This is a genomic window from Kitasatospora sp. NPDC005751 (assembly GCF_040630835.1).
Lineage (GTDB): Bacteria > Actinomycetota > Actinomycetes > Streptomycetales > Streptomycetaceae > Kitasatospora.
The window spans coordinates 1-115343 of record NZ_JBEXYC010000018.1 but is presented as its reverse complement, the minus strand read 5'-3'; the positions used below and the strand labels follow the sequence as shown (position 1 = coordinate 115343).

The window sequence follows — 115343 nt, the reverse complement described above, 5'->3', positions numbered from 1 at the left end:
GCTCCAGCCGCCCGCTGACGGACCGCAGCCGGTCGGCGGCGCCGTCCATGGCGAACTGGGCGCCGCCCAGCCCCTCCACGAAGTACCCCCGGCGAGCCCGGCCGCGCTCCTCCATCGCGGCGAGCACCCGGTACACCCCGGCGAAGCCGCCCGGGATCCGCTCGGCCACCACCGCGCCCCGGGTCAGCAGGCCGTGCCGGTCCAGCAGGCTCTGGGCCTGGATGGTGGCCCGCACCGTCGGGTCGGCGTCGAAGGCGGGCAGCAGCGACCAGCGCCCGGCCACCGTCGGCGGTCCGCCGCGCAGCGTGCCGCCGGCCCGGCCGAAGGCCCGGCCCGCGCCGCCGTAGCGCCCGCGCGGGGTGGCCCGGGGCGCCCGGTGGGCGGTCGCGCCGGCCGTCCGGCCGGAGCCGAGCAGGGCGCGCAGCGGGGCGAGGGTGTCGTTGCTGACGTACCCGGCCCAGACCAGGTCCCAGAGGGCCTCGACGACCTCGGTCTCGGGGGTGTCGGGGAACTGGGCGACCAACTGGCGGAAGAAGAGCCCGTAGCCGCCGGCCAGGGCCTCCAGCAGCGCGGTGTGCACGGGTGTGACGGCGGGCGGGACGGGCTCCGGACGCAGCAGGTGGGCGTGCTCGGCGAGGTGCAGGCCGATCCAGCCGTCCTTGCCGGGCAGGGCGCCGGCGCCGGACCAGCCGATCTCACCGGCGGCCATCAACTCGTCCAGCAGGCCTGGGGAGTAGTCCGCGAGCCGGGCCGGGAGGATCAGCCGCTCCAGGGCGGAGGCGGGCAGGGCGGTGCCCTGGAGCTGCTCGACCACCCGGAGCAGGCCGTCCGGGCCGCGCAGCCGGTGGCCGGCCAGGTGCTGCCACTGCGGGAGGAAGGCGGCCAGGGCGCGCGGCGGGACGGCCTCGACCTCCTGGCGCAGGGCGGCCAGCGAACGGCGGCGCAGCCGGCGCAGCACCTCGGCGTCGCACCACTCGACGGTGGCGGAGTGGCCGTCGGTGGAGGCGGGGCGAGCGGCGTCCGGCACGAGGGGGTGGGCGTCGGGCGGGCGGAACTCGCCCTGGACCAGCCGCCCGGCGGCGGCGAGGCGCTGCAGGGTGCCGGCGACCACCGCGCTGCCGAGGCCGAAGCGGGCGGCGGCCTCGGCGGCGGTGAACGGGCCGTGGGTGCGGGCGTACCGGGCGAGGAGGTCGCCCAGCGGGTCCTTGACCGGCTCGGTGAAGGCCTCCGGGACGCCGACCGGCAGGGGGGTGCCCAGGGCGTCGCGCAGCCGCCCGGCGTCCTCGACGGCGGCCCAGCGCTGCTCGCCGGCGATCCGGACCGCGATCACCCGGCGGGTGGCTTCGAGCTCCAGGGCCCAGAGCGGTTCGGCGCCGCGGGCGGTCAGCTCGGCCTCGGTGAGCGGACCGAGCAGCCGCAGGGCGTCGGCGACGCCCTCGGCGTCCTTGACCCGGCGCTCGGGGGTGAGCCGCTGGAGCTCCGCCTCCAGCTCGGCCAGGACCTGCGGGTCGAGCAGCTCGCGCAGCTCGGCCTGGCCGAGCAGCTCGGAGAGCAGCCGAGAGTCCAGCGCGAGGGCGGCGGCCCGGCGCTCGGCGAGCGGGGAGTCCCCCTCGTAGAGGAACTGGGCGACGTAGCCGAAGAGCAGCGAGCGGGCGAACGGGGAGGGCTCGGGCGTGGTGACCTCGACCAGGCGCACGGCGCGCGATTCGAGGTCCCGCATCAGCTCGACCAGGCCGGGGACGTCGAAGACGTCCTGGAGGCACTCCCGGACGGCTTCCAGGACGATCGGGAACGAGCCGTACTCCGAGGCGACCTCCAGGAGCTGCGCGGATCGCTGGCGCTGCTGCCAGAGCGGGGTGCGCTTGCCCGGGCTGCGCCGGGGGAGCAGCAGGGCGCGGCCGGCGCACTCGCGGAAGCGGGAGGCGAACAGGGCGGAGCCGCCGACCTGGTCGGTGACGAGCTGTTCGATCTCGCCGGAGTCGAACAGGGCGGCGTCGGCGCCGACCGGGGCGTCGTCCGGCGCCGGCTGCTCCACCGGGAAGTCGAGCAGGTCGGCGTCGGGGAGGCGGAGCACGATGCCGTCGTCGGCGTGCATGACCTGGGGGTCCAGACCGTGCTTCTCCCGCAGCCGGGCGCCGATCGCGAGCGCCCAGGGCGCGTGCACCTGGGCGCCGAACGGGGAGTGGATGACGATCCGCCAGTCGCCGAGCTCGTCGCGGAAGCGCTCGACCACGATGGTGCGGTCGTCCGGGAGGTGGCCGCAGGCGGCGCGCTGCTCGGTGAGGTAGCCGAGGAGGTTCCCGGCGGCCCAGTCGTCCAGGCCGGCCTGCCGGAGCCGGGCGGTGGCGGCGGCGGGCTCCAGCGCGCCCAGCTCGCGGGTGAACGCGCCGAGCGCGCGGCCGAGTTCGAGCGGGCGGCCGAGGGTGTCGCCCTTCCAGAACGGGAGCCGGCCGGGGACCCCGGGCGCGGGGGTGACCAGCACCTTGTCGTGGGTGATCTCCTCGATCCGCCAGGAGGTGGTGCCGAGGGTGAAGACGTCCCCGACGCGCGACTCGTAGACCATCTCCTCGTCCAGCTCGCCCACCCGGCGGCCGCCGGTGCCCTTGCGGCCGGCCTTGGAGTCGGCCGCCTCGGAGCCGGCGATGAAGACGCCGAACAGGCCGCGGTCGGGGATCGTACCGCCGGAGGTGACGGCGAGCCGCTGGGCACCGGGGCGGCCGGTGACGGTACCGGCCACCCGGTCCCAGACCAGGCGGGGGCGGAGCTCGGCGAAGGCGTCCGAGGGGTAGCGGCCGGCCAGCATGTCCAGCACGGCGTCGAAGGCGGACTGCGGCAGGGTGGCGAACGGTGCGGCCCGGCGGACCAGTGCGAGCAGGTCGTCCACCGGCCAGGTGTCCAGCGCCGTCATGGCGACGAGCTGCTGGGCGAGCACGTCCAGCGGGTTGCGCGGGATGCGCAGCGCCTCGATCCGGCCGGCCCGCATCCGCTCGGTGACCACGGCGGACTGCACCAGGTCCCCCCGGTACTTGGGGAAGAAGACGCCGGTGGAGACGGCGCCGACCTGGTGGCCGGCCCGGCCGACCCGCTGGAGGCCGGAGGCGACCGAGGGCGGTGACTCGACCTGGACGACCAGCTCGACGGCGCCCATGTCGATGCCGAGCTCCAGGCTGGAGGTGGCGACCACGGCGGGCAGCCGGCCGGCCTTCAGCTCCTCCTCGACCAGGGCGCGCTGCTCCTTGGAGACCGAGCCGTGGTGGGCGCGGGCGATCACCGGCGGGGCGCCCCTGGCGACGCCGGACTCGGCCATCACCTGGGCGGGCGCGTGCGCCTCGGGGAGCGGCTCGCCGGCGGCTCGCTCGTAGGCGATCTCGTTGAGCCGGTTGCAGAGCCGCTCGGCGAGCCGGCGGGAGTTGGCGAAGACGATGGTCGAGCGGTGGGCCTGGACGAGGTCGACGATCCGCTCCTCGACGTGCGGCCAGATCGAGGCTCCGCCGCTCTGCCGGTCGGTGTCGCCGCCGGTGGCGGGGGCGGGCGGCAGGTCGTCGAGGTCGGGGACGGGGACGACCACCGAGAGGTCGAACTCCTTGGCACCGGCGGGCTGGACGACGGCGGCACCGCGCCGCGGGCTGAGGTAGCGGGCCACCTCCTCGACCGGCCGGACGGTGGCGGAGAGGCCGATCCGGCGGGCCGGGTGCTCCAGCAGCTCGTCCAGCCGCTCCAGGGAGAGCGCCAGATGGGCGCCGCGCTTGGTGCCGGCCACGGCGTGCACCTCGTCCAGGATCACCGTGTCGATGCCGCGCAGGGCCTCCCGGGCGGCGGAGGTGAGCAGCAGGAAGAGCGACTCGGGGGTGGTGATCAGGATGTCCGGCGGGTGGGTGGTGAAGCGGCGCCGGTCGGCGGCGGGGGTGTCGCCGGAGCGGATGCCGACCTGGACGTCCGGCTCGGGCAGGCCGAGCCGGACGGCGGCCTGGCGCAGTCCCGCCAGTGGAGAGCGCAGGTTCCGCTCGACGTCGACGGCGAGGGCCTTGAGCGGCGAGATGTAGAGGACCCGGCAGCGGCGCTTCGGCTCGGCGGGGGGCGGGGTGCTGCTCAGGCGGTCCAGCGCGGAGAGGAAGGCGGCGAGCGTCTTGCCGGAGCCGGTGGGGGCCACCACCAGGACGTCCGTCCCGCCGGCGATGGCCTGCCAGGCCTCGGCCTGGGCGGTGGTGGGCGCGTGGAAGGCGCCCGAGAACCACGCCCGGGTGGCCGGGGCGAATCCGGCCAGCGGGTCGGCGGGCGGCTGGGGGTGGGTCTTCGGCGCCATGCCCCCATGGTGCCGGGTGGCACTGACAAGGGGCGGGTGGAGGCGGCAGCGCCGGTCGGCCGGGGCGGCCGGGTCCGTCGGGGTGTCGCGAGGGCGGGGCGTCGGGGTGCCGGGCCGTGGCGAAGTCGGGGCAGGAGGGGTCGGGAGGGTCACCGGAAAGGCAGAAAGGATAATCCGCTCATATGGTGATAATTCAGACACCTGATCCTCTCGTGGCATCGGACCTCCGGTGATCGCCGGACCCCCGCGGCCACCGGGACCGACGAGCGGAGACCGTGCGATGGCGCAGGCGCACCCGGCCGGCAGCGGTCCCGTGCAGGTCCCCCCGCGCCGGACCCGGGGCCCGGTCCGCGCACTGCTCGCGATGCTGCTCACCGCGCTGGTGGTCGGCGGCGCCGTCCCGTACGTGGCCGGGCCCGGGCGGGAGTACTTCAGCTACCTGGTGCTGGCCGAGCGGCAGGACGCGTCCGGCGCCGCCCGGGCCGGTGCCGAGGCGCGTGCCGCCGGCGGGCAGGTCGTCCAGGAGTACCCCCAGATCGGGGCGGTCCTCGCGTACGCCGCCGGCGGCTTCGCCGACAAGGTCCGGGACCGGCCCGGAGTGGCCGCGGTGGGCGCCACCCGGACCTCACCGGTGCCGAGTCCGCCCCGCCCGCTGGACGGCGCCGGCGACTTCGGGGCCGGGGCCGGCGGCGACCGGGCGGGGTCGGACAGCGCGGACGACGCCACCCCCACCGTGGCCGACCCGGGCGAGCGCGACGCCTGGAACCTCGCGATGCTCGGCAGCGGCGGCGGCCCGTCCGCCGACACCACCGCCACCCTGCTGCGCGGTCCCGGCACCGGACCGGGCGCCCCCTCCGCCGACGCGCTGCGCCGGGTGCTGGTCGCCGTGCTCGACTCGGGCGTCGACGACACCCATCCGGACCTGCGCGCGGCCGTGGACCCGAAGAGCTCCGCCTCCTGCGCGGACGGCCGCCCGGACGCCCGGACCGGCGCCTGGCGGCCCGACCCCGGGATCGGGGAGAGCGGCCACGGCACGCACGTCGCCGGGATCGTCGGCGCGGCCCGGGACGGCCACGGCGTCAGCGGCGTCGCGCCAGGCGCTCGGATCGCCGCCGTCCGGCTGCTCGGGCCGCTGGGGCAGTACTACGCGGAGAACATCGTCTGCGGCATGCTCTGGGCCGCCGACCACGGTGCCAAGGCGATCAACAACAGCTACTTCGCCGACCCCTGGAAGTACAACTGCCCGGAGGACGGCGACCAGGCCGCGCTGACCGCCGCCGTCGCCCGGGCCGTCGACTACGCCCGGCGCAAGGGGGCGGTGGTGGTGGCCTCGGCCGGCAACGACGGGCAGGACCTCGGGGCCGCCCGCACCGACGACCGCAGCCCCAACGACCGCAGCTCCGGCCCGGCCCGGACCCGCTACGTCGGGACGGAGTGCGTCCGGCTCCCCGGCGAACTCCCCGGGGTGGTCACGGTGACCGCCGTCAACCGGGACGGCCACCCGTCCGCCTACTCCAACTTCGGGCGCGGCAAGGTCTCGCTGGCCGCCCCCGGCGGCGACCCGGACGGCGGCCCGCAGGGGGCGGTGGTCTCCGACTGGCCCGGCGGCCAGTACGCCGCGCTGGCCGGCACCTCGATGGCCGCGGCCCATGTGACCGGCGCGGTCGCGGTGGCCGCCGCGCTGCACCCGGACTGGGACTCGGACCGGCTCGCGACCCTGCTGGCCACCACCGCGGCCGCCGCCTGCCCGCCCGGCCCGTACGCCTGCGGCGACCGCCAGTACTACGGCGCGGGGACGCTCGCGCTGCCGCACTGAGCGGGCGGGGCCCGCCCCGGGTGGCCGGGGCCCGCGCCGGGCTGGGGACCGCCGGAAACCGGGTGACGGGCGCCGCGCCGTGGGCGAGGATCGGGGGATGACCGTCCACCTCACCACCGAGCGGCTGGTGCTGCGCCGCTTCACCCCCGCCGACGTCGACCACCTGCTGGAGCTGGACGGCGACCCCGAGGTGATGCGCCACCTCACCGGCGGCCGGGCCACCCCGCGCGAGGTGGTCGAGCGGGAACTGCTGCCGCTCTACTTCGACCACTACCGGCGGTACGGCGACCTCGGCTGGTGGGCCGCCGAGGAGCGGGCCGGCGGGGCCTTCCTGGGCTGGTTCGAGTTCCGCCCGACGGACCGGCAAGACCGCGGCGAGGTCGAGCTCGGCTACCGGCTGCGCCGGCCGGCCTGGGGCCGCGGCTACGCCACCGAGGGGGCCCGGGCGCTGATCCGCCGGGGCTTCAGCGAGCTCGGCGTGCGCCGGGTGGTGGCGTACACGATGACGGTCAACCGCGGCTCGCGGCGGGTGATGGAGAAGGCCGGGCTCCACTTCGTCCGGACCTTCCACGAGGAGTACCCGGAGGCGATCCCGGGCTCGGAGCACGGGGAGGTCGAGTACGCGCTGGAGGCGGCCGACTGGACGCCCTGAAGCCTCCGGTCCGGTCCGGGATACTGGTGGGCATGAGGCTGACCGAATTCTGGCGACGGATGTACGCACACTTCGGGGAGGTGTACGCGGAGTCCTTCGCCACCGACCACGTGATGAGCGAGCTGGGCGGGCGGACGGTGCAGCAGGCCCTGGACGCGGGCTGGGAGGCCAAGGACGTCTGGCGGATGGTCTGCGAGAACCAGGGCGTCTCCGCAGTGCTCCGCTGAACCGGTGCCCGGTGCCCGGTGGGGTGTCGGGCATGGGACAGACTGTCCGAGTGACAAGCAGCGCAGAACCGCAGAATTCGGACAGGTCGGCGCAGGTCGCCGACGAGGCCGCGGGCCGGCGGCCCGAACACCGCGACGGCGCCGACCGGGAGCCCGCCCGCGACTGCGCGCCGGCCCCGGCCGACGGGCTCCTGGGGACCGGCATGCCGCGCTGGCTGCCCCGCGCCATGGTGCTGGCGCTGGTCATGGTCGGGCTGTTCCAGCTCGCCGACTGGGCCTTCCACCAGCTGATCGACCTCTTCGTGATGCTGCTGGTCGCCTTCTTCCTCTCGCTGGCGCTGGAGCCGGCCGTCGACCGGATGGCGGCCCGGGGGGTGCGCCGGGGCGTCGGCACCTTCCTGGTCTTCGTGGCGGTGGCGGTCGCGGTGGGCGGGTTCCTGGCCGCGCTCGGCACCCTGCTGGTCGACCAGGTGGCGAAGATCGCCGGTGACCTGCCGCACCTGCTCGACAACCTGATCCACTGGATCAACCAGACCTTCCACCAGGACCTCTCGCTGGACGAGCTGCAGAAGAAGCTGCTCAAGGACTCCGGGGCGATCGAGACCTACGCGCAGCAGGCCGCCGACAACGTGTGGGGCGTCTCCTCGACCCTGATCGGCGGGCTGTTCCAGGCCTTCACGGTCGGGCTCTTCACCTTCTACTTCACCGCGGACGGCCCCCGGGTGCGCCGCACGGTCTGCTCGCTGCTGCCGCCCGCCAAGCAGGGCGAGGTGCTGCGGGCCTGGGAGATCGCGCTGGCGAAGACCGGCGGCTACCTCTACTCGCGGGCACTGCTCGCGGTCGCCTCGGCACTCGCGCACTGGGTGATGTTCGCGCTGCTGGACCTGCCGTACTCGGCGGCGCTGGCGGTCTGGGTGGGCGTCATGTCGCAGTTCGTGCCCACCATCGGGACGTATCTGGCCGGCGCGCTGCCGGTGCTGGTCGCGCTCACCGTGGAGCCGGTGGACGCGCTCTGGGTGCTGGCGTTCGTGGTCGTCTACCAGCAGATCGAGAACTACCTGCTGCACCCCCGGATCACCGCCAGGACGGTGGACGTGCACCCGGCGGTGGCCTTCGGCTCGGTGATCGCGGGCGCGGCGCTGCTCGGCGCGGTGGGCGCGCTGATCGCCATCCCGGCGGCCGCCACCCTGCAGGGCTTCGTCGGCACCTACGTGCGCCGGTACGAGGTGGCCACCGATCCGCGGATCGACCGGGGGGCCCAGCGGCGGGCCCGGCGGGAGCTGCGCCGGAAGGCGGCGCGGCGGCTGCGGCGGATGGTCGGCGCGGGGGTGGGGCCGGACGGCGCCGCGGGCGGGGAGGACGGGGGCGGCCGTGACGCCGGGCGGGACTCCGGGCGGGACGGGGGCCCGGGCCGGGGCGGCGAGGAGTAGCGCCGGGGCCGGCGGCCGACCGTTCGGCCGGGACCGGTCGGGCCCGGCCCACCTGCGCCACTTGAATCGAACAGGTGTTCTTTGTACTCTCCGGCGAAGAGTTTTCCACAGGGTCGAGCCCGGTCGGGGCCGATTGTCAGTGGGACGCGCTAGCGTCGAGAACGATGAAGCGCACAGCACAGAACCCGAGGGTGGAAGCCATGGCAGGTACGGACCGCGAGAAGGCTCTTGAGACCGCACTCGCCCAGATCGAGCGGCAGTTCGGCAAGGGCTCGGTGATGCGCCTCGGCGAGAAGGCCAACGAGCCGATCGACGTGATCCCCACCGGGTCCACCGCCCTGGACGTCGCCCTCGGGGTCGGCGGCATCCCGCGCGGCCGGGTGGTCGAGATCTACGGCCCCGAGTCGTCCGGAAAGACCACGCTGACCCTGCACCTGGCGGCCAACGCCCAGCGGGCCGGCGGCACGGTCGCGTTCGTCGACGCGGAGCACGCGCTCGACCCGGACTACGCGAAGAAGCTCGGCGTGGACACCGACGCCCTGCTGGTCAGCCAGCCGGACACGGGTGAGCAGGCCCTGGAGATCACCGACATGCTGATCCGCTCCGGCGCGATCGACCTGGTGATCATCGACTCCGTCGCGGCGCTCGTCCCGCGCGCGGAGATCGAGGGTGAGATGGGTGACTCGCACGTCGGTCTGCAGGCCCGTCTGATGAGCCAGGCGCTGCGCAAGATCGCCGGTGCGCTGAACCAGTCGAACACCACCGCCGTGTTCATCAACCAGCTCCGCGAGAAGATCGGCGTCATGTTCGGCTCGCCGGAGACGACGACCGGTGGCCGCGCGCTGAAGTTCTACGCCTCCGTCCGGCTCGACATCCGCCGGATCGAGACCCTGAAGGACGGCACCGAGGCGGTCGGTAACCGCACCCGGGTGAAGGTCGTCAAGAACAAGGTGGCCGCGCCGTTCAAGCAGGCCGAGTTCGACATCCTGTACGGCGTGGGCATCAGCCGCGAGGGCGGCCTGATCGACATGGGCGTCGAGCACGGGTTCATCCGCAAGTCGGGCGCCTGGTACACCTACGAGGGCGACCAGCTCGGCCAGGGCAAGGAGAACGCCCGCAACTTCCTGCGGGACAACCCGCAGCTCGCCGACGAGATCGAGCGGAAGATCAAGACCAAGCTCGGCATCGGCCCGAAGACGGCGGAGCCGGCCGAGGGCGAGGCGCCGGCCGCCGGTGCCGACGCCGCTGCCGAGGGCGGGGCCAAGCCGATCACCGCGACCGCCGCCAAGACGGCTGCGGCCAAGAAGACGACGGCGGCGGCCAAGGCCTGAGTCATTGATGCAGCACAGCAGGGCGGTGGACGGCGGCCCGGCGGGCCCGGAGGACGACGACTACGGCCCGCCGGACTGGTTCGCCGCAGTGGCCGAGCCGGAACCGGAGCCGGAGCCGGAGTTCGAACCGGATCCGGAGCCGGGGCCGGGACCCCGGCCCGAGCGGGGCGTGCCGCCCGGCCGGGCCGGGCGGCGGGGTGCTCCCGACGGCGCGAGCGGTCCGGACGGCCTGGACGACGCGCTCGGGCTGGTGTCCGCGTCCGAGCTGCCGACGGGTCGGCGCCGGCGCCGTTCGGCGCTGGTGGAGGAGACGGCTCCCGGCCATCCGGCCGGGGGAGGGGCGGCCGGCCACGGGGGTGCGGCCGCCCCTGCCTCCCGTACCGGCCCGGCCGATCTCGCCGACCCGGTCGATGCGGCCGAGGAGGGCGGGCGCGCCGGGCGGGGCGCAGGTGCCCGTCGCACGCGGGGACGCGCGCGGGAGCGCGCCGAGGGCGAAGGGCGCAAGGGCGCCCGGGGTGCCCGGGCGGCGAAGCCCGAGGAGTCGCTCGACCCCGAGGCCCGGGCGCGGGACATCTGCCTGCGCCTGCTCACCGGCGCCGCCAAGTCCCGCAAGCAGCTGGCCGACGCCCTGCGCCGCCGGGAGATCCCGGACGAGGTCGCCGACGGGGTGCTCACCCGGCTGGAGGAGGTCGGGCTGATCGACGACGCGGCTTTCGCCCAGGCCTGGGTGGAGTCCCGGCACGCCGTTCGCGGTCTCTCCAGGCGGGCGCTGGCCCAGGAGTTGCGGACCAAGGGGGTCGCCGGCGACCTGGTCGAGCAGGCCGTCGCGCAGCTGGACTACGACGACGAGACCGAGGCGGCCCGGGCCCTGGTCGAACGCAAGCTGCGGGTGACCAGGGGCCTGGAGCGGCAGGCCCGGACGCGGCGTCTGGTCGGCGTGCTGGCCCGGCGCGGCTACTCCGAGGGGCTGGCCTTCCGGGTGGTCCGGGAGGTCCTGGACGCGGAGGCGGCCGACGGCGGTCTGGATGGAGAGGACGTGGACGGAGGACCCGGTTCCGGGTGGGAATGACGGCCCCGCTGTGGAGGAGTTCGCCAACTACCTGGCCAGTCTTGACCGTTTCGTAACCTGCGCTTAGCCTCGCACTCAGTGCGGGTAACGCGTCGATCACTCCCCGGCCGTGCCGCGGGCAGGCATGCCCGGGCCCGGTCTCGGTTGGTCCCGGGCGGCGTGGCGCGCAGGACGGGGAGTGGGCAGGATGAGGATCGCGCTGAGCGCCGGACCGGTCGTCCCCCTGCTGTCGGCCGCGGTGCTGGTCGCCGTCGTGGCGGCGGCCTGGCTGACGGTCGGGCGCCTGCGGGTCGCGCAGCGGCGGGCCACGGCCGAGACCGAGCGGGCCCGGCGCCGGGCCGAGGAGCAGTCCGCGCGGTTGCGGGCCGAACTCGACCGGCGCGAGGAGCGGTTGACCGAGGAGCTGAGCCGCCTCCGGGCCCGCGAGGGTGAACTCGACGACCGCTCGACCGCGTTGGAGCGGTCCCGGATCCAGGCCGACGAACTGCTGCGGCGCCGGGCGGCGGAGCTGGAGCGCGCCGCCGGACTCTCGGCCGCCGAGGCCCGGGCCCAACTCGTCCGGGAGGCCGAGGCCGAGGCGCGGCGGGAGGCGGCCGTCGCCGTCCGCGAGATCGAGCGGGCGGCCAAGGAGGAGGGCGAGCAGCGGGCCCGGGAGATCGTCGCGGGGGCGATCCAGCGGCTGGCGAGCGAGCAGACGGCCGAGACGGCGGTGTCGCTCTTCCGGCTGCCCAACGAGGAGATGAAGGGGCGGATCATCGGCCGGGAGGGTCGCAACATCCGCGCCTTCGAGGCGGTCACCGGCGTCAATCTGATCATCGATGACACCCCGGTCTCGGTGCAGCTGTCCTGCTTCGACCCGGTCCGCCGGGAGACCGCCCGGCTCACCCTGGAGCAGCTGGTCGAGGACGGCCGGATCCACCCGATGCGGATCGAGGACGTCCACGAGCGCAGCCGCGAGGAGGTCGAGCGGCGCTGCGTCCCGGCCGGTGAGGACGCGCTGCTGTCGGCCGGGGTCGGCGGGCTGCACCCGGAGCTGGTGCGCACCCTGGGGACGCTGCGCTACCGGGCCTCGTACGGGCAGAACGTGCTGGGGCACCTGGTGGAGTCGGCGCACCTGGCCGGGATGATGGCCGCCGAGCTCGGGGTGGACCCGGCGCCGGTGCGCCGTTCGGCGCTGCTGCACGACATCGGCAAGGCGCTGACGCACGAGGTCGAGGGCAGTCACGCGGCGATCGGGGCGGACTTCGCCCGCCGGTACGGCGAGTCGGCGGACGTGGTGCACGCGATCGCGGCGCACCACGGCGAGGTGGAGCCGAGGACGGTCGAGGCGGTGCTGACCCAGGCCGCCGACGCCTGCTCGGGCGGCCGTCCGGGGGCGCGCAAGGAGTCGCTGGAGGTCTACGTGCGCCGGCTGGAGCGGCTGGAGGAGATCGCCCGGGCGCACGAAGGGGTGGCCAAGGTCTACGCGATGCAGGCCGGCCGCGAGGTGCGGGTGATGGTGCGGCCGGAGGTGGTGGACGACCTCGGGGCGCAGGTGATCGCCCGCGAGGTCGCCAAGCAGGTGGCGGAGGAGCTGACCTATCCGGGCCAGATCCGGGTCACGGTGGTGCGGGAGAGCAGGGTCACCGAGGTGGCCCGCTAGGCGAGTCCGCCGGGCGCGGCGTCGCGCCGGGGACCTGTCGGGGCGCGGCGGCCCCGGCGCCCGCCCCGGGACCGGAGCCGGTACCGCGGGCGGATTCGGTGCCGGTGTCGCGGCCGGGACGATCGGGTTCCTGGTCCGGCTCGGCACCGCCGGCCAGGGTCGGCGGCCCGCCCCGGGCGCGCTCGGCCAGCGCGAGGAGGTCGTCCGCCGCGGCGCCCTGGGTGACCCCGACCAGATGGCCGTCCGGCCGGATCAGCAGCACGGTGTGCGGTCCGGCTCCCGGGTACTCCTCGGCGACCAGCACCTCGGCCGGCACCGGCAGGGCCGCGGCGACCTCGGCCAGCCGGGGCATCAGCCCGGCGCCGAGCCAGTGTTCGGCGGACCAGACGGCGGTGCCGGGGGCGACCAGCAGCAGCAGGAAGGGGGCACCGAGCCGGGCGTGCAGCTGGTCCGGCGTCCCGTCGGTGGTGAGCACCGGCAGGTCCGGGACGAGCACGCCGGGCGAGGTGGCGGGCAGCAGTTCGCTGAGCGAGGTCGCGTCGCGCCGGCCGCGCTGCACCGGGACCCGCCCGGGCACGCCGCTGGGCGCCGCCGGGTAGGCGGGAGCGCCGCCGAAGCGGCCGGTGCCGAGCTGGCCGTCGGCGAGCAGCGGCGCGTGCTTGCGGAACGAGCCGGAGAGCAGCGAGCGCCGGGTGGCCTGCCAGCCGCGCAGCGGGCGCAGCAGCGGCATGGCCTGGTCGACGGCGCGCAGCCGGGCGCCGACCGCGCCGCGCCGCTCGGCCTCGTACCCGTCGAGCAGCGAGCCGCCGGGCTGGGGGCCGCCGGTGTGCAGATGCCAGGCGAGGGCGAGGCGCCAGGCGAGGTTGTCGGCGTCGCGCAGGCCGTCGGCGAGGTTCTGCATGCCGAGGGCGCCGTGCAGGTGGGCGGCGTCGCCGGCGAGGAAGCAGCGGCCGCTGCGGAACCGGGCGGCGAGGCGCTGCTGGGCGGTGTGGTCGGCGGCGGCGAGCAGCTCGTACCGGGGCAGCTCGCCGCACCAGCCGGTCAGGGTCGCGGTGACCCGGGTGAGCAGGGTGTCGCCGGTGACGACGCCGGGCCAGGTGGCGTGCGGGTCGACGGGTTCGCTGGGGACCGGCCGGCCGGGGGGCAGTCGCCAGTCGAGGCGCCAGACGCCGTCCGGCAGCGGTCGGGCGGAGGCCTCGCGGTCGCCGCGCCACGGGGGCTCGCGGTGCAGCCGGGCCTCGGTGAAGGGCAGGTCGACCCGGACGGTGGCGACGGCGTTGCGGTCGACGGCCGGCCGGCCGGGGAAGCGGATCCGCAGCAGCTTCCGGACGGCTGAGCGGGCTCCGTCGCAGCCGACCAGGTGGCTGCCGCGCCACCAGGTCTCGGTGCCGTCCTGCGGGTTGCGGGTGCGGACGCTGACGCCGTCGCGGTCCTGGGCGAGTTCGGTGACGCGGCTCAACGGCACCAGCCGCACCAGCGGGGTGCCGGTCAGGGCGTCGCGCAGGCCGCGCTGGAGGCGGTGCTGGGGCAGGTGGAGGACGGGGGTGTCGGCCAGGTCGATCCGCAGCACCTCCTGGCGGCGGCGCCAGATGGTGAAGGCGTCCCACCGGGCGGCGTCCGAGGCGGCCCGCGGGTAGCCGATCCTGGTCAGGAAGGCGGCGGTGTCGGCCCCGAGCACGACGCTGCGAGGGCCCTCGGGGCAGAGCCCGGAGCCCTCGTCCAGGACGACGGTCGGCACCTCGTGCCGGGCGAGGGCGAGGGCCAGGGCCAGACCGACCGGTCCGGCCCCGACCACGATCACCGGGTCCATGCCGGGCCCTCCGCGCAGCGGCCGGCCGGGCGGGCGGAGCCGCGCACCCCCGGGGCCGGGCAGGCCGACGAGGGGGCGTCATATGCCGCGAGGATGGTCCCGGATGGTGTCACGAAGAGCAATGCAACAGTTCGCCTGCGTGTCCGTCAAGCAGCAGCTGATGTGCGCCGGTTCGCGCCGCGGCGGCCGCGTGCCTCGATCCACCGGGCGAGCGCGGTGAGCAGCAGGCACATCGCGATGTAGATGGGCCCGATCACCAGGACCACGGGGATGTAGGGGAAGCCCGCGGCGTTGAGCGGCTGACTGGCGATCGCCTTACCGACGAACAGCAGCTCGTGGTAGGTGATGATGAAGCCGAGCGAGGTGTCCTTGAGGGTGACGACCAGCTGGCCGATCATCGTGGGCAGCATCGAGCGGACCGCCTGCGGCACCAGGATGGTCGTCATCACCTGGGTCTTGCGCAGGCCGAGCGCGAACGCGGCCTCGCCCTGACCGCGCGGCACGGCGTTGACGCCGCTGCGGATGATCTCCGCCTGCACGGAGCCGTTGTAGAGCGTGAGCCCGATCACCAGGGCCCACATCGGCTCCTTGGCGAAGAAGGCGTAGTAGAGCGCGACGATCAGGATGAGCAGCGGCATCGCCCGGAAGAACTGGACGAAGGAGACCGCCGCCCAGCGGACCGGCCTGTGGTCGGAGAGCTGTCCGGCCGCCAGCAGCGCGCCCAGGGCCAGCGAGCCGACCGCGGCCAGCCCGAAGGCCTCCAGGGTGGCCAGCAGACCGTCGACGATCCGCTGCTGGACGGTGTTGTACTGGAAGACGTCCCAGAGCTGGGCGTCGAACTGGCCGTTGGAGGCCAGGCTGGCGATCGCGTACCAGAGCAGGCCGGCGATCGCGAGCAGCGACAGCACCCCGAACAGCCGGTACCGCGTGCGGGCCCGCGGGCCCGGGGCGTCGTAGAGGACGCTGGCCGTGGAGGAGCGGGTGAAGAGGGCGTTCATCGGGCCACCGCCAGTCGGTCTTCCAGGAAGCGGAACAGCAGGGCGACGACGGCGCTGATCACCAGGTAGGCGCAGGCCACCCAGAAGAAGATCGCGAAGATCGAGTAGCCGTCCTCGGAGAACGACTGCTGCGCGCTGTACAGCTCGCTGACGCTGAAGGCGCCGGCGATCGCCGAGTTCCTCGGCAGGGCGATGAAGACGCTGCTCAGCGGTGCCAGCACCGTCCTGGCGGCCTGCGGCAGGACGATGCTGGTCAGGGTCTGACCGAAGGTCATGCCGAGGCTGCGGGCGGCCTCGGCCTGGCCGAGCGGCACGGTGTTGATGCCCGAGCGGAGCACCTCGCAGACGAACGAGGCCGTGTAGCTGCCCAGCGCCAGCACCGCGAAGGTGAGGTGGCTGAAGTGCACGCCGAGCGGCGGGAGCCCGAACGTGACGGCGAAGAACAGCACCGTCAGCGGGGTGTTGCGGAAGAGCGTCACCCAGGCCGTGCCGAAGCCGCGCAGCGCGGGTATGGGGGAGACCCGGAAGGCCGCCAGCAGGGTGCCCAGCAGCAGGGCGAGCAGTGCGCTGAGCGCGCTCAGCTCGATCGTCTGCAGGAAGCCGTCGCGGAACAGCGCGAAGTTGCCGTCCTCGAACAGGAAACCCATCCGGCGGCCCTCCTCTCAGGAGTGGTCAGGAACGGTGGTCGGCGGGCGGTCAGTACCGCTCAAGGGCCGGCGGGGTGGGCGCGGCCGAGCCGGAGAGGCCGAGGGTGGCGTCGTACGCCTTCTTCCAGTCGCCGTTGTCCTGGTGCGCCTTCAGGGCGTCGCTGATGGCGCCCCGCAGGGCGGCGTCGTCCTTGTTCAGGCCCACGCCGTAGTTCTCCTTGGTGAACGGCTTGCCGACCACCTTGAGCTTGGGCGCGTACTTGGAGGCGTAGCCCTTGAGGATGGCGTCGTCCGTGGTGACGGCGTCGACCTCGCCCGACAGCAGCTTCTCGACGCAGGCCGAGTAGGTGTCGAACTGGGTGATCTTCGGCGAGTACTGCTGGATGTTCTTGATCGAGGTGGAGCCGGTGGCGGTGCAGATGTTCTTGCCGTTGACCGATTCCGGGCCGGTGATCGAGGTGTTGTCCGCCTTGACCAGGAAGTCCTGGCCGGCGATGAAGTACGGGCCGGCGAAGGACACCGTCTTCTTGCGCTCGTCGTTGATGCTGTAGGTGCCGACGTAGAAGTCGATCTGGCCCTTGGAGATCGCGGGCTCGCGCTGCGAGGAGACCAGGGTCTGCCACTTGATCTGCTGCGGGGTGAAGCCGAGGTCCGCGGCGACCATCTTGGCGATCTCGATGTCGAAGCCGCTGCGGTCGCCGCTGGCGAGGTCCTCGAAGCCGAGGAACGGCTGGTCGGACTTGGCGCCGATGATCAGCTGGCCGCGCTTCTTGGCCTCGGCGAAGATCGCGGAGTCCACCTTCGCGTCGGTCTTGACGGTGTAGGTGGGCAGCTTGGGGGCGGTGCTGCCGCTGGCGGCGGCGTCACCGGGGGTGCCGTCCTTGCCACAGGCGGCGGTGGCGGTGAGCGCGATGGCACAGAGCGCGACGGCGAAGGTGCGACGAGTCCTCATGAGGGTGGTTCTCCTCGGGGCTGGGCCACGGTTCAACCGGGCTCTGGCGACAGGAAGGTGGCCGGGCGGACGGGACCGGCGCCGGCGTCCTTGCCGTCGCCGACCGGTGGTCCGTCCGGAAGCTCAGTGGTGCAGGATCTTCGAGAGGAAGTCCTTCGCGCGGTCGCTGCGCGGCGCGGTGAAGAAGGCCTCGGGGGTGTTCTGCTCGACGATTCGGCCGTCGGCCATGAAGAGCACGCGGTTGGCGGCGGAGCGGGCGAAGCCCATCTCGTGGGTGACGACGACCATCGTCATGCCGTCGGCGGCCAGCTGGCGCATGACCTCCAGCACCTCGTTGATCATCTCCGGGTCGAGCGCCGAGGTGGGCTCGTCGAAGAGCATCACCTTCGGGTTCATCGCCAGTGCCCGGGCGATCGCGACGCGCTGCTGCTGGCCGCCGGAGAGCTGCGCCGGGAACTTCGACGCCTGCGCGCCGACCCCGACCCGCTCCAGCAGCTCCTGGGCGGTCCGCACCGCCTTCTCACGGGCGATCCCGCGCACCTTGACCTGGCCGAGCACCACGTTCTCCAGCACGGTCTTGTGCGCGAAGAGGTTGAAGCTCTGGAACACCATGCCGACCTCGGCACGCAGCTTGGCCAGCTCCCGGCCCTCGGCGGGCAGCGGCCGGCCGTCGATGGTGATCGTGCCGGAGTCGACGGTCTCCAGCCGGTTGATCGTCCGGCAGAGCGTGGACTTGCCGGAGCCGGAGGGGCCGATCAGCACCACCACCTCGCCCTGGGCGATCTCCAGATCGATGTCCTGGAGGACGTGAAGGGCACCGAAGTGCTTGTTCACCCCGTTCAGCACCACCAGCGGAGCGGTCGCGGCGGCGCTGGAGTCCTTGATCAGGCTCTCGGTCATCGCGCCTGCTCCTCGTGTCGGCCCCCGGAGTCGAACTCCCTTGGGCGGCAGTGATGGTAGGAACCGGGGGCCTCGGCCGGCGGAGCCTCGGCCCCCGGTGGGGTGACCATAGGAGCGATGACGATGCCACGTCAGCCGATCTGAGCGGAACTTGAGGATCACGATCCGGCCACACGCCCGGCAAGTGCCGTTCACACCGGGAAACAGGGGGGCACCGTGACAGCGGGCACCCGCACCGCCGCGCGCCGTCCCCGGCGGTCCCGGGGCGTGGCCGAGCCTGGCGTCCGGCGCTCCGCTGGCCCATACTGCGCAGGACCGGGACCTGCCCGGTGGGGCCCGTGAACATCACGTGACACCCCGGGGAACGTCGGGGGGAGGAGGAACGATGCGACTGCTGCTCGTCGAGGACGACGAACGTGTGGCCGCCGCGCTGGTCGCGGTCCTGGGCCGGCACGGCTTCCAGGTCAGGCACGCCCGCAGCGGGCACGAGGCGCTCGACGCGCTGGTGCCGGACGGCAACGACCCGTACCGGGTGGTCCTGCTCGACCTCGGCCTGCCCGACCGGGACGGCTTCGAGGTCTGCAGCCGGATCCGGGCCGGCAGCGGCGTGCCCGTGATCATGGTGACCGCCCGCGCCGACATCCGCTCCCGGATCCACGGCCTCAACCTCGGTGCCGACGACTACGTCACCAAGCCCTACGACATGGGTGAGTTGCTCGCCCGGATCCACGCCGTGGCCCGGCGCGGCGCGGCACCCGCCGCCGCCGCGGTGCCCGCCCCCGACGTCGTACCGCAGCAGGGCGGGCCGCTGGAGTCCCGCGGCATCCTGATCGACCGCGAGCGCCGCCGGGTCAGCGTGGACGGCCGGGACGTCCCGCTCACCCGCAAGGAGTTCGACCTGCTGGCGCTGCTCGCGCAGAGCCCCGGCGTGGTCTACCGCCGCGAGCAGATCTTCAGCGAGGTCTGGCGCAGCGGCTGGGAGGGCAACGGCCGCACCCTGGAGGTGCACATCGGCTCGCTGCGCACCAAGCTCGCGCTGCCCGGGCTGGTCGAGGCCGTCCGCGGCGTCGGCTACCGGCTGATCCCCGAGAGCCCGGCCGCCGCCGGGTCCGCCGGGTCCGCCGCGACGGCCGCGGCGCAAGCCCCCCAGGCCCGCGCGGAGCACTGACCGCACGTGCGTACCCGCCTGCTCGGGATCCTGCTCGCCCTGATGCTCTGCGTGCTGGCCGCTCTCGGGCTGCCGCTCGCCGCGGCGGTCGCGGCCGCCGAGCAGAGCCGGGTGGTGGTCGACCGGCTCGACGACGCCGCCCGGTTCGCCCAGGACCTGCCCACCTCGGGCGTCTCCGGGCTGGAGTCCGCCCTCAAGGGGGAGTCCCAGCCCGCTCCCGGCGACCTCAGCCGCCGGCACGCGCTGGACGCCGAGGTGGCGCGCTACCACGACCTCTACGGCGTGCGGCTCGGCATCTTCCAGCGCGACGGCCTGCCGATCGCCACCGCCCCCGAGGACTGGCGGGTACCCGCCGGCGGCTGGGGCGAGCAGGCCTTCCAGGAGGCCCTGGACGGGCGGCGCAGCCACAACCCGCCGCAGGTCTGGCCGTGGACCCCTGACCGGACCCTGACCATCGCCACCCCGGTGGTCCGGGACGGCGACGTGGTCGCCGTGGTGCTCAGCGAGTCCCCGACCGGGCCGATGCGCACCCGGGTGCTGCACCGCTGGCTGGTGATCGGGGCCGGCGAGGCCGCCGCGATGATCGTCGCGGTGCTGCTGGCCGTCCGGCTCACCGAGTGGGTGCTGCGGCCCGTCCGGACTCTCGACCGGGCCACCCACGACATCGCCACCGGCCGGATGAACGCCCGGGTGGCGCCCGGCGGCGGGCCGCCCGAACTGCAGCGCCTGGCCCGCTCGTTCAACGACATGGCCGACCACGTGGTGCTCGCCCTGGACCAGCAGAAGGCCTTCGTCGCGGACGCCTCGCACCAGCTGCGCAACCCGCTGGCGGCGCTGCTACTACGGGTCGAGGTACTGGGCCTGGAGCTGCCCGAGGGGCACGACGAGGAGCTCGGCAGGGTCCGGGAGGAGGGCGTTCGGCTGGCCCGGGTGCTGGACGACCTGCTGGGCCTGGCCACCGCCGAGCACGCCCGCCCCGAGCCGGAGCCGACCGACCTGGTCGCGCTCACCCTGGCCCGGGCGGACGCCTGGCGGCCGGTGGCCCAGCAGCGCGGGATCGAGCTCGGCTGGGAGGGCCCGGCGCTCGCCCTCGGCATGGCCGACCCGATCGGCTTCGGCAGCGCGCTGGACGCCGTGGTCGACAACGCGCTCAAGTTCGGCCCGGCCGGCAGCCGGGTCCGGGTGCTGGTGGCGGTGCGGCGCGACGAGGTCGCGGTGACCGTCTCGGACGCCGGGCCGGGGCTCGCTGAGGAGGAGCTGGCCCGGGCCGGCGACCGGTTCTGGCGCAGCGCGCGTCACCAGAACGTGGACGGCTCGGGGCTCGGGCTCTCGATCGCCCGCACCCTGCTGCTGGCCGCCGGCGGCTCGCTCACCTTCGCCCCGGTCCGGCCGACCGGCCTCGCGGTGACGCTGGCGGTGCCGCGGGCGGGCAAGAAGCTCTGACGGCCGGGGCCGGGGCCGGGGCGGTTCGGGGCCCCGGGGGTCCGGGCCTCGCGGTGTCAGGACCTCACGGCTTCACCGAGCGGTAGTAGCGCATCGCGCCCTCGTGCAGCGGGAGCGGGTCGGTGTAGACGGCGGTGCGCAGGTCGACCAGCTGGGCGGCGTGGACCTGGGCGCCGATCTGGTCGCGGCTGTCTATCACCGCCCGGGTCATCCCCTGCACCAGGTCGGTGTCCACGTCCTCGCGGGTGATCAGCAGGTTGGGCACGGCCACCGTGGCGACGGCGTCCTTGGGCTCGGCGTTGGGGTAGGTGCCCTTCGGCATGGTGGCCGCCCGGTAGGCGTCGGTGCCGCCGCCCTCGACCTTGTGCACGGCCTCGGCGAGGTCGCCGAGCGGTACGAGCCTGATCCCGATGTGGTCGGACAGGTCGGTCAGCGCGCTGGTCGGCAGCCCGCCGGACCAGAAGAAGGCGTCCAGCTTGCCGGCCCGCAGCTGGTCGGCGGCGTCGCCGACGCCCAGCATGACCGGCGTGATGTCGTGGTCCGGGTCGAGGCCGGCCGAGGAGAGCAGCCGTCTGGTCACCAGGTTCACCCCGGACAGGGCCTGCCCGACGCCGACCCGCTTGCCCTTGAGGTCGGCCGTCCGGCGCACCGTCGAGTCGGCGGGGACGATCAGCTGGAGGTAGTCGTCGTAGAGCCGGGCGATGGCCCGCAGCCGGTCCTTGCCGGGGCCGGAGTACTCGGCGACGGCGTCGGCGGTCGCGATCGCGAAGTCGTCCTGGCCGCTGGTGACCCGGGCCAGGTTGTCGATCGAGCCCTGCGAGTTGTCCAGCCGCAGCCGCACCCCCGGCATCGCCCTGGCGACGTGGGTCTGCAGCAGTTGCCCGTACCGGTCGTAGACGCCGCGCTGGACCCCGGTGGCGAAGCCGGTCTCGCCGCGCGGGTAGTCGGGCGTGCGGCCCGCCGAGAGCCACCAGCCGCCGAACCCGGCCGCCACCAGCACCAGGACCAGCAGCGTCCGCCACAGCGGGCTGCGGGCGGCGGCGCGGAGGGCGCCGCCGGGGCGGGGATCGGGGGAGGGGGCCATGCAGGGATAGTGCCAGGCGCGGGCGGCGAACGGGAGGGGCGCAGGCCGGGGCGGGTGGCGGCCGGCGCCCGGAGAGCGGGCGGGCGGCGCCCGGGCGGGCGGGGAAAAGCCCTTCGCGGGTGCCCGTACCCTGGTTGGGTGAGCGGTGAGAGCGGATTGAAGAGCTACAAGGTCGTCACGTACGGCTGCCAGATGAACGTCCACGACTCCGAGCGGCTGTCCGGGCTGCTGGAGGACGCCGGGTACGTGAAGGCAGGGCAGGACGGCGACCCGGACCTGGTCGTGTTCAACACCTGCGCGGTGCGCGAGAACGCCGACAACAAGCTGTACGGCAACCTCGGGCAGCTGGCGCCGGTGAAGAGCCGCCACCGGGGCATGCAGATCGCCGTCGGCGGCTGCCTGGCGCAGAAGGACCGCGACACCATCGTCCGCAAGGCCCCCTGGGTCGACGTGGTGTTCGGCACCCACAACATCGGGCACCTGCCCGCGCTGCTGGAGCGGGCCGCGGTCGAGCGCAAGGCCCAGGTCGAGATCCTGGAGTCGCTGGAGACCTTCCCGTCCACGCTGCCCACCCGCCGCGAGTCCGCGTACGCCGCGTGGGTGGCCATCTCGGTCGGCTGCAACAACACCTGTACGTTCTGCATCGTCCCCGCGCTGCGCGGCAAGGAGGAGGACCGCCGCCCGGGCGACGTCCTCGCCGAGATCGAGGCGCTGGTCGGCGAGGGCGTCATCGAGGTCACCCTGCTGGGCCAGAACGTCAACGCCTACGGCTCCGACCTGGGCGACCGCGAGGCGTTCTCCAAGCTGCTGCGCGCCGCCGGGCAGATCGAGGGCCTGGAGCGGATCCGCTTCACCTCGCCGCACCCGCGGGACTTCACCGACGACGTGATCGCCGCGATGGCCGAGACCCCGAACGTGATGCACCAGCTGCACATGCCGCTGCAGTCCGGCTCGGACACCGTGCTCAAGGCGATGCGCCGCTCGTACCGGCAGGAGCGCTTCCTCGGCATCATCCGGAAGGTGCGCGAGGCGATGCCGGACGCGGCCATCTCCACCGACATCATCGTGGGCTTCCCCGGCGAGACCGAGGAGGACTTCGAGCAGACCATGCACACCGTGCGCGAGGCCCGCTTCACCAACGCCTTCACCTTCCAGTACTCCAAGCGCCCCGGCACCCCGGCCGCCGAGATGGAGAACCAGGTGCCGAAGGCCGTCGTGCAGGCCCGCTACGACCGGCTGATCGCGCTCCAGGAGGAGATCTCCTGGGAGGAGAACAAGAAGCAGGTCGGACGCACCCTGGAGATCCTGGTCGCCGAGGGCGAGGGCAAGAAGGACGACCGGACCGACCGGCTCTCCGGCCGCGCGCCCGACAACCGGCTGGTGCACTTCACCCGGCCCGCCGAGCCGGTGCGCCCGGGCGACACGGTGACCGTCGAGATCACCTACGCCGCCCCGCACCACCTGCTGGCCGAGGGCCCGACCCTCGGGGTGCGCCGCACCCGGGCCGGCGACGCCTGGGAGAAGCGCCAGGCGGCCCCGGCGGCCAAGCCGGCCGGCGTGATGCTCGGCCTGCCCACCATCGGCGCCCCGGCGCCGGTGGCGGCCCCCGCGGCGGGCGGCTGCTGCGGCGACTGACCGGCGCTCCTTCGGCGGCCCGGCGGGATCTCGGATCCCGCCGGGCCGCCGTCGTCCCCGGCCGAACGGCCGTCCTTCTTCGTTAGAGTGATCCACATGCTGGTTGCCGCCGCCGTCTGCCCCTGTCCGCCGCTGCTCGTCCCGGAGGTCGCCGCCGGCGCCGCCGCCGAGCTGGAGCCGCTGCGCGCGGCCTGCGACGAGGCGCTCGCCGCGCTGCTCGCGGCGGGACCGGAGCTGGTCGTGGTGGTCGGGACCGGTCCCGAGCCCGAGGTCTGGACCGAGGGCGGCGCGGGCTCCTTCCACCGGTACGGCGTGCCGCTGGTGGCCAGGCTGCCGTCCGGCCGGGTCGAGGGGCCGGAGCTGAGCCCCGCGCTGACCGTCGGCGCCTGGCTGCTGGAGCGGGCCGGGGCCACCCTGCCGACGCACGCCTGCGCGGTGCCCGCCGACGCGCCCGCCGACCGGATGCTCGGGCTGGGCCAGGGGCTGGCCGGGCTGGCCGACCGGGTCGGGCTGCTGGTGATGGGCGACGGCAGCGCCTGCCGCTCGCTGAAGGCGCCGGGCTACCTGGACGAGCGGGCCGAGGGCTTCGACGCGGTGATCGCGGACGCGCTGGGCTCGGCGGACACGGCGGCGCTGGCCGCCGTCGACCCGGGCCTGGCCGGCGAGCTGCTGGCCGAGGGCCGGGCCCCCTGGCAGGTGCTGGCCGGCGCCGCCGGGGGCGCCGGCCTCACCGCGCGGCTGGGCTACCGGGACGCGCCGTACGGGGTCGGGTACTTCGTCGCGTCCTGGAGCTGAGACCGGGCCCGGCGAGCGACCCGGGAGCGGGCCGGGGTCAGGCGGACGGGCCGCCGGCACCGGGAGCGCCGGGAGCCCCTGGAGCGCCCGGGTCGCCGGGCTTGTGGGCGAAGTCGTCGACCGCCCCCTTGGCCTTGCTGGCGCCGTGCTCGATCTTGTCGCTGTACTTGCCCTTGGTCGCCTTGTCGATCGCGCAGCCGGCCTTGTCCACCACCTGCTCGATCTGCTCGCTGTGCTTGCCGGCCAGTTCGCTCGCCTTCCCCTTGAGCTCGCCGGCCTTGCCCTTGAGGTTGTCCATCAGACCCATGGTGGTCTCACCCTTCCTCTCTGTTTCCTGCTCAACGTCCGTCGCGGCCGAACCGTTCGCAGCCCGGTGAAAACGGCCGGAACCGCTCATATCGTCGCCCGGTGGGGCCGGACGGACGGGGAGGTCACCGGCGCGGCGACGGTTTTGCGAGACTGGTCCGGTGAGCAGCTCCCGTACCGTCCAGCCCCATGCCGCCCCGCCGCGCGTCGTCTCGGTGGTGGGCGCGACCGCCGCCGGCAAGTCCGACCTGGCCGTCGCCCTCGCCCGGGCCCTGGGCGGCGAAGTGATCAACACCGACTCGATGCAGCTCTACCGGGGCATGGACATCGGTACGGCCAAGCTCACCCTGGCGGAGCGCGAGGGCGTCCCGCACCACCTGATGGACATCTGGGACGTCACCGAGGCCGCCAGCGTCGCCGAGTACCAGCGGCTGGCCCGGGCCGAGATCGACCGGTTGCTCGCGGCCGGCCGGACCGCCGTCCTGGTCGGCGGCTCGGGCCTGTACGTCCGGGCGGCGATCGACGAGATGGAGTTCCCCGGCACCGACCCGGAGGTCCGGGCCCGGCTGGAGGCCGAGCTGGCGCAGGCCGGCCCGTACGCGCTGCACCGGCGCCTGGCGGAGCTGGACCCGGCCGCCGCCGAGGCGATCCTGACCGGCAACGGCCGACGGATCGTCCGGGCGCTGGAGGTCATCGAGATCACCGGGCAGCCCTTCACCGCCAACCTGCCGAGCAACACCGCCGTCTACGACGCCGTCCAGATCGGCGTCGCGGTGCCCCGGCCCGAACTGGACGAGCGGATCGCCCTGCGGGTCGACCGGATGTGGCGGGCCGGACTCCTGGACGAGGTGCGGGAGCTGGAGGGGCTCGGCCTGCGTGAGGGCCGGACGGCCTCCCGGGCGCTCGGCTACCAGCAGGTGCTGGACCACTTCGCCGGCGAGTGCACCGAGGACGAGGCCCGTGCCGAGACCGTCCGGGCCACCAAGCGGTTCGCCCGCCGCCAGGAGTCCTGGTTCCGGCGCGACGACCGGATCCACTGGCTCTCCCGGCCGGCCGGCGCCGACCCCGCCGAGCTGCTCTCCCGCTCACTGGAGCTGATCGAGCGTCAGTAATCGGACGGCCCGTGGACGGGATCCGGCCAATCCGGCGGTGCACCTGCGCGCGCAGGTGGGCGTGCAGGACGAACCCGCGGTTACGGCCGGATCACGTCATGGCCACGGATCACCCGATGGCCCCGGTCAGGCCCGGAACGCCCTCCTGGACATGCCATCATCGATGCCATAAGGGTCGGCCCCGGGCGGGTCGACCGTTGCCCGGCCGCGAGTCCGCACTCGTGTCGAACTGTCAGGGGAGGCCGCGTGTCGACGGGTACCGGCCCCGAAAGCGGTCAGAGCGGGAGCGCCACGGCTCAGGCCGACGGCCCCGACACCTCCTCCCTGCCGGACCTGCCGGTGCTGGCGGGTCTCGACGGACCGACCTCCTACGCGCTCGCGCTGCCCGCCCTGGACACCAGCGCCCCGGCCGGCGCGGTGCACGAGCGGGAGATCCGGCCGCGCCGCCGGCTGCGCTGGTGGCAGACCCTGCCGATCGCGCTGCTGGGCACCGCCGGCTCGCTGATGTTCGCCTTCCCGCTCGCCTTCGGCTCGGCCGGGGCCGGCTCCGCGATGGTCGGCATGCTCGGTCTGCTGCTCACCGCGGCCTCGGTCGGCTGGGGCGCGATGGCCGCCCGGCACGCCGGGTACAAGTGGCCGGGGCTGCCGCGTCGCGGCTCGGGCCGGCGCGCCGGGTGGAAGGCGATCGTGATCTACACCCTGGTCGCCCTGGTCGCCTGCGCGCTCGCGCTGTGGCGGGTCGTCCACCTGCGCTGACCGCCACCACCCCCCGCCTCGGCGGGCGCGGTCCGCCTGCTGGTCCGCGGCGCTGCGGAGCGGGCCCGCTCAGTATGATCGGGAGGGTGAGCGAATCCTCCGTGACCCCCGCCGGCCTGCCCTTCCTGAAGGGGCACGGCACTCAGAACGACTTCGTCATCGTGCCCGATCCGGACGGCCTGCTGACGATCGGCCCCGAGGCGGTCGCCGCGCTCTGCGACCGCCGGGCCGGCATCGGCGGGGACGGGCTGCTGCGGGTGGTGCGCTCGGCCGCCGACCCGGTCGCGGCCGACCAGGCGGAGCAGGCCGAGTGGTTCATGGACTACCGCAACTCCGACGGTTCGATCGGCGAGATGTGCGGCAACGGGGTCCGGGTCTTCGCCCGCTACCTGGTCGAGGCCGGGCTGGCCGAGCCTGGCGAGCTGGCGGTGGCCACCCGGGCCGGCGTGCGGCGGGTGCGGGTGGGCGCGGACGCCGGGGACGGCACGCCCGGTCAGGTGACCGTGGACATGGGCCGCGCGGTGCTGCCCGGACCGGACGGCATCGAGGTGGCGGTCGGCGAGCGGCGCTGGCCGGCCCGCAGCGTGAACATGGGCAACCCGCACGCGGTGGCCTTCGTGGACAGCCTCGACCAGGCCGGCGACCTGCTGAGCGCGCCGCTCACCAGCCCCGCGAACGCCTACCCGGAGGGCGTCAACGTCGAGTTCGTGGTGGACCGCGGTCCACGCCACGTCGCGATGCGGGTGCACGAGCGCGGCTCGGGCGAGACCCGCTCCTGCGGCACCGGGGCCTGCGCCGTCGCCGTGGCCGCCGCCCGGCGGGACGGTGTCGACCCGGCGGTCACCGGTGAGGCCGTCACCTACACCGTGGACGTGCTCGGGGGCCGGCTGATGATCACCGAGTACCCGGACGGCCGGGTGGAGAAGACCGGTCCGGCGGTCATCGTGGCCCGCGGCGAGCTCGACCCGGGGTGGCTCGCCACCGCCCACCGGTAGGTCCGGTTCGAACAGGCCCTGGCAGTGCGGCCGGTTTGCCCATTTCGTGCGGTGATGAATCCCCCCGTTCGGGTGATCCCGATGACCGACGGGGAGCAGGGCGTCGCGGAACGTGCTCTGCTCGGTAGCATGGACCACCGGGTCGGCCAATGCTCCCGGTGACCGCTGCCGGAGGTGCCGATGACCATCGAAGCCGGGCAGCCCCTGGCGGGGCAGCCGACGTCCGCACGGCAGGCCGGGCCCAAGCGGCCCCTGGGAGGCCTCGGCCGGGCCGCCCTCGGCCGAGCCGGGCGTGCCGCCCTGCTGGCCACCGGCCGCACGCCGGTGCCGGACGCGCTCGAACCGCTGGTGCAGGCCCACCGCCGCCACCATCCGCAGGCCGACCTCGGCCTGCTCGGCCGGGCCTACCGGCTCGCCGAGGCCAGCCACCGCGGCCAGAAGCGCAAGAGTGGCGAGCCGTACATCACCCACCCACTGGCCGTCACCATGATCCTGGCCCAACTCGGCGCCGGGACCACCACGTTGGTCGCCTCGCTGCTCCACGACACCGTGGAGGACACCGAGTTGACGCTGGACCAGGTGGGGGCCGGCTTCGGGCCCGAAGTCGCTTACCTGGTCGACGGGGTGACGAAGCTGGAGAAGGTCGACTTCGGTGCGGCGGCCGAGGCGGAGACCTTCCGCAAGATGCTGGTCGCCACCGGGGACGACGTCCGGGTGATGGTCATCAAGCTCGCCGACCGGCTGCACAACATGCGCACCATCCGGCACATGAAGCCGGCCAGCCGGGTCCGGATCGCCAAGGTCACCCGGGACGTGCTGATCCCGCTGGCCGAGCGGCTGGGCATCCAGGTGCTCAAGGCGGAGCTGGAGGACATCGTCTTCGCCACCCTGCACCCGGAGGAGTACGCCCGGACCAGGGCGCTGCTGGCCGGCCGCGAGGACCACCCGGACGCCCTGCTCGCCCCGTTCGCCCTGGCGCTGGGCCGCCAGCTCGCCGAGGCCGGGGTGGCCGCCGAGGTCACCGTCCGGCCGCGGCACTGCGTCTCGCTGCACCGGGTCCTGCTCAAGCGGGACGCCGCCGCCGGGCCGGACGGGCGCCCGCAGGGGCCCCAGCCCGCCGACTTCGGCCGGGTGCTGGTGGTGGTCGAGGAGAACGCGGACTGCTACGCCGTGCTCGGCGAACTGCACACCTGCTGGACACCGCTGCCGGGCGAGTTCAAGGACTTCGTGGCCGCTCCCAAGTTCAACCTCTACCAGTCGCTGCACACCGCGGTGGCGCTGGAGGGCGGCGAGGTGGTCGAGGTGCTGGTCCGCACCCGGCGGATGCACGAGATCGCCGAGACCGGGGTGGTGGCCCTCGGGGACCCCCGCCAGCCCGGCACCGAGCCGGGCGCGGACGAGCTGGACCGCACCGACCCGGCCAGACCCGGCTGGCTCAGCCGGCTGCTGGAGTGGCAGCAGGAGACGCCCGATCCGGACGCGTTCTGGTCCGCGCTGACCGCCGACCTCGCCGGGGACCGCGAGATCACCGTCGTCACCGAGGCCGGCGAAACGCTTCAGCTGCGGGCCGGTGCCAGCTGCGTCGACGCGGCCTACCTGCTCGGCGAGGAGACCGGCCACCGATGTATCGGCGCCCGGGTCAACGGCCGGCTCACCGCGCTCTCCACCGTCCTCCAGGACGGCGACCGGGTGGCCATCCTCACCGAGCAGGGCGATCCGGCCGCCCGCCCGTCCGGCCCGGCGCCCGAGTGGCTGGCGCACGCCCGTACGCCGGCCGCCCGGCTGGCCATCGAGCGGTGGCTGGCCGACCACCCGCCGCGCGTCCCGGTGGTCCGCACCGGGCCGTCGGCCGGCCAGCCGGCACCGCCCGCGCACCGCACCGCCGAGCGCGGCGAGGCCCCGGTCACGGTGGTCGGCCGGCCCGGGGCGCCGGTCCGGCTGGCCCGCTGCTGCACCCCGGTGCCACCGGACGAGGTCAGCGGCTTCGCGATCCGCGGCGGCGCGGTCGCCGTGCACCGCACCGGCTGTCCGGCCGGCGAGCGGATGCGGGCGGACGGGCGGGGCACCCCGGAGGTCCGCTGGCGGCCCGGCGCCGCGCCGCCGTCCGGCTACCGGGCCACCCTGCGGGCCGAGGCGCTGAACCGGCCCCGGCTGCTGGCGGACCTCACCGCGGCGATCTCGGGGGAGGGCGTCGGGATCGTCTCGGCGGAGGTGGAGCCGCCGCAGGAGCTGCGGGTGCGGCACACCTACACCGTGGAGCTGCCCGAGCCGGGCGCGCTGCCCGCCGTGCTGCGGGCGATGCTCCGGGTCTCCGGGGTGTACGACGTGGGCCGGCCGTACGCCCCGGCGGGGGGCGGCGCCCGCACCCCGGCCGCGGCGGCCGGGGCGGCGACCCGCCCGGCGCCGGGCCCGGCGCCCGAGCCGGTCTCCGGCGCGGTGTCCGGGCCGGTGTCCGGGCCGGTGTCCGCGCAGGGAAATGGGGATGACCCGTCGGCGCCCGGCGTGCGACCATCATGGGGAATTCACGGCCGGTCCGCGGCGTTCACTGGACACTGAACACAAGAGTCCCAGTGGGCTCCGTGGCCCTGAGGGGTAGCTCACGACTCGCCCGAGCGGTAGACGGGGCGGCAGCTGGGCAGACTCCGGGTGAGACCGTTGTGCACGGTCGCGCCCACAGGCCGTCCCACTCCTGCAGCCAAAGGACAGAATGACCTCCACGTCAGACACCCGCGACCACGCCGACGCCCCGCGCCGCTTCGACGGTCTGCGGGCGGAAGCCCTCATGGACGAGGACCTCGCGGCCATCGACGAGGACCTCGACCACCACTACGACGGCGACCAGTACGACCGCAGCGAGCGAGCCGCCCTGCGCCGTGTCGCCGGCCTCTCCACCGAACTCCAGGACGTCACCGAGGTCGAGTACCGCCAGCTCCGTCTGGAGCGCGTGGTGCTCGTCGGCGTCTGGACCGACGGCACCGTCGAGGAGGCGGAGAACTCGCTGGCCGAGCTCGCGGCCCTCGCTGAGACCGCCGGTTCCGAGGTGCTGGACGGCGTCATCCAGCGCCGCGACAAGCCCGACGCGGCCACCTACATCGGCTCCGGCAAGGCGAAGGAGCTGCGCGACATCGTCGCGGCGACCGGCGCCGACACCGTGGTCTGCGACGGTGAGCTCACCCCGGGCCAGCTGATCCACCTGGAAGACGTCGTCAAGGTCAAGGTCGTCGACCGGACGGCCCTGATCCTGGACATCTTCGCCCAGCACGCCAAGTCCCGCGAGGGCAAGGCGCAGGTCTCGCTCGCGCAGATGCAGTACATGCTGCCGCGCCTGCGGGGCTGGGGTCAGTCGCTCTCCCGGCAGATGGGTGGTGGTGGCTCCGGCTCGTCCGGCGGCGGCATGGCCACCCGTGGTCCCGGTGAGACCAAGATCGAGACCGACCGTCGGCGGATCCGCGAGAAGATGGCGAAGCTCCGCCGTGAGATCGCCGACATGAAGAAGGGCCGCGACACCAAGCGCCAGGAGCGCAAGCGCCACCAGGTGCCGTCCGTGGCCATCGCCGGTTACACCAACGCCGGCAAGTCCTCGCTGCTCAACCGGCTCACCGGCGCGGGCGTGCTGGTGGAGAACTCGCTGTTCGCCACCCTCGACCCGACGGTGCGCCGGGCGCAGACCCCGAGCGGCCGGCTCTACACCCTGGCCGACACCGTGGGCTTCGTCCGGCACCTGCCGCACCACCTGGTCGAGGCGTTCCGCTCGACCATGGAGGAGGTCGCCGACGCGGACCTCATCCTGCACGTGGTGGACGGCTCGCACCCCGAGCCGGAGACGCAGCTGGCCGCCGTCCGCGAGGTGATCGTCTCGGTCGAGGCACAGAACGTGCCGGAGATCGTGGTGATCAACAAGGCGGACGCCGCCGACCCGCTCGTGCTGCAGCGCCTGCTGCGCCGCGAGCCGCACGCGATCGTGGTGTCGGCCCGCAGCGGCCTGGGCATCGAGGAGCTGCTGAAGCTCATCGACGACGAGCTGCCGCGCCCGGCGATCGAGGTGCAGGTGCTGGTCCCGTACACCCAGGGCGGCCTGGTCTCCCGGGTGCACGCCGAGGGCGAGCTGCTCTCCACCGAGCACACCGCCGAGGGCACCCTGCTGCATGCGAAGGTGCCGGCCGAGCTGGCCGCCGAGCTGGAGCGCTACGCGGTCGCGCTGAGCTCGCAGAGCTGAGCACCGGCAGCCGACGGGCCCCGGCCTCCCCCCCGCGGGAGGCCGGGGCCCGTCGTCGTCCCCGGGGGCCGGGCGCGTCCTACTTGGCGTTCTTGGAGAAGTAGTCGAAGGCCTGCTTCGCCTGGTCCTGGAGCGAGGGGCCGGCCATGTACTCGGACGGGTTGCGGTTGCCGATCGAGTTGACGCTGATCAGGTTCGGCTTGCCGTCCTTGGTGATGAACCAGCCGCCGCCGCTGGACCCGCCGGTCATGGTGCAGCCGATCACGTACATCGGCGGGCGGGCCTGGTCGAAGGAGAGCCTGACCGGCCGGACGGTGGAGTCGCAGTGGTTGAGCTCCATGCCGTCGAACGGCCGCTCGGCCGGGTAGCCGTAGGAGAAGGCCGAGGTGATCTGCTCGCGCGGGGCGTTGAACCAGATCGGGACGGAGCCGCCGACCGTCTCCTCCAGCGACTTGCCGGAGCCGTTCTCGTTGCGGACCCGGAGGATCCCGTAGTCGAACTGGGAGTTGGGGCCGACACCGGTCTCCTTCACCCAGGTCGGCGCGACCAGCGCGCGGACCGCCGTCCACCGCCCGTACGGGGAGACCTGCTGCTCGGTGTACTGCCTGCCCCGGCTGGCCTGGCCGTCGCGGTTGTAGCCGGGGACGAAGACGATGTTCTTCAGCCAGCCGCCGCCCTTGCCGTCGTGCAGGCAGTGCGCGGCGGTGTAGACGAGGTTGCTGCGGCCCGGGTTGGCCGGGTCGGAGACCACGGTGCCCGAGCACATCGAGTCGCCCTCGGGCGCGGTCATGAAGATCTTGCCGACCACCGCCGTCGCCGGGCTGTACGGGTGCGGCTGCGGCCTGGCCGGGACGGCCGCCGGCGGGTCGTCCCGGACGACCGTGTTCCCCGGGCTCTTGTGCGAGTACTCCGGGGTGGGCCGGCCCTTGGCGTTCTCCATCTTGGCGATCGACCAGAAGCCCTGGGCGACCTCGTTGACGAAGGCGTTCTCGCTGACGAAGCGGGCCCAGTCGTCGAGCTTCCAGCCGGCGAGGTCCTGGAGGCTGCCGGGCAGTGCGCCCGGCTTGGCGGACGCGGCGGCGGTCGTGGCCGGGGTGGACGCGGCGTCGGCGCTGCCCGCGTCCTCCGGTCCGCAGGCGGTCGCGGTGAGCGCGAGCGCGGCGAGTACGGCGGCGGCCGCCGGCGCGGTGCGGTGCCTGGTCTTCGGCATGGTCATCGGTCCCCGTGTGGTCTTCGGCGCGGAGGCGGCTACTTCTGCTTCCTGGAGATGTAGTCCAGGGCCTGCTTGGCGACCGTCTCCAGGTACGGGCCGCTCAGCGAGGTGTGGTCCTGGGTGCCGATGGAGGTGTTGCTGACCAGGGCGGTCCGGCCGTCCGGCATCGGGGCGAACCAGCCGCCGCCGCTGGAGCCCTGGGTCATGGTGCAGCCGATGGTGAGCATCGCCGGGCGCTTGGCGTCGAAGGAGAGCCGGGTGGGCTTCCCGCCGTCGCACTTGTACAACTCCTGCCCGTCGAAGGGCTTGTAGAGCGGGTAGCCCCAGGCCGAGGCGGAGATCCGGTCGCGCGGGGCGTCGAACCAGACCGGGACGGCCGCGCCGACCGTCTCCTCCAGCGACTTGCCGGTGTCGTTCTGGTTCTGCACCCGCATCACGGCGAAGTCGTACTGGTTGGCGGCGTCACCGGTGCCGCCGCCCTCGACCGTCCACTGCGGCGAGGTCACCACGTCCTTGGCCCACCAGGTGCCCAGCGGTGCCAGCTCCGCGAGCGGGGCCTTCTTGCCGCCGCTGGAGGCACCGGAGTTGTTGTAGGCGGGGACGAAGACGAGGTCCTTGTAGAAGTCGCCGCCCTTGCCGGGGTGCACGCAGTGCCCGGCGGTCCAGACCAGGTTGCTCTTGCCGGGGTGCGCCGGGTCGGCGATCACCGTGGCCGAGCAGTTGCCGCGGCCGCCGTCGGCGCTGAAGAACACCTTGCCGGAAGGCTGCTTGGTGTACGGGCGGGTCACCGGCGTGGCCTTGACCGGGGCCGGGTCCGGATCGGTCACCCCGGCGTCGCCGGTCGGCTTCGCGGTGGGCGGGGCCGGGTCGGCCGGCTTGGAGTCGCCCATCTTGTCCGGGTTCCAGAAGTCCTTCACCACCGGGTTGTTGAAGACGTGCTTGGAGGCCCAGTTGTCCCAGTCCTCGAACTTCCACTTCTTCAGGTCGTCCCAGCTCGTGGGCAGGCCTTCCAGCAGGCTGGTCGGGATGCCCGACGGCAGGGTCAGGCCGCCGATCACACCGCCACCCCCGGCGGTCGTGGCGCTGCCGCTCGCCGGGGCCGGCGGCGGGGCGGCGGTGCCCCCGCCGGAGGGGCCGTCGGGCCCGCAGGCCGTCACGACGAGCAGCGTTCCGGCGGCGAGGGCCGCGGCCATGGCTGACCGGTGGATCGATGGCATGGTGTTCGCTTCCCCCTGCTGGTCCTGTGCGGCGGCGGCCGACCGCCTTGGAGTCTCCCACTGGCCACCAGGACGACGCGGGCCGACCCCCGGGTTGCGACGGCGGCCGGAGGTCACCGATCTGTGACGAACGCCCGGTTGGCTCGTTGGCACGGCAGGTCCTCCCTCCTGAGTGTTGAACTCTCACCGCTCTTCACTCGGACGAGTGAGCAGCCCTTGTCATCACCCCTCAGGGATAGCTAACCCTTACCTGACGCGACGGTGCGAGCGCCCGCCACACCCTCTCCACCACCAGCGCGCGTCCGCACCCCACGCGCCACAAGGAGCAGCCTTGAGCACCGCCGTCACCGGAGCCCCGCCCGAAGCCCCGACGCGCCACCCCACCCCGGTCCAGCCCGCCGGGGTCCGGCCGGCCGCGGCCCGCCCGGTGCCGCCCGACCCGCTGCTCCATCCGGACCCGGCCGTCGCCGCCGAACAGGCCGGTCTGGAAGCCCTGCTGCGGTGCTGGGCCCGGGAGACCGGCGCGGTACCCGGGGCGGACGGGCGGCTGCGGATCGCCGTACTCGGCGGCGCCGCCCGGCTGCTCGCCCCGGTCCGCTACTGGTCGCCGGCCGGCTGGCACCGCTTCGGCCCGGCCACCCTCGCGGTCGGTGAGGGCACCGCCGCCGCCCCGGTGGACGCCGTCACCGCCGCCGCCCTGCTCGCCGCCGCGGCCGCCGACCGCCCCGACCCCGGCCAGGTCGCCGACCTCGCCGCCCGGGTGGCCGACTCGGTGGTCCGCACAGCCGACATCCTGGCCCACCGCCGCACCGCCGCCGCCCCCGGCGGGCCGGAGGGCTCGCAGTTCCTGGCCGCCGAGCAGTCCCTGCTGCTGGGCCACCCGCTGCACCCGACGCCCAAGAGCCGCGACGGCCTCGGGCCCGCGCAGAGCGCCGCGTACTCCCCGGAGCTCCACGGCTCCTTCCGGCTGCACTGGTACGCCGTCGACCGCGACCTGCTCGCGGCCGGTTCGGCGCTGACCGAGAGCGCCGACCGGATCACCGCCCACCTGCTCGGCGACCCGACCCTGGTGCCGCCCGGGACGGCCGCCCTCCCGCTGCACCCCTGGCAGGCCCGCGAGCTCGCCCTGCGCCCGGCCGTCGCGGAACTGCTCGCCGACGGGCGGCTGCGCGACCTCGGCCCGGCCGGTGACCCCTGGTACCCGACCTCCTCGGTGCGCACCGTCTACCGGCCCGGCACGCCCTGGATGCTGAAGCTCTCGCTCGGCCTGCGGATCACCAACTCCCGGCGGGAGAACCTCCGCAAGGAGCTCCACCGGGGCCTGGAGATGCACCGGCTGCTGGAGACCGGACTGGCCGCCGAGTGGCGGGCCGCCCACCCCGGCTTCGACATCGTCCGCGACCCGGCCTGGATCGGCGTCGACCACCCCGCGCTCGGCGACCCCGGCGGGCTGGACACCGTGCTGCGCGCCCAGCCGTTCGCCCCGGGCGACCGCGCCCTCTGCGTGGCCGGGCTGGTCGCCGAACAGCCGCTCGGCACCGGCGACACCGTACCGTCGCGGCTCGGCGACACCCTGCGGGCGCTCGCCGCGCGCTGCGGACGCCCGCTGCCCACGGTGGCCGCCGAATGGTTCCTGCGCTACCTGGACGCCGTCGTCCTGCCGGTGCTCTGGCTGGACGGCCAGGCCGGCATCGCGCTGGAGGCGCACCAGCAGAACAGCCTCGTCCTGCTCGACGCCGACGGGTGGCCGCAGGGCGGCCGCTACCGGGACAACCAGGGCTTCTACTACCGGCAGAGCGCGGCCGACCGGCTCACCGCCCGGCTGCCCGGGCTCGGTGCCCGGAGCGACACCTTCCTGGCCGACGAGGTGATCGACCACCACTTCGCCTACTACCTCGGGATCAACCACGTCCTGGGCCTGATCGGCGCCTTCGGCTCGCAGCGGCTGGCCGACGAGTCGGTGCTGCTGGCCGCCCTGCGCGGCTTCCTGTCCGGACCGCGCGTCGCGGCCACCGGGTCCGCGCTGCCCGCGCTCCTGCTGGACGCCGCCACGCTGCCCTGCAAGGCCAACCTGCTCACCCGGATCAACGGCCTGGACGAGCTGGTCGGACCGGTGGCCACGCAGTCCGTCTACGTCGACATCCCCAACCCGGTGGCCGGCGCGTGAACTCCCGCGCGAGCGGCTCCGACGACGGCTGCGGTACCGGTGAAGGTCTTGAGGACGTTTCCGGTGAGGGCTCCGACGGCGTGTCCGCCGAAGGCCCCGACGGTGTGACCGACCGGGGCCCGATGGCCACCGGCGCGGGGGAGTTCCGGCTCCGCCCGGTCCGGCTGCCCGCCGACCTGGAGCTGCTCGCCGGGTGGATGAACGACCCCGAGACCGCCGCCTTCTGGGAGCTCGCCGGGCCGCCCGCCGTCACCGAACGGCACCTGCGGGCCCAGCTCGACGGCGACGCCCGCAGCCTGCCCCGCCTGGGGCTGCTCGACGGCGCCCCGATGAGCTACTGGGAGATCTACCGCGCCGACCTCGACCCGCTCGCCGCGCACTACCCGGCCCAGCCCCACGACACCGGCGTCCACCTGCTGCTCGGCCCCGCCGACTGCCGGGGGCGGGGCCTGGGCGCGACCCTGCTCGCCGCGCTGGCCGACCGCATCCTGCGGGCGCGGCCGCGCTGCCGGCGGGTGGTCGCCGAGCCCGACGTCCGGAACCTGCGCTCGATCCGTGCCTTCGAGCGGGCCGGCTTCACCCGGGCCGCCGAACTCGACCTGCCCGACAAGCGCGCGGCGCTGATGGTCCGCGACCGCGGTCCGGACCGGCCAGGCCGGGTGCCGCCGGACCGAGCCCCCGCCGCCCGGCCGCCCGCCGCCTGACCGTGCCCCCTCCGCCGCCCGCCCGCCCGCGACCGACCCCGCCGAGGACACCTCCGACTCCATGGACACCCCAGCAGCCCCACCCGCGCCGTACGACCTGCTCGGCGTCGGCATCGGCCCGTTCAACCTCTCGCTCGCCGCGCTGGCCGAACCCGCCCCCGGCCTGCGCACGCTCTTCTGCGACCAGCGCCCGGAGTTCCGCTGGCACCCCGGGATGCTGGTCGACGGGGCCCGGATGCAGGTCCCCTTCCTCGCCGACCTGGTCTCCCTGGTCGACCCGACCAACCGCTGGTCCTTCCTCAACTACCTGCGCGAGCAGGACCGGCTCTTCCCGTTCTACTTCGCCGAGCGCTTCCAGCTGCCCCGCCGGGAGTACGACCACTACTGCCGCTGGGCGGCCGAACGGCTCGGCAACTGCCGCTTCGGCACCGAGGTCACCGCGCTGCACCGGGACGGCGCGCTGTACCGGGCCGAACTCCGCGACACCGCCACCGGCCGGCGCACCGAGGTGCACGCCCGCAACCTCGCGCTCGGCGTCGGCACCCGGCCGGTGCTGCCCGAGGCCTTCACCGCCCTCGACGGCCACCCCCGGGCCTTCCACTCCGCCGACTACCTGGACCGCCGGGCGACCCTGGACGACGCGCGCGACATCACCGTGGTCGGCAGCGGGCAGTCCGGCGCGGAGGTCTTCCTCGACCTGCTGCGCCGGGTGGGGGAGGGCGTCCGGCTGCGCTGGCTCACCCGCACCCGGGCGCTGGCGCCGATGGAGTACTCCAAGCTCGGGCTGGAGCACTTCACGCCCGACTACACCCGCTACTTCCACGGCCTGCCCGGGCCCGTCCGGGACACCCTGGTCGAGTCCCAGTGGCAACTGCACAAGGCCGCCAGCGCCGAGACCCTCGCCGAGATCCACGACCACCTGTACGAGCGGACCATCGGCCGGCCGATCGACGACGCCCCGGTCGAGATCACCCCCGGCACGGCCGTCACGGACGCCCGGCCCGGCCCCTGCGGCGGTCTCGAACTCCGCTGCCGGCACGGTGACTCGGGCGTCGAGCACGTGCTGCGCACCGACGCCGTGGTGCTCGCCACCGGGTACCGCGCCGCCCGCCCGGCCGCCCTGGAGCCGCTCGCCCACCTGATCGACTGGGACACGGCCGGGCGCTACCGGGTCGACCTCGACCACCGGGTCGCGACCCTGCCCGACCTCGTCGGCGGACTGTACGTACAGAACGCCGAGTTGCACACTCATGGCGTCGGCACTCCCGATCTCGGGCTCGGCGCCCACCGGGCCGCCGTGATCCTCAACGCCGTCGCCGGCCGGACGGTCCACCGGCTGCCCGAACGCACCGCCTGGACCGGCTTCGCACCACCCGTCACCCCCCTCACCCCCGTCACCCCCGCCACCCCCGGTGGCTCCACCGGCCCTGCCGCCCCCGCCATGGGCGACGTCCCCGCCACCGCGGACGTCCCCGCCGTTCCGCGACCCCAGGAGTGGACCCGTGCCGCAACCGCCGGCCGCTGAACCCCCGCTGTACCTGCCCCCGCAGCTCACCGCCGGGCACTGGGCGCGGGCCGGCCGCGCGCTGCTGGCCAAGATGCTCGGCGAGTTCGCCTACGAGGAGCTGATCACCCCCGTCCCCGCCGGCCCCGACGGCTACCTGCTCCGGCTGCCCGAGGCCGAGTACCGCTTCACCGCCGGCCGCGGCGCGTACGGCGGCTGGCAGGTCGTCCCGGACTCGGTGCGCTGCTCCCGGCCGGACGGCCTGGACCCGCTGCGCTTCCTCCCCTACGCCCGGCACACCCTCGGGCTGCGCGGCGACACCACCGGCCACCTGATCCGCGAACTCACCGCGACCCTGATCGCCGACGCCCACCAGCTCGCCACCGCGCTCACCGCCGCCGAGCTCGCCGACCTCGGCCACCCCGAGCTGGAGGGCCGGCAGGGCGGCCACCCCTGGATCGTCCCCAACAAGGGCCGGCTCGGCTTCTCCGCCACCGACGCCGCCCGCTGGGCACCGGAGGCGCGCACCCCGCGACCACTGCCCTGGATCGCCGTGCACCGCCGGCTGGCGCAGTACCGCGGCGTTCCCGGCGTCGCCGAGCCCGAGCAGCTGTACGCGCGCGAGCTCGACGACCCCGCCGCCCTGCGCGCCGTCCTCGGCCCGGACGCCGACGACTACCTGCTGCTGCCGGTGCACCCCTGGCAGTGGGACGAGACCGTCGTCCCGCTGTTCGCCCCGTGGATCGCGAGCGGTGAGATCGTCCCGCTGCCCACCGACGGCGACCTGCGGCTGCCCCAGCAGTCCATCCGCTCCTTCTTCAACCGGAGCCGGCCCGACCGCTGCACCGTCAAGCTGCCGCTCGCCATCCTCAACACCCTGGTCTGGCGCGGCCTGCCCACCGAGCGCACGCTGGCCGCGCCCGCCGTGACCGCCTGGATCCACGGGATCCGGCAGGCCGACCCGTTCCTGCGCGACGAGTGCCGGATCGTGCTGCTCGGCGAGATCGCCTCCGTCACCGTCGACCACCCGCTCTACCGGGAGCTGCCGGAGGCGCCCTACCAGTACAAGGAACTGCTCGGCGCGATCTGGCGCGAGCCGCTCGGCCCCTGCCTGGACGGCGGCGAGCGCGCCCGCACCCTGGCGGCGCTGCTGCAGACCGGCTCCGACGGGCGGGCGCTGGCCGCCGAGCTGATCGCCCGCTCCGGCCTCACCCCCGCCGCGTGGACCGCCCGGCTGTTCGCGGCGATGCTGCCGCCGCTGCTGCACTTCCTCTACCGGTACGGCCTGGTCTTCTCCCCGCACGGGGAGAACGCCATCGTGGTCTTCGACGAGCGGGACGCCCCGGCCCGGCTCGCGGTCAAGGACTTCGTCGACGACGTCAACCTGAGCGACCAGGACCTGCCCGAGCTGCGCGAGCTGCCCGCCGAGGTGGCCGAGGTACTGCTGCGCGAGGACCCGCAGGGCCTCTGCCAGTTCCTCCACTCCGGCCTGTTCATCGGCGTCTACCGCTACCTCGCCCCGCTGCTGGAGGCGCAGACCGGACTGCCCGAGGCCGAGTTCTGGGCCCTGCTGCGGGCCGAGATCCTGCGCTACCAGGAGCGCTTCCCCGAGCTGCGCGAGCGGTTCGAGCTCTTCGACCTGTTCCGCCCGCGGATCGACCGGCTCTGCCTCAACCGGAACCGGCTGCTGCTGGACGGTTACGGGGACCGCCCGCACCGCCCGCACGCGGCCCGGCACGGCACCGTGCCCAACGCGCTGGCCGCCGCGGGAGCCGCGGTGCCGCACGGCCGGCGGGACCGGATTGTCACCCCCGCCCCGTAGGCTGGGTGGGTCATGACGAACGACTCCGAATCCCAGCCCCCCGCCGACGACGAGGCCGACGGGTCGGCCGCCGCCGGCGCGGTCGAGGCCGTCCCGCGGGCCCAGCTCCCCGAGCTGCTGCACGCCGCCGTGGCCGCCGTCGGCGGCGTCGAGCGCCCCGGCCAGGTCAGGATGGCCGAGGCCGTCGCCGACGCCGTCGACAACGGCGAGCACCTGCTGGTGCAGGCCGGCACCGGCACCGGCAAGTCCCTCGCCTACCTGGTGCCGGCCCTCGCCCACGGGGACCGCGTGGTGGTCGCCACGGCCACCCTGGCGCTCCAACGCCAGCTGGTCGAGCGGGACTTGCCGCGGACGGTGGAGGCGCTGCACCCGGTGCTGCGCCGCCGTCCGCTGTTCGCGATGCTCAAGGGCCGCTCCAACTACCTCTGCCTGCACCGGGCCAACGAGGGCACCCCGAGCGAGGAGGGCGAGGGCCTCTTCGATCCGGTGGACGCCCTCGGCGGCCCCACCGGCAAGCTCGGCCAGGACGTCATGCGGCTGCGCGAGTGGGCGGACGAGACGGAGACCGGCGACCGGGACGACATGAGCCCCGGCGTCTCCGACAAGGCCTGGGCCCAGCTCTCGGTCACCTCCAAGGAGTGCCTGGGCGCCACCCGCTGCGCGTACGGGCAGGAGTGCTTCGCCGAGAAGGCGCGGGAGCGCGCCAAGCTGGCGGACGTCGTGGTCACCAACCACGCGATGCTGGCGATCGACGCCCTCGAGGGCGCGCCGGTGCTGCCGGAGCACGAGCTGCTGATCGTCGACGAGGCGCACGAGCTGGTCAACCGGGTCACCGGCGCGGCCACCGCCGAGCTGACCGTCGGCGCGGTCAACCGGGCGGTCAAGCGCGCGGCCAGGCTGGCGAACGAGAAGGCGGTGGACGCCCTCCAGGGGGCCGCGGAGAACTACCACGGCCTGATGGAGACCGCCCAGCCCGGCCGGGTCGAGGAGCTGCCCGAGTACCTGGCGTACGCGGTCACCGCGATCCGGGACGCCAGCCGGCAGGTGATCACCTCGCTCGGCGAGACGCGGGACAAGGCGCTCACCGACGAGGACGCGGTGCGCAAGCAGGCGATGGCCTCCGCCGAGGCGCTGCACGAGACGGCCGAGCGGCTGCTGGCCGACTCCGAGTACGACGTGGTCTGGATCGAGCGCAGCGACCGGTACGGCCTGGGCACCGCCTCGCTGCGGGTCGCCCCGCTGAGCGTCTCCGGGCTGCTGCGGGAGGGCCTCTACAAGGAGCGCTCGGTGGTGTTCACCTCCGCCACGCTGAAGCTCGGCGGGGACTTCACCGGCGTCGCCGCCTCGGTCGGCCTGCCCTCGGAGGCTCGGCTGCCGGACCAGCGCACCGAGGGCGACGCCCCCGAGGCCGCCTTCGGCGAGGACGCGGTGCCGCACTGGCGCGGCATCGACGTCGGCTCGCCGTTCAAGTACCCCAAGCAGGGCATCCTCTACGTCGCCCGGCACCTGGCCGACCCGGGGCGGGACCCGGAGCGCCCCGACATGCTGGACGAACTCGCCGAGCTGATCGGCGCGGCCGGCGGGCGGACGCTCGGCCTGTTCTCCTCGATGCGCGGCGCCCAGGCCGCCGCCGAGGCGATGCGCGAGCGGCTGGACAACCGGATCCTGCTCCAGGGCGAGGACACCCTGGGTGAGCTGATCCGCGAGTTCGCCTCGGACGCGACCACCTGCCTGTTCGGCACGCTGTCGCTCTGGCAGGGCGTGGACGTGCCCGGCTCGGCCTGCCAGCTGGTGGTGATGGACCGGATCCCGTTCCCGCGCCCGGACGACCCGCTGATGAGCGCCCGCCAGCGGGACGTCGAACAGCGCGGCGGGAACGGCTTCATGGCCGTCGCGGCCACCCATGCCGCGCTGCTGATGGCGCAGGGCGCGGGCCGGCTGGTCCGCGCGGCGGACGACCGCGGTGTGGTGGCGGTGCTGGACCCGCGGGTGGAGACCAAGCGGTACGGGAGCTTCTTCCGCTCCTCGATGCCGGAGTTCTGGTACACCACCGATCGCAACCAGGTGCGCCGCTCACTGGCGGCGATCGACGCCTCCGCGGCGCCGGTGCGGCCGGTGGTCAAGCGGGGCTGAGGCGTCGGTCGCCCCGAGAGGCGGCCGCCGCCCGGGCACACCGGAGGGGCTCCCCGCACCGTGCGGTGGAGCCCCTTCCCGGTGGGCGCCGTACCGGGCGGCTCAGAGGCGGCGCAGCACGGCGACGACCTTGCCCAGGATGGTCGCGTTGTCACCGTTGATCGGCTCGTACGCCGGGTTGTGCGGCATCAGCCAGATCCGGCCGTCCTCGCGCTTGAGGCGCTTCACGGTCGCCTCGCCGTCGATCATCGCGGCCACGATGTCGCCGTTCTCGGCGACCGGCTGGCGGCGGACGGTCACCCAGTCGCCGTCGCAGATGGCGGCCTCGATCATCGAGTCGCCGCGCACGGTCAGCGCGAACAGCTCGCCCTCGCCGACCAGCTGGCGCGGCAGCGGGAAGACGTCCTCGACGGTCTGCTCGGCCAGGATCGGGCCGCCGGCGGCGATCCGCCCGACCAGTGGCACGTACGAGGTGGACGGACGCCCGGCCGTCTCGGCGGTGTTGGGGCGGGCCACCTCGACGCCGCGGACCTCGTAGGCGCGCGGGCGGTGCGGATCCCGGCGCAGGAAGCCCTTGCGCTCCAGGGCCATCAGCTGGTGGGCGACCGAGGAGGTGCTGGACAGGCCGACGGCCTGGCCGATCTCCCGCATGGACGGCGGGTAGCCGCGGCGCTGGACCGAGTCCCGGATGACCTCGATCACCCGCCGCTGGCGCTCGGTCAGCCCGGCCTCGTCCGTCCGGATGCCGGGGGGGCGGCCGGGTAGCGAGCGCGCGGGGACCGGGTGGCTGTCGTCCAGCACGGCGGCGTGCTCGATCGGCTGGTCGGGAACGCGGCCCGGATGGGAAATGGCCTGGCCGGAGAGGCGGTGTTCTTCGCTACGGTCCATGCTGTCCACACTCTGCTGATTCGTGGTGCGCTGCCCCACCTTGAGCTGGGAGTGTTCCTGCACCGGGATGGTGTTGCTTTCGATCGTGTTCACGGCGGCCCCTCTCGACGGCTGTCCTCTCCCCTTTTCCAGCCCAACGGCACCTCCTATCGAAAGGTTGCGCCAAACACACGTTCGAGTGAATTATTCGGGAGTTGGCTGACTCGATCAAGGCTTTGTTGTACATCGCTTAAATGTTCGACTCGAACGCGACTCCGGCAGTCTAATCGGCGCCGACACGCCAGGGGTATCGCTTCCCCCCTGGACCCACATGTAGTGGTTACAGTCCTCTCCGGGCCCAGTACTAGTGGTCACGTCGCATGATCCGCTTGGCGGTGCCGGGTCCTCATCGCATAGACTCGACCAGTCCGCACGTCCTGCCCGGGAGGGATCTTCAGGTGCACTGCCCCTTCTGCCGGCACTCCGACAGCCGCGTCGTCGACAGCCGGACCACCGAAGACGGCAGCTCGATCCGCCGTCGCCGGCAGTGCCCGGACTGCGGCCGCCGTTTCACCACGGTGGAGACGGCCGCACTGATGGTCATCAAGCGCAGCGGCGTCACCGAGCCGTTCTCCCGGGAGAAGGTCATCTCCGGAGTCCGCAAGGCCTGTCAGGGCCGCCCGGTCACCGAGGACGCCCTCGCCCAGCTCGGCCAGAAGGTCGAGGAGTGCGTGCGGGCCACCGGCAAGTCCGAGCTGACCACCCACGACGTGGGGCTGGCCATACTCGGACCGCTCAAGGAACTCGACGTCGTCGCCTTCCTGCGCTTCGCCAGCGTCTACCAGGCGTACGACGGACTGGAAGACTTCGAGGCCGCCATCGCGGAGCTCCGCGCCGAGCGGCCCGTCCCCGAGGCGGACGGCGCCTGCGTGCCCGTCGCCGCCGCCGCGCCCTAGGAGGCCGGCTCCGCACCACCGGCCCCTCGGGGCCTTTCGTCCCACACCAGCCACACCAGCCACACCAGCCGCACCGGCCCTTCGGGGCCGACAGCACCACGCCGGCCCCTCGGGGCTCACAGCACCACATCAGCCACATCAGCCACATCAGCCACATCAGCCGTACCGGCCCCTCGGGGCCGAGGCGTGCCCGGAAACGGCGCACAGAACACCACAAACCGTGCGGGTACAGGCAGGTCGTCTCCTGTCCGCACACCGGAAGACGAACCAGCGGTGCCCGGACTTTTCGGGGCACTTTGGGCGTTTGCCCAGGAGGAGGAGCGAGAAGTGACAGACACCACGAGCGGTTCCGCACGCGGGTCGAAGTCCGACAAGACCGTGACCAAGGGCGCCGGCAAGGCCCCCAAGGGCGGCCTGCGGATCGAGCGCATCCACACCACCCCTGGCGTCCACCCCTACGACGAGGTCCGCTGGGAGCGGCGTGACGTCGTCATGACCAACTGGCGCGACGGCTCGATCAACTTCGAGCAGCGCGGCGTGGAGTTCCCCGACTTCTGGTCGGTCAACGCCGTCAACATCGTCACGTCCAAGTACTTCCGCGGCGCCGTGGGCACCCCGCAGCGCGAGTGGAGCCTCAAGCAGATCATCGACCGCGTGGTGCTCACCTACCGCGCCGCCGGCGAGAAGAACGGTTACTTCACCACCCCCGGTGACGCCGAGACCTTCGAGCACGAGCTGACCTACGCCCTCCTCCACCAGGTGTTCAGCTTCAACTCGCCGGTCTGGTTCAACGTCGGCACCAAGCAGCCCCAGCAGGTCAGCGCCTGCTTCATCCTGGCCGTCGACGACTCCATGGAGTCGATCCTCGACTGGTACAAGGAAGAGGGCATGATCTTCAAGGGCGGCTCCGGTGCCGGCCTGAACCTCTCCCGGATCCGCTCCTCCAAGGAACTGCTCTCCTCCGGTGGCAACGCCTCCGGCCCGGTCTCCTTCATGCGCGGCGCCGACGCCTCCGCCGGCACCATCAAGTCCGGCGGCGCCACCCGCCGGGCGGCCAAGATGGTCGTGCTGGACGTCGACCACCCGGACGTCGAGGCCTTCATCGAGACCAAGGTGAAGGAGGAGGAGAAGATCCGCGCCCTGCGCGACGCGGGCTTCGACATGGACCTCGGCGGCGACGACATCGCCTCCGTGCAGTACCAGAACGCCAACAACTCGGTCCGGGTCAACGACGAATTCATGACCGCCGTCGAGAACGGCACCGAATTCGGCCTGCGCGCCCGGATGACCGGCGAGGTCATCGAGACCGTCGACGCGAAGAAGCTCTTCCGCAAGATGGCCGAGGCCGCCTGGGCCTGCGCCGACCCGGGCATCCAGTACGACACCACCATCAACCGCTGGCACACCTGCCCGGAGTCCGGCCGCATCAACGCGTCCAACCCCTGCTCCGAGTACATGCACCTGGACAACTCCAGCTGCAACCTGGCCTCGCTCAACCTGATGAAGTTCCTGCGCGACGACGACTCGTTCGACGCCGAGCGCTTCGCCAAGGTCGTCGAGCTGGTCATCACCGCGATGGACATCTCCATCTGCTTCGCCGACTTCCCGACCGAGAAGATCGGCGAGACCACCCGCGCCTACCGCCAGCTCGGCATCGGCTACGCCAACCTCGGCGCCCTGCTGATGGCCACCGGCCACGCCTACGACAGCGAGGGCGGCCGCGCCCTGGCCGGCGCCATCACCTCGCTGATGACCGGCACCGCCTACCGCCGCGGCGCCGAACTCGCCGGCGTGGTCGGCCCGTACGACGGCTACGCCCGCAACGCGGCCCCGCACCGGCAGGTCATGAAGCAGCACGCGGACGCCTCGGTCGCCGCCGTCGCGGTCGACGAGCTGGACGCCCCGGTCTGGGCCGCCGCCACCGAGACCTGGCAGGACGTGCTGCGCCTCGGCGAGCAGAACGGCTTCCGCAACGCCCAGGCCTCGGTGCTCGCCCCGACCGGCACCATCGGCCTGATGATGGACTGCGACACCACCGGCGTCGAGCCCGACCTGGCACTGGTCAAGTTCAAGAAGCTCGTCGGCGGCGGCTCGATGCAGATCGTCAACGGCACCGTGCCGCGCGCCCTGAAGCGCCTCGGCTACCAGGACGAGCAGATCGAGGCGATCGTCGCCCACATCGCCGAGCACGGCAACGTGGTGGACGCGCCCGGCCTGAAGACCGAGCACTACGAGGTCTTCGACTGCGCGATGGGCGAGCGTTCCATCTCCCCGATGGGGCACGTGCGGATGATGGCGGCGATCCAGCCGTGGATCTCCGGCGCCATCTCCAAGACCGTCAACATGCCCGCCGCGGCGACCGTCGAGGACGTCGAGGAGATCTACTTCGAGGCCTGGAAGATGGGCGTCAAGGCGCTCGCCATCTACCGCGAGAACTCGAAGGTCGGCCAGCCGCTGTCGGCCAAGAAGAAGTCCGGCGACGCGAAGGCCGAGACCGAGGCGGCCCCGGTCGCCGCGGTCGAGAAGATCGTCGAGTACCGCCCGGTCCGCAAGCGCCTGCCCAAGGGCCGCCCGGGCATCACCACCTCCTTCACGGTCGGTGGCGCCGAGGGCTACATGACGGCCAACTCCTACCCGGACGACGGCCTCGGCGAGGTCTTCCTGAAGATGTCCAAGCAGGGCTCGACCCTCGCGGGCATGATGGACGCCTTCTCGATCGCCGTCTCGGTCGGCCTGCAGTACGGCGTGCCGCTGGAGACGTACGTCTCGAAGTTCACCAACATGCGCTTCGAGCCGGCCGGTCTGACCGACGACCCGGACGTGCGGATGGCGCAGTCGATCGTCGACTACATCTTCCGCCGCCTGGCGCTGGACTTCCTGCCGTTCGAGACCCGTTCCGCGCTCGGCATCCACTCCGTCGAGGAGCGCCAGCGCCACCTGGAGACGGGCTCCTACGAGCCGCTGGAGGCCGAGGAGCTGGACACCGAGACCCTGGCGCAGTCCGCGCCGGTGGCCCCGGCGGCTCCGGCCGCCCCGGTGGCCAAGCCCGCACCGGCCGTCGAGGCCCCGCGCAGGGCCCACAACTCGACGGAGCTGATGGAGATCCAGCTCGGCCTCAACGCCGACGCGCCGCTCTGCTTCTCTTGCGGCACCAAGATGCGCCGCGCCGGCAGCTGCTACCTCTGCGAGGGCTGCGGCTCCACCAGCGGCTGCAGCTGATCCGGCCGCCGTGCCGGCCCGGTGCCGGATGACAGCCTGAGCGGCTGAGTTCCGCGAGGCGGGGCGAGGACCTTTCGAGGTCCTCGCCCCGCCTTTTGCGTTGCCCGGACACCGGGGCGGCCCGGTCGGGCGCTCGTTGTTCGCGCGGTGGAGCGCTGCGGATCCCGGGGTAGCTGTCAACCAGGGTTGACACGCGACGGGCGTCAACCTAAGTTGACGATATGAGCGAGAACGGAGAACTCGCGGCGGCCGCGAGCAGTCGGGATCCCGCGGTGGGGCTCCGGGCCGTGCGGGCGCTGCGCGACCTGGCCGATCGCCTGGAGGGCCTGCAGGTCGGGAACGCCCGCGAGCAGGGGTGGTCCTGGCAGGACATCGCGGTCTGTCTCGGGGTGACCAGGCAGGCGGTGCACAAGAAGTACGCCCGGCGGAGTGCCGGGGGTACCGCGAGCGAGAAGGACGGAGGCTGAGCGATGTTCGAACGCTTCACCGACGATGCGCGGCTGGTGGTCGGCCAGGCGGGCCGGGAGGCGGCGCAGCTCCGGCACGGGCAGATCGGCACCGAGCACCTGCTGCTGGCCGTCGTGGCGATGCCGCACGATCCGTCGGCGGCCGTGCTGGTCGAGGCGGGGCTGGACCATGCCGCCGTGCGGCGGGCGGTGCGCCGGCTGCTCGGCGGGGCCGACGACGCGCAGGCGCTGGCGGCGATCGGGGTCGATCTGGACGCCGTCCGGGAGGCCGTCGAGTCGGCGTTCGGGGAGGGGGCGCTGGACGCTCCGGCGGAGGGTGCGGAGGCGAGGCGGCGGGGCTGGTTCCGGGTCGACGCCAAGGGCGGCCGGGTGCCGTTCACGCCTCGGGCGAAGAAGGTGCTGGAGCTGTCGCTGCGCGAGTCGCTCCGGCTGAAGTCCGGCCGCATCGGCGTCGGGCACCTGCTGCTCGGGGTGGTCCGGGAGGGGGAGGGGCTCGGCGCCAGGATCATCGCCGATCACGGGCTGGACTTCGCGGCACTGCGCCGGGCGGTGGATGCCACCTTGAGTTGATCGAGGTGCGACGGTGAGGTCGCCAATCGGTGCACGAGCCGTGAACGAATGATACTGCCCGTCAACTTGCCCATTGAGGGCAGGAGCTGAATGGATATGATCGGCCGAAAGCGTGAACCGATCAGCCGCCCGGAGACGTTTCACTACGTCGGCCGGGCGGTCGCGCGTTCGCCCGCCCCCGCTGTCGGCGTCCGCCCGTCGACGCCCGCCGCTGCCGAGGACCGCATCGATGAGAGAACGCACCAGCCCCGACGGCACGGCGCGCCGACGCCCGGCCCCGCGCACCGCGGCCCTCACCGCGGCGGCCGTACTGCTGGCGGGCGTCGCCGCCCCGGTGGCCGCGGGCCGGGCCCTGTCCGCGCACCAGCCGCTGACCGGGGCCGCGGTCTGCGCGGTCGCGGTGCTCTGGCTGATCGCGGTCGGACTGGCGGCGACCGCCACCGAGCGCGCCCGCCGACTGGCGGAGGAGCTCGCCGCGCAGCGGGAGGAGACCGGGGCGGCGCGCGCGCTGACCGCCGCGGCCGACGCCGCCGGGGCGAGCGCCCGCGAGCGGGCCGCCGCCGCCGACACGGCGCGGGAGGTGGCCCGGACCGCGCAGGCGGACGCCGAGGCCGAGGCGCTGGCCGCGCAGGCCGAGCTGGCCCGGGTGCGGACCGAACTGGAGGCCGAGCGGGCGGAGCGAGCCGCACTGGACCGGCTGGCCGGGTCCGTCCTGCCCGAGGTGGTGAAGAAGCTCCGGGACGGCGCGTCCGTGGACAGCGCGCTCGCGACGCACCGCACGCACCCCCAGTACGCGCTGCTGCGGGCCCTCGCCGAGGAGATCGGCCGGGGCGAGCGGCTGCGGGCCGCCGCCCTCGCGGTCTGCGCGACCGCCGCCGGGCGGGTCCAGGCACTCGCCACGAGCATGCACGCCGAGCTGCGCGAGATGCAGCACCGGCACGACGAGGAGGTCCTCGGCGACCTGCTGCGACTGGACCACTCCACGGCCCAGGCCGGCCGGATGGCCGACAGCATCGCCGTGCTCACCGGCGCCCGCTCGGGCCGGCGCTGGGCCAAGCCGATCGCGGTGGAGTCGGTGCTGCGCGGGGCGCTCGGCCGGATCGGCGCCTACCAGCGGGTCCGGCTGCACAACGCCAGCACGGCGGCCGTGGCCGGGTTCGCCGCCGAGGGCGTGATGCACGCGCTGGCCGAACTGCTGGACAACGCCACCAACTTCTCCGCCCCGCCGGCCGAGGTGCACGTCTACGTCGAGGAGGTGCCGGCCGGGCTGGCGGTCACCGTCGAGGACAGCGGCCTCGGGCTGAGCGAGAGCTGGCTGCGCCGGGCCGAGCGGGCCGTCTCCGCCGAGCCCCTGGACCTCACCACGCTCACCGCGGGGACGCGGCTCGGCCTCGCGGTGGTCGGCGCGCTGGCCCGCAAGTACGGGTTGCAGATCTCCTTCCGGCCGTCGGCGCGCGGTGGAACGGGGGTGGTGATGCTCATCCCGCAGCAGCTGGTGACGCACGCCGCGCCGGCGCCCGCTCCGGTGCCCGCCCCGGCCCGGGCGACGGCGCCCGCGCCGTCGCGCCTGGCGCTCACGCCCGCCGGCCCGCCGGCGCTGCTGCCGGCCAGGCCCGCCGCCGCGCCGTCGTCCGCTCCGGCGACCTCGTCCGCCCCGGCGCCGTCGTCCGGCGCGGTCCCGGTGGAGGTCGCCGACAGCGGTCTGCCGCAGCGCCGCCGCGGGCAGACGCTCGCCGCCACCGGTACCACCACCGCGGCACCGGCTCCGGCCGCCAAGTCCGTCCGTGCCGACGCGGTGAGCGCCGCCGCCCGGTTCGGCGCCTTCCGGCGCGCCGCCCAGCAGGCCGGGAACGGCAGCGCACCGGCTGCGACCCCCGCGCCGACCCCGACCCCCGCACCGGCCGCGACTCCCGCAAGGACCACGGACACCACGCCCCCCGCAAGGACCACGGACACCACGCCGACCGCACCGACCACGGACACCACGCCCGACGCCTCCCCCGTCACCGAGAAGGACTCCTGATGAGCAGCGTTATCGACCGTGACCTCGACTGGCTGTTGGAGAACCTGCTGACCGCCACCCCCGGCGCCCGGCACGCCCTGGTGCTCTCGGCCGACGGCCTCAGGCTCTGCCACACCGCCGGACTCGGCGCCGATCAGGCCGACCAGCTGGCCGCGATCGCCTCCGGGATGCAGAGCCTGGCGCACGGCGCCTCGATCGAGTTCGGCGACGGCAGCGGCGGCGTGCGGCAGTCGATGACCGAGTTCCACGGCGGCATCCTCTGCATCGTGGCGGCCGGCGAGGGCGCCCACCTCGCCGTGGTCACCGACGACGAGGCGGACGTGGGCGTGGTCGGCCACAACATGCACGGTCTGATCGAGCAGATCGGCGTCCACCTCAGTGCTCCGGCCCGCGACGACGCGGGCATCGGGGCGGATACGGACGCGGTGGTCCAAGAGAGCGCCCGGGTATGAGCGGGCGGCCGGTCCTGCCGGGCCGTGACGACGACCCGGACCGCCTCTACACCATCACCCGCGGCCGCAGCCGTTCCCCGGAGAACGCCTTCGACCTGGTCACCCTGATCGTCGCCGAACGGGAGCCGGACCCGGGCATGCAGTCGGAGCACGCCCGCATCCTGCGGATGTGCGAGGCCCCGACCGCCGTCGTGGAGGTCGCCGCCGAGCTGGCGCTGCCGGTCTCGGCGGTGAAGATCCTCCTCGGGGACCTGCTGGAGTCCGGGGCGGTCACCGCCCGGCACCCCCGGTTCGCCCCCAACAAGGCCCGGCTGCCCGATCTCGACACGCTGAAGCAGGTGTTGCATGGACTCCAACAGCTCTGAGGCCCCCGGGCCCCGGCGCACCCCGCTACGCGGTACCGCCGACAACGCGCTGAAGATCGTCGTGGTCGGCGGGTTCGGCGTCGGCAAGACCACCCTGGTCGGTGCGGTCAGCGAGATCCGTCCGCTGAACACCGAGGAGACCATGACCAGGGCGGGCGAGGGCATCGACGACCCCACGGGCTCCTGGGGCAAGCGCTCCACCACGGTCGCGTTCGACTTCGGCCGGATCACGCTCTCCGCGAGCCAGGTGCTGTACCTGTTCGGCGCGCCCGGGCAGGAGCGCTTCTGGTTCCTCTGGGACCGCCTGTTCAGCGGGGCGCTCGGCGCGGTCGTCCTGGTGGACACCCGGCGGCTGGAGGAGTCCTGGTACGCCATCGACCGGCTCGAACACCACGGCACGCCGTTCATCGTGGCCCGCAACAACTTCGGCGACCCGAGCCACAGCCTGGAGCAGGTGCGCGCGGCGCTCGACCTGCCCGCCGAGGTGCCGCTGGTGGACTGCGACGCGCGCGACCGGGAGTCGAGCAAGCAGGTCCTGATCGAGCTGGTCCGGCACCTGGCCGCCCGGGTGGAGGCCGGCAGCGGTCCGGCCGCCCGTCCGGAGGCCGCCCCGGTCGCCCCGGTTGCCGTGTCCGCTGTCGCTGTCGCCGGCGCCACCCACCCGTCCCCGTACGAGGAGAGCACCCCGTGACCGAGCCCGCCGCCACCCCGCCGCCGGGCTGCCCGGCGCACGCCGGCGCCACCCCGCTGTACGGGCCGCGCTTCCAGACCGACCCGTCCCAGCTGTACCGCGAGCTGCGGGCCGCGCACGGTCCGGTGGCTCCGGTCGAGCTCGCCGGGGGTGTCCCCGCCTGGCTGGTCATCGGCTACCGGGAGCTGCAACTGGTGACCGGCCAGCCGCAGTTGTTCGGCCGGGACTCGACCCGCTGGAACGCCTGGGAGAGCATCCCCGAGGACTGGCCGCTGAAGCCGATGATGGCGCCGGTGCCGTCGATCCTGTACGCCGAGGGCGAGGAGCACGTCCGCCGCTCGCGGGCCGTCACGGACGCGCTGGCCGCCGTCGACCCGTACGAGCTGCGCAAGCACTGCGAGGAGATCGCCGACCGGCTGATCGACGGGTTCGCCGGGCGCGGTGAGGCCGAGCTGGTCGCCGAGTACGCGCACCGGATGCCGCTGCTGGTGCTCTGCCGGCTGCTCGGGCTGAGCGAGGAGCAGGCGCCCGTCCTGATCGACGGGCTGCTGGCGATGCTGGACGGCGGGGCGGACGCCCCGGCCGGCGCGCAGCGGCTGCTCGGCGTGATGCTCGACCTGGTCCGCGAGAAGGCCGAGCGGCCGTCCGACGACCTGGCTTCGCGGATGCTCCTGCACGAGGCGGGCCTGGACCACGACGAGGTGATGCGCGACCTGCGCGTCCTGCTGATCGCCGGCCACCAGCCGTGCTCGTACTGGATCTCCAACGCGCTGCGGCTGATGCTCACCGACGAGCGGTTCGCCGCCTCGCTCTCCGGCGGCCGGCGCAGCATCAACCAGGCCCTGAACGAGGCGCTCTGGGAGGACACCCCGACGCAGATCTTCGCCGGGCGCTGGGCGGTCCGGGACACCCAGCTCGGCGGCCAGCGGATCGCCGCGGGGGACATGCTGCTGCTCGGCTTCGCGGGGGCGAACGCGGACCCGGCGGTGCGGCAGGCCGACGGCAGCCCGGCGGAGGGCAACCGGGCGCACATGAGCTACTCCTACGGCGAGCACGGGTGCCCGTTCCCGGCGCAGGAGGCGGCCGAGGTGATCGCCACCACGGCGATCGAGGTGCTGCTGGACCGCCTGCCGGACCTCCGGCTGGCGGTGGCCGAGCACGCGCTGGTGTGGCGACCGTCGGCGTGGGTGCGCGGGCTGGTGGCACTGCCGGTGTCGTTCACCCCGGGCTACGCGGTCTGACACCCGGGGCCGCGCGGCCCCGGGCCCGCAGCGCCCGCCGGACCCCGCACCCGTACCCCGGAATCCCCACCCCGGAATCCGCACCCCGGACTCCCATCGCGGCCCGGCAGCGAGGCGCCGGAGTCCGCCGGCAGGACCACCGGACAGGAATCAGGAAGCCAAGGAGAGTTGTGCCGATGACCGCCCCGATAGCCCTCGACCCGCTGGCGCGCGACAACGCCGCCGAGGGCGCGCTGCTGCGCGCCGCCGGCCCGGCGGTGGCGGTGGAGCTGCCCGGCGGCGTCGCCGCCTGGGCGGTGACGCGGCACGCGGCCGCGCGCGACCTGCTGACCGACCCCCGGCTGGTGAAGGACGCCGCGCACTGGGCGGCCTACCAGCGCGGCGACGTGCCGAAGACGTGGCCGCTGATCGGCCTGGCCGTGCCCGGCCCGAGCATGGTGACCACCGACGGCGCCCGGCACCGGCGGCTGCGGACGCTGGTGGCGCAGGCGTTCACGCCGCGCCGGGTGGAGCTGATGCGCCCCCGGGTGCGGGAGATCACCGACGGCCTGCTGGACGTCCTGGCCGCGGGGGAGCGGGTGGTGGACCTCAAGTCGGTCTTCGCCTTCCCGCTGCCGATGACGGTGATCTGTTCGCTGCTGGGCGTCCCGGAGTCCGACCACGCCCTGCTGCGAGGGCTCTACGAGGAGTTCTTCGGCATCCGGCCCAACCCCGACGGCATCCAGGCGACCATCGCCGGGCTGAACGCCTTCGTGAACGAGTTGGTGGCGAAGCGCCGTTCGGAGCCCGGTGACGATCTGGCCAGTGCCCTGCTGGCGGCGGACGCCGAGGGCGGGGCGCTGAGCGACGCGGAGGCGGCGGCCACCCTGCGGGTGATCATCGCGGCGGGCCACGAGACCACGGTGAACCTGATCGGCAACGCCGTCCGGGCGCTGCTCGCCCACCCGGACCAGCTGGAGCTGGTCCGGGCCGGCACGGTGTCCTGGGAGGCGGTGGTCGAGGAGTCGCTCCGGTGGACGCCGCCGACCAGCAACTTCCTGTTCCGGTTCGCCGCCGAGTCCATCGAGGTCGGCGAGGTCGTGATCCCGCGCGGCGAACCGGTGCTGATCTCCTACAACGCGATCGGCCGGGATCCCGCCCAGCACGGGGTGACGGCCGAGCTGTTCGACATCACCAGGAACCCGAGTCGTCATCTCTCCTTCGGCCACGGTCCACACGTCTGCCCGGGCTCGCCGCTGGCCCGGCTGGAGGCGGGGGTCGCGCTGCCGGCGCTGTTCGAGCGGTTCCCGGAGCTGTCCCTGGCGGTGCCCGACGAGGACCTGCGGCCGAGCCCCTCGCTAGTGGTCAACTCGCTGCGGGAGCTGCCGGTCCGGCTCTTCTGAGCGCGCCCGGCGCCGGCCGGTTCCCCGTCCGCCCGGACGGGGAACCGGCCGGCGGGCGAGGCGGATCTCCGGGTCACAACTGGGGCACGTGCCGATGAAGGTCGAACGCGGACCTTGGCGGAGGGGGGCTGCTGCGTTAACGTCGTCAAACCGGCGGCCCGCCGCGTCCATGTCGATCTCCGGTACAGCGCAATGTCGTTCTGTCGTACTGCCGGCGCTCGTGCGCCCTGGCGAGGAGGACCGCATTGACCCCCACCCCGACCACGCCGTCCGCGAGGTCCCGCCGTCTGGTCGCCGTGCCCGCCCTGCTGGCGGCACTGGCCCTGACCGCGGCCTGCTCCAACAGTTCGAGCTCCGGCGGCGGTTCGGGCGGCGGGGGCGAGACCCTGGCCGGTGACTGCGCCAAGTACCAGCCGTACGCCGGGCATTCCGGCACCACGGTGACGGTCTTCGCGTCGATCCTCAGCCCGGAGTCGGACAACCTGGAGAAGTCCTGGGCCGAGTTCGCCAAGTGCACGGGCATCAAGATCAGTTACGAGGGTTCCAACGACTTCGAGTCCCAGCTGCCGGTCCGGGTGACCGGCGGCAACGCCCCGGACTTCGCGATCATCCCGCAGCCCGGCCTGCTGGCCCAGATGGTCAAGAGCGGCAAGGTGGCCAAGCCCCCCGCGCAGACCGTCACCAACCAGGACAAGTGGAGCCCGGTCTGGAAGACCTACGGCTCGGTCAACGGCACCTTCTACGCGGCGCCGATGAGCGCCAACATGAAGTCCCTGGTCTGGTACTCGCCCAAGGCCTTCAAGCAGGCCGGCTACGAGGTGCCGCAGTCCTGGGCCGACCTGATGGCGCTCAGCGACCGGATCGCCAAGGCCGGTACCGCGAAGCCGTGGTGCGGCGGGATCGCCTCCGGGACGGCCACCGGCTGGCCGGCCACCGACTGGTTGGAGGAGGTGGTGCTGGGCTCGTACGGCGGCGAGGTGTACGACCAGTGGGTGAACCACCAGGTGAAGTTCTCCGACGAGAAGATCACCACCGCGATGCGGACCGTGGCGGACTGGATGCAGAACCCCGCCTGGGTCAACGGCGGGTACGGTGACGTGAAGTCGATCGCCACCACGACCTTCCAGGACGCGGGGGCCCCGGTCCTCACCGGCAAGTGCCTCATGCTCCAGCAGGCGTCCTTCTACAAGGCGCAGTGGCCCAAGGACACCAAGGTCGGCCCGGACGGCGACATCTTCGCCTTCCGCCTGCCGGCCGTGAACCCGCAGGTGGCCAGCCCGGTCGAGGGCGGTGGGGAGTTCGTGACGGCGTTCGCGAGCCGACCCGAGGTGCAGGCCGTGCAGAACTACCTGTCCAGCCCGGACTGGGCGAGCAGCCGGGTGAAGACCGCCACCGGCTGGGTGTCCGCCAACCAGGGCGTGGACAAGAGCCTGTACACCGATCCGATCGACCGGCTCTCCGCCGACGCGCTCACCGACCCGGCGGCGACCTTCCGGTTCGACGGCTCGGACCTGATGCCGGCCGCGGTCGGCGCCGGGCAGGAGTGGAAGTCGCTGACCGCCTGGTTCGCCGAGGGCCAGTCCATCCAGAAGACCGCCGCCGACATCGACGCGGCCTGGCCGCAGTAACGGGTCCGACCGCTACCGCGGCCCGGCCCCGGTAGCGGTCTCCGACCGCCAAGGACCACCTGTCGAGGGCGGTGCGGGGCCACCCACCCGCACCGCCCGCCCCTCCTTCCTGCCCGTGGCAGGGAAAGGACGCGCAGCCATGTCCCTCACCGCCACCGCGCTCGCCGACGGCGCCTGGGGCGACGCCGCCGTCAAGTTCGGCAACAGCTTCGGCGCCGTCGCCGGTTTCCTGGGCATCCTGCTGCTGGTCTTCCTGGTGGCCGGCCGGGCCTCCGGCCGGATCGCCCGCCCGCTGGCCGTCGGGGTCTTCCTCGGCCCGGCCGTCCTGCTGCTGCTCGTCGGCCTGGTCGCCCCGCTGGTCCGCACCGTCTACCTGAGCCTCTACAACGACGACAGCAGCCGCTTCGTGGGCGGCGAGAACTTCGGCTGGGCGTTCACCACCGACTCGGTCCAGAAGATCCTGGTCACCACCCTGCTGTGGCTGGTGGTGGCGCCGCTCGCGGCCACCGGTCTGGGGCTGGTGCTGGCGCTGCTGGTGGACCGGATGCGCGGCCAGGCGGTCTACAAGTCGCTGATCTTCATGCCGATGGCCATCTCGCTGGTCGGCGCCTCGATCATCTTCAAGTTCGTCTACGAGTCCCGCGACGCCGCCCAGTCGCAGATCGGCCTGCTCAGCCAGCTCGCCATCACGCTGGGCTGGGAGCACCCGCCGAACTGGATGCTCTCCCAGCCGCTCAACACCTTCCTGCTGATGGCGGTGATGGTCTGGGTGCAGACCGGCTTCGCGATGGTCGTCCTCTCGGCGGCGATCAAGGCGATCCCGGACGAGGTCACCGAGGCGGCCCGGCTGGACGGGGCGGGCGGGGCGCGGCTGTTCTGGTACGTCACGGTGCCGATGATCCGCACCACGGTGGTGGTCGTGCTCACCACGGTCATGATCACCACGCTCAAGGCCTTCGACATCGTCCGCACCATGACCGGCGGCAACTTCGGCACCCAGGTGCTGGCCAACGAGATGTACTCGCAGTCCTTCGTGCAGTTCAACACCGGGCGGGGCAGCGCGCTCGCGGTGATCCTCTTCCTCGCGGTGCTGCCCCTGGTGGCCTACAACATCCTCCAGCTGCGGAAGGAGCGCGGAGTCCGATGAGCGAGCACCGTCCGACCACGGGCCGGCGTCCGACCGGCGAGCGTCCGGCCACGGGCGGCCGGCGTCCGACCGGTGACCGGCGACCGTCGCGCGCGGGCGGGCGGGGCGGGCGCCGGCTGCCCGACGGGCGCCGGGGCCCGGTCCGGCAGGCGTTCACCAGCCCGCTCTCCTCCGTCTTCGTGATCGCGGTGACGGTGCTGTGGACCGTCCCGACCCTCGGGCTGCTCGCCACCTCGCTGCGGCCCAAGCAGGACGTCACCGCCGACGGCTGGTGGAACGTCTTCCTCCACCCGGACCTCGGCCTCTCCAACTACCACACCGTGCTGTTCGAGGGCGGCTCCGGCGTCTCCACCGGCCTGATGCCCTTCCTGGTCAACTCGCTGGCGATCAGCGTGCCGGCGACGCTCTTCCCGCTGGTGCTGGCCGCGATGGCCGCGTACGGCCTGGCCTGGGTGCGGTTCCGGGGCAGCGACACGGTGTTCTTCGTGGTGTTCGCGCTCCAGGTGGTGCCGATCCAGATGGCGCTGATCCCGCTGCTGCGGCTCTTCTCCGGCGGCGCGCACCTGGGTTCGCTGACCGTCGTCCCGGCGGTGGACTTCAAGGGCACCTACGCGCCGGTCTGGCTCGCGCACACCATGTTCGCGCTGCCGCTGGCGATCTTCCTGCTGCACAACTTCATCGCCCAGCTGCCGCGGGACCTGATGGAGGCGGCGGTGGTGGACGGCGCCTCGCACTTCAAGATCTTCCGGTCGATCGTGCTGCCGCTCTGCACGCCGGCGCTGGCCTCGTTCGCCATCTTCCAGTTCCTCTGGGTCTGGAACGACCTGCTGGTCGCGCTGACCTTCGCCGGGGGAACGCCCGAAGTGGCGCCGATGACCGTCCGGTTGGCCCAGCTCTCCGGCTCCTTCGGCGGCCGCTGGGAGCTGCTCACGGCCGGCGCGTTCCTGTCGATCGTCATCCCCCTGGCGGTCTTCTTCGGCCTCCAGCGGTACTTCGTCCGCGGCCTGCTGGCCGGTTCGGTCAAGGGATAGTCCCGATCGGCACGGGATGTGGCGGTTCCGTGGACACGGTCGGCGCCGAACCGGTACACCGATAGGGGCAGTTGGCCGAGGTGCGTTGGGGGCGGTCATGGCAGGTACAGGCATTCGCGCGGGCGTCGGACGGCGTGGCAGGCTCGGGGGCCTGCTGGCCGCCCTCACCACCGCCGTGGCGGTGGTCGCCGGCCCGGCGGCCGCTCCGGCGGCGGCCGCCACGGTGACCCTGGGCAGTACGGCCGTCGGTCCGTCCACCGATTCCGGAGACTCGAACCACCTCAACGCGTCCCGGTACGTCACCGGCGCGGCCGGCGGTACGGTCAGCAGCGTCAGCGTCTACGTGGGTGCGGTGGACGCGGCGCCGAACAACCGGTTCCAGGCGGCGCTCTACCGCGACAACGGGGGCAGCCCGGGCGCACTGCTGGCCGGCAGCGCCACGGCGACGCTCACCGCCGACAGCTGGAACACCGTGCCGCTGACGGCGGACCTCACCGCGAACACCGCGTACTGGCTGGCCTACAACAGCAACGGCGGCAGCGCCGCCGTCAACAACCTGCGCTACAGCCCCGGCGGTACCAGCGTGTACGGCAACGGCGGCCGGGCGTTCGGCAGTTGGCCCGCCGACTTCGGCGCGGTGACGTCCAGCGGTCTCAGCTTCTCGATCTACGCGACCTACACCGCGGAGCAGACCCCGCCGCCCCCGCCGCCGGGTGCCGGCCCGGGCGCCGAGGGTCCGATCCTGCTGGTGACCAGCCAGGCCAACCCGTACACCCGCTACCTGGCCGAGATCCTCAAGGCGGAGGGCCTCAACGACTACCGCACGGTGGACATCTCGGCGGTGACCGGCTCGGTGCTGGCCTCCGCCGACGTGGTGCTGCTGGGCGAGATGCCGCTCACCGCGGCGCAGGCCGCGCTGTTCACCACCTGGACCGACGGCGGCGGCAGGCTGGTGGCGATGCGCCCCGACAAGCAGCTCGCGCCGCTGTTCGGCCTCACCCCCACCGCCGGTACCCGCGCGGACGCCTACCTCAAGGTGGACACCTCCGCGGCCCCCGGCGCCGGGATCACCGGCGACACCATGGGCTACCACGGCGCCGCCGACCTCTACGCGCTCAACGGCGCCACCACCGTCGCCGCCCTGTACGCCGACGCCGCCACCGCGACCGCCAACCCGGCGGTCACGCTGCGGACGGCCGGCAGCGGGCGGGCCGCCGCCTTCAGCTACGACCTGGCCAGGTCGGTGGTGCAGACCCGGCAGGGCAACGCGGCCTGGGCCGGCCAGCAGCGGGACGGCACGGACGGCTACGAGGCCTCCGAGATGTTCTTCGGTACCGGAGGCCGGCCGGACTGGAACGACCTGGACAAGGCGCTGATCCCGATCGCCGACGAGCAGCAGCGGCTGCTGGCCAACCTGATCACCCTGCTCGACTCCGCCCGCAAGCCGCTGCCGCGCTTCTGGTACTTCCCGCGCGACGTCAAGGCCGTGGTGGTGATGACCGGGGACGACCACGGCGTCGGCGGCACGGCGGGCCGCTGGGACGGCTACACGGCGCAGAGCCCGCCCGGCTGCAGCGTCGCCAACTGGGAGTGCGTGCGCGGCTCCTCGTACATCTACACCGACGATCCGCTGACCCCGGCGCAGGCGCAGGCCTACACCGACCAGGGCTTCGAGGTGGGCGTCCACGTCACCACCAACTGCCGTCCCTGGGGCAGCGCCTCCGCCCTGCAGGGCTACTACGCCGACCAGTTGTCCAGCTGGCGGGCCAAGTACCCCTCGCTGCCGAACCCTTCAAGCAGCCGTACGCACTGCGTGGAGTGGGACGACTGGGCGACGCAGGCGAAGACCAAGCTGGCCAACGGCATCCGGCTCGACACCGACTACTACTTCTACCCCTCCAACTTCACCAAGGACCGCCCCGGTTACTTCAACGGCACCGGTCAGATCATGCGCTTCGCCGACACCGACGGCAGCGTGATCGACGAGTACCAGGCCACCACCCAGCTGACCGACGAGTCCGGCCAGTCCTACCCCGGCACCATCACCACGCTGCTCGACGCCGCCTACGGCGGCACGGGCTACTACGCGGCGCTGACCGCCAACATCCACACCGACTTCGCAGCCTCCGCCGCCTCGGACGCGATCATCACCGCCGCGAAGGCGCGCGGCGTCCCGGTGGTCTCCGGGCGGCAGATGCTCACCTGGCTGGACGGGCGCAACGGCTCGGCGTTCACCAAGCTGGCCTGGAACGGCGGCAGCCTGACCTTCGACATCACCGGCGGGGCCAACGGGCTGCGGGCGATGCTGCCCGTCTCCGCCGCCTCCGGCACGCTGACCGGCATCTCCTCGGGCGGCCGGAGCGTCCCGTACCGGATCGAGACGGTCAAGGGCGTGGCGTACGCGTTCTTCGACGGGGCGGTCGGCTCCTACACGGCTTCGTACGGCCGCGACACCACCCCGCCCGCCGTCACCGGGACGACCCCGGCCGGCGGTGCCACCGGGGTGGCGGCGGGGACGGCGGTGCGCTTCTCGTTCGGCGAGCCGCTGGACCAGGCGAGCGTGACGGCCTCCACGGTCACCCTGCGGACCGCCGCCGGCGCCGCCGTGGCCGGCTCGGTGGCGTACGACGGCGCCGCCAACGGCGTGGTCTTCACGCCGAGCGCCCCCCTGGCGCTGACCACCGCTTACACCGCGAGCGTCCAGGGGGTGCGGGACACCTCCGGCAACGCCCTGGCGAGCCCGTACGCGATCTCCTTCACCACCGGGGGAGCGCCGCCCAGGACGCTCGGCAACACGGTGGTGGGCTCGCTGATCGACGACACCGACTCCCACCACCTCAACGGCAGCCGGGTCACCACCGGGGCGTCCCCGGTGCCGCTCACCGCGCTGAGCGTGCACACCGGCCCGGTCAGCGCGGCGCCGAACAACCAGTACCAGCTGGCGGTCTACACCGACGCGGGCGGCTCGCCGGGCACCCTGGTCGCGGCGACCGGCAGCGGCACGCTGACCGCCAACGCCTGGAACACGCTCCCGGTCGGGCTCACGCTGAGCGCCGACACCGCGTACTGGCTGGTCTACAACAGCAACGGGACGGGTGCTTCGGTCAACAACATGAACTACTCCACCGGCCCGACGGGCTCGGGCGCCTACAGCAACGCGGTGGTGCCCTTCGGCACCTGGCCGGCTGAGTTCGGACCGGCGGTGAAGGACACGCTGCGGTACTCGCTCTACGGCTCCTACTGACGGCCCGACCCGCCCGCACCCGCGGCACGGCGCCCCCGGGGCGCCTCTGTCACAGCCTTGTGACGGAGGCGCCCCGGGGTTTTTTGAACCTGTTCAGAATGGTCTACAGTCGGCGTCAGTCGCGGCGCCCAGGCGCCTGCCGGCGGACTGCCCCGTGGGCTGCTTCCGCATGCCCGCAGACCCTTCGAGGGGGAACTCATGCCCGGTCACTCCACACCCGCCCCGGCCGGCGGACCGTCCGGATCCGACCCGTACCGCGCTCCCGGCGGCCCGGGGCAGCAGGCGGGCCCCCAGCATGCCGAGTCCGCTCCCGGCCCGGCCGCTCCCGGCGCGTCCTGGCCGGGAGCGGCCGACGGCACGAACCCCTACCGCGCGCCGGGCCGCCCCGTCCCGTCGCCCTTCTCGTGGCTGCGCCCCAGCGACCCGGGCCCCAAGGCCCCGGCGACGCCCCGGGTGCTCGCGGCCGCCCTGGTGACCGGCCTGCTGGTCTCCCTGCTGGTGAACCGCGGCCTCGGCGTCAACCTGCTGATCTGCGGCGTGGCCGCCGCCGTCGGGGCCGGCCTGGCGGCCCGCTCGGCCGGTCGCCGGGTGCGCGGCTGGACGCTGCTCTGGAGCGCGCTGGCGCTCGCCCTGCTCGCCGTCCCGGCACTCTCCGACGCCGGCTGGCCGACGATGCTGTCGACGCTCTGCGCCCTGGGCCTGGCCTCGCTCGCGCTGCACGGCGGACGCCGCTGGGCGGGCGTGCTGCTCGCGCTGCCCGGCATCCTCTGGCAGCTGGTGCCCGGTCTGGGCTGGGCCGCCGCCGCCGTGCGCCGCATCAGCCCGGCCGGCCGGGGCAGGGTCGCCCCGGTCCTGAAGGCGGTCCTGGTGGCCGGGGTGCTGCTGGCCGTCTTCGGCTCGCTGTTCGCCAGTGCCGACGCCGCCATGGCCGACGTCCTGGAGGCGCTCATCCCGGATCTGGACCTGGGTGAGTTCCCGCTGCGCGCGGTGCTGTTCGTCCTCGGCACGGTCGTCGCGCTGGGCTTCGCCCACATCGCGGCGGGCCCGCGCCGCTGGGACCGCACGGTGGTCCGGCCGGGCCGCGAGCGCGGCCGGCTGGAGTGGGCGCTGCCGCTGGTCGCGCTCAACCTGATGTTCGGCGCCTTCGCGCTGATCCAGGCCGTGGTGGTGCTCGGCGGCCGGGACTCGATCGTGCGGAACACCGGGATGAGCCGTTCCGAGTACGCCCGGCAGGGCTTCTGGCAGCTGACCGCCGTCACCGTGCTGACCCTGGTCGTGGTGGGCGTCGCCAAGCGCTGGGCGCCGCGCGGCACCGCGGCGGACCGCCGGCTGGTCCGCATCCTGCTCGGCGCGCTCTGCCTGCTCACCCTCGTCGTGGTCGCCTCGGCCCTCGGCCGGATGTGGTTCTACGTCGACGCCTCCGGGCTGACCAGGCTCCGGCTCTGGGTGCTGGTGGTCGAGGTCTGGCTGGGCGTCGTCTTCCTGCTGCTGATCACGGCCGGGCTGGTCCGCTCGGCGGCCTGGCTGCCGCGCGCCGTGGTGCTCAGCGGCATGCTGACGGCCGCGGTGTACGGACTGATGGGGCCGGACGCGATCATCGCCGAGCAGAACGTGGCCCGCTTCGAGCGGACCCGGCAGATCGACCTGCGCAACGTCCGGGACCTCTCGCTCGACGCCGTCCCGGCCCTGGACCGGCTGCCGAAGGACTACCGGACCTGCGCGCTGGAGCTGATGCGGACCCAGGCAGAGGAGTCCGTGCCCTGGTACGCGACCAACCTCGCGGCCTCCCGGGCGCGGGACATCCTCGCCGAGCGTCCGTCGCTGGACGAGGTGTCGGCGGCGGGCGGCGCCTGCGCCCGGGCGGGCCTGTGGGACGGGTACCGGGAGGGCGAGGGCGCCGAGCGGCGGTGAGCCGGCCCGGTGGGCCGTGCCGCCGTGCGGCGCGGGGCCGGAGGTGGCCCGACGCGCGAGGGCCGGCCGGGAGCGGTGAGCTCCCGGCCGGCCCTCGCGGTGTTCCGTGGTCGGTGCGGAGTCCGGACGGTCCGCCGTCGGCGGCCGCTCCGACCGGTGTCGCGTCGGCGCCGGGTCACTGCGGTGTCGCGTCGGCGTCGGCGTCGCTGCGGCGCCGCGTTGCTGCGGTGTCGGCGACGCGTCAGTGCATCGCGATGCCGGAGGTGTTCGACGCCAGGTCCTCCGCCTTGGCCCTGATCACGGTGACCGCGACCACCAGGGCGAGCCCGGCGAGCACCGCGCCCACGATGAAGCCGTGCGAAATACCATGAGCGAGTACCTGGTTGGCCGCGTCGGTGCCCTTGGGGAACTCCTTCTTCTCCAGGAACGCCGCCTTCTGCTCCGGCGTGGCCGAGGCCATGAAGCCGGGCAGCTGCACCTTGGCCTCCGCGGTGGCGTAGTGCGCGAACACCGTGGTGAGGATCGACAGGCCCAGCGACCCGCCGATCTGCTGCATCGAGTTGAGCAGGCCGGACGCGGCGCCGGTGTCCTCGCCGGCCACCCCGGCGACCGCGAGCAGCATCACCGGGACGAAGGTCAGGCCCATGCCGAAGCCGAACACCACCGTGGGGCCGAGCACCCCGTCGATGTAGCCGCTGTCCGCGTTCATCTGGGTCAGCCAGGTGAGCCCGATGGTGACGAACAGCGCACCCCCGGCCATGAACGGCTTCGGGCCGTACTTGGCCTGGAGGGTGGAGGCGACCTGCGCGGCGATGATGATCGACACGCTGATCGGGAGGAAGGCGAAGCCGGCCTTCAGCGGGCTGTAGCCGAGCGGTCCCTGCACGAAGAGCGTGACGTAGAAGAAGATGCCGAACATGGCCGCGGCCAGGCAGAGCATCATCACCAGGCCACCGGTGCGGTTGCGGTTGGCGAACAGGTGCAGCGGGGTGATCGGCTGCGCGGTGCGGTTCTCGATCACCAGGAACGCGGCCACCAGCAGCACGCCGGCCGCGAAGGAGCCGAGCGTCACCGGGTCCGTCCAGCCGTCCGAGGCGGCCCGGATGAATCCGTAGACCAGGCTGACCAGCCCCAGCGTGGAGGTGAGCGCACCGGGCAGGTCGAAGCGGCCGGCGCGGCGCTCCGACTCCGCGATGTAGCGCGGCGCGGCGACGGCGATCAGGATCGCGATCGGCACGTTGACGAAGAACACCCAGCGCCAGTCGAGGTACTCGGTCAGCACGCCACCGGCCAGCAGGCCGATGGCCGCGCCCGAACCGGCCACCGCCGAGAAGACCCCGAAGGCCTTGTTGCGTTCGGGCCCTTCGTCGAAGTTGGTGGCGATCAGGGCGAACGCGGTCGGCGAACATATCGCGCCGCCGATGCCCTGGAGCGCGCGGGCGGCGAGCAGCATGCCGCCGTCCTGCGCGAAGCCGCCGAGCAGCGAGGCCAGCCCGAACAGCAGCGTGCCGGCGATGAACACCCGGCGACGGCCGAGGATGTCGCCCGCGCGGCCGCCGAGCAGCAGCAAGCCACCGAAGGTCAGCGTGTAGGCGTTGATCACCCACGACAGGTTGGTGGTGGAGAAGTTCAGCGCGTCCCTGATCTGCGGCAGCGCGATGTTCACGATGGTGGCGTCGAGGACGACCATCAGCTGCGTCGCGGCGATGACGGTCAGGGTGATGCCCTTGCGCCTGCCCTGGCTGCCTTGCGGTGGAGAGTTCTTGCTGAGCGTGTCGGAGATAGCCAAGTTAGTGCCCCCTGCTGGCTACTGCTTCGTATGCTGTGGACCCGAGGTCCAGTGCTTTCCCGCGACGTCCCGCGGGCTATGAAGGAACGGGATCGTTCACTAGCCTGGACGATATCCTGGGCGAGATTGTGAACGCAAGCGTTCCCTAAGGTTGGTGACGATGGATCAGTTGGTACGGCGCCAGGCGGCAGAACGGCCGGTCGGCCGGGCGGCCGAGCGGCCCGTCGAGCGGCCGCGCGACCAGGTCGCGGACCGGGCGGGCGAGCAGCTCCCGGGGTCGGCGGAGGGAGCCGTGGAGTGCCCGGCGGAGGGCGGTCCGGCCGTGCCCGTGCCGAGGATCGTCGTCCCGGTGGCCGGGCCGGCGTCGCACTGTCCGATGAAGGTGGCCGCCGAGGTGCTGTCCCGGCCGATGCGGCGCCGGGGCAAGGAGCTGGAACGCGCGATCTTCGAGGCCGTGCTGGACCAGCTCACCTCCGGCGGATTCGCACGGCTGACGATGGAAGGCGTCGCCGGGGCCGCGCGGACCGGGAAGGCCGCGTTGTACCGGCGCTGGGCGTCCAAGGTCGAACTCGTCATCGACGCCCTGGACTCCACTCTGCCACGGCCTTCCGACACCCCCGACCTCGGGTCCGCCCGTGCCGAATTGCTGCTGCTCATCCAGGGTTTCACCGAGGCGATGAACTCCCGGTCGGGTGGTGCCATGCACGCGTTGATGGCCGAGCTGGAGCACGAGCAGGCGGAGCTGTTCAAGGACTTCATCGTCCAGCGGGTGGTCGAGCCGACCAAGGACACGATCCTGGAGATCCTGCGGCGGGGAGCGGAGCGCGGCGACGTCCGGCCCGGCGCGGTCAGCCCGCTGGTCGCCGACGTGGCGCCCGCGATGCTGATGTACCGGGTCAAGGTCTGCGGCCGGCAGCTCGGGCGCGGATTCGCCGTCGAGCTGGTGGACGAGGTCCTGGTGCCGCTGATCCGCCGCTGACGCGCGCTGCCGGGGGCGGCGGGGCGGGTCCGGGTGGTGTGCCTGGCGGCGGCCGGGGCGCCAGGTCGCCGGGGGGCGGCGGGTCGGGGTGGTTCCGGGCGGCGGGGGCCGGGGGCCGGCTGGTCGGGGCGGTTCCGGGCGGGGCTTACGCTGGAGGTTGCCCCAGCCGAAGGACTCCGCCATGCCCATCGTTCCGCCGACGCACTCCGTCGAGCGCTCGCTGCGCCGGGCCGGCGCCAAGATCGTCGTCGGTCTCGACGAGGTCGGGCGCGGCGCCTGGGCCGGACCGGTCACCGTGGGTGCCGCCGTCACCGGGCTGCGCAAGCCCCCGGAGGGCCTGACCGACTCCAAGCTGCTGACCGAGCTGCGCCGCGAGGCGCTGGCCCCGGTCCTCGCCGACTGGGTCACCGCGTACGCGCTCGGCCACGCCTCCGCGCTGGAGTGCGACGAGCTGGGGATGACCGCGGCGCTGCGGCTGGCCGCCGTGCGCGCCCTGGAGGCGCTGCCGGTCGAACCGGACGCGGTGATACTCGACGGCAAGCACGACTACCTGGGCGGCCCGTGGCGGGTACGCACGGTCATCAAGGGCGATCAGTCCTGCATCTGCGTGTCGGCGGCCTCGGTGCTCGCCAAGGTCCACCGCGACGGACTGATGGCCGAACTCGGCGAGACCTGCCCCGAGTACGGTTTCGCCGACAACGCCGGCTACCCCTCCCCGGTGCACCGCACCGCGCTGGAGGAGTTCGGCCCGACCGAACAGCACCGGCTCTCCTGGGCCTACCTGGACGGGCTGCCCCGATGGCGCCACCTGAAGCGGGCCAGGGCCGTCGTCGGTGTCGGCGGACCGGGCTCGGCGGGTCCCGCGGACGAGCAGTTGACGCTCGGTTTCTGACGTTTCGTCGTCCATTGACCCGGGTGGGGGCGGAGGGCTTCCGTGCCCAATGGGTGGGGCGCCCGTGCGCGCCCGACCGGCATTTGATAGATATCCGGGTATGCCTGTCTTCCCCGAGGAGCCGGAGATTCACGAGAGCCTCCCGGGCCCCGGCGTTCCCTTCCCCCGCGAGTCGGACGCACAAGCCCCCCGTACGCCTGCCTCCGGCAGCGCGACTCCTTCCGCACCGTCGACCGTCACCGCAGCCCCGGCCCCGGTGCCGGGTCAACGACCCGCACCCGCGCGCCCGGCGCCGCCGGGTGCCGCCCGGCCGGGCCCGCAGCCCCGGCCGGGCGGGATCCCCAAGCCAGGCCCGCGCCGTCCGGCGCCCGCGGCACCGCAGGTCGCGGTCCAACTCCTGTCCGCCACCGCCGCGCAGGCGCTGGAGCGCGCCGACGAGGCGGTCGACCGGCTGCTGGACTCCGGCCGCGACCCGGGCGCCGTCCTGGTGCTGACGGTCGGCGAACCGCACCCCTGGCAGCGGCACGAACTCTCCTTCGGCGAGGAGCGCTACTGGGCGCAACTCGCCGAGGGGGGCGACGTGTTCTACGCGGACGCCGCGCTGACCCGGCCGGCCCGCCGTGCCGTGGTCGTGCTGGTGGTCAACGGCGGCAGCGCCGACCGTGCCGCCAGGGCGTTCACCGAGGCGCGCGGCCGGGCGGCCGAGCTCCTGGTGGTCTGCGGTGACGCCGGCCCCGCCGCCGAGGCCGCCGGTGTACCGGCCGGCCGCCCCGTGTCCGCCTGATACCCGTCGACCCGTGGGCCCGGCACCACCAGGTGCCGGGCCCGACCCGTGCCGTTCCGACCCGTCCCGCCACCTGGGGGCGTGCCCGCGGCGCCCGGGCCCCGAAGCACGGGTGGGCGGCGGCCCGTTGCCCGAGGGCGCGGCCTCAGTAGGTGCCGGTGCGCCGGCCGGGCTCGATCGCGGTGACCCGTGCGCCGGTCCACGGGCGCTCGGACTGGCGCAGGGGGCGCTGCCCCCGAGCGCTCTCCGGTGCCGGGCGGGGCGGCAGCTCGGTCACGGTGTGGACCGGCCCGTCCGCCCACGAGCCCGAGTGCGGATTGCGTCCGCTCCGGCCGTCGGCGAGGATCTGCCAGCCCGCCGGGGTCAGCGTGAGGTACGAACCGCAGCGCAGCCCGTGCAGGGCGGCCGCGTCCTGCAGGGCCCACATCCAGGCGCCGTCCTGGGCCGTCCAGCCCGCCGAGCCCTCCCGGCAGCGCAGCAGCACGGCCGTTCTGGCCGGAGTGGTCCGGCGCAGGTCGTGCGGGGTGACCTGCCGCAGGTGCGCCAGGAGGGCGTTGCGGTGCTCCCAGCCGTCGGTGTGGCGCGGCCGGGGCGCGAAGGACGCCGAGGCGGTCAAGCGGTGCGAGGCGTCCAGCACGGTGACCACGACCGTGCCGGGCTGCGGCAGGTGGCGCCGGTGCAGCTCCAGGACGAACTCGCGCGGGTCGCGCAGCGACGGGATCCCCGAGGCGGCCCACGTCTCCAGGTCGCACACCCGTCTGGGCTCCGAACCCCGGGCGAGGGGATACTGACCTCGGCCGATACCGTTGATCACGATCCTCCTTCCCGACCCACGGATGCGCGGGTACGTGTGTACGCCGAAGCCCTGGTCCAGCGGACCGGGTTCCGGGTACGGTCCAATTCTCAGGGCAGCGTGGGCGTAGCGGCAATGATGAAATGATGAACGCTGCCCGAAAGCCAACGTTCTGCCGGATATATTCCCCTCCGGCGTGACCGTCACCCACGGCTCGCGAGGCGGTGATCCGGAGCACCCGAAGGCCGGCGCGGAGTACTTTTCGCATGGTCGTCCCTCCCTTTGCCCGGTCGGTGCCGCCGGTTCCCGCAGATCGTCCGCACTGCGCCCGCATTACTCCATTCAGGTGTAGGTCAGTGCCGGAACCCCCAGGCTCCGTCACCGTCTTCCCGCCGATCACGAGCGCAGTCCCACCTCGCTCCGCTCGTTCCGGCCCGCTTCGCACCTTCCGGTTGGCCCGGCTCCCCGCTCGCCGGAGCCCCGCGTACCCCCCCGGCTCAGCCCTGCACGGCCAGGACCAGCGGCAGGACGGCGCTCGCCCCGGCCTTGCGCAGCAGCCGGGCGGCGACGGTGACCGTCCACCCGGAGTCGACCAGGTCGTCGACCAGCAGCACCGGCCCGCCCGCCGCGGCCACCGCCGCCTCCACCTCCGGCGGCAGCGCGAGCGCTCCGGCCAGTGCGTGCAGGCGCTGGGCACTGTTGCTGCGCCCGCCCTGCGGCGACCGTCCGGCCGCGTACTCGATGTGCCCGAGCAGGGGCAGCCGGCCGATCTCGGCGATCCGGGCCCCGAGGCTGCCGACCAGCTGCGGTCGGCGGGACGAGGCCATGGTCACCACGCCGACCGGCCGGTCGAGCCGGACTCCCTCGGTCGTCGCGGGCCCGGCCCAGCCGCCGGGGCCGCGTGCCCAGTCGCTCAGCACCGCCACCAGGGCGTCCACCGCCTCCCCGGGCGCCGGAACGTCGGGCGCCTGGTCGGCCAGCAGCGTCCGCAGCCGGTTGCCCCAGCCGATGTCGGAGAGCCGGCCCAGCGCCCGGCCGGTCTCGGCCTGCTCGCCCGCCGGGATGCGGCCCTTGAGCGGCACGCCCAACGCGTCCATCCCGGTCGGCCAGAGCCGGCGAGGCTCGAAGCTGACGCCGGGCCGGCCGAGCGCGGCCCGCGCCGCGTCCAGCGCCGCGGCGGAGACCTCCGGGGTGTGCAGCGGTCCGGCGCAGTTGTCGCAGCGGCCGCACGGCTCGGCCTGCTCGTCGTCCAGCTGCCGCCGCAGGAACTCCATCCGGCAACCGGTCGACGCCGCGTACTCGCGCATCGCCGCCTGCTCCGCCTCGCGCGAGGCGGCGACCTTGGCGTACCGGGCGGTGTCGTACGCCCAGCTCTGCCCGGTGGCCGTCCAGCCGCCCTTGACCCGGCGCACCGCGCCGTCCACGTCGAGCACCTTGAGCATGGTCTCCAGCCGGGCGCGGCGCAGGTCCACCCGGGGCTCCAGGGCGGCGGTGGAGAGCGGCCGGCCGGCCTCGGCGAGGGCGTCGATGGTGCGGCGGACCTGCTCCTCGGGCGGGAAGGCCAGGGAGGCGAAGTAGCGCCAGATCGCCTCGTCCTCGCGCCCCGGCAGCAGCAGCACCTCGGCCCGGTCGACGCCGCGGCCGGCCCGGCCGACCTGCTGGTAGTAGGCGATCGGCGAGCTGGGCGAGCCCAGGTGCACCACGAATCCGAGGTCGGGTTTGTCGAAGCCCATGCCGAGCGCGGAGGTGGCGACCAGCGCCTTGACCCGGTTGGCCAGCAGGTCCGCCTCGGCGGTGCGGCGCTCGGCGTCCTCGGTGCGGCCGGAGTACGAGGCCACCGGGAAGCCCCGCTCGCGCAGGAAGGCCGTCACCTCGTCGGTGGCGGCGACCGTGAGGGTGTAGATGATGCCGGAGCCGGGCAGCCGGTCGAGGTGGTCGGCCAGCCAGGCCAGCCGGTGCGCCGGGTCGGGCAGGGCGAGCACCCCCAGGGTGAGGCTCTTGCGGTCCAGCGGGCCGCGCAGCACCAGGGCGTGCTCGTCGGTGGTGCCGGTGCCGAGCTGCTCGGCGACGTCGGCCGTGACGCGGGCGTTGGCCGTGGCGGTGGTGGCCAGCACCGGGACGCCCGGCGAGAGGTCGGCGAGCATGGTGCGCAGCCGGCGGTAGTCGGGGCGGAAGTCGTGGCCCCAGTCGGAGATGCAGTGCGCCTCGTCCACCACGAGCAGGCCGGTGGAGGCGGCGAGCTTGGGGAGCACCTGGTCCCGGAAGTCGGGGTTGTTCAGCCGCTCGGGGCTGACCAGCAGGATGTCCACCGCGCCCGCCGCGACCTCGGCCTGGACGGCGTCCCACTCGTCGGTGTTGGCCGAGTTGATGGTGCGGGCGTTGATGCCGGCCCGGGCGGCCGACTCGACCTGGTTGCGCATCAGGGCGAGCAGGGGGGAGACGATCACCGTCGGACCGGCGCCGCGGGCCCGCAGCAGGGCGGTGGCGATGAAGTAGACGGCGGACTTGCCCCAGCCGGTGCGCTGCACCACGAGGGCCCGGCGGTGGTCGACGACCAGGGCCTCGATGGCCGTCCACTGGTCCTCGCGGAGGGTGGCGGCGGGCCCGGCGAGTTCGCGCAGGACGGCCTCGGCCCGCGCCCGGACCTCGGCGCGGTCGGCGGCTGTCGCGCTGCCGGTGCCGGCCGTGGCGGTGGCGTCGGTGGCGGTGGTGTGGTTCTGCGGCTGCTGCATGCCGTCCATGTAACCCCGAGCTGCCGACAATGGGCGAACGGCGCTGCTCACGGGTGGGTGGCTGGCGGGTGCAATTCATCAGCTCTTCCGCTGAACGGGTGCCGAATGTCCCCCGGGAGAGTGGCTCCGAATGCCCCGAACGAAGGACGTTTTATCCACAGGCGGGCTTTATCCACAGGGAAAAGGAAAATCCGGGGGCGGCTCGTGGATTACGGCAGTCTTCCGGTCATGAACAACGAACGCGTCGCACTCCCCTTCCACCCGGCCTCCGGCGGGCGTCCGGTCACCATGCGCGGCCCGGCCGACATGGCCGAGCTGCTGCCCTACCTGCTGGGCTTCTTCCCCGACGACAGCATCGTCGCCGTCGGCCTCCAGGGGCCGGACCTCCACCAGGGCGGGGTGATCCGGCTGGACATCCCCGAGGCGCCGCAGCAGTGGTCGGCGGCCGCCCACGAGACGGCCTCGCTGCTCGTCGGCCTCTCCGAGCGCCGGGACCGCCGACCGGTCCAGGTCCTCCTCTACCTCTGTCAGGACCCCGACCGGGAGCACGGTCCGCCGGTGCTCGACCGGCTCCAACCGCTCGCGGAGGAGCTGCGGGCGGCCTTCAGGCCAGGGGAGTGCGGGTGAAGGAGTCGCTCTGCGTGTCCGCCGGCCGCTGGTGGTCCTTCCTCTGCCGTCGGGAGGGGTGCTGCGATCCGGCCGGCCACCCGGTCCGGCACAGCCCTGCCCCCGGCCCGGTGGCCGCGGCGGCCACGTTCGCGGGACTCGCGCCGCGGGGCAGCCGCAAGGCGATCGTGGCGGCGGTGGGCCCGATCGGTCCGCCCGAGGCGGACGCCCAGCGCCTGGCACTGGCCCGGGTACTGGACAGCCGGGCGCCGTCGCCCTCCCGGGAGCAGGGCGGCGCGCTGCTCGACCAGGCGGTGGCCGAGTTCATGGCCGGCGCGCGCGTACTCGACGACCACCGGACGGCCCGGCTGCTCGTCGCCCTCCAGGACCGGCGGACCCGGGACCGGGCCGCCGAGTACATCCGGCCCGAGGAGCTCGCGCCCACCCAGCGGCTCTGGCGCTTCCTCGCCAGGCGGTGCGTGCCGCCCTACACCGGTTACGCCCCGCCGCCGCTCACTCTGCTGGCCTGGGCCTCCTGGGTCGCGGGGGACACCGCGACGGCCCGCGTGGTGCTCGCCCACACGCTCCGACTCGCCCCCACCTACCTGCTGGCCCAGCTGCTCTACGAGTCGTTGAACGGCGGCCTCTCGCCCGAGGAGCTGTTGGCGAGCGTGGCGGCCGAGCGCGGCCGCCGCTCCGCCGGAGAGCGGGGAGCGCCGGCGGACGGCCCGGGCCGCCCTGTCCCTGAGCGGGGTCCGGACCCCGAGCGGTCGCCGGAGGAGCCGTCGCCCCCGGTCCCGGCGAAGCCTCGCCGTCGGCGCGCCCGCAAGGGGGAGGCCGAGGCGGAGCCGCCGGGTGAGTCGGGTGCCGCGAGCCCGGGGGCGGTGCCCGGCGAGGCAGGTGCGCCAGGTGTCGCCGGTACGCCGGGGCGGCGCCCCGACCGTCCGGCCAGGGGCACGGCGAAGGTCCGCGAGGGCGGTCGGCCCGACGAGGGCCCGAGTGCAGGACCGCCGGTTCGGGCGTCTGACCGTGAGGCGCGACGGCCGTCCTCCCGGGTGCGCTCCGCCCGGAGGGTGGGGCCCGGCCGCGCCTCGCCCTGGGTGTCGGTGGAGGCGGCGGCGACGGCGGGTGGACGCGGCCGGAGTCGCGGCGCCCGCGGTGCGACGGGCAGGTCCCGGCATGCGCCGTGACACCCCGGCGGTCGGGGGCCCCGGTTCCTCCGCCGGCCGGCTCGGGCCGCCGACCCGAGCCGGCGGCCCGAGGCCGCTACACCTCGCCGCGGGCCATCGCGATCAGACGGTCCAGCACCTTGCCGCCGCTGACCCGGAGCCCGTCGTGCTCCCACTCGTTGGTGACCCACGTCCGCAGGCCGCGTACGGCCCGGGCGGTCTCCAGCGAGTCCGCGGTGTCGACGTACATGTCGTCGTGGTAGACCGCCGCCACGACGGGCACCTCGTTGACGGCCAGTCGGGCCGGGTCGTACAGGTCGGCCCAGTCGGTGCGGGCGGCGAGCAGCTCCGCCGTCTCCTTCAGCGGGCGGAGCGCCGGGTCGGTGTCGAACAGCCAGGGGTAGATCATCTCCCCGGTGAACAGCACCGGGGCCCCCGATTCCAGCGCAGCCCCGGCGTCGAACTCGGGGAACTCCTTGCGGACGCGCTCGGCCGCCCAGCCGGTGCCCGCCCCGTCCACCGACCGCTGACCGTAGATTGATTCGTGCAGCACGGCGTACAGCGGTCCCTCGGCGAAGGAGACCTTCGCCTGAACGCCGGCCAGGAAGGTGTCGGACAGCTCGGGCCCGGCGACGCCTTCCACCCAGGCCTCCTCCAGCAGGTAGTGCAGGCTTCCGGAGCCGCTGCCGCCGCCGAGCATCATGCCGAGGCCCTGGAACGCCTGGACGGTGAGCAGCCCGCCGTCGGGCAGCGTGGCGGGGGAGTCGGCGAGGTGGGCGGCGATCCGCCGGACCGCTTCGACGTCCTGCGGGAAGCGGGCGTAGTGCTCCTCGTTCTTGCGGACCACCCGGGGGTAGGCCGCCCGGTACACGTCGTCGGCCGAGCTGCGCAGGCCCGCGAGGCCGCCCGTGACGAAGGCCTGGCGCAGCCCCTCGGGCGCGATCGACAGGTAGGTGAGGAGGCAGAAGCCGCCGAAGCTCTGGCCGAGCACGCTCCATCGCCGGTCGTCGCCGAGAAGTCGGCGCCGGATCAGCTCGGAGTCCCGCACGATCGAGTCCGCGCGGAAGCACGCCAGGTAGTCGGCCTGCTCCTGGGCGCCGCCGCGCCGGGCGAGGGTCTGCCGGTTCGCGGGCGTGGACCGCCCGGTGCCGCGCTGGTCGAGCAGGAGCACCCGGTAGTCGTCGAGGGCGCGCTCCAGCCAGCCGTCGCGGCCGAGCGGGCGCCCCGCCTTGCCGCCCGGTCCGCCCTGGAGGAAGAGCAGCCAGGGCAGATCGTCCTTCTCACGGCGCGCGGCCACCACCTCGCGGGCGTACACCTCGATCTGCTCGCCCTGGGGGGCGGAGTGGTCGAGGGGCACGCGGAAGACGTGGTCGGTCGTGACAATCCCGGGCAGCCGGCTGGCGGTGGACATACAACTCCTCGGTATGTGTCTGGTTCACAGCCGTCACGCCGCCGCTCACGGTGTTGCCGGTGCGGGCGCCGCAACCCCCGCACCGTATCCTGACGGCGGTCGGACACGGGTTCGACGGTTGCCGTTCACGACCGTCCGCCCGAGGAGCCGCGCGAGGCTGTACGACAGCCGCGGCACCCGTGGGTGCGGGCCCGTCACGGCACCGGCCCGGAGCGCCGGCTGCCCGGCGGCGGCACGACCGCCCGGTACCCCGGTGCGGCAGGCCGAAGTGGCGGTTCGGGCGTTACCTGCGGCCGGTCCGCGGCGTTCACCCCGGGGGCACTGTGCCCGGACGGACACCGGGCTCCCGCAGCCGGACGACGCCGCGCCGCGCCGAGTACCGGGGTGCGGCCCGCCGACGGTGCCCGGCGCACCGCCCGGCCGACGGGCGGCCGGCAGAAGGTGGCCGCCCCGCGCCCGTCCACGGCGGGACCGGGGCGCCGATCGGGACACGGCGTCACCGGTGCGACCGGGCAAAGGCCGTGACGAAGTGCCGGGCACCAGCGGGTGCCCGGGAAAGGCGGACCCCGGTACCCGGCGGCACCGGGCACCGCATGGCACGGCCCGGCGACGGGTACGGCCAGACACGGCAGACACGCCGGCGGGAACCCCCGCAGGCCAGGCATCATCAGCACGCGATCGAGCATGCTCGCGGCCCACCGGCCTCACCGGCCACCGGACCGCCGAGGGGAGGAGAGTCCGGTGACCGCCATGAGGCCACCACAGGCCATGCCGGCCGAGAGCGTGGTCGGTGCGCCGAGACCGGTCGGGCGCCCCGACCAGGTACCGCCGGGCATGCCCGGCGGCGCACCCGCCGGCCCGGCCCGGTCGGCGGCGCCGCGTCCGCAGCCCGCCGCCGTCCACCACGCGGTGCTCTGCGTCAACGCCCCCTCGATGGCCGCCTCCGGCCCGGACGGACAGCTGCGCGGTCACGGCCTCCACGGCTTCTACCGCTCCGGAGTCCGGGTCCTGGCCCGGATGGAGCTGCGGATCGGCGGCATGGAGCCGCTGCCGCTCCAGGGCACCCTGACCTCGGCGGCGCAGGCCCGCTTCCTCGGCGCCGTCCGGATCCCCGGCGACCTCGACCCCGATCCGGCGCTCACCGTCGAACGGCTGCGCCATGCCGACGGGATCGAGACCGTCACCGTCCGGAACACCGGCAGCAGGCCGGCCCGGCTGCCGCTGGAGATCGCGCTCGGCACGGACCTCGGCCCGGTCGGCGAGATCGCCGCCGGGCACCGGCCGCCGGATCTGCCCGGACAGGTGCAGTCCGCCGGGCTGCGCTGGGCCGGGCCGACCCACAGCGCCGTCGTCAGCGCCAAGCCCTCGCCGCACGCCGTGCTGGCCGGCGCCGGAGTGCTGCGCTGGGACCTGGAGGTGCAGCCCGGTGCCCGGTGGTCGGTCGAGCTGCGCACCGAGCTGGAGAGCACCACCCCCGGTCCCCGGCCGCCGGGCGGCCGCGGCACCGGCGTCCCGCTGCCGTGGGCGGAGCCGGAGGTCCGCAGTGACGACCCCCGGGTCCAGTCGCTGGTGCCGCGCGCACTGGACGCCCTCGGCGGCCTGCTGTTCGCCGACCCGGACCGCCCGACCGACCTCTACCCGGCCTCCGGCGCGCCTTGGCGCTTCGGACTCGCCCCGGCCGACGCACTCTGGGCGGCCCGGCTGATGCTCCCGCTGGGCACCCGGCTGGCGGCCGGCACCCTGCGGGCACTCGCCCGCCGTCAGCAGCTCGCGCCCCCGGCCGGCCAGGGCGGCCCCGGCCCACGGCCCGAGGGGCTGCTGCCCGGGGCGCTGCGGCACGGCGGTCCGGAGCTGCCGCCCACCTGCACGGCCACCGAGGCGACCCTGCTGTTCGTCACGGTGCTCGCCGAGGCCTGGCGCTGGGGCCTGCCCCGGCACGAGGTGGCCGAGCTGCTGCCGGCCGCCGAGCGGGCGCTCGGGGCGCTCCGCGACGGCCTGGTCGACGGCTTCGTCACCGACCTGAGCCGTCCGGTGGAGGAGCGCGCCGCCCATCCGGTGGCGGCCCGCGCCGAGGTCCAGGCCCAGGCGCACCGGGCGGCGCTGCACGGGGCCGAGCTGCTGGACGCCTTCGGCCGCCCCGGCGCCGAGGAGTGGCGCTCCTGGGCGGCCGGTCTGCGGGGGCGCTTCCGTGAGCGGTTCTGGATCGACGACCTCTCCGGCGGCCGTCCGGCGGCGGGCCTCGTCCCGGGGGGCCAGCAGCTCCCCGCCGTCGCCTCCTCCTTCGTCCACCTCCTCGACCCGGGGCTCTGCGCCGACGGCGGCCGGCACGAGAGCCTGCTCGACCGCGAGCAGACCAGGGTGCTGGCCCAACGGCTGGCCGCGCCCGAGCTGGACAGCGGCTGGGGCCTGCGCACGCTCAGCGCCAAGTCGCCCCGGTTCAATCCGCTCGGCCACCGCAGCGGTGCGGTGCGGGTCCATGAGACCGCCCTCGCGATCGCCGGGCTGGCCGAGGCCGGCCACGAGAACGAGGCCGGTGCGCTGCTGGAGGGCCTGCTCGGCGCCGCCGCCCACTTCGAGGGCCGGCTGCCCGAGATGTACGCGGGGGAGCAGCGCGTGCCCGGTTGCCCGCCGGTGCCGCACCCGGCCGCGTGCCACCCGGCGGCGGTCTCGGCGGCCGGGGCCGTGCACGCGGTGTTCGCCCTCGCCGGGGTGCGCCCCGACGTACCGGGCGGGCGGGTGCTGGTCCGGCCGGCCAGCACGGCGCCGCTGGGCGAGCTGCAGCTGACCGGGCTGCGGGTGGCGGGCGAGCCGTTCTCGGTGCGGGTGAGCCGGATCGGCGTGGCGATGGTCGAGGAGGCGTCCGCGGAGCTCCAGCTGGTCGCCCGCTGACCCCCGAACCGCGCCCCGGTCGGGCGGGGCCGCCCGCCCCGCCCGACCGGGGCCGCCCAGAGCCGCGCACGGGGCAGGGACGGGTCGGGGACGCGGACGGTCGGGCACGCTTCGTGCGCGGGCCTGTGCTTATCGTCAGAGAGACGACTATGATCGTCGCCATGTCGCGTTATGACCCGTCGGCCTTCCCCCCGTTCGCTGTCACGGTTGACCTGGTGGTCCTGACGGTGCGGGACCACGCGCTGTGCGCCCTGCTGGTCCGACGGGGCGAGCCCCCCTTCCAGGGCTACTGGGCCCTGCCGGGCGGCTTCGTCCGCCTGGACGAGGGCCTGGCCGAGGCGGCGTCCCGGGAGCTGGCCGAGGAGACCGGTCTGCGCGCCTACTCCGCTCCCGGCCACGACGCGGCGGGCCCCGGTGCGGCCGGCGCCCACCTGGAGCAGCTCGCGACCTACGGCCACCCACAGCGCGACCCCCGGATGCGGGTGGTCAGCGTGGCCTATCTCGTCCTGGCGCCCGACCTGCCGACCCCGCGGGCCGGTGGCGACGCCAGCGGCGCCCGCTGGGCCCCGGTCGCCGAACTGCTCGGACCGAGCCCGGTCGACGGCGTCCCGCTCGCCTTCGACCACGGGCTGATCCTGGCCGACGGCGTGGAGCGGGCCCGGTCCAAGATCGAGTACTCCTCCCTGGCGACGGCGTTCTGTCCGCCCGAGTTCACCGTCGGCGAGCTGCGCCGGGTCTACGAGGCAGTCTGGGGCGTGGTGCTCGACCCGCGGAACTTCCACCGCAAGGTCACCGGCACCCCCGGCTTCCTGCTGCCCTCCGGCGGCACGACCACGCGCCAGGGCGGCCGCCCCGCGCAGCTGTTCACCCCCGGCGGCGCCACCGTGCTCAACCCGCCGATGCTGCGCCCGGAGTCCTGAGCGGGCATCCCGTCCAGCCCCGCGCCCGCGCCCGCCCTCCGGGCGGCCGGGCTACCGGTGCTCGCGGCGCCCGACATCCGCAGAGCCCGGAACAACCGCAACGCCCGGAACCGCTCGCCCGATCGGCGCGACGGTGACTCCGTCGCAGGATCGGATTGTCCCCTGATCGGGTGAGGTGCGTGGGTGGCGGGCCCGTGCCGCTCCCGTAATGCCCGGAATCGCCGCTCCGGCCCCCTAATGTGCTGGCGCGGGGCCGTGCGGGCACGGCCCCGTGTCGCGCAGACCAGGTCGGCCGAGGGCACGGGAGCAGCCAGCGATGATCCAGATCACCGGACTGACCAAGGTCTACCGCAGGGGTGTCCCGCCGGCGGTGCTCGACCTGACCTTCGACGCCCGCGCCGGCTCCGTGACGGCACTGCTGGGCCCCGAGGACGCGGGCAAGTCAACCGCGTTGCGGCTGATGCTCGAACTCGAACGCGGCCAGGGCGTCACGCTCTTCGACGGCCGCACCTACCGTCGGCTCCGCCGCCCGGAGCGCGAGGTCGGCGTACTGCTGCCGGCCCCGGGCGGTGCCGGCGGCGCGGTCGCCGGGCACCCCGACCGAAAGGCCGTCAGCCACCTCCGGATGCTGGCGGCGGCCGTCGGAGTCCCCGCCCGGCGGGCCGACGAACTGCTGGAGCAGACCCGGCTGGCGGCCGTGGCCGGGCAGCGGCTGCGCAGCTTCTCGCCCGGCATGCACCGGCGGCTCGCCCTCGCCGCGGCGCTGCTCGGCGACCCGGGCACCCTGATCCTCGACGCGCCCACCGAGGGGCTCTCGCCGCGCAATGTGGAGTGGTTCCACTCCTTCCTCCGTTCGTTCGGGGTCGCCGGCGGCACGGTCCTGGTCACCACCCGCACGCCGCAGGAGGCCTCCCGGCTCGCGGACCGGGTGGTCACGCTCGACCAGGGCCGCCTGGTGGCCGATCAGCCGGTGGAGGAGTTCTGCCGCACCCGGCTCAGCCCCGAGGTCGCCGTGCGCGGGCCGCAGATGGCCCGGCTCGCCGATCTGCTGGCGGCCCAGGGCGCGGCGGTGCGCCGGGACGGCGGGGCGGGCCTCGCGGTGGCGGGGATCGATCGCACCGAGATCGGTGAACTCGCCTACCGGCACGGCATCCTGCTGCACGAGCTCGCCGACCGGGTGGTCGAGCAGCCCGCTCCCCGCGCCGCCCTGCCCACGGCCTCGGGGCGGTCGGGTCGGCTCCGGGTCAGGTCGGCGCAGGCCGAGCACCGCCCGCCCGATCCCAGGCCCGGGCGCCTGGCGGAGCCCCGTTCGGCGGAGCCCCGCCCGGCGGAGGCGGCGGTGGAGCCCGAGGCCTCCCCGAGCGAGTCGGCGCAGGTGCCCAGGCCGGCCGCGGGCGCGGCGGGCACCGGCGCGCTGCCGGTCCTCGCGCTGCCTTCGTCGTCCGCCGCGGCCGCCGGTACCGTCGCGGTCGCCGCCGCGACGGCCCTGTCGGCGGTCACCGCGCGGGCCACCCGGCGCACGCCCCAGCAGGGCCAGCAGGGCCAGCAGGGCCAGGAAACCCGGCAGGGTCGGGAAGGCCGGCAGGACGGGAAGTCACGGTCGCCCCGGGACCCCCACCCGCCCCGCCGACCCGAGCCGACAACCGCCGAAGCTCCGAACACCGGCCGCACTCCCGAGGTCGCCGGCACTCCCGCGACCGCCGGTACCCCCAACACCGCCGGCACCCCCGCGACCGCCGATACCCCCGACACCGGTGGGGTCATCGAGAGCGCCGACACCGCGCCGACGGTCGTCGTGGACCGCCTCTTCCGGGACGGCCTCCGCGGACTGGCCCGGTCCGGCAGCGCCCCGGACCCCGGTGCCCGCGCCCGGCGCGAGGACGCCGGCGTCGGCGACCTGATGACCGCCGACACCGTCCGGCTCGGCCGACCGCTCCCGGGCACCGCCCCCGACGCCCCGGACACCCCCGCCACCCCCACCACCCCCGACCACCGGAGCGAGTGAACCGTGCGTGTACTGGCCTACGAGCTGCGCCGGCTGCGCGGCCTGCGCTCCACCTGGCTGCTCCTCACCGCCGTGCTGCTCTGCGACGCCGCGGTGGCCGCGGTGCTGGCCGCCCAGACTCCCGCCGGGCCGCTGGCCGGGTCGGCCGGCGTGCGGCTGCTGACGGCGACCGTGCCGCTGGTCCCGCTGCCGTTCGCGGCGCTCGGCGCCGGGTTGCTGGGCGCGCTCTCCTACGGCCACGAGGTGCGCCACCCGGGGTTGGCGGCCTCGCAGGTGTCGTATCCGCGCCGGGTGCGGCTGCTGCTGGCCAAGCTGGTGGTGATCGCCCCGGTGGCCGGGCTGCTGGCGCTGGTCACCCTGCTGATCGACACCGTGGTCGTGCACTTCGCGCTCCCGGACGGGGTGGCGGTGGCCGCCTGGTCGGAGCCGGCCGCCCTGTCGGGCCGGGTGTCCGAGGCGCTCGCCTCGGCCGGCTTCAGCGGGCTCGCGGACCTGCCCGGGGCTTTCGCCCCCGCCGCGCTCGCGGCCGGCCAGGGGGTGCCCGCCGCCCTGCTGGCCTTCGTCCTGCTGGTGGTCGTGGCGGGCTGGACGGGGGTGCTGACGGCCTCGCTGACCCGCAGTGCCGCCGCGGGGGTGCTGCTGCTCTGCGCGCTGCCGCCGCTGCTGGAGTCCGGGGTGGCCCTGGTGCTCCGGCAGACCGGCACCGCCTGGCCGGCCCGCGCGACCGAACTGCTGCCGTTCCAGTCCGGCGTCGAGTGGGCGTACGGATGGGTGTACGGCGGGGACGACCGGGTTGCGGAGGGCGGTTCGGTGCTGACCGACCCGGCGCTGCTGGCAGCGGTCGCGGCGCCGGCGCTGGTGCTGCTGCTCGTCTCGCTCCTGGTCCAGGCCCGGCGGCGCGCGCTCTGAGGCGACGGGCGGGCGTGCGGACCGGTCGGGCGCCCGCCCGCACGGCTCCCGGCGGAGGCCGGTCGAAAGCCTCGCCGAGGGCCGGGAAGCCACCGGGAAGCCCCTCGCAGAGCCCGGACCGTCGCTGACGGTCTGCCAAGATCGACCAGCAGTGGCCGTAATGTGCGGTTCTTCCTGATAAGAAGTCAATTATCCAGTCACGGTCGATCACCCTTTCGTGTGCTTTTCACGAGAATTCTCAAGCTGCGCCCGCCGATCGCCGACAAAGGACTTGTGAGTACCCTTGCGCACCCCACCATGACCCCCGCCCGTTCCGCCGAAGGTGCCATCCCCGGCGCCGGCGACCTGGACCGCTTCTCGTACGCCGACCGGCCGACCCCGCCGGCGCCCCGCTGGGAGGGCGCCGAGTCGGATCTGGGCCGGGTCGGCCGCAAGACCACCAGCAGTCGTGGCCGAGGCCTGCACGGCCAGCTCGTGCAGCAGCTCGGCCAGATGATCGTCTCGGGCGACCTCGGTGCCGACCGCCCGCTCGTCCCCGAGGAGATCGGCCAGCGCTTCGAGGTCTCCCGCACCGTCGTCCGCGAGTCGCTGCGCGTGCTGGAGGCGAAGGGCCTGGTCAGTGCCCGGCCGAACGTCGGCACCCGGGTCCGGCCGGTCGGCGACTGGAACCTGCTCGACCCGGACATCATCGAGTGGCGCGCCTTCGGCCCGCAGCGCGACGAGCAGCGCCGGGAGCTGTTCGAGCTCCGCTGGGCGATCGAGCCGCTGGCCGCCAGGCTCGCCGCGGGGCACGGCCGGGAGGACGTCCAGCAGCGCCTGGTCGAACTGATCGAGATCATGGGCCACGCCGCCGCCCAGGCCGACCTCTCCACGTTCTCGCGGGTCGACGCCGAGCTGCACGCCCTGGTCCTGCAGATGGCGGGGAACCGGATGCTGGAGCACCTCTCCGGGATCGTCTCCTGCGCCCTCCAGGTGTCGGGTGGCCCGCCCACCTCCTGCGAGCGCCCCTCGGAGGCCTCGGTCAGCCTGCACGCCCGGCTGGTGGACGCCCTCGGCACCGGCGACGGCACGGCGGGCGAGGCCGCGGTGCGGGCGCTGCTCACCGTCCACCCGGAGATCGAGCCGTCCGTCCCCGCTCCCCGGGAGCACTGAGTCGCCCACCCGGCGATCGAGCGGCCCCGCGAACTCCCGGCCCTCCGGCTGCACCGCACGGCGCAGCCGGAGGGCTTCTTCACGCCCGGGCTCGGCCGTCGGACGCCCGCTCCGCCGTGAACCGCCGTGAACCGCCGTGATCCGCGGAATTCGCACGCCCCGCGGCAGCCGCCCCGGCCGCGGTGGTCTGCCCATGCCAAGAGCTTGGTCGCGAGTGAGGGATGATGGAAGTCGGCCCCGGGCCGCGGGCGCCGAGTGGTGTGACCCGCGACACGAAGGCCATGCGTAACACTTGACGAGTAGCAGCGATGTGTCCTGAGCGGAAGCAGCTCCGGAATACCCCAACATGTCAGAATGCTGTGTTGGTCTGCGGCGCTGCTGCCGTCCTGCAAACCCAGTCCTCAAGCCCGAGTCGGTCGGAATCGACACCGCGCGTCCGACGCGCGATCTCCTTCCCCGCCCGCTCGGGCGGCCGGTACGGGTTCGAGTCCACTCATCGTCCGAGAGGTTGTTCGTGTCGGCCAGCACATCCCGTTCGCTTCCCCCCGAGATCGCCGAGTCCGCGGCTCTGCTGGCGCTCATCGAGCGGGGCAAGGCCCAGGGGCAGATCGCCGGTGACGACGTGCGCCAGGCGTTCGAGGCGGACCAGATCCCGGTCACCAAGTGGAAGAACGTCATGCGCAGCCTCAACCAGGTTCTGATTGAGGAGGGGGTGGACCTTATGGTCAGCGCGGCCGAGCCGGCCGGTGCCAAGCGCAAGAGCGTCGCTGCCAAGAGCCCCACCAAGCGCACTGCCACCAAGGCGGTCACCACCCGGAACCCGGCCGCTCCGGCGGCCCCGACCAAGCCCCCCGTGCGCATCGCGCCCGGCGCGACCATCTCCGTTCCGGCGGTCGCGGCCGCCGCGGCGTCGGTCGGCACGGTGTCCGCCGAGATCACCGAGGCGGGAGCCACGCTCTCCGCCGAGGCGAAGGCGCCTGCGGCCAAGAAGGCCGCCCCGGCGAAGAAGGCGGCCGCCAAGAAGACCGCCGCGCCGGCCAAGAAGACCGCCGCCAAGAAGACCGCCGCCGGTAAGGCGGGCAAGGGCGACGAGGAGATCGGCGGCGAGGAAGAGCTGATCGAGGACGTCGCGCTGCCCGGCGACAAGGCGGGCGAGGAGGCGGAGCCCGAGGAGGAGTCGCAGGGGTTCGTCCTCTCCGACGACGACGAGGACGACGCGCCTGCCCAGCAGGTCGCCGTCGCCGGTGCCACCGCCGACCCGGTCAAGGACTACCTGAAGCAGATCGGCAAGGTCCCGCTGCTCAACGCCGAGCAGGAGGTCGAGCTCGCCAAGCGCATCGAGGCCGGCCTGTTCGCCGAGGACAAGCTCTCGGCCGCCGACAAGCTGGCGCCGAAGCTCAAGCGCGAGCTGGAGATCATCGCCGAGGACGGCCGCCGCGCCAAGAACCACCTGCTGGAGGCCAACCTCCGCCTGGTGGTCTCGCTGGCCAAGCGCTACACCGGTCGCGGCATGCTCTTCCTGGACCTCATCCAGGAGGGCAACCTGGGCCTGATCCGTGCGGTCGAGAAGTTCGACTACACCAAGGGCTACAAGTTCTCCACCTACGCCACGTGGTGGATCCGCCAGGCGATCACCCGCGCGATGGCCGACCAGGCGCGCACCATCCGTATCCCGGTGCACATGGTCGAGGTCATCAACAAGCTGGCCCGCGTCCAGCGCCAGATGCTCCAGGACCTGGGCCGCGAGCCCACCCCGGAGGAGCTGGCCAAGGAACTCGACATGACCCCCGAGAAGGTCATCGAGGTCCAGAAGTACGGTCGCGAGCCCATTTCGCTGCACACCCCGCTGGGTGAGGACGGCGACAGCGAGTTCGGCGACCTGATCGAGGACTCCGAGGCGGTCGTGCCGGCCGACGCGGTCTCCTTCACCCTGCTCCAGGAGCAGCTGCACTCGGTGCTGGACACCCTGTCCGAGCGCGAGGCGGGCGTCGTCTCGATGCGCTTCGGCCTGACGGACGGTCAGCCGAAGACGCTGGACGAGATCGGCAAGGTGTACGGGGTCACCCGTGAGCGCATCCGCCAGATCGAGTCCAAGACCATGTCGAAGCTGCGCCACCCGTCGCGCTCCCAGGTGCTGCGCGACTACCTGGACTGATCCGCGACCGGCGGGACCGCCGCCGGACCATCCGGTCCGGCCCGGTCCGGCGATCCGCACCGTGAGTAGGCCCGGAGCACTGCGCTCCGGGCCTTCTCCGTGTCCGGCGTGACTCCGGCGTGGCTCCCGGGGGCGGCCGGGCGATAGAGCGACAGGGCGATAGGGCGCGTCAGCGTCCGGGTGGCTGTTGTCGCTCGTCCGGGTGGCGGTGCGGCGGTAACCGGTCGCGGACCGTAGCCGATCACCTACGCTGTGCCGGTTGCCCGCTACCGAGCCAACTGGAGACACGGTGCTGCCCAACCCGGATCGCGCGGACCTGCCGACCGTCGCCTCGCCCTCGGCGTGCCCGGCCGGCCGGCCGGTGCGTCGCCGCTACCGGGCGGCCGTCCTGGGCCTGCTCGCCGCGCTGCCCGCGACGCTGGTCGCGTTCGGCCCGGCCGCACCGGCCGAGGCCCAGCGGCGGGTGATCGGCGGCGCCGTCGTGAGCACCGCCGACCATCCGTGGATGGTGGCGGTCGCCAGCCGCCAGCAGTTCGGCAACGGTCGCTCGGGGCAGTTCTGCGGCGGTGCGCTCGTCACTCCGACCAAGGTCGTGACGGCGGCGCACTGCTTCTACGACGAGGCCAAGGGCCGGCGGGTGGAGCGGCCGGGGCTGAAGGTCGTGGTGGGCCGGGACGACCTGCGCGGCTCGGTCGGCCGTGAGGTGCCCGTCGAGGCGGTCTGGATCCACCCCGACTACGCCTTCGCGGCCAACATGAACGATGTGGCGGTCCTCACGCTCACCGAGTCGCAGGGTGCCCGCCCGGTGATCGACCTGGTCGGCCAGGGGGACACGGAGCCGTACCGGGAGGGGAACCGGGCGCAGGTCTACGGCTGGGGGGACACCTCGGGCAAGGGCGACTACTCGCCCACGCTCCGTGGTGTCGACGTGTCGGTCATCCCCGACCGGACCTGTGCCCAGGCCTACCCGGGTGGGCAGGACGGGCACTTCGACGCCCGCGGCATGGTCTGCGCCGGTGCGGAGAAGGGCGGCAAGGACGCCTGCCAGGGGGACAGCGGTGGCCCGCTGGTCGTCGCCGGACGCCTCGCCGGGCTGGTCTCCTGGGGGACGGGCTGCGCGGAGGCGGCCCACCCGGGTGTCTACACCCGCGTCGCCGCGGTCGCCGACGCGGTACGCTCCGTCCTGTAGTCGCACGGTCACGTTCTGACGTCGCGTCGCCCGTACCGTCGGGCGGCGCGACGGCCCGTACCGAAACCGCGACGGGCCCGGATCACAGCTGGTCCGATCGCGGCCGGAAACAGCAGAGCCGGGCGACCGGCCCCCGTCAGGGGACCCGCCGCCCGGCTCGCCGGTCGCGCGCAGTGCGCGGCCGGACACAGCTCGTTGGCCTGCTGCTGCTGTGGCGCCCGGTATCAGCGCTCTTCGTCGGCGGCCGCGGCGTTGGTGGTGCTGCTGAGCCGGCCGCTCTCGTCCTGTATCTCCACGGCGATCTTCTTGAGCTCGGGCTCGAACTTCCGGCCGTGGTGGGCACAGAAGAGCAGCTCTCCGCCGCTGGCGAGTACGACGCGCAGGTAAGCCTGGGCGCCGCAGCGGTCGCAGCGGTCAGCCGCGGTGAGCGGGCTCGCAGGGGTCAGAACAGTAGTCACGTCGCCTCTTCTCTAGCTCGACGAGCTGTCGTACCAGGGTCAACATCCAACCAGGCCGAAAACGTTCCCGCTCGTGGCTTTTCTTCTTTGAGGATTCTGCTGTGTTGATGAGGACGTGCCCCGGGGGCCGGTGGTTCATGCGTACCGAAGCCCAGGATCCGCCTGTCCCTCGAACGCCCGATCGGGACGGGGTGCGAGGTCCGCGTAGCATAATCCTCTGCTGGGTTGGAGCATAAGCCCCGTCCTGGGCCCCGGTAGCCTGCATAACGGCAGTTCCGGAGCCTGCGCCCGGTCCCACGATCCGCCAGGACCGGTGGTACCGGGAGGAGATGGCGCTCCGGTGCGCGGAATCCGGCGCGGTGCGTGTTCGCGCAGCGCGTACAAGCTGCGCGGGACCGGCTCGTCGTGCTGTGACCCAGCGCAGGGGCGTGCACACGTGGCGGAGCTGTTGTCGGTGCGGTGTGCTGCACTGGCGGACGTTCCGGCTGTGCCCGGATGTGACCGATGAGACAGAACTTCACCGAGGAGAGTGCCGCGTGAGTGCCGAATCGACCGTGCCGTCCGCACTGCTGGCCGGGGACGACGGCTCCAACTACACCGCTCGGCACCTGCTCGTCCTGGAGGGCCTGGAGGCGGTTCGCAAGCGCCCCGGCATGTACATCGGCTCCACCGACAGCCGGGGCCTGATGCACTGCCTCTGGGAGATCATCGACAACTCGGTCGACGAGGCCCTCGGCGGCCACTGCGACCGCATCGACGTCGTCCTGCACGACGACTCCTCGGTGGAGGTGCGCGACAACGGCCGCGGCATCCCGGTGGACGTCGAGCCCAAGACCGGGCTCTCCGGTGTCGAGGTCGTGATGACCAAGCTGCACGCCGGCGGCAAGTTCGGCGGCGGCTCCTACGCGGCCTCGGGCGGCCTGCACGGCGTGGGCGCGTCCGTCGTCAACGCCCTCTCGGCCCGGCTGGACGTGGAGGTGGACCGCGGCGGCCACACCCACGCGGTCAGCTTCCGCCGGGGCACCCCGGGCATCTTCACCGAGGGCGGCCCGGACGCCCCCTTCGAGCCCGCCAACGGCCTCAGCAAGGCCCGCAAGGTACCGAAGGCCCGCACCGGCACCCGGATCCGCTACTGGGCCGACCGGCAGATCTTCCTCAAGGACGCCCGGCTCTCCCTGGAACACCTGCACAACCGGGCCCGGCAGACCGCCTTCCTCGTCCCCGGCCTCACCATCGTCGTCCGTGACGAGCGGCTGACCGAGAGCGACGTGGTCGAGGAGTCGACCTTCCACTACGACGGCGGCATCGCCGAGTTCTGCGAGTTCCTCGCGCCGGACAAGCCGGTCTGCGACGTGCTGCGGCTGCACGGCGAGGGCACCTTCAAGGAGACCGTCCCCGTCCTGGACGAGGTCGGCCACATGACGCCCACCGAGGTCACCCGCCACCTCGGCGTGGACATCGCGCTGCGCTGGGGCGCCGGCTACGACACCACCCTGCGCTCCTTCGTCAACATCATCGCCACCCCCAAGGGCGGCACCCACGTCACCGGCTTCGAGCGCTCGCTCGCCAAGACCGTCAACGAGGCACTGCGCGCCGCCAAGCTGCTGCGCGTCGCCGAGGACGACATCACCAAGGACGACGCCACCGAGGGCCTCACCGCCGTGGTCACCGTCCGGCTCGCGGAGCCGCAGTTCGAGGGCCAGACCAAGGAGGTGCTGGGCACCTCGGCGGCCAACCGGATCGTCGCCGCGGTGGTCGCCAAGGAGCTCAAGGCCTTCCTGACGTCCGCCAAGAAGGACGAGAAGCTCCAGGCCAGGGCCGTCCTGGACAAGGTCGTCGCGGCCGCCCGCACCCGGGTCGCCGCCCGCCAGCACAAGGAGGCCCAGCGCCGGAAGACCGCGCTGGAGACCAGCTCGCTGCCGGCCAAGCTGGCCGACTGCCGCAGTGACGACGTCGAGCGCAGCGAACTCTTCATCGTCGAGGGGGACTCCGCGCTCGGGACCGCCAAGCTGGCCCGCAACTCGGAGTTCCAGGCGCTGCTGCCGATCCGCGGCAAGATCCTCAACGTGCAGAAGGCGTCCGTGAGCGACATGCTCAAGAACACCGAGTGCGCCGCGATCATCCAGGTGATAGGGGCCGGTTCGGGCCGCACCTTCGACATCGACCAGGCCCGTTACGGCCGGGTCATCTTCATGGCCGACGCCGATGTCGACGGCTCGCACATCCGCTGCCTGCTGCTGACGCTCTTTCAGCGCTACATGCGGCCCATGGTCGAGCAGGGCCGGGTCTTCGCCGCCGTCCCGCCGCTGCACCGGATCGAGCTCACCAGCCCCAAGCGGGGCCAGGACAAGTACCACTACACCTACTCCGACGCCGAGCTGCGCTCCACCCTGCTGGAGTTCCAGCGCAAGAACATGCGCTGGAAGGACCCGGTCCAGCGGTACAAGGGCCTCGGTGAGATGGACGCCGACCAGCTGGCCGAGACCACCATGGACCCGCGCCACCGCACCCTGCGCCGGATCAACCTGGGCGACCTGGAGCAGGCCGAGAAGATCTTCGACCTGCTGATGGGCAACGACGTCGCCCCCCGCAAGGAGTTCATCGTCGACTCGGCGGCCACCCTGGACCGCTCGCGCATCGACGCCTGAGCACACCGCCGCACGGCAGGGGCCCTCCACCCTCGGGTGGAGGGCCCCTGCCGTGCCGGCTCCACCCCCGGTCCACCCCGGCGCCGATCAGCGGGGGGCGCCGGATCCGTAGCGTCGGAGAGGTCAGCAAGCCCTCCTGTCGGAACGGAGAATCCGATGACCGGCCTCGTCAACGTCCTCGTGATCATCGCGGTGGTCGCCCTGGTGCTCCGCCGCCAGCTGAGCCCGCAGCGCCTCGACACCGAGCGCCGGTTCTGGGTGCTGCCGCTGGTCCTCGCCGTGCTCGCACTGCGCGACCCGGGCCTGGTCGACGGTGCCCACCGGGCCCTCTCGATCGGGCTGACCGCCGCCTCGCTGCTGGTGGTGCTGGCGATGGGCTGCGTCTGGGGCTGGACCGTCCGGATCTGGCGCGGCGAGGACGGCGCGCTCTGGACCCGCGCCACCAAGGCCACCGGGGCGGCCTGGGCCGGCATGATCGCCGTCCGGATCGGGCTGTACGGACTGGGCGCGGCGCTGCACGTCCACCAGAGCGGCAGCGCGCTGATGCTCGGGCTCGCCGCGCTGCTGGTGGTCCGGACCGTCGTGGTGAACTGGAGGGCGCGGGAGCTGGCGACGCCGTACCGCGCCGGCGTGGCCGGCTGACCGGCCGGCCCGCGCCTGACCACACCGACGAGAGGGAGGCCCGTGCCCGGGTGGAGCTGGACCGGCTGGCCGGCCCGCGAGGGGCTGGAGAGGGACGCGGAGAGCCCGGCCCGGCGGGTCCTGACGCTGATCGGCCGGTCGGTCCTGCTCGTGACCCTGGGCTGGGGGACGTTCTCCCGCGGCGGGTACACCGGCTGGGCGGTGGCCGCGGCGGCGGCCGGGCTGGCCGCGGTGGTCCTGCTGACGGCCGCCTTCCTGCGGGCCGCCCGCGCGCAGCTGCTGCGGCCCGCGCTCGCCCTGGCCGCCGTCCTGATCGGCACCGCCTGGGTCGCCGAGTGGGGGAGGGCCCACCTGCTGGCCGACTTCGTCTGGGGCGGGCTGGCCCTGACCGCGCTGGTCCGGCTGCCCGCCGGCGCCGCGCTGGCCACGGCGGCGGCCGCGTTCGGCAGTTACACGGCCGCCAGCTGGGAGAGCTGGCTGGGGATCCTCGCCACGGTGGGCGGGCTCACCCTGCTCGGCTACCTGCTGCGGATGGACGGCGAGGCACGTGGCACCGCCCGGCGGCTGCTGGCCCAGGAACGGGCCGCGCGGGCCGCCGAGGCGGAGAGCGCGGCGCTCGCCGAGCGGGCCAGGATCGCCCGCGAGATCCACGACGTCCTGGCCCACAGCCTCTCCGCGCAGCTCGTCCACCTGGAGGCGGCCCGACTGATGCTGGACGCGGGCACCGACCGGGAGCGGGTCCGCGAACGGGTGGTGGCGGCGCGGCGGATGGCGCAGGACGGCCTGGCCGAGACCCGGCAGGCGCTTTCCGCGCTGCGCGGCGAGTTCACCCCGGTCGGCGAGTTCCTGGTCGAGCTGACCGGGCGCGAGCGGGCGGCGTTCACCGTCACCGGGACCCCGCGCCCGCTCCCCGCCGAAGCGGGGCTCGCGGTCCGGCGCACGGCGCAGGAGGCTCTGACCAACGTGCGTAAACACGCCCCCGGCGCACGCTGCGCGCTGGAACTGCGCTACCTGCCCGACGCGGTGGAGCTGGAGGTGCGCAACACCCGCCCGGGCCGCGGCGAATCGGCCGGTGGGCTGGCGGCCACCGGCAGCGGGTACGGTCTGCTGGGGATGCGCGAACGCGCGGAACTGCTCGGCGGCACCCTGCTGGCGGGCCCGGACGAGGGAGGGTGGCGCGTGCTGTTGCGGGTGCCGGTGTGACCGGGGCGGATCCGACCAGGGTGCTGGTCGCGGACGACCAGACGGTGGTGCGCGAGGGCATCGTGATGCTGCTCGGCCTGTTGCCGGGCATCGAGGTGGTGGGCGCCGCCGCCGACGGCGAGGAGGCCGTCGAGCTGGTCGAGCGGCACCGCCCGGACGTCGTCCTGATGGACCTGCGGATGCCGCGCTGCGACGGGGTCGAGGCCACCCGCCGGATCCGGGCGGTACACCCGGAGACCGAGGTCGTCGTGCTGACCACCTACGCCGACGACGAGTCGCTCTTCCCCGCGCTGCAGGCCGGGGCGCGCGGCTACCTCACCAAGGACGCCGGCGGCGACGAGATCGCCCGGGCCATCGCGGACGTCCGCTCGGGCGCCGCCGGGCTCTCACCGCAGGTGCAGCTGCGCCTGCTGGAGCGGCTGGCTGGCGGTGCGCGGCAGGCCACCGCGCCGGGCGGGTGGGACGCGTCGCACGGCGGCGGGCGTGGCGGTGGCGGTGGCGGCGAGGCGGGCCGGTCCGGTCCGGCCGGGCCCGGAGCGGGGCGCCCGGCGGAGCTGCCGGACGGGCTGACCGCCCGCGAGGCCGAGGTGCTGGCACTGATCGCGGAGGGCCTCTCCAACACCGAGATCGCCCGTCGGCTGTTCGTCAGCCCGGCCACCGTGAAGACGCACATCAACAATCTGTTCGCCAAGACCGGGGTGCGGGACCGCGCCCAGGCGGTCGCGTACGCCTTTCGCCATGGGTTCACCGGTACGCAGCAGTAGTCGGATGAGCACCTGTCGGATCATCGATCACCTCATCGAGTGAACGTATCTGCAATGGGAGTTGGCGGCCTCCGCGGGCCTCCATCATGGGTTCCGTCAGAGCCCCGCCGGTCCAGGAGCAGTAGTGCCACAGCAGCAGACGAGCAGTCCCGGACAGGGGCAGCGATTCGACTGGTGGGCCGCTCCCGCCGCGGCCCCCCAGCCCGACCGGCCCGCGCCGCCGGCTCCCGCCGTGCCGCCGCCGGCACCACCGGTGCCGTCCGCGCCGCCCGCGGCCCGGACGGAGGCCGCCCCACCCGCCCGGCCGCTCGCGCCGGCTCCCGTGCCGCCGGTCGAGGCCCCGTCGGCCGTCGACAGCAGCGAGGTGTACCGCGCCGTCCAGGGCAGCGACGCGTTCCAGGAGATCAAGCGCAGCTACCGGGCCTTCGTCCTCCCGGTCAGCGGGGCGTTCCTCGGCTGGTACCTGCTGTACGTCGCCGCCCAGGCCGGCGCGCCCGGGCTGATGCGCAGCCAGGTCGCCGGCCCGGTCAACGTGGCCTGGCTGCTCGGCCTGCTGCAGTTCGCCTCGACCTTCCTGCTCACCTGGCTCTACGCCCGCAACGCCCGCACCAAGCGGGACCGGGCCGCGCTGGGCCTGCGCTGGGACACCCAGGACCAGCTGCGATGAGGACCGCGACCCCGCCTCCCGTCGCCCCCGCGGGCGACCACCACGACCTGGCCATCGTGCTCTTCGCCGTCATCGTCCTGGTCACCCTGGGCATCACCCTCTGGGTGGGCCGCCGGGGCAGCGCCGCCGAGGACTTCTACGCCGGCGGCCGTGACTTCACCCCGCTGCAGAACGGCTTCGCGCTCTCCGGCGACTACCTGTCCGCCGCCTCCTTCCTCGGCGTCGCCGGGCTGATCGCGCTGTACGGCTACGACGGCGTGCTCTACAGCATCGGCTTCCTGGTCGCCTGGCTGGTGGTGCTGATGCTGGTCGCCGAGCTGGTCCGCAACGCCGGCCGGTACACCCTGGCCGACGTGCTGGCGCTGCGCCTGCGGCGGCGCAAGGTCCGGGCGGCGGCCGGCGGCGCCAGCGTCGTCGTCACCCTGCTCTACCTGGTCGCCCAGATGGTCGGCGCGGGCAGCCTGGTCGCCCTGCTGCTCGGCACCAGCAGCACCCAGGCCCGGACCTGGACCATCGTGGCGGTGGGCGGTCTGATGATCGTCTACGTCACGGTCGGCGGGATGCGGGCCACCACCTGGATCCAGATCGTCAAGGCCTTCCTGCTGATCGCGGGCTCGGTGCTGCTCACCGTGCTGCTGATGGTCCGCTTCCACGGGGACGTCGGTGAGCTGATGCGGCAGGCCGCCCAGCACAGCGGCGCCGGGCAGCGGTACCTGGAGCCGGGGCTCAAGTACGGGGCGAGCTTCACCAGCCGGCTGGACTTCTTCAGCCTCGGCCTCGCCCTGGTGCTGGGCACCGCGGGCCTGCCGCACATCCTGTCCCGCTTCTACACGGTGCCCACCGCCCGGGCTGCCCGGCGCTCGACGATGTGGGCGATCGGGCTGGTCGGCGGCTTCTACCTGATGGCCATCGCGCTCGGCCTGGGCGCCACCGCGCTGGTCGGCTCGGCGGAGGTCCGGCACGCCAACGCGGCGGGGAACACGGCCGTCCCGTTGCTGGCCCTCGTCCTCGGCGGCGGCAACGGCAGCACCGGCGGGGTGGTGCTGTTCGCGCTGATCTCGGCGATCGCCTTCGCCACCATCCTGGCGGTGGTCGCCGGGCTGACGCTCGCCTCCTCGGCCGCCTTCGCCCACGACATCTGGGCGGGCGCCTGGCGGGGGCGCCCGCGCCGTCGGCGGGGCGGCGTGCCGGCCTCCCGGCGGGCCCGCCGGGAGGCGTCCGAGCGCGAGGAGGTCGGCGTCGCCCGGATCGCGGCGGTGGGGATCGGGGCGGTCGCGATCGCGCTCAGCCTCTTCGCCCAGCAGCTGAACGTGGCCTTCCTGGTCGGCCTGGCCTTCGCCGTCGCCGCCTCGGCCAACCTGCCGGTGCTGCTGTACACGCTGTTCTGGCGGCGGTTCACCCCGCGCGGCGCGGTCTGGTCGGTGTACGGCGGGCTGATCCCGGCGATCGTCCTGGTGACCTTCTCGCCGGTGGTCTCCGGGACCAAGGTGGCGCTCTTCCCGGGGGTGGACTTCCACTGGTTCCCGCTGGAGAACCCGGGCATCGTCTCCATCCCGCTGGGCTTCCTGGCCGGCTGGATCGGCACCCTCACCTCGCCCGAGCCGGCCGACGCGGACCGCTACGCCGAGCTGGAGGTCCGCTCCCTCACCGGAGCCGGCGCGGCCTGAGCCGCGGCGGGCGCCGCGCGGCGCGCACGGAACCCCGACGGGCCCGGGACCCGTCGGGGTTCCGCCGTGAACGGCGGCGTTCCGGGGCGGCCGTCAGGCCCGGACGGCCAGCACGTAGCGGTGCTCGGGCCGCCCGGTGTCGCCGTAACGCAGGGTGAGCCGCAGCCGGCTGTCCCGCTCCAGCTGCTTGAGGTAGCGCTGCGCGGTGGAGCGGCTCAGCCCGGTGGCGTCCGCGACCTCCTGGGCGCAGAGCGGGCGGCCGGCGCGGCGGAGCACACCGAGCACCAGGTCGGTGGTGGGCGCCGAGTGGCCCTTGGGCAGGGCGGCCGCGGGGGCCGCCGTGCCGCGCAGGGTGGCGAAGAGCCGGTCCACCTCGTCCTGGCCCGCCTCGCGCGCGGCCGGTCCGGCCAGCGCGTGCCGCAGCTGCGCGTAGGCGACCAGCTTCTCCCGCAGCCCCGCGAAGCTGAACGGCTTGACCAGGTACTGCAGGGCGCCGTGCTGCATCGCGGCGTGCACCGTGGAGACGTCCCGGGCGGCCGTCACCATCATCACGTCGCACGCCACCTGCCGTTCGCGCAGGCGCCGCACCAGGGCGAGGCCGGTCTCGTCCGGCAGGTGGTGGTCGAGCAGCAGCAGGTCCACCGGGCGGCGTTCCAGCGCAGCGAGCGCCTGACCGGCCGAGTGCGCGGTGCCGGTGACCCGGAAGCCGGGCACCTTGGCCACGTACGCGGCGTGCACGTCGGCGACCCGGAAGTCGTCGTCCACCACGAGTACGTCGATCATCGGGCCTCCACGAGCGGTGCGGGGACGGGCGGTGCGGGAAGGGGTGGTGCGGGGGCGACCGCGGCCGGGGGGTCGTCGTGCAGGGCCTCGGGGAGCTCGACGGTGAACCGGGCGCCGCCGAGCGGCCCGGTGTCGAGCACGATCCGGCCACCGGTCCGTTCGACCAGCCGCCGCACCATCGCCAGCCCCAGCCCGCGCGGCCGGTGCGCGGGCGCGTCCTTGCTGGTCCACCCCTCTTCGAAGACCCGCTCGCGCAGGGCCGCCGGCACCCCCGGCCCGCTGTCCGCGACCTCGGCCAGCAGGGTGGACCCGGCCGCCGCCAAGGTCACCGCCACCTGACCGCCGCCGCCCGGAGCCACCGCGTCGACGGCATTGTCGATCAGGTTGCCGAGCACCGTGACCAGCGCCCGGGTGTCCACCACCGCGTCCGGCAGGTGCGCCGCCGGGGCGACCGCCAGCCGGACGCCGCGCTCGGCCGCGACCGCCGCCTTGCCGGCCAGCAGCGCCGCGACGTGCGGGTCCCGCACCCGCTCGCCGATGCGGGCCACCGCCGCCGCGTGCGAGCCCGACTGCTCGGAGATGAACGCCACCGCCTGGTCGTGGCGGCCGAGCTCCAGCAGGCCGAGCAGGGTGTGCATCCGGTTGGCGTGCTCGTGGTCCTGGGCCCGCAGGGCCTCGGTGAGGCTGCGGGTGGTGTCCAGCTCACGGACCAGGGACTCCAGCTCGGTGCGGTCGCGCAGGGTCACCACCGCGCCGCCCTCGGCCGTCGCCATCCGGTTCACCACCAGCACCCGGTCGTCCCGGACGGCCGGCAGGTCGGCGCCGGTGATCCGCCCGGCCAGCACGTCGGCCAGTCGGCCCGGCGGCAGCACCTCGTCGATCGGCCGCCCGGCGAACTCCTCGGGGAGGCCGAGCAGCCGCCCCGCCTCGTCGTTGGCGAGCCGGATCCGGCCCCGTTCGTCCAGGGCCACCATGCCCTCCCGGATGCCGTGCAGCATCGCCTCCCGCTCCACCAGCAGCGCCGAGATGTCGGCCAGCGCGATGTTGTGGGTGCGGCGCTTCAGCCGGCGGGCCAGCGCCAGCGTGGCGACGGTGCCGGCGGTCAGCCCGGCGCCCGCGCAGAGCAGGATGCCGGTGAGCATCTTCAGCAGCCGCCGACGGATGGAGTCGTCGCTGATGCCCACCGAGACCTCGCCGACGATCCGCCCGTCGGCGACCCGCAGCGGGACCTTGCCGCGCGCGGTACGGCCCAGGGTGCCCTCCTGGATGGCGGTGACGCTGCGCCCGGCGAGGGCGGGCTCGGGATCGGTGGAGACCCGCTGGCCGATCCGGCCGGGATCGGTGTGCGAGAGCCGGATGCCGTCCAGGTCGGTGACCACGACGAAGCTGGCGCCGGTGGCCGTCCGGATCTGCTCGGCGTTGCGCTGGGCGGTGGCGGCGTCCCGGACCTCGGCGGCCCGGGCGATCGTCTCGTCGCCGGCGGTGGCCTGGGCGATGGACAGCGCGCGCTGCATCGCGTCGTGGTCCAGTTCGGCGCTGACCGGTGCCAGGAACAGGCCGGCGGTGAGGACGGTGACGCCGACGGTCACCACGGTCTGGCTCAGCAGCAGCTGGGCGAAGACCCGGCGGGGCCAGTGGGGGTGTTTCATCCGGGCCTCCTCTCGGGGGCGTCCGACCGGCCGCGGTCGACGGGCGAGGGGGATCAGGGCGGGGCGGGGGGTTTGGGGGATCGGGCGGGGCGGATCGGGGCGGGGTGGATCGGGCAGATCGGGCGGAACCGGGTGGCTGGCGGGTCGGTGGTCGGCACACCCTATGTTTCCGGGGTGGTTCTGTCAGCCGTGCCCCCGCTGTTGTAGCGGAAGCAAAACGAGCAGAACAGCCCTCAACGCGGAGAACCCGCAGTTCGCCGAGAAGTCTCCCGCCGCCGCCCCCGCCGCTCCTAGCCTCCCGGGGCAAGCACAGAGCACCCCGGGAGGTTCCATGAGCACAACCCCGGCGACCGGGCCGGCGCCGGCCCCGGCGATCGAGCTGACCGGCGCCACCAAGCGGTTCCGCACCCCGTCCGGCGCCCTGCACACCGCCGTCCGCGACCTCGACCTGACCGTCGCGCAGGGAGAGTTCGTCGCCGTCGTCGGCCCCACCGGCTGCGGCAAGTCCACCACGCTGACCCTGGTCAGCGGCCTGGAGGAGCCCACCGAGGGCGAGGTCCGGGTGTACGGCCGGCCGGTCGACGGCATCGACCGGAAGGTCGGCTTCGTGTTCCAGCAGGACGCCGTCTTCCCCTGGCGGACCGTGCTGTCCAACGTCACGGCCGGCCCGCGCTTCCGCGGCGTGCCGGCCACCGAGGCCAGGGAGCGGGCCCGCGACTGGCTGGCCCGGGTGGGCCTCGGCGACTTCGAGGACCGCTACCCGCACCAGCTGTCCGGCGGTATGCGCAAGCGCGTCGCGCTCGCCCAGACCTTCGTCAACGACCCCGGCATCCTGCTGATGGACGAGCCGTTCTCGGCGCTGGACGTGCAGACCCGCGCCCTGATGTCCGACCAGCTGCTGGAGTTGTGGGCCGGCACCGGGTCGTCCGTGGTCTTCGTGACCCACGACCTGGACGAGGCGATCGCGCTGGCCGACCGGGTCGTGGTGATGACCGCCGGACCGGCCACCGTCAAGGAGGTCTTCACCGTCGACCTGCCCCGCCCGCGCACCGTGGAGGCGGTCCGACTGGAGCCGAGGTTCGTCGAGTTGTACCGGGAGATCTGGGCGTCGCTCGGCGAAGAGGTGCGCATCACCCGGGAGAGAGGAGCGGGTCGTGCCGCTTGAGACCGCGCCGGCCGTCGCCGGAAAGGCCCCGGTGGCCACCGCCACCAGGACGGAAGCCCGCGAACGGGCCGCCCGCAGGCGAAGGCTGGGCATCTACGGAGCCCGCATCGCGGTGCTGGTGGCCTTCCTCGGACTCTGGGAGCTGTGCGCCCGCACCGAGGTCGTCGATCCTTTCAACTTCTCCCAGCCGACGAGGATCTGGGACCAGATCTGGCAGTGGATCACCCACGGCACGGCTCAGGGCTCGCTCGGCGAGCAGATCGGCTACACCCTCTACGAGGCCCTCACCGGCTGGGTGATCGGTGTCACCGGAGGCGTGCTGCTGGGCATCGCCCTCGGCCGGATCCGCTTCCTGGCCGACGTGTTCGGGCCCTACATCAAGGTGCTGAACGCCATCCCGCGCATCGTGCTGGCCCCGATCTTCCTGATCTGGTTCGGCCTCGGCCCGGCCTCCAAGGTGGCCTCGGCGGTGGTGCTGGTGTTCTTCCCGGTCTTCTTCAACGCCTTCCAGGGCGCCCGCGAGGTCGACCGCAACCTGGTCGCCAACGCCCGCATCCTGGGCGCCGACAACCGGCGGGTCACCCTTCAGGTGGTCATCCCCGCCGCCACCACGTGGATCTTCACCAGCCTCCACGTCAGCTTCGGCTTCGCGCTGATCGGCGCCATCGTCGGCGAGTACATCGGCGCCACCAAGGGCCTCGGCCTGCTGGTCGCCGCGGCCCAGGGCACCTTCAACGCGGCCGGCGTGTACGCCGCGATGACCATCCTCGCCGTCGTCGCGCTGTTCACCGAGGGGCTGCTGACCTTCGCCGAGAAGAAGCTGTTCCGCTGGAAGCCCGCCGACTCCGGCGACGGCCGCTGACCCCCACCCCGTTCCACCGCAGAGAGGCACCCCCACCCATGCGCCCGAACCCGACCGGCAGAGCTGCCGCCGCCGCCCTCGCCGCCGTCCTGCTGTTCCCGCTCGCCGCCTGCGCCAACGACGCCGCCTCCGTCTCCCACAGCGGAGCCGCCCCGGCCGGGCAGAAGGTCGACGGCCCCAAGGTCAAGATCATGGTCGGCGGCCTGGACAAGGTCATCTACCTGCCCGCCATGCTCACCCAGCGCCTCGGGTTCTTCGCCGAGGCCGGAGTCAACGTCGAGCTGCTGAGCGAACCGGCCGGCGTCAACGCCACCACCGCGCTGCTCGCCGGGGACGTCCAGGGCGCGGTCGGCTTCTACGACCACACCATCGACCTCCAGGCGAAGGGCAAGAACGTCGAGTCGGTCGTGCAGTTCTCCCAGGCACCGGGCGAGGTCGAGATCGTCTCCGCCAAGCAGGCCGACGCCATCACCTCGGGCGCCGACTTCAAGGGCAGGAAGCTCGGCGTCACCAGCATCGGCTCCTCCACCGACTTCCTCACCAAGTACCTCGCCGTCAAGAACGGCACCGCGGTCAGCGAGTTCAGCCCGATCGCGGTAGGCGCCGGCCAGACCTTCATCGCCGCGCTCCAGCAGGGCAGCATCGACGCCGGCATGACCACCGACCCGACCGTGGCCGCCGTTCTCGACAAGGGCCTCGGCAAGATCCTCTACGACATGCGGACCCCCGAGGGCTCGCGCGCCGCACTCGGCGGGCTCTACCCCTCGTCCTCGCTCTACATGAGCTCCGAGTGGGTGGAGAAGAACAAGGACACCACCCAGAAGCTCGCCAACGCCTTCGTCAGGACGTTGAAGTGGATGGCCGCGCACACCCCGGCGGAGATCGCCGAGAAGATGCCCGCGGACTACGCGCAGGGCGGCGCCGAGCAGTACGCGGCGGCGATCGGGGCGACCCTGCCGATGTTCACCACGGACGGGGTGATGCCCGCCGACGGGCCGAAGACCGTCCTCGCGGTGCTCGCCGCCTTCCACCCGGACGTCAAGGGCAAGGAGGGCTCCATCGACCTGGCCCGCACCTACACCACGGAGTTCGTCGGCAAGGCCGCCACGGGCTGACCCCGCGCCGGCGGTCCCGCGCCCACCCCCACGGGCGCGGGGCCGTCACCGTTCCTGGACCGGCAGCGCCCGGACCGCCGCCACGTCCATCCGCGACGGCGTGCCCGCCGCCTTGCCGCAGCTCTCCGGGCGGGCCGGCTCGCTCGCGCCCTCGACCACGTCCACCTCCCAGGCCCGGCCGTCCCGGTGCCGCACGGTCACCAGCCAGCGCCCCGCGCCGGCGGAGCGCTGGCTCAGGCTCAGCGCGTCCACCTCGGTCTCGCCGGTGGCCAGCCGGACGGCGTGGTCGGCCGCCTGGCCCGGGCGCTCCCAGCCCGAGCAGCCCCGCGACCACTCCGGCACCATGTGCCCGGAGGCCGTCGCCGCCAGCACCTCCTTGGCGCTCTCCGCCGTCAGCCGCCCGTAGGCGAAGCCGTACGGCAGCACCAGCATGGTGGGGGAGAAGCGGTGCCCGCCCAGGTGGGTCACCTCCCACACCTCGCTGTGCCCGGCCGCCGTCAGCTGAGCGGCCAGCGGCCGGCCCAGCAGCGCGCAGCAGCGGTCCCGTCGGCCGTTGGTGCACACCAGGGCCACCGGTCCGCCGACGTGCTCCGCGCCGAACCCGCCGTGCTCGCCCGCCCCCAGCGCCCCGAAGTCCAGCCCGAGCAGCTCCGCGGGGTCCGTGACCGCTCCCCGGCGCACCCAGCCGCGACCCGGCACGGTGTGCGCGAGGAACACCTCGTGCCGCGCGGTCGGCAGGCAGTCGGCGTGCCGGCCCGGCCGCCGGATCAGCGCCACCCGCACGCCCGTCCCCGCGGCGGCCGCCTCCAGGGCCCGCCCCACCGCGGCGTCCAGATGGCTCTCCGCGAGCGCCTTCGCGCCCCACGGCCCGGTCTGCTCGATCAGCAGCCAGGTGGTGGCGGTGGCAGCCGTGGCGGCCAGCGGCTCCGACAGTTCACGCGACACGGTCGCACAGGTGCTCACGCAGGCAAGGCTACCCTTGGCCTCCCGGGCCACCGGGGCTTGGCACCCGCTTGGCCCCCTCGGCTCCCGGGGCTCCCCGGGCTCCCCGTACGCGGCTCCTGCGACCCGGCCCGGACGCGAGAGAGGGGTGCCGGACTCCGGCACCCCTCCCACGCCCTGCGGCCGGCCGCTGTTACAGCGGGCCGCCGTTACACCGTTCCGCCCTTACACCGGGCCGGCCACCACACCGATCGGCGCCGTCACCGGCGTGCCCGACCCGTCACGACGCGGGTCGCGCTCCGGCAGGTCGACCGGAGCCCCCTTGGCGCCGGCCGCGCGGGCCGGCGCGGCACCCGCCCAGGCGAAGGACAGCACGTCCTCGCCGCGCAGGAACCGCTGGCAGCGCACGCCGCCGGTGGCCCGGCCCTTGCGCGGGTACTGCTCGAACGGCGTGACCTTCCAGGAGCTCTGCTCCTCGCCCGTCAGCGTGCCCGAGGCACCGGCCACCGAGACCACCACCGCGTCCACGGCCGGGTCCACGGCGGTGAAGGAGAGCACCCGGGCGCCGTCCGACAGCTTGATCCCGGCCATGCCGCCCGCCGGTCGGCCCTGCGGGCGCACCTGGCCCGCCGGGTAGCGCAGCAGCTGGGCGTCGGAGGCGATGAAGACCAGGTCCTCCTCGCCGGTGCGCAGCTCGACCGCGCCGACCACCTCGTCACCCTCCTTGAGGGCGATCACCTCGAACTCGTCCTTGTTCGCCGGCCACTCCGGCACCACCCGCTTCACCACACCCTGCGCCGTGCCCAGCGCCAGACCCGGCGAGGACTCGTCCAGCGTGGTCAGCGCCAGCGCTCGCTCGCCCGTCTCCAGCCGCAGGAACTCGCCCACCGCGGCGCCGCCCGCCAGCGTCGGCGACGGCGTCGGCGGCAGCGCCGGCAGGTCGATCACCGGCAGTCGCAGCACCCGGCCCGCCGACGTCACCACACCGATGTCCGCCCGCGCCGTGGCCGGCACCGCCGAAACGATCACATCGTGCTTGGAGCGCTTCTCCGACACCTCGAACGGCTCGCCGTCCGCCGTCCGCGCCAGCAGGCCCGTCGAGGAGAGCAGCACCCGGCACGGGTCGTCCGCCACCTCCAGCGGAACGGACAGCGCCGCCGCCGGGGCCGCGCCCGCCTCCAGCAGCACCGTTCGCCGCTCGGTGCCGAACTGCTTCGACACCGCGGCCAGTTCGCCCGACACGACGTTGCGCAGCCGGGTGTCCGACTCCAGGATCTCGGTCAGCTCCGCGATCTCGGAGTTGAGCTTCGCCTGCTCCTCCTCCAGCTCCACCCGGTCGAACCGGGTCAGCCGGCGCAGCGGCGTGTCCAGGATGTACGCGGTCTGCGTCTCCGACAGCGAGAAGCGCTCCATCAGGCGCTCCTTCGCCCGCGCCGCGTTGTCGCTCGACCGGATGATCGCGATGACCTCGTCGATGTCGATCAGGGCCACCAGCAGGCCCTCGACCAGGTGCAGCCGCTCCTGGCGCTTGCGCCGACGGAACTCGCTGCGCCGGCGCACCACCTCGAAGCGGTGGTCGACGTAGACCTCCAGCAGCTCCTTCAGACCCAGCGTCAGCGGCTGGCCGTCCACCAGGGCCACGTTGTTGATGCCGAAGGTCTCCTCCATCGGCGTCAGCTTGTAGAGCTGCTCCAGCAGCGCCTCCGGCACGAAGCCGTTCTTCACCTCGATCACCAGCCGCAGCCCGTGCTCGCGGTCGGTGAGGTCCTTGACGTCCGCGATGCCCTGCAGCTTCTTCGCGTTGACCAGGTCCTTGATCTTCGAGATGACCTTCTCCGGGCCGACGTTGTACGGCAGCTCGGTGACCACGATGCCCTTGCGGCGGGCCGTCACGCTCTCGATCGTCGTCGTCGCACGGATCTTGAAGGTGCCGCGGCCCGACTCGTACGCGTCCCGGATGCCCGACAGGCCGACGATCCGGCCGCCGGTCGGGAGGTCCGGCCCGGGCACGAACCGCATCAGCGTGTCCAGGTCGGCGTTCGGGTGCTTGATCAGGTGCCGGGCCGCCGCCACCACCTCGGACAGGTTGTGCGGCGGCATGTTGGTCGCCATCCCGACCGCGATCCCCGTCGCGCCGTTCACCAGCAGGTTCGGGAACGCGGCCGGCAGCGCCAGCGGCTCCTGCTCGCTGCCGTCGTAGTTCGGGCCGAAGTCGACGGTGTCCTCGTGGATCGACTCCACCATCGCCATCGAAGCCGCCGTCAACCGCGACTCGGTGTACCGCATCGCGGCCGGCGGGTCGTCGTTGCCCAGCGAACCGAAGTTCCCGTGCCCGTCGATCAGCGGCAGCCGCATCGAGAACGGCTGCGCCATCCGGACGACCGAGTCGTAGATCGACGCGTCACCGTGCGGGTGCAGCCGGCCCATCACCTCGCCCACCACGCGGGCGCACTTCACGTGCGCGCGGTCCGGCCGCAGGCCCATCTCGTTGGCCTGGTACAGGATCCGCCGGTGCACCGGCTTCAGACCGTCCCGTGCGTCGGGCAGCGCACGCGAGTAGATCACCGAGTAGGCGTACTCCAGGAAGGAGCCCTGCATCTCGTCCACGACGTCGACGTCGAGGATCCGCTCCTCGAAATCTCCGGGCGGCGGGGTCTGCGAACTGCGGCGGGCCATCGCGGCGGGGCTCCCTTACGTCTCGCTTGCGTCTCGTCGGCGTCAGTCGTCGTCTGCGTCTGCCGTCGTGTGCTGTCCTCGTCGGCTGTCGTCAACAGGGCCCAGCGCCCCCATTGTGGACCCTCGCGCCGACACTCCGAGCCAGCGCCCCTCTTCCGCCCCTGGCGAACGCCCGGTCCGCGCGGACACATCCGAGCCCTCCCCGCGTTGCACCACAATGGGGGACGCCACACGAACCCCCGACATCGACGACGGGAAGGACCCGAGCGCATGGCCAACCCGGCCCCCGCATCCGCCTCCACCGGAGGAACTGGCGCTGCCATCGCCATCACCGAGCACCGCCTGGCCAACGGCCTGCGCGTCGTCCTCTCCGAGGACCACCTCACCCCGGTCGCCGCCGTCTGCCTCTGGTACGACGTGGGCTCCCGCCACGAGGTGAAGGGCCGTACCGGTCTGGCCCACCTGTTCGAGCACCTCATGTTCCAGGGCTCCGCCAGCGTCTCGAACAACGGCCACTTCGAGCTCGTGCAGGGCGCCGGCGGCTCGCTCAACGGCACCACCAGCTTCGAGCGCACCAACTACTTCGAGACCATGCCCGCCCACCAGCTGGAGCTCGCCCTCTGGCTGGAGGCCGACCGGATGGGCTCGCTGCTCGCCGCCCTGGACGACACGTCCATGGAGAACCAGCGCGACGTCGTCAAGAACGAGCGCCGCCAGCGCTACGACAACGTGCCCTACGGCACCGCCTTCGAGAAGCTCACCGCGCTCTCCTTCCCCGACGGCCACCCGTACCACCACACCCCCATCGGCTCCATGGCCGACCTCGACGCCGCCACCCTGGAGGACGCCCGCGCGTTCTTCAGCACGTACTACGCGCCGAACAACGCCGTCCTCTCCGTCGTCGGCGACATCGACCCCGAGCAGACCATCGCCTGGGTGGAGAAGTACTTCGGCTCCATCCCCGGCCACGACGGCAAGCAGCCCCCGCGCGACGGCACCCTGCCCGACACCTTCGGCCGGGAGATCCGCGAGCACATCCACGAGGACGTCCCGTCCCGCGCCCTGATGGCCGCCTACCGGCTCCCGCACGACGGCACCCGCGAGGCCGACGCGGCCGACCTGGCCCTCACCATCCTCGGCAGCGGCGAGTCCAGCCGCCTCTACAACCGCCTCGTGCGCCGCGACCGCACCGCCGTCGCCGCCGGCTTCGGCCTGCTCCGCCTCGCCGGCGCCCCCAGCCTCGGCTGGCTCGACGTCAAGACCTCCGGCGACGCCACCATCGAGCAGATCGACGCCGCCGTCGACGAGGAGCTCGCCCGCTTCGCCGCGGAGGGCCCCACCGCCGCCGAACTGGAGCGCGCCCAGGCCCAGATCGAGCGCGAGTGGCTCGACCGGCTCACCACCGTCTCCGGCCGTGCCGACGAACTCTGCCGCTACGCCGTCCTGTTCGGCGACCCGAAGCTGCTGGGCAGCGCCCTGGCCAAGGTGCTCGACGTCACCGCGGAGGAGGTCCAGGCCGTCGCCCAGGCCCGCCTGCACCCGCGCAACCGGGCCGTCCTGGTCTACGAGCCCACCACCGCCGACGACACCGACGCCGACGAGACCGCCACCGACGCCACCGAAGAGGAGGGCGCTGCCGCATGAGCACCGACTACGTCCCCGCCATGACGTTCCACCCCAAGCCCGAGCCCGGCACCGCAGAGCCGTGGGCGTTCCCCGCCCCCGAGCGCGCCGCCCTCGGCAACGGCATCACCGTCCTGCACTGCGACCGCCCCGGCCAGCAGCTCGTCGCCGTCGAGGTCCAGCTCGACGTCCCGCTCGCGGCCGAGCCGGAGGGCCTCGACGGCATCGCCACCATCCTGGCCCGCGCCTTCAACGAGGGCACCGACACCCTCACCGCCGAGGAGTTCGCCGCCGAACTGGAGCGGGCCGGCGCCACCCTCGACGCGCACGCCGACCACCCCGGCCTCCGGGTCTCCCTGGAGGTGCCGGCCTCCCGGCTCCAGCGCGGCCTCGGCCTGCTCGCCGACGCGCTGCGCGCGCCCGCGCTGCCCGAGGACGAGATCGAGCGCCTGGTCGCCAACCGGCTCGACGAGCTCGTCCACGAGGCGGCCAACCCCGCCCGCCGCGCCGCCAAGGCCCTCTACGCCGAGCTCTTCGACGGCGCCGACCGGCTCTCCCGCCCCCGCGGCGGCACCGCCGACACGGTCAAGTCCATCGACCGGGCCGCCGTCAAGGCCTTCTACGACGCCCACGTCCGCCCCTCCACCACCACCGTCGTGGTGGTCGGCGACCTCACCGGCACCGACCTGCCCGCGCTCCTGGAGGCCACCCTCGGCGCCTGGACCGGCACCACCGCGGAGCCCACCGTGCACGCCCCGGTGACCGGCGACGACACCGGCCGCGTCGTCATCGTCGACCGCCCCGGCTCGGTCCAGACCCAGCTGCTCATCGGGCGCGTCGGCCCGGACCGCCACGACCCGGCCTGGGCCGCCCAGATCCTCGGCACCTACTGCCTCGGCGGCACCCTCACCTCCCGCCTGGACCGCGTCCTGCGCGAGGAGAAGGGCTACACCTACGGCGTCCGGGCGTTCGCCCAGCCGCTGCGCTCCGCCGCCGACGGCTCCGGCCGTGCACTGATCGCGATCAGCGGCTCGGTGGACACCGCGTCCACCGCGCCGGCGCTCGCCGACACCTGGACCATCCTGCGGACCCTCGCCGCCGAGGGCCTCACCGACGCGGAGCGCGACGAGGCCGTGCAGTTCCTGGTCGGCGTGGCCCCCCTGAAGTACGAGACCGCGGGCTCCGTCGCCGGCACGCTGGCCGACCAGGTCGAGCAGGACCTGCCGGACGACTACCAGGCCGAGGTCTACCGCCGGCTCGCCGAGCTGCCGACGGCGGAGGCCACCGAGGCCGTCGTCGCGGCGTTCCCGGCGGACCGCCTGGTCACCGTCCTGGTCGGCGACGCCGCCACGATCGCCGACCCGGTGCGCGAGCTGGGCATCGGCGAGGTCACCGTGATCACCGCCTGATCAGCGCCTGATCCCCCCGGTACGGGCTGGGCCCGGTGGAGCACTCCGCTCCGCCGGGCCCAGCGTTTTATCCCGTTGCGGGCCCCGGGCGCCGCGTGGGTAGATGTTCCCCGGCACACACGAACGGGAGGAGGCGGTCACCATGCGGGTCGAGCGAACTGCACGACGCTCCCCAAGGCCGTTCTCCCGCTGTGCCCAGGGCGTCTGAGCCCCACCCCCGGAACTTCCCCGAGCCGCGCCGGGACTCTTCGCGCGGCACCCCACCTAGGCTTGAACCAGCCGACCTTTGGAGGTCGTTCAACCATGTCGTACACCGAGGTACCCGGCGTCCGCGTGCCGATCCGGATGTGGACCGACCCGGCCACCGTCGAGGGCCAGGCCATGCAGCAGCTGCGCAACATCAGCTCGCTGCCCTGGCTGCACGGCCTCGCCGTGATGCCCGACGTCCACCTGGGCAAGGGCGCGACGGTCGGCTCCGTGATCGCGATGAAGGGCGCCGTCTGCCCGGCGGCCGTCGGCGTCGACATCGGCTGCGGGATGAGCGCCGTCAAGACCTCGCTCACGGCCGGGGACCTGCCCGACGACCTCTCGCGACTGCGCTCCAAGATCGAGCAGGCCATCCCGGTCGGCCGCGGCCTGCACACCGACCCGGTCGACCCGACGAAGCTCCACGGCTTCGCCACGGCGGGCTGGGACGACTTCTGGGAGCGGTTCGACGGCGTGGCCCACGAGGTCAAGTGGCGCCGCGAGCGCGCCATGCAGCAGATGGCGACCCTCGGAGGCGGAAACCATTTCATCGAAGTATGTGTTGATAGCACCGGAGTCGTGTGGCTGATGCTGCACTCCGGGTCCCGGAACATCGGCAAGGAGCTGGCGGAGCACCACATGGGCGTCGCCCGGTCGCTGCCGCACAACCAGGGGCTGATCGACCAGGACCTCGCGGTCTTCATCGCGCAGACCCCGCAGATGGCCGCCTACCGCGAGGACCTCTTCTGGGCGCAGGAGTACGCCAAGAAGAACCGTGCGGTGATGATGGCGCTCTTCCAGGACGTCGTCCGCCGTGAGTTCGCCAAGGCGAGGGTCACCTTCGACGAGGTGATCAGCTGCCACCACAACTACGTGTCGGAGGAGCGGTACGACGGCGTCGACCTGCTGGTGACCCGCAAGGGCGCGATCAAGGCCGGCTCCGGTGACTTCGGCATCATCCCCGGTTCGATGGGCACCGGCTCCTACATCGTCCGCGGCCTCGGCAACGAGGCGGCGTTCAACTCCGCCTCGCACGGCGCCGGCCGGAAGATGAGCCGCAACGCCGCGAAGAAGCGGTTCACCACCCAGGACCTGGTCGAGCAGACCAAGGGCGTGGAGTGCCGCAAGGACAGCGGCGTCGTGGACGAGATCCCCGGTGCGTACAAGTCGATCGAGAAGGTCATCGAGCAGCAGAAGGACCTCGTGGAGGTCGTCGCCCACCTGAAGCAGGTCGTCTGCGTCAAGGGCTGACCCGGGCGCAGGGCCCGCGGCTCCGGCGCCGCCGGGTGCCGGTCATGCGGAAGGGGGGCACCGCCGTGGCGGTGCCCCCCTTCTCGACGGTGCTCAGGCGGCGGCCGGCAGCTCGTCGAGGCCTTCCTGGACCAGCTGGGCGAGGCGGTCCAGGGCCTCGTCCGCGCCCTCGGCGTCGGAGGCGAGGACGACCTCCTCGCCGCCCTGGGCACCGAGGCCGAGCAGGCCGAGCATGGAGGCGGCGTTGATCGGGGTGCCGCCGGGCTTGGCGATGGTGATCGGCACGCCGGTGGCCGTGACGGCCCGGACGAAGACGGAGGCGGGACGGGCGTGCAGGCCCTCGGCCCAACCGATGGTGACGCGGCGCTCAGCCATGAGACGTGCCTTTCCGGTGAAGCTGGTCATGGCCGGGGCAGGGGGGTTCCTTCGACCATGTTGTCTAGACCAGTGTTGCATGCAGGCAACCCCTGCGAGCCGCCGCGTTCAGGACTTGTGATTGTTTCTTTCGGGGGCATAACCCCCGGCCAGTGGCCGTCTCCACCCTGCCGCGACGACACGTCCGGCGCCATTCGGCTCGCCGCCGGATAACCTGACGAATGTGGACGACTCCGCGGTACCGCACCCCGAGCAGACCCCGCAGGATCCGCAGAACCGGCCGGCCCCCCAGCCCCGGCAGCACCAGGACGCGGACTACCCGCAGCACTGGGAGGCCGACGTCCTGCTGCGTGACGGCGGCACGGCCCGGATCCGGCCGATCACGCCCGCCGACGCCGGCCGGCTGGTCGAGTTCTACGAGCAGGTGTCGGACCAGTCCAAGTACTTCCGCTTCTTCGCGCCCTACCCGCGGCTCTCCGACAAGGACGTCCGCCGCTTCACCCACCACGACTTCGTGAACCGGGTCGGCCTCGCCGTGGTGGTCCGCGACCGCTTCATCGCCACCGTCCGCTACGACCGGATCGACGCCGACGGCCGCCCCTCGGAGACCGGCACCGACGCCGAGGTGGCGTTCCTGGTGCAGGACGCCCACCAGGGCCGCGGGGTCGCCTCCGCACTGCTGGAACACATCGCCGCGGTGGCCCAGGAGCGCGGCATCCGCCGCTTCCAGGCCGAGGTGCTGCCGGAGAACCGCAAGATGGTGAAGGTCTTCACCGACGCCGGCTACACCCAGCACCGCAGCTTCGCGGACGGTGTGGTCCACCTGGAGTTCGACCTGGAGCCGACCGCCGCCTCGCTGGCGGTGATGCGGGCGCGCGAGCACCGGGCCGAGGCGCGGTCCGTGCAGCGGCTGCTCACCCCGCGCTCGGTCGCGGTGGTGGGCGTCTCCCGCCACCCGCAGACCGTCGGCCGGGCGATCCTGCGGGACCTGCTCGGCGGGCTGCCGCACGGTGACGACCGCCGCGTCTACGCGGTGAACCGCAACGCCCCGCCCGGCACCGCGCTGGACGGCGTCCCGGTGCACCGCTCGGTGCTGGAGATCCCCGGCCCGGTGGACCTCGCCGTGATCGCCGTCCCGGCCGCCGCCGTCCCCGCCGCCGTCGCCGACTGCGGCGCGCACGGTGTGCAGGGCCTGGTGGTGGTCACCGCCGGCTACGCCGAGACCGGCCCGGAGGGCCGCGACCGCCAGCGCGCCCTGGTCCGCCAGGCCCGGGCGGCCGGCATGCGGGTGATCGGCCCGAACGCCTTCGGCCTGATCAACACCGACCCCGCGCTCCCGCTCAACGCCTCGCTCGCACCCGTCCTGCCGCGCCGGGGCGGCTTCGGCATCTTCTGCCAGTCCGGAGCGATCGGCGTCGCCCTGCTGGAGGCCGCCCACCGCCGGGGCCTCGGCGTCTCCTCCTTCGCCTCGGTCGGCAACCGCTCCGACGTCTCGGGCAACGACTTCCTCCAGTACTGGGCGGAGGACCCGGCCACCGACGTCGTGCTGCTCTACCTGGAGTCCTTCGGCAACCCCCGCAAGTTCACCCGGATCGCCCGCCGGCTCGCCGCCGTCAAGCCGATCGTGGTCGTCAAGGGCGCCCGCCACACCGGCAGCCTGCCGCCCGGCCACGCCGTCCCGGTCACCGCCAGCGGGCTGCGCGACGCCACCGTCGACGCCCTGTTCGAGCAGGCCGGCGTCACCCGGGTGGAGACCATCACCGAGCTGTACGACACCGGGGAGCTGCTCGCGCTCCAGCCGCTGCCGCCCGGCGACCGGGTCGCCGTGGTCGGCAACTCCGACTCGCTCGGCCTGCTCACCCACGACGCCTGCCTCAGCGCCGGTCTGCGCCCCCGCACCCCGGTCGACCTCACCACGGCCGCCACCGGCGAGAACTTCCGGATCGCGCTGGACGTCGCACTCGCGGACCCGGCCGTGGACGCGGTGATCGCCGTCGCGATCCCGCCCATCGGCACCTCCGCGCATGCCTTCATGGGCGGCCGGCTGACCGGCCCGGACGATCCCGAGATGGGCTCCGACGACCCCGAGATCGCCGCCGCCCTGCTCGAAGCGGGCGAGCGCGCGAGGGAGTTGGGCAAGCCGCTGGTGCTCGCCCACCTGGCGCTGACCGACCTGCCGAGCCGGCTCCGCCCGGGCGGCATCCCCGCCTACCCGGCACCGGAGCGCGCCGTCCGCGCCCTCGCGCACGCCGTCCACCACGCCGAGTGGCGGCGCCGGACGGCCGAGGCGGAGGAGACCGCCCGCGTTCCGGAGCTGGACCGGATCGACGAGGGCGGCGCCCGCGACCTGGTCGAGGCGGCGCTCAGCACCCGGACCGCGATCGCCGCCCGCACCCAGCCCGGCGGTGCGCGGATCACCCTGCCGGAGGCCGGCACCACCGCGCTGCTCGCGCACTACGGCATCGACGTCTCCCCGACCCTGCCCGCGCCCGACGAGGAGTCCGCCGTCCGTGCCGCCGCGACGCTCGGCTACCCGGTGGCGCTCAAGGCGACCGCCCCGCACCTGCGCCACCGCCCCGACCTCGGCAGCGTCCGCCTCGACCTGACCGGCGAGCCGGGGCTGCGCCGCGCCCACCGCGAGCTGGACGCGCTGCTCGGCGGGGCCGCCCAGGCCGAACTCGTCGTGCAGCGCCTGGCCCCGCGCGGTGTGGACACCGTGATCGGGGCCACCGTCGACCCGGCGGTGGGCGCGATCCTCTCCTTCGGTCTGGCCGGCGCCCCGGCCGAGCTGCTCGGTGATGTTGCCCACCGTCTGGTCCCCGCCACCGACCAGGACGTGGCCGGTCTGATCCGCGAGGTCCGGGCGGCCCCGCTGCTGTTCGGCTGGCGCGGCGCCGAGGCGGTGGACACCGCCGCCCTGGAGGAACTGCTGCTGAGGGTGTCGCGGCTGGTCGACGATCTCCCGGAGGTCGCCTCGGTGGACCTCGAACCCGTGGTCGTCGCCCCGCACGGACTGGCGATCCTGGGGGCGCGGGTGCGGATCGCGCCCCTGCCCGTCCGCAGCGATCTGGGCCCGCGCGCGATGAGCACGCTGTAACCTTCCTTGGTTGCGCCCTGTCCGGGGGCGCTGTCGTCCGGAAGCTCGGCGCCGCGCCGCCCGCTTCGTCGGCGGACCATGCCAGGATGGAGTTATGGCGAAGACCGGTACCACCACCACTCAGGACCTGCGCTCGGCGATCGAGCGCAGCGGCTACTACCCGGCCCTGGTGTCCGAGGCGGTCGAGTCCGCGGTGGGTCCCGAGCCGATCAGCTCCTACCTGGTGCACCAGGAGACCACCTTCGACGCCAACGAGGTGCGCCGGCACGTCACCGTGCTGGTGCTGACCCCGACCCGTTTCGTGGTGAGCCACACCGACGAGCAGTCCGGCGGCGAGGCCGGCCCCGCGGTGCCCTACGCCACCACCTCCACCGAGAGCGTCCGGCTGGACCGGATCGGCTCGGTCGTGGTGAGCCGGATGGTCGCCAACCCGGAGACCTACACCCCCGGCACGCTGCCCCGCGAGGTCGTGCTGACCATCGGCTGGGGTGCCGTGCAGCGCCTGGACCTGGAGCCGGCCGGCTGCTCGGACCCGAACTGCGAGGCCGACCACGGCTACACCGGATCGGCCACCGCTGACGACCTGTCACTGCGGGTCAGCGAGGCGGGTGACGGCCCGGAGACGGTCGCCCAGGCCCTGGTGTTCGCCCGGGCGCTCTCCGACGCCACGATCAGCAACGGTCCGCGGGTCTGAGCCGACGCACCGGAAGCCAGGAAGTCAGCCTCTCACCCATGTCCTTCGCACCCGACGCCCACGACGCCTTCGAGATCCTCGACCCCGCCGCCGCCCCGGCCCCCCTGTACGGCGGCGGCTCGCTCTGTGACCTGCTGCCCTCGGTGGCGGCCGGACTCGGCGTGCCCGGCTTCACCGCCGCACTGCCGATCGCCCCGGCCGACCGGGTGGTGGTCTTCCTGGTCGACGGACTCGGCTGGGAGCTGCTGCTGCGCCACCCGGAGTACGCGCCGTTCCTCTCCTCGCTGATCGGCAGCTCGTTCGCCGGCACCGGCCGCCCGCTGACCGCCGGCTTCCCGTCCACCACCGCCACCTCGCTGGCCTCGGTCGGCACCGGGACCCCGCCCGGCCTGCACGGCCTGGTCGGCTACACGGTCGCGGTGCCGGGCGCCGGCCACCTGATGAACCAGCTGCGCTGGCAGCCGCCGGTCGCCCCGCACACCTGGCAGCCGTACCCGACGGTGTTCGAGCAGACGCACGCCGCCGGGGTGGCGACCGCCCAGGTCTCCTCGCCGCTGTTCGCCCAGACCCCGCTGACCCGGGTGGCGCTCTCCGGCGGCAGCTTCCTCGGCCGCACCACCGGCGAGGAGCGGATGGACCGGGCCGCCCGCTGGCTGGCCGAGCACGACCGCGCCCTCGTCTACACCTACGTGAGCGAGCTGGACGGCGCGGGGCACCGGTTCGGGGTGGACTCCGACGACTGGCGGATGACGCTGGACGCGGTGGACCGCCTGGCCCGCCGCCTGGCCGAGCAGCTGCCGCCGCGGTCGGCGATGTACGTCACCGCCGACCACGGCATGATCGACATCGCTCCGGAGGACCGGATCGACTTCGACGAGGACTGGGAGCTGGGCGCCGGCGTCGCCCTGCTCGGCGGCGAGGGCCGGGCCCGGCACGTCTACGCGGTGCCCGGCGCGGCCGCCGACGTGTACACGGTCTGGAGCGAGGTGCTGGGCGACCGGATGTGGGTGGCCACCCGGGACGACGCGATCGCGGCAGGCTGGTTCGGACCCTCCGTGGACGAGCGGGTCTACCTGCGGATCGGCGACGTGGTCGCCGCCGCCCGGGACGACGTCGCGGTGACCGCCTCCCGCAACGAGCCCGGCGAGTCCGCGATGATCGGTCTGCACGGCTCGATGACCCCGGTCGAGCAGTTCGTGCCCCTGCTCGAAGTCCGCACGTGAACCCCCTTGAAGTGAAAGGCCTTCGCACCACCCATGGCTGAACTGGTGTTCTTCTCGGGCACGATGGACTGCGGGAAGTCGACGCTCGCGTTGCAGATGGACCACAACCACGCCGCGCGCGGCCGGCAGGGGATCATCCTCACCCGCAACGACCGGGCCGGCGCGGCCACCATCTCCAGCCGGCTCGGCCTGCAGGCCGAGGCGGTCGAGGTGGCGGACGAATTCGACTTCCACGCCCACGTCGTGCACCGGCTCTCGGCCGGCGGCCGGGTGGACTACCTGATCTGCGACGAGGCCCAGTTCTTCGCCGCCGAGCAGGTCGACCAACTGGCCCGGGTGGTGGACGAACTCGGCATCGACGTGTTCACCTTCGGCATCACCACGGACTTCCGCACCCGGCTGTTCCCCGGTTCCCAGCGGCTGATCGAACTGGCCGACCGGGTGGAGGTCCTCCAGGTCGAGGCGCTCTGCTGGTGCGGCGCGCGGGCCACCCACAACGCCCGTACGGTGGGCGGCGTGATGGTGGTCGAGGGCGCCCAGGTCGTGATCGGCGACATCACGGTGCGCGAGGACGAGGTCGGCTACGAGGTGCTCTGCCGCCGGCACCACCGCCGCCGGCTGACCGCCGCCACCGCCCGCGTCTCGGTGCTCTCCCCGGACGTGCTGCCCTTCGAGGAGCAGCAGGCCTGACCCGCTCCTACCGGAGCCCCGCCTGCAGCACCGAGAAGTGCCCGCCCTGCGGGTCCGCCAGTCGCGCCACCGGTCCGCGCCCGCTCTCGTGCGGCTCCAGCAGCACCCGGCCGCCCAGCCGGATCGCCCGACGGGCCGTCAGTTCGACGTCCTGGACGGCGAAGTGGACTCGCCAGCGCGGCGGGTGGCCGCGCAACTCGGCGCCGTGCCGGATGCCCGCCACCGGCCGGCCGTCCACCAGCAGCGCGGACTCGCCGCCGGCGGGTGCCACCGGCCGCCCGAGCACCGCGCCGTAGAACACCGCGGCGCCCTCCTCGTCCGGCGTGAGCAGCTCGGCCCAGGCCGGTCCGCCGGGCTCGGGTCCGGCCTCGCGGCCGATGTGTTCCTCGCCCTGCCAGAGGCCGAAGACCGCGCCGGAGACGTCGGCCGCGATCGCCAGCCGTCCGGCCCGCTCGGCCTGGAGCGGCCCGACCGCCACCGTTCCGCCGCACTCGTGCACCAGTTGGGCCGTCCGGTCGGCGCTGTCCACCGCGAAGTAGGTGGTCCACTGCACCGGGAAGCCGGGCACCGCGGCGACGCCGAGGCCGGCGACCGGCGCACCGCCCGATTCGGCCCGGACGTAGTCACCGAGCTCGGTGGGGCCGGGGGTGTACGTCCAGTCGAGCAGCTCGCCGTAGAACGCGCGGGCGCCGGCCAGGTCGTCGGTCATCAGGCTGACCCAGCACGGCGTGCCCTGGGCCAGCCGGAGTGTCACCGCGGGCATGCGGGCCTCCTCACGGGGCGGTCGGCGCACGGACCTGCGCACGTGAGGGTGATGGTTCCACCCTGGCGCGCGTCGAACCCTCGGGCCGCGCGGAAAGTCCGGCAAAGACCGCACAAAGAGCGTTGAGTTGGTGGTGCTGCGCGAGAATGACCGCCATGACGACCTCTCACGATGACTCCCCGCTGGTGTCGGTGGCCGGCCTGCGGGAGGCGCTCGCCTCGGCGCGCCCGCCCGTCCTGCTCGATGTGCGCTGGCAGCTCGGCGGCCCTCCCGGCATCGAGGACTACGCGGCGGGCCATCTGCCCGGTGCGGGCTTCGTCGCGCTGGACACCGACCTCGCCGCCCCGGCCGGGCCCCCCGGGCGCGGTGGCCGTCACCCGCTGCCCGACCCGGAGGAGTTGGGCGCCGCACTGCGTCGCCTCGGGGTCCGCGCCGACCGTCCGGTGGTGGTGTACGACGGTGCGACCTCGCTGGCGGCGGCGCGCGCCTGGTGGCTGCTGCGCTGGGCCGGTCACCCGGACGTGCGGGTGCTGGACGGCGGGTTCGCCGCGTGGCAGGCGGCCGGGCTGCCGGTGACCACCGAGGTGGAGAGCCCGGAGCCGGGTGACTTCAAGCCGGTGCCCGGGCAGTTGCCGACGGTCGACGGGGACGGCGCGGCCGCGCTGGCCCGGACCGGTCTGCTGCTGGACGCGCGGGCGGGCGAGCGCTACCGGGGCGAGACCGAGCCGATCGACCCGCGGGCCGGCCACGTGCCGGGGGCGCTCTCCGCGCCGACCACCGAGAACGTCGGCCCGGACGGGCGGTTCCGGCCGGCCGCCGAACTGTCCGAGCGGTTCCGCGCGCTGGGCGCCGCCGAGCGGGAGACCGCGGTGTACTGCGGGTCCGGGGTGACGGCGGCCCACCAGATCCTCGCCCTGGCGGTGGCCGGGCTGCCGGCCGCGCTGTACCCGGGCTCGTGGAGCGAGTGGTCGAGCGACGAGAGCCGCCCGGTGGCGGTCACCGAGCAGCCCGGCTGATCGACGGAACGGGAGAGGGGTGGGGGGGGGCCCCGCCCCCCCCCCCCCCCAAAAAAAAAAAAAAAAACAAAAAAAAAAAGAGGAAGGTAGTGGTAGAAAG

Annotated in this window: 85 protein-coding genes and 1 pseudogene (1 of these 86 running past the window's edge); 64 read left to right on the top strand and 22 right to left on the bottom strand. The window is 74.0% G+C overall.

Annotation, left to right across the window (positions count from 1 at the left end; all coding sequences use genetic code 11):
* Positions 1 to 4303, bottom strand: partial view of an ATP-dependent helicase gene (locus tag ABZ497_RS18915; RefSeq protein ID WP_359806528.1) — the 5' portion only. 485 nt of this gene lie to the left of the window's left edge; 4303 of the gene's 4788 nt are visible here — the first part of the coding sequence; it begins with the start codon at positions 4301 to 4303; its stop codon lies beyond the left edge, outside the window.
* Between the two features lie 280 nt (positions 4304 to 4583).
* Between ABZ497_RS18915 and ABZ497_RS18910 the strand changes: the two genes are divergently transcribed.
* From ABZ497_RS18910 to rny, 7 genes are all read left to right on the top strand, one after another.
* Positions 4584 to 6119: a S8 family serine peptidase gene (locus ABZ497_RS18910; RefSeq protein ID WP_359806525.1), complete on the top strand. Its 1536-nt coding sequence runs from the start codon at positions 4584 to 4586 to the stop codon at positions 6117 to 6119.
* A 97-nt stretch (positions 6120 to 6216) separates the two neighbouring features.
* Positions 6217 to 6771, top strand: coding sequence for a GNAT family N-acetyltransferase (locus tag ABZ497_RS18905; RefSeq protein ID WP_359806523.1), 555 nt, complete (start codon positions 6217 to 6219; stop codon positions 6769 to 6771).
* Positions 6772 to 6803: 32 nt separating this feature from the next.
* On the top strand, positions 6804 to 6998 hold the full coding sequence (locus ABZ497_RS18900) for a DUF3046 domain-containing protein (RefSeq protein WP_359806521.1): 195 nt from the start codon (positions 6804 to 6806) through the stop codon (positions 6996 to 6998).
* A gap of 191 nt (positions 6999 to 7189) precedes the next feature.
* Positions 7190 to 8428, top strand: coding sequence for an AI-2E family transporter (locus ABZ497_RS18895; RefSeq protein ID WP_359806566.1), 1239 nt, complete (start codon positions 7190 to 7192; stop codon positions 8426 to 8428).
* 200 nt (positions 8429 to 8628) lie between these two features.
* On the top strand, positions 8629 to 9759 hold the full coding sequence (recA, locus tag ABZ497_RS18890) for a recombinase RecA (RefSeq protein ID WP_329489815.1): 1131 nt from the start codon (positions 8629 to 8631) through the stop codon (positions 9757 to 9759).
* Positions 9760 to 9766: 7 nt separating this feature from the next.
* Entirely contained in the window at positions 9767 to 10828 is a 1062-nt protein-coding gene (locus tag ABZ497_RS18885; RefSeq protein ID WP_359806518.1) for a regulatory protein RecX, read from the top strand.
* Positions 10829 to 11015: 187 nt separating this feature from the next.
* A complete protein-coding gene (gene rny, locus ABZ497_RS18880) occupies positions 11016 to 12470 on the top strand; it encodes a ribonuclease Y (RefSeq protein ID WP_359806516.1) in 1455 nt (484 codons plus the stop codon).
* Here rny and ABZ497_RS18875 read toward each other — a convergent pair.
* The 5 genes from ABZ497_RS18875 to ABZ497_RS18855 all read right to left on the bottom strand — a co-directional run bounded on the left by ABZ497_RS18875 (position 12451) and on the right by ABZ497_RS18855 (position 17777).
* Positions 12451 to 14280 (bottom strand): FAD-dependent monooxygenase, encoded by a 1830-nt coding sequence (locus ABZ497_RS18875; protein WP_359806514.1) that lies wholly within the window; start codon positions 14278 to 14280, stop codon positions 12451 to 12453. The genes rny and ABZ497_RS18875 overlap by 20 nt on opposite strands.
* 146 nt (positions 14281 to 14426) lie before the next feature.
* On the bottom strand, positions 14427 to 15278 hold the full coding sequence (locus ABZ497_RS18870; RefSeq protein WP_359806511.1) for an amino acid ABC transporter permease: 852 nt from the start codon (positions 15276 to 15278) through the stop codon (positions 14427 to 14429).
* A complete protein-coding gene (locus tag ABZ497_RS18865; protein ID WP_329489819.1) occupies positions 15275 to 15925 on the bottom strand; it encodes an amino acid ABC transporter permease in 651 nt (216 codons plus the stop codon). The genes ABZ497_RS18870 and ABZ497_RS18865 overlap by 4 nt, the downstream gene beginning before the upstream one ends.
* Before the next feature lie 49 nt (positions 15926 to 15974).
* Positions 15975 to 16877, bottom strand: coding sequence for a glutamate ABC transporter substrate-binding protein (locus ABZ497_RS18860; RefSeq protein ID WP_329489820.1), 903 nt, complete (start codon positions 16875 to 16877; stop codon positions 15975 to 15977).
* A gap of 123 nt (positions 16878 to 17000) precedes the next feature.
* Positions 17001 to 17777 carry an amino acid ABC transporter ATP-binding protein gene (locus ABZ497_RS18855; RefSeq protein ID WP_329489821.1) on the bottom strand — a complete coding sequence of 259 codons (777 nt, stop codon included), beginning with the start codon at positions 17775 to 17777 and terminating at the stop codon, positions 17001 to 17003.
* 385 nt (positions 17778 to 18162) lie between these two features.
* Between ABZ497_RS18855 and ABZ497_RS18850 the strand changes: the two genes are divergently transcribed.
* Both ABZ497_RS18850 and ABZ497_RS18845 read left to right on the top strand, forming a co-directional pair.
* Positions 18163 to 18945 carry a response regulator transcription factor gene (locus tag ABZ497_RS18850; protein WP_359806508.1) on the top strand — a complete coding sequence of 261 codons (783 nt, stop codon included), beginning with the start codon at positions 18163 to 18165 and terminating at the stop codon, positions 18943 to 18945.
* A 6-nt stretch (positions 18946 to 18951) separates the two neighbouring features.
* Positions 18952 to 20388, top strand: coding sequence for a HAMP domain-containing sensor histidine kinase (locus ABZ497_RS18845; RefSeq protein ID WP_329489823.1), 1437 nt, complete (start codon positions 18952 to 18954; stop codon positions 20386 to 20388).
* A gap of 64 nt (positions 20389 to 20452) precedes the next feature.
* Here ABZ497_RS18845 and ABZ497_RS18840 read toward each other — a convergent pair whose 3' ends face one another.
* Positions 20453 to 21472, bottom strand: a complete 1020-nt coding sequence (locus tag ABZ497_RS18840) for a TAXI family TRAP transporter solute-binding subunit (RefSeq protein WP_329489824.1) — start codon at positions 21470 to 21472, stop codon at positions 20453 to 20455.
* Between the two features lie 138 nt (positions 21473 to 21610).
* Between ABZ497_RS18840 and miaB the strand changes: the two genes are divergently transcribed.
* Entirely contained in the window at positions 21611 to 23107 is a 1497-nt protein-coding gene (gene miaB / locus ABZ497_RS18835) for a tRNA (N6-isopentenyl adenosine(37)-C2)-methylthiotransferase MiaB (RefSeq protein WP_329489825.1), read from the top strand.
* Positions 23108 to 23203: 96 nt separating this feature from the next.
* Complete coding sequence (locus tag ABZ497_RS18830; protein ID WP_359806505.1) at positions 23204 to 23902, top strand: class III extradiol dioxygenase subunit B-like domain-containing protein; 699 nt, start codon at positions 23204 to 23206, stop codon at positions 23900 to 23902.
* Positions 23903 to 23939: 37 nt separating this feature from the next.
* Here ABZ497_RS18830 and ABZ497_RS18825 read toward each other — a convergent pair whose 3' ends face one another.
* Complete coding sequence (locus ABZ497_RS18825) at positions 23940 to 24200, bottom strand: antitoxin (RefSeq protein WP_359806503.1); 261 nt, start codon at positions 24198 to 24200, stop codon at positions 23940 to 23942.
* Between the two features lie 169 nt (positions 24201 to 24369).
* Between ABZ497_RS18825 and miaA the strand changes: the two genes are divergently transcribed.
* The 5 genes from miaA to hflX all read left to right on the top strand — a co-directional run bounded on the left by miaA (position 24370) and on the right by hflX (position 31287).
* A complete protein-coding gene (gene miaA / locus ABZ497_RS18820; protein WP_359806502.1) occupies positions 24370 to 25320 on the top strand; it encodes a tRNA (adenosine(37)-N6)-dimethylallyltransferase MiaA in 951 nt (316 codons plus the stop codon).
* 246 nt (positions 25321 to 25566) lie between these two features.
* Positions 25567 to 26076, top strand: coding sequence for a hypothetical protein (locus ABZ497_RS18815; protein WP_359806499.1), 510 nt, complete (start codon positions 25567 to 25569; stop codon positions 26074 to 26076).
* Between the two features lie 74 nt (positions 26077 to 26150).
* The gene (dapF, locus tag ABZ497_RS18810) at positions 26151 to 27071 is read left to right on the top strand and encodes a diaminopimelate epimerase (RefSeq protein ID WP_359806496.1); all 921 of its coding nucleotides are present in this window, start codon (positions 26151 to 26153) and stop codon (positions 27069 to 27071) included.
* A gap of 180 nt (positions 27072 to 27251) precedes the next feature.
* Positions 27252 to 29627, top strand: coding sequence for an HD domain-containing protein (locus ABZ497_RS18805; protein ID WP_359806494.1), 2376 nt, complete (start codon positions 27252 to 27254; stop codon positions 29625 to 29627).
* A 151-nt stretch (positions 29628 to 29778) separates the two neighbouring features.
* Complete coding sequence (gene hflX / locus ABZ497_RS18800; protein ID WP_329489832.1) at positions 29779 to 31287, top strand: GTPase HflX; 1509 nt, start codon at positions 29779 to 29781, stop codon at positions 31285 to 31287.
* A gap of 79 nt (positions 31288 to 31366) precedes the next feature.
* Here hflX and ABZ497_RS18795 read toward each other — a convergent pair whose 3' ends face one another.
* A complete protein-coding gene (locus ABZ497_RS18795; RefSeq protein WP_359806492.1) occupies positions 31367 to 32503 on the bottom strand; it encodes a hypothetical protein in 1137 nt (378 codons plus the stop codon).
* Between the two features lie 32 nt (positions 32504 to 32535).
* Positions 32536 to 33717, bottom strand: coding sequence for a hypothetical protein (locus ABZ497_RS18790; RefSeq protein ID WP_359806490.1), 1182 nt, complete (start codon positions 33715 to 33717; stop codon positions 32536 to 32538).
* Between the two features lie 427 nt (positions 33718 to 34144).
* Between ABZ497_RS18790 and ABZ497_RS18785 the strand changes: the two genes are divergently transcribed.
* The 5 genes from ABZ497_RS18785 to ABZ497_RS18765 all read left to right on the top strand — a co-directional run bounded on the left by ABZ497_RS18785 (position 34145) and on the right by ABZ497_RS18765 (position 42047).
* On the top strand, positions 34145 to 35884 hold the full coding sequence (locus ABZ497_RS18785; RefSeq protein ID WP_359806563.1) for an IucA/IucC family protein: 1740 nt from the start codon (positions 34145 to 34147) through the stop codon (positions 35882 to 35884).
* Between the two features lie 80 nt (positions 35885 to 35964).
* On the top strand, positions 35965 to 36588 hold the full coding sequence (locus ABZ497_RS18780) for a GNAT family N-acetyltransferase (RefSeq protein ID WP_359806560.1): 624 nt from the start codon (positions 35965 to 35967) through the stop codon (positions 36586 to 36588).
* A 61-nt stretch (positions 36589 to 36649) separates the two neighbouring features.
* Complete coding sequence (locus ABZ497_RS18775; RefSeq protein ID WP_359806487.1) at positions 36650 to 38113, top strand: SidA/IucD/PvdA family monooxygenase; 1464 nt, start codon at positions 36650 to 36652, stop codon at positions 38111 to 38113.
* A 7-nt stretch (positions 38114 to 38120) separates the two neighbouring features.
* The gene (locus tag ABZ497_RS18770) at positions 38121 to 39914 is read left to right on the top strand and encodes an IucA/IucC family siderophore biosynthesis protein (protein WP_359806557.1); all 1794 of its coding nucleotides are present in this window, start codon (positions 38121 to 38123) and stop codon (positions 39912 to 39914) included.
* A gap of 12 nt (positions 39915 to 39926) precedes the next feature.
* Positions 39927 to 42047 (top strand): ATP-dependent DNA helicase, encoded by a 2121-nt coding sequence (locus tag ABZ497_RS18765; RefSeq protein WP_359806485.1) that lies wholly within the window; start codon positions 39927 to 39929, stop codon positions 42045 to 42047.
* 102 nt (positions 42048 to 42149) lie between these two features.
* Here ABZ497_RS18765 and lexA read toward each other — a convergent pair whose 3' ends face one another.
* Positions 42150 to 42935 (bottom strand): transcriptional repressor LexA, encoded by a 786-nt coding sequence (gene lexA / locus ABZ497_RS18760; protein WP_329492269.1) that lies wholly within the window; start codon positions 42933 to 42935, stop codon positions 42150 to 42152.
* A 437-nt stretch (positions 42936 to 43372) separates the two neighbouring features.
* Between lexA and nrdR the strand changes: the two genes are divergently transcribed.
* The 15 genes from nrdR (at position 43373) to ABZ497_RS18685 (ending at position 63241) form a co-directional block, all read left to right on the top strand.
* Complete coding sequence (gene nrdR, locus ABZ497_RS18755) at positions 43373 to 43870, top strand: transcriptional regulator NrdR (RefSeq protein ID WP_329489838.1); 498 nt, start codon at positions 43373 to 43375, stop codon at positions 43868 to 43870.
* A 327-nt stretch (positions 43871 to 44197) separates the two neighbouring features.
* Positions 44198 to 47089, top strand: a complete 2892-nt coding sequence (locus ABZ497_RS18750) for a vitamin B12-dependent ribonucleotide reductase (protein WP_352294728.1) — start codon at positions 44198 to 44200, stop codon at positions 47087 to 47089.
* 221 nt (positions 47090 to 47310) lie between these two features.
* Positions 47311 to 47556: an RNA polymerase subunit sigma-70 gene (locus ABZ497_RS18745; protein WP_359806481.1), complete on the top strand. Its 246-nt coding sequence runs from the start codon at positions 47311 to 47313 to the stop codon at positions 47554 to 47556.
* 3 nt (positions 47557 to 47559) lie between these two features.
* Positions 47560 to 48126, top strand: coding sequence for a Clp protease N-terminal domain-containing protein (locus ABZ497_RS18740; protein WP_359806479.1), 567 nt, complete (start codon positions 47560 to 47562; stop codon positions 48124 to 48126).
* A gap of 229 nt (positions 48127 to 48355) precedes the next feature.
* A complete protein-coding gene (locus ABZ497_RS18735) occupies positions 48356 to 50149 on the top strand; it encodes an ATP-binding protein (RefSeq protein ID WP_359806477.1) in 1794 nt (597 codons plus the stop codon).
* Positions 50149 to 50601, top strand: coding sequence for a roadblock/LC7 domain-containing protein (locus ABZ497_RS18730; protein ID WP_359806474.1), 453 nt, complete (start codon positions 50149 to 50151; stop codon positions 50599 to 50601). Before ABZ497_RS18735 ends, ABZ497_RS18730 begins: the two co-directional genes overlap by 1 nt.
* Positions 50598 to 50966, top strand: coding sequence for a DUF742 domain-containing protein (locus tag ABZ497_RS18725; protein WP_329489844.1), 369 nt, complete (start codon positions 50598 to 50600; stop codon positions 50964 to 50966). Before ABZ497_RS18730 ends, ABZ497_RS18725 begins: the two co-directional genes overlap by 4 nt.
* Positions 50947 to 51657 (top strand): ATP/GTP-binding protein, encoded by a 711-nt coding sequence (locus ABZ497_RS18720; protein WP_359806472.1) that lies wholly within the window; start codon positions 50947 to 50949, stop codon positions 51655 to 51657. The genes ABZ497_RS18725 and ABZ497_RS18720 overlap by 20 nt, the downstream gene beginning before the upstream one ends.
* Positions 51654 to 52898, top strand: a complete 1245-nt coding sequence (locus ABZ497_RS18715; protein WP_329489846.1) for a cytochrome P450 — start codon at positions 51654 to 51656, stop codon at positions 52896 to 52898. Before ABZ497_RS18720 ends, ABZ497_RS18715 begins: the two co-directional genes overlap by 4 nt.
* A 176-nt stretch (positions 52899 to 53074) precedes the next feature.
* The gene (locus ABZ497_RS18710) at positions 53075 to 54280 is read left to right on the top strand and encodes a cytochrome P450 (protein WP_359806470.1); all 1206 of its coding nucleotides are present in this window, start codon (positions 53075 to 53077) and stop codon (positions 54278 to 54280) included.
* A gap of 245 nt (positions 54281 to 54525) precedes the next feature.
* On the top strand, positions 54526 to 55908 hold the full coding sequence (locus ABZ497_RS18705) for an ABC transporter substrate-binding protein (RefSeq protein WP_359806468.1): 1383 nt from the start codon (positions 54526 to 54528) through the stop codon (positions 55906 to 55908).
* A 139-nt stretch (positions 55909 to 56047) separates the two neighbouring features.
* On the top strand, positions 56048 to 57055 hold the full coding sequence (locus ABZ497_RS18700) for a sugar ABC transporter permease (RefSeq protein WP_359806465.1): 1008 nt from the start codon (positions 56048 to 56050) through the stop codon (positions 57053 to 57055).
* Positions 57052 to 58086, top strand: coding sequence for a carbohydrate ABC transporter permease (locus ABZ497_RS18695; RefSeq protein ID WP_359806462.1), 1035 nt, complete (start codon positions 57052 to 57054; stop codon positions 58084 to 58086). The genes ABZ497_RS18700 and ABZ497_RS18695 overlap by 4 nt, the downstream gene beginning before the upstream one ends.
* A 97-nt stretch (positions 58087 to 58183) precedes the next feature.
* Positions 58184 to 61330 carry an Ig-like domain-containing protein gene (locus ABZ497_RS18690; protein WP_359806459.1) on the top strand — a complete coding sequence of 1049 codons (3147 nt, stop codon included), beginning with the start codon at positions 58184 to 58186 and terminating at the stop codon, positions 61328 to 61330.
* Positions 61331 to 61528: 198 nt separating this feature from the next.
* On the top strand, positions 61529 to 63241 hold the full coding sequence (locus tag ABZ497_RS18685) for a DUF4153 domain-containing protein (RefSeq protein WP_359806456.1): 1713 nt from the start codon (positions 61529 to 61531) through the stop codon (positions 63239 to 63241).
* 241 nt (positions 63242 to 63482) lie between these two features.
* On the opposite strand, the gene ABZ497_RS18680 is transcribed toward ABZ497_RS18685, so the two are convergent.
* Complete coding sequence (locus ABZ497_RS18680; protein WP_329492270.1) at positions 63483 to 65024, bottom strand: MFS transporter; 1542 nt, start codon at positions 65022 to 65024, stop codon at positions 63483 to 63485.
* Between the two features lie 166 nt (positions 65025 to 65190).
* Between ABZ497_RS18680 and ABZ497_RS18675 the strand changes: the two genes are divergently transcribed.
* The 3 genes from ABZ497_RS18675 (at position 65191) to ABZ497_RS18665 (ending at position 67685) form a co-directional block, all read left to right on the top strand.
* Complete coding sequence (locus tag ABZ497_RS18675; protein WP_359806454.1) at positions 65191 to 66009, top strand: TetR/AcrR family transcriptional regulator; 819 nt, start codon at positions 65191 to 65193, stop codon at positions 66007 to 66009.
* A gap of 181 nt (positions 66010 to 66190) precedes the next feature.
* The gene (locus tag ABZ497_RS18670; RefSeq protein ID WP_359806452.1) at positions 66191 to 66901 is read left to right on the top strand and encodes a ribonuclease HII; all 711 of its coding nucleotides are present in this window, start codon (positions 66191 to 66193) and stop codon (positions 66899 to 66901) included.
* Positions 66902 to 67157: 256 nt separating this feature from the next.
* On the top strand, positions 67158 to 67685 hold the full coding sequence (locus ABZ497_RS18665; protein WP_359806449.1) for a hypothetical protein: 528 nt from the start codon (positions 67158 to 67160) through the stop codon (positions 67683 to 67685).
* Positions 67686 to 67830: 145 nt separating this feature from the next.
* Here ABZ497_RS18665 and ABZ497_RS18660 read toward each other — a convergent pair whose 3' ends face one another.
* The gene (locus tag ABZ497_RS18660; protein ID WP_359806447.1) at positions 67831 to 68439 is read right to left on the bottom strand and encodes a hypothetical protein; all 609 of its coding nucleotides are present in this window, start codon (positions 68437 to 68439) and stop codon (positions 67831 to 67833) included.
* Positions 68440 to 68975: 536 nt separating this feature from the next.
* Positions 68976 to 71210: a RecQ family ATP-dependent DNA helicase gene (locus ABZ497_RS18655; RefSeq protein ID WP_359806445.1), complete on the bottom strand. Its 2235-nt coding sequence runs from the start codon at positions 71208 to 71210 to the stop codon at positions 68976 to 68978.
* A 105-nt stretch (positions 71211 to 71315) separates the two neighbouring features.
* Between ABZ497_RS18655 and ABZ497_RS18650 the strand changes: the two are divergent.
* Positions 71316 to 73006: pseudogene (locus ABZ497_RS18650) on the top strand (DUF4192 family protein).
* Positions 73007 to 73082: 76 nt separating this feature from the next.
* Here the strand turns inward: ABZ497_RS18650 and ABZ497_RS18645 are convergent.
* Entirely contained in the window at positions 73083 to 74396 is a 1314-nt protein-coding gene (locus ABZ497_RS18645) for an alpha/beta fold hydrolase (RefSeq protein ID WP_359806442.1), read from the bottom strand.
* 750 nt (positions 74397 to 75146) lie between these two features.
* On the opposite strand from ABZ497_RS18645, the gene ABZ497_RS18640 reads away from it, so the two are divergent.
* The 7 genes from ABZ497_RS18640 to ABZ497_RS18610 all read left to right on the top strand — a co-directional run bounded on the left by ABZ497_RS18640 (position 75147) and on the right by ABZ497_RS18610 (position 85615).
* Positions 75147 to 77285 carry a glycogen debranching N-terminal domain-containing protein gene (locus tag ABZ497_RS18640; protein WP_359806554.1) on the top strand — a complete coding sequence of 713 codons (2139 nt, stop codon included), beginning with the start codon at positions 75147 to 75149 and terminating at the stop codon, positions 77283 to 77285.
* Positions 77286 to 77446: 161 nt separating this feature from the next.
* On the top strand, positions 77447 to 78205 hold the full coding sequence (locus ABZ497_RS18635; protein ID WP_329489860.1) for an NUDIX domain-containing protein: 759 nt from the start codon (positions 77447 to 77449) through the stop codon (positions 78203 to 78205).
* A gap of 316 nt (positions 78206 to 78521) precedes the next feature.
* Positions 78522 to 80210 carry an ATP-binding cassette domain-containing protein gene (locus ABZ497_RS18630; RefSeq protein ID WP_359806439.1) on the top strand — a complete coding sequence of 563 codons (1689 nt, stop codon included), beginning with the start codon at positions 78522 to 78524 and terminating at the stop codon, positions 80208 to 80210.
* Between the two features lie 3 nt (positions 80211 to 80213).
* Positions 80214 to 81119: a hypothetical protein gene (locus ABZ497_RS18625; protein ID WP_359806436.1), complete on the top strand. Its 906-nt coding sequence runs from the start codon at positions 80214 to 80216 to the stop codon at positions 81117 to 81119.
* A gap of 219 nt (positions 81120 to 81338) precedes the next feature.
* Entirely contained in the window at positions 81339 to 82271 is a 933-nt protein-coding gene (locus tag ABZ497_RS18620) for a FadR/GntR family transcriptional regulator (RefSeq protein ID WP_359806434.1), read from the top strand.
* A 514-nt stretch (positions 82272 to 82785) separates the two neighbouring features.
* Entirely contained in the window at positions 82786 to 84426 is a 1641-nt protein-coding gene (locus ABZ497_RS18615; RefSeq protein WP_329489864.1) for an RNA polymerase sigma factor, read from the top strand.
* A gap of 259 nt (positions 84427 to 84685) precedes the next feature.
* The gene (locus ABZ497_RS18610; RefSeq protein WP_359806431.1) at positions 84686 to 85615 is read left to right on the top strand and encodes a serine protease; all 930 of its coding nucleotides are present in this window, start codon (positions 84686 to 84688) and stop codon (positions 85613 to 85615) included.
* Between the two features lie 224 nt (positions 85616 to 85839).
* On the opposite strand, the gene ABZ497_RS18605 is transcribed toward ABZ497_RS18610, so the two are convergent.
* A complete protein-coding gene (locus ABZ497_RS18605; RefSeq protein WP_329489866.1) occupies positions 85840 to 86073 on the bottom strand; it encodes a hypothetical protein in 234 nt (77 codons plus the stop codon).
* A gap of 536 nt (positions 86074 to 86609) precedes the next feature.
* Here ABZ497_RS18605 and ABZ497_RS18600 point away from each other — a divergent pair.
* The 6 genes from ABZ497_RS18600 to ABZ497_RS18575 all read left to right on the top strand — a co-directional run bounded on the left by ABZ497_RS18600 (position 86610) and on the right by ABZ497_RS18575 (position 93664).
* A complete protein-coding gene (locus ABZ497_RS18600) occupies positions 86610 to 88721 on the top strand; it encodes a DNA topoisomerase IV subunit B (RefSeq protein ID WP_359806429.1) in 2112 nt (703 codons plus the stop codon).
* Between the two features lie 156 nt (positions 88722 to 88877).
* Positions 88878 to 89363: a DUF1453 domain-containing protein gene (locus ABZ497_RS18595; RefSeq protein ID WP_359806427.1), complete on the top strand. Its 486-nt coding sequence runs from the start codon at positions 88878 to 88880 to the stop codon at positions 89361 to 89363.
* 42 nt (positions 89364 to 89405) lie between these two features.
* Positions 89406 to 90566, top strand: coding sequence for a histidine kinase (locus tag ABZ497_RS18590; protein ID WP_359806425.1), 1161 nt, complete (start codon positions 89406 to 89408; stop codon positions 90564 to 90566).
* Positions 90563 to 91330 (top strand): response regulator transcription factor, encoded by a 768-nt coding sequence (locus ABZ497_RS18585; RefSeq protein WP_359806422.1) that lies wholly within the window; start codon positions 90563 to 90565, stop codon positions 91328 to 91330. Before ABZ497_RS18590 ends, ABZ497_RS18585 begins: the two co-directional genes overlap by 4 nt.
* A 124-nt stretch (positions 91331 to 91454) precedes the next feature.
* Positions 91455 to 91997 (top strand): DUF485 domain-containing protein, encoded by a 543-nt coding sequence (locus tag ABZ497_RS18580; protein ID WP_359806420.1) that lies wholly within the window; start codon positions 91455 to 91457, stop codon positions 91995 to 91997.
* A complete protein-coding gene (locus ABZ497_RS18575; RefSeq protein WP_352294224.1) occupies positions 91994 to 93664 on the top strand; it encodes a cation acetate symporter in 1671 nt (556 codons plus the stop codon). The genes ABZ497_RS18580 and ABZ497_RS18575 overlap by 4 nt, the downstream gene beginning before the upstream one ends.
* A 93-nt stretch (positions 93665 to 93757) precedes the next feature.
* Here the strand turns inward: ABZ497_RS18575 and ABZ497_RS18570 are convergent, their stop codons facing one another.
* A complete protein-coding gene (locus ABZ497_RS18570) occupies positions 93758 to 94447 on the bottom strand; it encodes a response regulator (RefSeq protein ID WP_329489873.1) in 690 nt (229 codons plus the stop codon).
* The gene (locus ABZ497_RS18565; protein WP_359806417.1) at positions 94444 to 96096 is read right to left on the bottom strand and encodes a sensor histidine kinase; all 1653 of its coding nucleotides are present in this window, start codon (positions 96094 to 96096) and stop codon (positions 94444 to 94446) included. The genes ABZ497_RS18570 and ABZ497_RS18565 overlap by 4 nt, the downstream gene beginning before the upstream one ends.
* Before the next feature lie 331 nt (positions 96097 to 96427).
* Between ABZ497_RS18565 and ABZ497_RS18560 the strand changes: the two genes are divergently transcribed.
* The 3 genes from ABZ497_RS18560 to ABZ497_RS18550 are packed head-to-tail and all read left to right on the top strand — an operon-like array spanning position 96428 to position 99238.
* A complete protein-coding gene (locus ABZ497_RS18560; RefSeq protein WP_329489875.1) occupies positions 96428 to 97261 on the top strand; it encodes an ABC transporter ATP-binding protein in 834 nt (277 codons plus the stop codon).
* Positions 97251 to 98123: an ABC transporter permease gene (locus tag ABZ497_RS18555; protein ID WP_329489876.1), complete on the top strand. Its 873-nt coding sequence runs from the start codon at positions 97251 to 97253 to the stop codon at positions 98121 to 98123. Before ABZ497_RS18560 ends, ABZ497_RS18555 begins: the two co-directional genes overlap by 11 nt.
* A gap of 38 nt (positions 98124 to 98161) precedes the next feature.
* Entirely contained in the window at positions 98162 to 99238 is a 1077-nt protein-coding gene (locus ABZ497_RS18550) for an ABC transporter substrate-binding protein (protein WP_352294220.1), read from the top strand.
* 45 nt (positions 99239 to 99283) lie between these two features.
* Here the strand turns inward: ABZ497_RS18550 and ABZ497_RS18545 are convergent, their stop codons facing one another.
* Positions 99284 to 100201, bottom strand: coding sequence for a sucrase ferredoxin (locus ABZ497_RS18545; protein ID WP_359806414.1), 918 nt, complete (start codon positions 100199 to 100201; stop codon positions 99284 to 99286).
* 204 nt (positions 100202 to 100405) lie between these two features.
* Complete coding sequence (locus ABZ497_RS18540; protein WP_359806411.1) at positions 100406 to 102856, bottom strand: DNA topoisomerase IV subunit A; 2451 nt, start codon at positions 102854 to 102856, stop codon at positions 100406 to 100408.
* 270 nt (positions 102857 to 103126) lie between these two features.
* On the opposite strand from ABZ497_RS18540, the gene ABZ497_RS18535 reads away from it, so the two are divergent.
* From ABZ497_RS18535 to ABZ497_RS18525, 3 genes are all read left to right on the top strand, one after another.
* Positions 103127 to 104500: a pitrilysin family protein gene (locus ABZ497_RS18535; RefSeq protein ID WP_359806409.1), complete on the top strand. Its 1374-nt coding sequence runs from the start codon at positions 103127 to 103129 to the stop codon at positions 104498 to 104500.
* A complete protein-coding gene (locus ABZ497_RS18530; protein WP_329489881.1) occupies positions 104497 to 105888 on the top strand; it encodes a pitrilysin family protein in 1392 nt (463 codons plus the stop codon). Before ABZ497_RS18535 ends, ABZ497_RS18530 begins: the two co-directional genes overlap by 4 nt.
* 303 nt (positions 105889 to 106191) lie before the next feature.
* Positions 106192 to 107385 (top strand): RtcB family protein, encoded by a 1194-nt coding sequence (locus ABZ497_RS18525; protein WP_359806406.1) that lies wholly within the window; start codon positions 106192 to 106194, stop codon positions 107383 to 107385.
* Positions 107386 to 107478: 93 nt separating this feature from the next.
* On the opposite strand, the gene ABZ497_RS18520 is transcribed toward ABZ497_RS18525, so the two are convergent.
* Entirely contained in the window at positions 107479 to 107760 is a 282-nt protein-coding gene (locus ABZ497_RS18520; protein WP_359806403.1) for an HPr family phosphocarrier protein, read from the bottom strand.
* Between the two features lie 343 nt (positions 107761 to 108103).
* On the opposite strand from ABZ497_RS18520, the gene ABZ497_RS18515 reads away from it, so the two are divergent.
* The 4 genes from ABZ497_RS18515 to ABZ497_RS18500 all read left to right on the top strand — a co-directional run bounded on the left by ABZ497_RS18515 (position 108104) and on the right by ABZ497_RS18500 (position 113464).
* Complete coding sequence (locus ABZ497_RS18515; protein ID WP_359806552.1) at positions 108104 to 110857, top strand: GNAT family N-acetyltransferase; 2754 nt, start codon at positions 108104 to 108106, stop codon at positions 110855 to 110857.
* 94 nt (positions 110858 to 110951) lie between these two features.
* On the top strand, positions 110952 to 111551 hold the full coding sequence (locus ABZ497_RS18510) for a DUF5998 family protein (protein ID WP_329489885.1): 600 nt from the start codon (positions 110952 to 110954) through the stop codon (positions 111549 to 111551).
* Positions 111552 to 111589: 38 nt separating this feature from the next.
* Entirely contained in the window at positions 111590 to 112774 is a 1185-nt protein-coding gene (locus tag ABZ497_RS18505; RefSeq protein ID WP_359806401.1) for a nucleotide pyrophosphatase/phosphodiesterase family protein, read from the top strand.
* A gap of 33 nt (positions 112775 to 112807) precedes the next feature.
* Positions 112808 to 113464, top strand: a complete 657-nt coding sequence (locus ABZ497_RS18500) for a thymidine kinase (RefSeq protein ID WP_329489887.1) — start codon at positions 112808 to 112810, stop codon at positions 113462 to 113464.
* A gap of 7 nt (positions 113465 to 113471) precedes the next feature.
* Here the strand turns inward: ABZ497_RS18500 and ABZ497_RS18495 are convergent, their stop codons facing one another.
* Positions 113472 to 114227: a VOC family protein gene (locus ABZ497_RS18495; RefSeq protein ID WP_359806398.1), complete on the bottom strand. Its 756-nt coding sequence runs from the start codon at positions 114225 to 114227 to the stop codon at positions 113472 to 113474.
* Between the two features lie 155 nt (positions 114228 to 114382).
* On the opposite strand from ABZ497_RS18495, the gene ABZ497_RS18490 reads away from it, so the two are divergent.
* Entirely contained in the window at positions 114383 to 115243 is an 861-nt protein-coding gene (locus ABZ497_RS18490) for a sulfurtransferase (RefSeq protein WP_359806395.1), read from the top strand.
* The last annotated feature ends 100 nt before the right edge of the window (positions 115244 to 115343 follow it).

Excerpts from the sequence above, each read along its gene's own strand:
- ABZ497_RS18525 (WP_359806406.1), top strand. The coding sequence starts at position 106,192 with ATGTCGTACACCGAGGTACCCGGCGTCCGCGTGCCGATCCGGATGTGG.
- ABZ497_RS18775 (WP_359806487.1), top strand. The coding sequence starts at position 36,650 with ATGGACACCCCAGCAGCCCCACCCGCGCCGTACGACCTGCTCGGCGTC.
- ABZ497_RS18640 (WP_359806554.1), top strand. The coding sequence starts at position 75,147 with ATGAGGCCACCACAGGCCATGCCGGCCGAGAGCGTGGTCGGTGCGCCG.
- ABZ497_RS18840 (WP_329489824.1), bottom strand. The coding sequence starts at position 21,472 with ATGGCCCCCTCCCCCGATCCCCGCCCCGGCGGCGCCCTCCGCGCCGCC.
- ABZ497_RS18905 (WP_359806523.1), top strand. The coding sequence starts at position 6,217 with ATGACCGTCCACCTCACCACCGAGCGGCTGGTGCTGCGCCGCTTCACC.
- ABZ497_RS18635 (WP_329489860.1), top strand. The coding sequence starts at position 77,447 with ATGTCGCGTTATGACCCGTCGGCCTTCCCCCCGTTCGCTGTCACGGTT.
- ABZ497_RS18535 (WP_359806409.1), top strand. The coding sequence starts at position 103,127 with ATGGCCAACCCGGCCCCCGCATCCGCCTCCACCGGAGGAACTGGCGCT.
- ABZ497_RS18720 (WP_359806472.1), top strand. The coding sequence starts at position 50,947 with ATGGACTCCAACAGCTCTGAGGCCCCCGGGCCCCGGCGCACCCCGCTA.
- ABZ497_RS18885 (WP_359806518.1), top strand. The coding sequence starts at position 9,767 with ATGCAGCACAGCAGGGCGGTGGACGGCGGCCCGGCGGGCCCGGAGGAC.
- ABZ497_RS18675 (WP_359806454.1), top strand. The coding sequence starts at position 65,191 with ATGGATCAGTTGGTACGGCGCCAGGCGGCAGAACGGCCGGTCGGCCGG.
- ABZ497_RS18500 (WP_329489887.1), top strand. The coding sequence starts at position 112,808 with ATGGCTGAACTGGTGTTCTTCTCGGGCACGATGGACTGCGGGAAGTCG.
- hflX (WP_329489832.1), top strand. The coding sequence starts at position 29,779 with ATGACCTCCACGTCAGACACCCGCGACCACGCCGACGCCCCGCGCCGC.
- ABZ497_RS18490 (WP_359806395.1), top strand. The coding sequence starts at position 114,383 with ATGACGACCTCTCACGATGACTCCCCGCTGGTGTCGGTGGCCGGCCTG.
- ABZ497_RS18870 (WP_359806511.1), bottom strand. The coding sequence starts at position 15,278 with ATGAACGCCCTCTTCACCCGCTCCTCCACGGCCAGCGTCCTCTACGAC.
- ABZ497_RS18725 (WP_329489844.1), top strand. The coding sequence starts at position 50,598 with ATGAGCGGGCGGCCGGTCCTGCCGGGCCGTGACGACGACCCGGACCGC.
- ABZ497_RS18860 (WP_329489820.1), bottom strand. The coding sequence starts at position 16,877 with ATGAGGACTCGTCGCACCTTCGCCGTCGCGCTCTGTGCCATCGCGCTC.
- ABZ497_RS18850 (WP_359806508.1), top strand. The coding sequence starts at position 18,163 with ATGCGACTGCTGCTCGTCGAGGACGACGAACGTGTGGCCGCCGCGCTG.
- lexA (WP_329492269.1), bottom strand. The coding sequence starts at position 42,935 with ATGGACCGTAGCGAAGAACACCGCCTCTCCGGCCAGGCCATTTCCCAT.
- ABZ497_RS18595 (WP_359806427.1), top strand. The coding sequence starts at position 88,878 with ATGACCGGCCTCGTCAACGTCCTCGTGATCATCGCGGTGGTCGCCCTG.
- ABZ497_RS18745 (WP_359806481.1), top strand. The coding sequence starts at position 47,311 with ATGAGCGAGAACGGAGAACTCGCGGCGGCCGCGAGCAGTCGGGATCCC.
- recA (WP_329489815.1), top strand. The coding sequence starts at position 8,629 with ATGGCAGGTACGGACCGCGAGAAGGCTCTTGAGACCGCACTCGCCCAG.
- ABZ497_RS18855 (WP_329489821.1), bottom strand. The coding sequence starts at position 17,777 with ATGACCGAGAGCCTGATCAAGGACTCCAGCGCCGCCGCGACCGCTCCG.
- rny (WP_359806516.1), top strand. The coding sequence starts at position 11,016 with ATGAGGATCGCGCTGAGCGCCGGACCGGTCGTCCCCCTGCTGTCGGCC.
- ABZ497_RS18805 (WP_359806494.1), top strand. The coding sequence starts at position 27,252 with ATGACCATCGAAGCCGGGCAGCCCCTGGCGGGGCAGCCGACGTCCGCA.
- ABZ497_RS18655 (WP_359806445.1), bottom strand. The coding sequence starts at position 71,210 with ATGCAGCAGCCGCAGAACCACACCACCGCCACCGACGCCACCGCCACG.
- ABZ497_RS18700 (WP_359806465.1), top strand. The coding sequence starts at position 56,048 with ATGTCCCTCACCGCCACCGCGCTCGCCGACGGCGCCTGGGGCGACGCC.
- ABZ497_RS18510 (WP_329489885.1), top strand. The coding sequence starts at position 110,952 with ATGGCGAAGACCGGTACCACCACCACTCAGGACCTGCGCTCGGCGATC.
- ABZ497_RS18495 (WP_359806398.1), bottom strand. The coding sequence starts at position 114,227 with ATGCCCGCGGTGACACTCCGGCTGGCCCAGGGCACGCCGTGCTGGGTC.
- ABZ497_RS18520 (WP_359806403.1), bottom strand. The coding sequence starts at position 107,760 with ATGGCTGAGCGCCGCGTCACCATCGGTTGGGCCGAGGGCCTGCACGCC.
- ABZ497_RS18505 (WP_359806401.1), top strand. The coding sequence starts at position 111,590 with ATGTCCTTCGCACCCGACGCCCACGACGCCTTCGAGATCCTCGACCCC.
- ABZ497_RS18670 (WP_359806452.1), top strand. The coding sequence starts at position 66,191 with ATGCCCATCGTTCCGCCGACGCACTCCGTCGAGCGCTCGCTGCGCCGG.
- ABZ497_RS18735 (WP_359806477.1), top strand. The coding sequence starts at position 48,356 with ATGAGAGAACGCACCAGCCCCGACGGCACGGCGCGCCGACGCCCGGCC.
- ABZ497_RS18565 (WP_359806417.1), bottom strand. The coding sequence starts at position 96,096 with ATGAAACACCCCCACTGGCCCCGCCGGGTCTTCGCCCAGCTGCTGCTG.
- ABZ497_RS18740 (WP_359806479.1), top strand. The coding sequence starts at position 47,560 with ATGTTCGAACGCTTCACCGACGATGCGCGGCTGGTGGTCGGCCAGGCG.
- ABZ497_RS18765 (WP_359806485.1), top strand. The coding sequence starts at position 39,927 with ATGACGAACGACTCCGAATCCCAGCCCCCCGCCGACGACGAGGCCGAC.
- ABZ497_RS18875 (WP_359806514.1), bottom strand. The coding sequence starts at position 14,280 with ATGGACCCGGTGATCGTGGTCGGGGCCGGACCGGTCGGTCTGGCCCTG.
- ABZ497_RS18710 (WP_359806470.1), top strand. The coding sequence starts at position 53,075 with ATGACCGCCCCGATAGCCCTCGACCCGCTGGCGCGCGACAACGCCGCC.
- ABZ497_RS18685 (WP_359806456.1), top strand. The coding sequence starts at position 61,529 with ATGCCCGGTCACTCCACACCCGCCCCGGCCGGCGGACCGTCCGGATCC.
- ABZ497_RS18865 (WP_329489819.1), bottom strand. The coding sequence starts at position 15,925 with ATGGGTTTCCTGTTCGAGGACGGCAACTTCGCGCTGTTCCGCGACGGC.
- ABZ497_RS18530 (WP_329489881.1), top strand. The coding sequence starts at position 104,497 with ATGAGCACCGACTACGTCCCCGCCATGACGTTCCACCCCAAGCCCGAG.
- ABZ497_RS18730 (WP_359806474.1), top strand. The coding sequence starts at position 50,149 with ATGAGCAGCGTTATCGACCGTGACCTCGACTGGCTGTTGGAGAACCTG.
- ABZ497_RS18795 (WP_359806492.1), bottom strand. The coding sequence starts at position 32,503 with ATGACCATGCCGAAGACCAGGCACCGCACCGCGCCGGCGGCCGCCGCC.
- dapF (WP_359806496.1), top strand. The coding sequence starts at position 26,151 with ATGATCGGGAGGGTGAGCGAATCCTCCGTGACCCCCGCCGGCCTGCCC.
- ABZ497_RS18540 (WP_359806411.1), bottom strand. The coding sequence starts at position 102,856 with ATGGCCCGCCGCAGTTCGCAGACCCCGCCGCCCGGAGATTTCGAGGAG.
- ABZ497_RS18690 (WP_359806459.1), top strand. The coding sequence starts at position 58,184 with ATGGCAGGTACAGGCATTCGCGCGGGCGTCGGACGGCGTGGCAGGCTC.
- ABZ497_RS18910 (WP_359806525.1), top strand. The coding sequence starts at position 4,584 with ATGGCGCAGGCGCACCCGGCCGGCAGCGGTCCCGTGCAGGTCCCCCCG.
- ABZ497_RS18695 (WP_359806462.1), top strand. The coding sequence starts at position 57,052 with ATGAGCGAGCACCGTCCGACCACGGGCCGGCGTCCGACCGGCGAGCGT.
- ABZ497_RS18575 (WP_352294224.1), top strand. The coding sequence starts at position 91,994 with ATGAGGACCGCGACCCCGCCTCCCGTCGCCCCCGCGGGCGACCACCAC.
- ABZ497_RS18645 (WP_359806442.1), bottom strand. The coding sequence starts at position 74,396 with ATGTCCACCGCCAGCCGGCTGCCCGGGATTGTCACGACCGACCACGTC.
- ABZ497_RS18630 (WP_359806439.1), top strand. The coding sequence starts at position 78,522 with ATGATCCAGATCACCGGACTGACCAAGGTCTACCGCAGGGGTGTCCCG.
- ABZ497_RS18790 (WP_359806490.1), bottom strand. The coding sequence starts at position 33,717 with ATGCCATCGATCCACCGGTCAGCCATGGCCGCGGCCCTCGCCGCCGGA.
- ABZ497_RS18570 (WP_329489873.1), bottom strand. The coding sequence starts at position 94,447 with ATGATCGACGTACTCGTGGTGGACGACGACTTCCGGGTCGCCGACGTG.
- ABZ497_RS18830 (WP_359806505.1), top strand. The coding sequence starts at position 23,204 with ATGCTGGTTGCCGCCGCCGTCTGCCCCTGTCCGCCGCTGCTCGTCCCG.
- ABZ497_RS18560 (WP_329489875.1), top strand. The coding sequence starts at position 96,428 with ATGAGCACAACCCCGGCGACCGGGCCGGCGCCGGCCCCGGCGATCGAG.
- ABZ497_RS18825 (WP_359806503.1), bottom strand. The coding sequence starts at position 24,200 with ATGGACAACCTCAAGGGCAAGGCCGGCGAGCTCAAGGGGAAGGCGAGC.
- ABZ497_RS18550 (WP_352294220.1), top strand. The coding sequence starts at position 98,162 with ATGCGCCCGAACCCGACCGGCAGAGCTGCCGCCGCCGCCCTCGCCGCC.
- ABZ497_RS18900 (WP_359806521.1), top strand. The coding sequence starts at position 6,804 with ATGAGGCTGACCGAATTCTGGCGACGGATGTACGCACACTTCGGGGAG.